We start from the raw sequence: 114,868 nt of genomic DNA on the forward strand, positions 1-114,868 counted from the left end.
GCTGCGCGAAACCCTGGAGAACAGCGGGGTCAAGGTTTACAGCGGCGCGCCGTACAAGCTGATATTGACCCGTGAACAGCAAAGCCAGCGCAGCCTGAGCTATGCCGGTGCCGGTCGTTCTGCCGAGTACGAGCTGACCAACGTGCTGAACTACGAGATCCGTGGCCAGAACAATCTGTCGCTGTTGGACGACAAGCTGCAAGTGCAGAAGGTCTACCTGCACGACGGCAACAACATCACCGGTTCCGACCAGGAGTCGAGCGAAGTGCGCAGCGAAATGCGGCGTGACCTCGTCCAGCGCATGATGCTGCGCCTGCAACAACTGAGCCCGACCCAGTTGGAACAACTGCAGCAGACCGCCAACGCCCGCGCCAAGGCTGAAGCCGACGCACTGGAAGCGGCACGCAAGGCTGAAGCGGAAACCCCGCAGCAGTCGCCGATGCAAATCCCGGCTGAATAAGCCTTGCGGGGCGCTCCGGCGCCCCGCTCGCCTTCTCTTATGAACTGTGCTTTATGAAGCTGCCCCCCGCCCAACTCGGCAAACACCTGCAAGGCGCCCTTGCGCCGGTCTACATCATCAGCGGCGATGACCCGTTGCTGTGCCAGGAAGCCGCCGACGCCATTCGTGCAGCCGCCCGCCAACAAGGCTTCGACGAACGCCAGGTATTCGCCGCCGATGCCAGTTTCGACTGGGGCACCCTGTTGCAGGCCGGGGCGAGCATGTCGCTGTTCGCCGAAAAACGCCTGCTGGAGCTGCGCCTGCCGTCTGGCAAACCTGGCGACAAGGGCGCCGCCGCGCTGATCGAGTATTGCTCGCGGCCCGCCGAAGACACGGTGCTGCTGATCAGCCTGCCGAAACTTGACGGCAGCGCGCAGAAAACCAAATGGGGCAAAGCCCTGGTCGAAGGCCAGCAAACCCAGTTCGTGCAGATCTGGCCGGTGGACGTCAGTCAGTTGCCGAGCTGGATCCGCCAGCGCCTGTCCCAGGCCGGCCTGTCGGCCAGCCAGGATGCAGTGGAGCTGATCGCCGCCCGGGTCGAAGGCAACCTGCTGGCCGCCGCCCAGGAGATCGAAAAGCTCAAGCTGATGGCCGAGGGCGGGCAGATCACCGTGGAAACGGTACAGGCCGCCGTGGCCGACAGCGCACGCTTCGATGTCTTCGGACTGACCGATGCGATCCTCAACGGCGAAGCCGCTCATGCCCTGCGCATGCTCGAAGGCCTGCGCGGCGAAGGCGTCGAGCCACCGGTGATCCTCTGGGCCCTGGCCCGGGAATTGCGCCTGCTGGCCAACCTGTCATTGCAATACAGCCAGGGCGTACCGCTGGACAAAGCCTTCAGCCAGGCCCGCCCGCCGGTGTGGGACAAGCGCAAACCACTGATGAGCAAGGCCCTGCAACGCTATTCGGCACCGCGCTGGGCGCAATTGCTGCTCGAAGCCCAACGCATCGATGCGCAGATCAAGGGCCAGGCCGCAGGCTCACCGTGGATGAGCCTGAGCCGGTTGTCGCTGTTGATGGCCGGGCAGCGGCTGACCTTGCCTGCTGAATAAGCACTCGTAAAAGCACAGCAAGGTCCTTGTGGCGAGGGGATTTATCCCCGCGGGGCCCTAAATCAATCGCCTTGGTGTACCAGGCGAATCGTATCCAGCTCTCCTGGGGCCGCTTCGCAGCCCAGCGGGGATAAATCCCCCTCGCCACCCTATGGACACCCCCTCAAATCTGCTCCATGATTTGCCCCGCAAAACCCACCCACGAGAGATTCCATCATGAGCAAAAAGCCATCCAAGCATGGCCCCAACAAGGCCAAGTCCATCATCGCCCAGCCCCTGTTCCGCAGTCGTCAGGAACGCCCCACCAAGGGCAAAGGCAGCTACCGCCGCGAAGCCTTCCAGTCTGACAACTGGGAGGCTTCTTGCTTTGTGGCAGCTTGAAACACCCGGACAAGCCCTACAGCCCTTTCGCATGATAAGGTCAGCACCTGATTTGTATTTTTGGACCCGTGCATGCCCTTTTGTCTTTCCCGTCGTTGGCCACTGCGCCAAATGATCGTTGCCGCAAGCGTCGCCCTGCTTGTAGCCTGCGCCGAAAAACCTACCGCCGCCGATGCCCAACCACTCCAGACCGCTCCTGCCGTGACCGCTCCAGCCATCGTGCCGCCTGTGGTGCCGACCGGTGAAGACCTGAGCATTGCGCCCACCCAGACCTTCGCCGAATGGCAGGCCGGGTTTCGCAAGGAAGCATTGGCCGCCGGAATCCGTGCCGACCTGTTCGATCGAGCCTTCATTGGCGTCAGCCCGGACATGAGCGTGATCAAGGCCGACCGCAGCCAGCCGGAATTCGCCCGCCCCGTGTGGGAATACCTCGATGGCGCGCTGTCGCCACTGCGGGTGCGCAAAGGCCAGAGCCTGATCGACCAGCACGCCGAAACCCTGCAACGCATCGAACAGCGCTACGGCGTCGATCGCCAGGCCTTGGTGGCGGTGTGGGGCATGGAAAGCAATTTCGGTCAGTTCCAGGGCACCAAGTCGGTGATCAACTCCCTGGCGACCCTGGCTTATGAAGGACGGCGCCCGGGCTTCGCCCATGCGCAACTGATCGCCGCCCTGCAGATCCTGCAGCAGGGTGATATCGCCCCGGAAAAAATGCTCGGCTCCTGGGCTGGCGCCATGGGCCAGACCCAATTCATCCCCACCACCTACAACACCCACGCGGTGGACTTCGACGGTGACGGACGCCGCGACATCTGGGGCAGTGCCACCGACGCCCTGGCTTCGACCGCCCATTACCTGCAGAGCTCGGGCTGGCAACGCGGCCAGCCATGGGGATTTGAAGTGCGACTCAAAGAGGGCTTCAACTACCCCCTCGCCGATGGTGCGATCCGCAAGCCCGTCTCCGAATGGCTGCAATTGGGCGTCAGCCTGCCCAACGGCGGCCAGGTTCCGGCCGGCGCCGAACACCTGTCGGCGGCCCTGCTGCTACCGGCTGGCTATCGCGGCCCGGCGTTCCTGGTCCTCGACAACTTCCGCGCGATTCTCAAGTACAACAACTCTTCGTCCTACGCATTGGCGGTAAGCCTGCTGTCCGAGCGCTTCGCCGGTGCGGGGCTGATCGACGGCCAATGGCCAAAGGATGACCTGCCCCTGAGCCGCAGCGAACGCATCGAATTGCAGACTTTGCTTGGCAAGCATAACTACGACGCCGGTACCCCCGACGGCATCATCGGCGCCAACACTCGCAAGGCCATCCGCAGCGCCCAGCAGTCGTTTGGCTGGCCGGCGGACGGGTACCCGACGCATCAGTTGCTGGAAGGGTTGCGTAACCGCTGAATCGGCTTATGGCGGCTACCGCCATCGCGAGCAAGCTCGCTCCCACAGTTGACCGCGTTCTTTCAGAGAAACGCGGGGCCAATGTGGGAGCGAGCTTGCTCGCGATGACTGACCATCAGGCAACAAAAAATCTAACCCCTGACCACCACGTCCTGCTCCAACACCAACATCTTCTCCCCCGCATCCAGCCTCACCAACGCCCCCATGGGCAACGTCAGGTTCGGATCGCAATGCCCACTGCGCCAGCCGGACAGCACCGGAATGCGCAATGGTTCGAAGGTCTGCTTGAGCAAGCGGTTCAGCGCCTCGATATCGACCCCCGCTATATCCCCCACCAACACGCCACGCAACGTGTGCAACGTGCCGGCCAGTCGCAACTGGGTCAGCAGCCGATCAATGCGATACAGCGGTTCGTTGACGTCTTCAATGAACAGGATCACCCCTTCGGCATCAATCTGATAAGGCGTGCCCATGGTCGCGGCAATCATCGACAGGTTGCCCCCCAGCAGACGCCCGTGGGCGATGCCCGGTTCGACGGTGGTCAAGGGGTAAGCGGCGGGATGGTTCAGCGTGCTGCCGGCCTTCAATTGCCCACGCAGCAGGCTGAAAAATGAGGTGACGGTTGGGGGTTCCTTGTCGCCCAGTAGGTCGGCGTTGAGCAGCGGGCCGTGGAAGGTGACGAACCCGGCGTAACGGCTGATGGCCAGGTGTAGGGCGGTGATGTCGCTGTAGCCGATGAATGGCTTGGGGTTGCGTCTTAGGAGTTCGAAGTCGATGCGGTCCAGCAGGCGTGGTGTGCCGTAGCCGCCGCGTAGGCAGATGATCGCTGCTACTTCAGGGTCGGCGAAGGCGGTGTGCAGGTCGTTGAGACGTACTTCGTCGCTGCCGGCCAGGTAGTTGTCCTTTTCGTAGACGCCTGGGAATATTCGCAGCTCATGACCCCTTGCGCGCATCCATTGGATGGCTTTGGTTGTGTCCAGGGGGGCGGGGCCGGCGGGGGCGATTACGGCGATCAAACCTTCTTGAGGGAGGGCTGGGACGGGGTGGTGTGGGGTTAGGGCCATGGGTTTCCCGGCTTTTTGATCGTGTGTATATCCGTTTTTTGTGTAACGGCCACTTATGGTTCCGCTCTTACAGCGGGTCACTTTTGGAAGAGCCCGGAAGCCGGCCCAGTCAAAAGTAACCAAAAACGCTTTGCCCCACCACTCGGCACCTCGCCTAGGCTCGGTGTGCCCTCACTCCGGCATTGCTCCGTGGGCCCGCCGCGAAGGGCCATCCATGGCCCAGCGCGGCTATCCCGGCATCCATGCCGGGTTGCCCACTGCGCAATGCCTGCGTTCGGCCAGCGTGGTTTAACGGGGCGTCCAGATCAAGATCCAAAACAAAGCAAAGCAAAGCAAGAGCGGGGGGCATGTCCAGCATCTATGTGGCTGAGCCACCGCTATCGCGAGCAAGCTCGCTCCCACATTGGATCTTCAGCGAATACAGAATGCATATGCACCTGCCCCCCCCTGTGGGAGCGAGCTTGCTCGCGATGAGGCCAGCAAGCCCAATATCAATGTGACTGACCCACAGCCATCGCGAGCAAGCCCGCTCCCACAGGAGAAATGCGGTCCCATCAAAAACCAGGTCGGCTATCAGGCCGCCTCGCGATGGACGTTAATCTCGGGCGCCCCGTTAACCACGATGGCTGAACGCAGGCATGCCGAGCCTAGGCGAGGCACCGAGTGGTGGGGCAGGAGCGTTTTGGTTACTTTTGACTGGGCCGGCTTCCGGGCTTTTCAAAAGTGACCCGCTGTAAGAGCGGAACCATAAGCCGCCGTTACGCAAAAAACGGATATACACACCACCCTAAAAACCAACGCTAAAAAATCAGGACCCGAGCAACTCAGCCTTGACCAACTTAGCCTGCTCATCCGCATGATACGAAGACCGCACCAACGGCCCAGAAGCAACGTTCTTGAACCCCATCTTGTACCCTTCCTCAGCAAACCAGGCAAAGGTATCCGGATGCACAAAACGCTGCACCGGCAGGTGACTACGCGAAGGCTGCAGGTACTGCCCCAGGGTCAGCATATCGATGTCATGCTCACGCATGCGCTTCATGACTTCGATGACTTCCTCGTCAGTCTCACCCAGGCCCAGCATCAACCCGGACTTGGTCGGAATGTGCGGCATCATCTGCTTGAAGCGCTGCAGCAAAGTCAACGACCACTGATAATCCGACCCTGGACGCGCAGCCTTGTACAGGCGCGGCACGGTTTCCAGGTTGTGGTTGAACACATCAGGCGGCTCGGCGGCGGTGATTTGCAGGGCGATGTCCATACGGCCACGGTAATCGGGCACCAGGGTTTCCAGCTGGACGTTCGGCGACAGCTTGCGGATTTCGCGGATGCAATCGGCAAAGTGCTGGGCACCGCCGTCACGCAGGTCGTCACGGTCCACCGAGGTGATGACCACGTATTTGAGCTTCAGGTCGGCGATGGCGATGGCCAGGCTTTCTGGCTCATTCACGTCCAAGGGTTTCGGACGCCCGTGGCCGACGTCGCAGAACGGGCAACGACGGGTGCAGATGTCGCCCATGATCATGAACGTGGCGGTGCCGCCGGAGAAGCACTCGCCCAGGTTCGGGCAGGAGGCTTCTTCGCAGACGCTGTGCAGCTTGTGTTTGCGCAGCAGGGCCTTGATCCGGTCGACTTCCGGGGACACCGGGATGCGCACGCGAATCCAGTCGGGCTTCTTCGGCAACTCGGTGGTCGGGATGATCTTGACCGGGATGCGTGCAACCTTTTCGGCGCCGCGCAGCTTGACGCCGGCCTCTACCTTGGCACGCGGGGCCGGACGCTCGGTAACATCCAGCGTCGGGATCATGGTTTGCACTGCATCAGTAGTCATATCAGTCGATTCCGCCCGTAAGGGTCGTCTGCTCAGCATAGTCGAGGTGTTTGACGAGCTGCGCGCGCAGCCGGGCACTTACCTCGGCAAATTCAATCGATCCTGTGTGATCGCGCAGCTGGGTCATCGCCAGCCCCGCGTAGCCACAGGGATTAATCCGTCGAAACGGCGCCAGATCCATGTCCACGTTCAACGCCAGGCCGTGAAACGAACAGCCGTGGCGGATCCGCAGGCCCAGCGAGGCGATTTTCGCCCCGTCGACGTAGACACCCGGCGCATCCGGCTTGGCCGCCGCAGTCACGCCGTAGCTGGCCAGCAGCTCGATCAGGCATGTCTCCATGCGCGTGACCAGCTCGCGTACGCCAAACCCCAGCTTACGCACGTCCAGCAACAGATAGGCAACCAGTTGGCCAGGGCCATGGTAGGTCACCTGCCCGCCGCGGTCGACCTTCACCACCGGAATATCCCCCGGCAGCAACAGGTGCTCGGCCTTGCCGGCCTGGCCCTGGGTGAACACCGGCGGGTGTTCCACCAGCCAGACTTCATCGTCGGCGGTATGACCGCGTTCGTTGGTGAAGCGTTGCATGGCATGCCAGACCGGCTCGTAAGCCATCGTGCCCAGCTCGCGAAAGCCCAGCGTGCCCGGCATCACAACACCATGTGCACGAAACCGGTCGCGCGCAACTCGCTGTTGATGTCGTACAGCTGTTCCTGGCCAGTGGCAATGATGTGCAACTGGATGGTCGTGTACTTGCCGTTGGTACTCTGGCGCTCGGCCAGGGTCTTGTGATCAACGGTGGCATGTTTTTCGAGGATCGCGATGATCCGGTCCTTGAAGCCCACACCGGTGTCGCCAATCACCTTGATCGGATAGTCCGCGCAAGGGAATTCGATTTTTGGCGCATTTACTTCAGAGTCTGTCATGGGGTAACGGCCTCGTAAGCCGTGGTAACGAACATGGCCCCGCGCCGGATCGGAACGGGGCCATGGAGGTCAACACTAGAATCAGTTGAACAAGCCGTAGAAGAATAGACGGATGCTATCCCACATGCGGCGGAAGATACCACCTTCCTCGACCGCGTCCAGAGCGATCAGGTCAGCGCTGTGCACCACTTTGTCGTCCAGTTTGACTTCGACTTTACCGATCACATCACCCTTGGCGATGGGGGCGGTCAGTTGCGGGTTCATGGTCATGCTGGCAGCGAGCTTCTTGAGCTGGCCTTTAGGCAGGGTCATGGTCAGGTCCTGGGCCAAGCCGGCCTTCACCTGATTGGTGGTGCCTTTCCAGACTTGGGCCTGGGCCAGTTCGGTGCCCTTCTGGTAGAAGGTCTGGGTTTCGAAGAAACGGAAACCGTAGGTCAACAGCTTCTGGGTCTCGGCGGCACGGGCCACTTCGCTGCTGGTGCCGAAGACGACGGCGATCAGGCGCATGCCGTCACGGACAGCCGAAGACACCATGCAGTAGCCGGCTTCGTCGGTGTGACCGGTCTTGAGGCCATCGACGGTCTTGTCGCGCCACAGCAGCAGGTTGCGGTTAGGCTGCTTGATGCCATTCCAGAAGAATTCTTTCTGGGAATAGATGGCGTAGTGCGCCGGGTCTTCATGAATGATTGCCCGCGCCAGGATCGCCATGTCGTGCGCCGAGGAGTAGTGCTCGGGGTTCGGCAGGCCGGTGGGGTTCATGAAGTGGGTATTGGTCATGCCCAGGTCGGCGACAGTCTTGTTCATCATGTCGGCGAACGCATCTTCGCTGCCGGCGATGTGCTCCGACAGCGCGACGCTGGCGTCGTTGCCAGACTGGATGATGATGCCGTGCAGCAGGTCGCTGACGGTCACTTGCGAGCCGACCTTGATGAACATCCGCGAACCGCCGGTGCGCCAGGCGTTTTCGCTGACGGTCACCGGATCGTTTTCACCGATCTGGCCGCGACGGATTTCCAGGGTCGCGATGTAGGCGGTCATCAGCTTGGTCAGGCTGGCCGGTGGCAAGCGCTGGTCACCGTTGTTCTCCACCAGCACCTCGCCGCTGCTGGCATCCATGAGCACAAAGGCTTTAGCGGCCAATTGAGGGGGAGCCGGCATCATCTCGACCGCGAACGCGGCCGGTGAGAGCAGCAGCGGGACTAGCAGGCAAAGGCGTTTGGCAAAGGTGGTGATGTTCATCCGTCTCTCGAAATCGCTAATGGGACTGCCCGAAGGCAAAACTAAACAGGCAGCTTTCTAACGAGCTGCCGCGTATTTAAGTTGCTCACTCACAACCCTTGCCGGGCTTTTGTTATTCATGGAGCCAACAACCTGACCCGCTCCTACCGCAAGCGGGCCTCAATCAACTACTCGGCGGTGACCAGGCTCGGCGAACCGAGATTGGCCAGGCGCACACTGTTCTGCACCTGCTGGACCTCACCCGGAGATCCGATCGGCCCCAGGCGCACCCGATGCAGTGTCTGCTGGTTGCGCACGATCGAGCTGATGAACACCGGGGCGCTCACCATCGAGCTGAGCTTGGACCTCAACAGTTCTGCAGCGTCCGGGTTGGCGAATGCGCCCACCTGCAGATACTGGCCAGACGCTGTTGCAGAAGCGTTTTTTTTTGCGTCGAGCTGAACGGGCACTACGGCCGCCGCGTGCTGCTGCGGCGGTGGCGTCCACTGCTCGACCGTACCGGTGGAAGCCGTCACGGTCGGCGCGGCATTTTGCGCCACTTTCGGCTCGTTGAGCATCAAAGGCGCCGGACGGCCGCGCTGGGCCCACCACTCCTGCGGGTCGATGCCTTCGACCTTGACCCGCGCGGTGCCGATTTCAGCGTAACCGAGTTTTTTCGCCGCCGCATACGACAGGTCGATGATGCGGTCGGAGTAGAACGGCCCACGGTCATTGACCCGCAGGATCACGCTCTTGTTGTTGTCCAGGTTGGTCACCCGCACGTAGCTGGGCAGCGGCAAGGTCTTGTGGGCCGCGCTCATGCCATACAGGTCATAGACCTCGCCATTGGCGGTGTTCTGGCCGTGGAACTTGGTGCCGTACCAGGACGCCGTGCCCGACGCGACATAGCGCTTGGAGTCGCTCAGCGGAAAATAGGTCTTGCCCAGCACCGTGTACGGGTTGGCCTTGTAGGGACCGGTGTGCAGGGTCGGCGTCGCGTCGGGAATGCGCGAGACGTCCACGTCCCACCACGGCGCGCCATCCTTGTGGGCCCGGTTGATGTCCAGGCCTGGCGTGGCGCGTACGGCGGTGGAGCCTTTCTGGGTCGGCGCGCGGCTGGTCGAACAACTGACGACCAGCAGCGACAACGCAGCCAACGCCACGAGCTTGAGGGGCTTGGCTTTCAGGGGTTGATAGGTAGGCAATGCCTGCATTATTTGACGCCCCGTGCTTTGACCAGCTCTTCAGACAGTTGATATACAGCCATGGCGTACATCACGCTGCGGTTATAACGCGTAATCGCGTAGAAATTCTTCAGGCCCATCCAATATTCGGGGCCCTGCTCGCCTTCGAGGCGGATCGCGGTGACCAGCATGTCATCACGCAGCGCATCATGACTCGACCAGCCCAGCGCCCGCAACTCCCCGACGGTTTTCGTCGGCTCCAGGCCCTCGGTCAAGCCCTCGTCCACCCGGTCGCCACGTACGTCGGCGCGGCTGACCACCGGCTCACCGGCAGCCCAGCCGTGGCGTTTGAAATAGCTGGCAACACTGCCGATGGCGTCGGTCGGGTTGGTCCAGATATTAATGTGGCCGTCGCCGTCAAAATCCACCGCATAGGCGCGAAAACTGCTGGGCATGAACTGCGGCAAGCCCATGGCTCCAGCGTAGGAGCCCTTGAGCGTCAACGGGTCGACCTGCTCTTCCCGGGCCAACAGGAGGAACTCACGCAGCTCCTTGCGGAAGAACTCGGCGCGCGGCGGGAAATCGAAGCCCAGGGTCGACAGCGCGTCGATCACCCGGAAATTCCCGGTGTTGCGGCCAAAGAAGGTCTCCACGCCAATGATGGACACGATGACCTGGGCCGGTACGCCGTACTCCTGCTCGGCCCGGGCCAGCGCGGCCTCGTGCTGGCGCCAGAAGTCCACGCCCCGGGCGATGCGCGCCTCGGTGATGAACATCGGCCGGTACTCGCTCCACTGCTTGACCCGCTCGGCAGGCCGGGAGATCGCGTCGAGGATCGACTGCTTGCGTTCGGCCTCGCGGAACACCCCCATCAGCTGTTCACCGGCAAACCCGTAGTCGCGGGTCATTTCGCCGACGAATTCGGCCACTTGGGGCGAGCCTTCGTAGTCGCCGGCCAAGGCGTGCGGTGCACCGCCCAGGAAGCCGACCAGGCCAATCCACGGCACATGCCGCGTCGACCAGCCACGCATTGCTTGCATTAAACTCTTCACCTTATTCAAACCTGCGCGATCCACTTGCGATGGGTATGGATCGACATCAAAACCCCAAACGCTGACAGTAGTGTCACCAGCGAAGTTCCTCCGTAGCTAATGAATGGCAACGGCACCCCCACAACCGGCAACAGGCCACTGACCATACCGATGTTGACGAAAACATAAACAAAAAACGTCATGGTCAGGCTGCCCGCGAGCAACTTGCCGAACAATGTCTGGGCCTGGGCGGTGATCACCAACCCGCGACCGATCAGCAGCAGATAGATCAACAGCAAGACGCAGATACCCACCAGGCCGAACTCCTCGCCCATCACGGCGATAATGAAGTCGGTGTGGCTTTCCGGCAAAAAGTCCAGGTGCGATTGAGTGCCCATCAGCCAGCCCTTGCCGAACACCCCGCCGGAGCCGATGGCGGCCTTGGACTGGATGATGTTCCAGCCGGTGCCCAGCGGGTCGCTCTCCGGGTCGAGGAAGGTCAGGATTCGTTGCTTCTGGTAGTCATGCATCACGAAGTACCACATGGCCACCGACACCGGTACGGCGATGGCGATGACGCTGAGGATCCAGCGCCAGCGCAACCCGCCCATGAACAGCACGAAAGCGCCACCGGCCAGGATCAGCAGCGAAGTGCCGAGGTCCGGCTGGCGCACGATCAGGATGAACGGGATACCGATCAGCAACAGGCTGATGCACACATGCTTGAGCTGCGGCGGCAAGGTGCGCTTGGACAGGTACCAGGCGATGGTCGCCGGCATGATGATCTTGAGGAATTCCGAAGGCTGGAAGCGGATCACCCCGGGGATGTTGATCCAGCGCGTGGCGCCCATGGCGTTGTGGCCCATCACGTCCACCACCACCAGCAAGCTCACGCCCACCACATAGGCCAGCGGCACCCAGCGCGCCATGAAGCGCGGCTCGAGCTGGGCGATGACGATCATCGACACCAGGCCGATGCCGAACGAAGTGGCTTGCTTGGCCAGCAAGTCCCAGCTCTTGCCGCTGGCCGAATACAGCACGAACAGGCTACCGGCGGCCAGGGTCAGCAGCAGGATCAGCAGCGGGCCGTCGATGTGCATGCGCTGCAACAGCGTGGCACGTCGGCGCATCACGTCTTCGCTGGAGAGGATCCGGTCGAAATTATTCTTCACGGGCCGTAGCCTCCGCAGTGGTGGGGCTTGCGTATTCAGGCTTGAGCTGGCCGTGCTCATCCAGCAGCCAGGCATCCATGATCTGGCGCACCACCGGCGCGGCGACGCCCGAACCGGACTCACCGTTCTCGACCATCACCGACACGACGATTTTCGGGTTGTCGGCGGGCGCGAAACCGACGAACAAGGCGTGGTCGCGGTGGCGTTCCTGGACCTTGGAGCGGTCGTACTTCTCGCCCTGTTTGATGGCGACGACCTGGGCCGTACCGCTCTTGCCGGCAATGCGGTATTGCGCACCGATGGCCGCCTTGCGCGCGGTGCCTCGGGCACCGTGCATCACCTGCTGCATGCCGTTGTTGACCTTCTGCCAGTCCGACGGATTGTGCAGGATGATGTCCGGCATCGGGTTCGGGTCTACCGGTTTCTGGCCTTCGATGGTCTTGGCCAGGTGCGGGCGGTACCACTTGCCCTTGCTCGCCACCAGGGCCGTGGCCTGGGCCAGTTGCAGCGGTGTGGCCTGCATGTAGCCCTGGCCGATCCCCAGGATCAGGGTTTCACCGGGGAACCACGCCTGGCGACGGGTCGCACGCTTCCACTCCCGGGACGGCATCAGGCCGGGGGACTCTTCGAACATGTCCAGCGAGACTTTCTGGCCGATGCCGAACTTGCCCAAGTAGGACGACAGCCGATCGATCCCCAGCTTATGGGCCAGGTCATAGAAGTAGGTGTCGTTGGACCGCATGATCGCCGTTTCCAGGTCCACATAACCGTCGCCGGTGCGGTTCCAGTTGCGGTACTTGTGGTCATAGTTGGGCAGCATGTAGTAACCCGGGTCATAGACCCGGCTCGAAGCGTTGACCACGCCGGAGTCCAGCCCGGCAATCGCCACGGCCGGCTTGATGGTCGAGCCCGGCGGATACAGGCCGCGCAGTACACGGTTGAACAACGGCCGGTCGATGGAATCGCGCAACTCGGAGTAAGCCTTGAAGCTGATCCCGGTGACGAACAGGTTCGGGTCGAAACTCGGCTGGCTGACCATCGCCAGGACCTCGCCGGTGTTCGGATCCAGCGCCACCACCGCACCACGACGACCGCCCAGCGCCGCTTCGGCGGCTTCCTGCAACTTGATGTCCAGGCTCAGGACGATGTCCTTGCCGGGGATCGGGTCGGTGCGCTTGAGCACGCGCAACACGCGGCCACGGGCGTTGGTCTCGACTTCTTCGTACCCCACCTGGCCATGCAGCTCGGGCTCGTAGAAGCGCTCGATGCCAGTCTTGCCGATATGGTGCGTACCGCTGTAATTGACCGGATCGAGGGTCTTGAGCTCTTTCTCGTTGATCCGCCCCATGTAGCCGACCGAGTGGGCAAAGTGCGCCCCCTGGGGATAATGCCGCACCAACTGCGCCACCACCTCGACGCCGGGCAGGCGGAACTGGTTCACGGCGATCAGGGCGATCTGCTCTTCGGTCAGCTCGAACAGGATCGGCACCGGCTCGAACGGCCGTCGGCCCTGGCGCATGCGCTTCTCGAAGATCGCCCGATCCTCGGGCGTCAGCTGCAGCACTTCGACGATCACGTCGAGCACATGCTGCCAATCCCCGGAGCGCTCGCGGGTCATGCTCAGGCTGAAGCTGGGGCGGTTATCCGCCACTACCACGCCATTACGGTCGAAAATCAGCCCGCGGGTCGGCGGAATCGGTTGCACATGCACCCGGTTGTTTTCCGACAGGGTCGAGTGGTACTCGTACTGGATCACCTGGAGGAAATACAGCCGCGCGATCAGCACGCCGATCAGCGTCACTACCGTGATGGCGCCGAACACGACGCGGCCTCGCACCAGGCGGGCGTCTTTTTCGTGGTCCTTGATGCGGATCGGCTGGGGCATGAGGGCAGGATTACTTGTGATAAGGGTGCCCGGACAGGACTGTCCAGGCACGATACAACTGTTCGCCGATCAGGATCCGCACCAGCGGGTGCGGCAACGTCAACGGCGACAACGACCAACGCTGATCGGCCCGGGCACAGACTTCCGGTGCCAGCCCTTCCGGGCCGCCGACCATGAAATTGACCGTGCGCGAATCCAGCCGCCAGCGATCGAGTTCCACCGCCAGTTGCTCGGTGCTCCAGGGCTTGCCGTGGACTTCGAGGGTGACGATGCGCTCGTTCGGCCCGACCTTGGCCAGCATGGCTTCGCCTTCCTGGCGAATAAAGCGCGCCACATCGGCGTTCTTGCCACGGGTATTGAGCGGAATTTCCACCAGTTCCAGGGCCAGCTCGGATGGAAGACGCTTGGCATATTCATGCCAGCCTTCTTCCACCCACTTGGGCATGCGAGAACCGACAGCGATCAGGCGCAGTCGCACAGCGGTCCCTTATTGCTGGTCTTTGTTGAGCTTGGTGAAATGCTCATGGGTGTTTTCCGGGCTGTGATGCGCGGCGCTGGCCGAACGGCTCTGCTCGGCACCAGCCCACAGGCGCTCCAGGTCATAGAACTGGCGCGCCGAGGCGGTCATCATGTGCACGATGACGTCGTCCATATCCAGCAGCACCCAGTCGCTGTCGCCCTTGCCTTCTTCACCCAGCGGCTTGACGCCCTGGGCCTTGACCGCTTCGCGGACCTTATCCAGCATCGCGCCGATCTGGCGGTTGGAGGTACCGGTGGCGATGATCATGTAGTCCGTGATGCTCTGCTTTTCACGAACGTCGATCACCTGGATGTCCTGGGCCTTGACGTCTTCCAGGGCCGCCACGGCCACCTTGACCAGCTCGTCGCCGGCCAGTGCCACGCCGGTATGGGCCTCTACAGGCAGCGGAGCGCTTTTGAACGTGCCTTTGCGCTTTACTTTGTTTACGTCTTTGTCAGTCATATAAAACTCGTTTTGCTCGTATGTTCGGGCGCTTCGCTACACGCATTCACGTGCCTTGAAGCGCGCCTTTTTCAGTTCGACGCACGGTACAGCCCGTGCGCATCGATGTAGGCCAGGACCGCGTCGGGCACCAGGAAACGTACCGACTTACCGCTGGCCAGCAGTTGACGGATCTGGGTGGCGGATACCGCGAGCGGCGTCTGCCAGACGAATGCAATCTGTCCGCTCGGCCCTTTCAGGGCCAGCGGGTCGCTCACCGAGCGGGCCGCCAGCAGGTTGCGCAAGGCATCCGGCGGCTCGCTGTCGGCATCCGGGCGTTGCAGCACCAGGATGTGGCAATGCTGGAGCAACTCTTCCCAGCGATGCCAAGTGGGCAGGCCGCAAAATGCGTCCCAGCCCAGAAGCAGAAAAACCTGGGCATCGGCGGCCAGTTCGGCGCGCATCAGCTCCAGGGTATCAATGGTGTAGGACGGCTTGTCCCGCTGCAATTCGCGGGCGTCCACCACCAACGGCGCCACACCGGCCACCGCGCACTCGACCATCGCCAGACGGTCCTGCGCCGACACCTGTGGCGTATCCCGGTGAGGCGGCCTGGCGCTGGGCGTCAGGCGTAGCTCATCGAGGGCCAGGGCATCGGCGACTTCCAGCGCACCGCGCAAATGGCCGATGTGCACCGGGTCGAACGTTCCACCCAGGATACCGATGCGCCGGGGCGGGGTTGTCGTCACTGCGGCTGACGGGTCGAGATCGCCCAAGTCAGGCCGGCTCCTGTCCGCGCAACTGGCCGTCACCGACCACGATGTACTTCTCGCAGGTCAAGCCTTCCAGACCGACCGGGCCGCGGGCGTGCAGCTTATCAGTAGAAATGCCGATCTCGGCACCCAATCCGTATTCAAAGCCGTCGGCGAAGCAGGTCGGGGTGTTGATCATCACCGACGCCGAGTCCACTTCGGCCACGAAGCGCCGGGTTTCCCCGAGGTTTTCACTGACGATGGAGTCGGTGTGGTGCGAGCCGTGGCGATTGATATGGTCGATGGCCTGGTCGAGCCCGTCGACCACGCGGATCGACAGGATCGGCGCCAGGTATTCGGTGTCCCAGTCTTCTTCAGTGGCGGCTACCGCCTCGATGATCGCCCGGGTGCGCTCGCAACCGCGCAGCTCGACGCCTTTTTCGCGGAACTGGGCCGCCATCGACGGCAGGAAGGCCTGGGCAACGGCCTGGTCCACCAGCAGGGTTTCCATCGCGCCACAGATGCCATAACGGTAGGTCTTGGCGTTGAAGGCGATGCGCTGGGCTTTCGGCAGCTCGGCGTGAGCGCTGACGTAGACGTGGCAGATGCCGTCCAGGTGCTTGATCACCGGTACGCGGGCATCGCGGCTGACCCGCTCGATCAGGCCCTTGCCACCACGCGGCACGATGACGTCGACGAACTCGGGCATGCTGATCAGCGCACCAACCGCGGCGCGGTCGGTGGTTTCCACCACTTGCACCACGGCGGCCGGCAGATCGGCTTCGGCCAGGCCGCGCTGGATGCAGGCGGCAATGGCACGGTTGGAATGGATCGCCTCGGAACCGCCACGCAGGATGGTCGCGTTACCCGACTTCAGGCACAGGCTCGCGGCGTCGATGGTCACGTTCGGCCGCGACTCGTAGATGATCCCGACCACGCCCAGGGGCACGCGCATCTTGCCGACCTGAATGCCCGACGGCCGATAGCTCATGTCACGAATCGCCCCGACCGGGTCCGGCAACGCCGCGACCTGGCGCAGGCCGACGATCATGCCGTCGATGCGGGCCGGGGTCAGCGCCAGGCGCTCGAGCATGGCCGGTTCGAGACCATTGGCCCGACCAGCGGCCAGGTCCAGCTCGTTGGCGGCGGACAACTCGGCGCGCGCAGCGTCCAGCGCATTGGCGGCGGCCTGCAGGGCGCGGTTTTTCTGCGCGGTGCTGGCACGGCCGATGATGCGCGACGCTTCACGAGCGGCGCGACCCAGGCGGGTCATGTAGTCAAGAACGGACTCAGTCATGGTCTGTGTGGTCTTGGCAAAGAGGAAAGCGGCAGATTATAGCTGTCGTAACCCGCGACTAACAGCATGGACTCGCAGTGGTGACCGGCGGAGGCGCAAAACTTGCGCAATTTGCCGGTGTTCAGCGGTGATTAAGCTTTCCATTGCTATCATCGCGCTTCCTTTGGCCTCACTTCGTTTATCGCCATGACCGATTTGCCTCAATCGCCAAACGCCTTGCCCCATGCTTTTTTTGATCGCGATGCCCAGGTGCTGGCCCGTGACCTGCTGGGCAAAGTCATCCGTCACAAGGTCGGCGAGCTGTGGCTCAGCGCGCGGATCATCGAGACCGAAGCCTATTACTTCGCCGAAAAGGGCAGCCACGCGTCGCTGGGCTACACGGAAAAACGTAAGGCTTTGTTTCTGGATGGCGGCCACATCTATATGTATTACGCCCGGGGTGGCGATTCGCTGAATTTCAGCGCCCAGGGGCCCGGCAATGCGGTACTGATCAAATCGGCGTACCCGTGGGTCGACGCCGTTTGCGGCCCGGCGAGCCTGGCGCAGATGCTGCTGAACAACCCCGACGCCCAGGGCCGGCCACGCACACCGCAGAAACTCTGCGCCGGCCAGACCTTGCTGTGCAAGGCATTGGGGCTGAAAGTGCCGGACTGGGACGCCAAACGCTTCGACCCCGAGCGCTTGTTGGTGGAAGACGTCGGCGTGCCGACGGTCAATGCGATCCAGACCACCCGCCTGGGCATCCCCCAGGGACGGGACGAACACCTGCCCTACCGCTTCGTCGACGCCGCCTACGCGCCGTGGTGCACCAGGAACCCGTTGCGGCGCGGGCAGGTCGAAGGGCGGGATTATTTTTTGCTTTCATGATCGACACATTTCACTGTGGGAGCGAGCCTGCTCGCGATCGCGTCAGATCAGCAGAATGGGTATCGACTGACACACCGTTATCGCGAGCAAGCTCGCTCCCACAGTTGATTTTCAGTGGCCACAGGTTTTGTGCTCACAACAAGCCCCCCAGTGGGAGCGAGCTTGCTCGCGATGGCGTCAGGTCAGCAGAATGGGGGTTGACTGATACACCGCAATCGCGAGCAAGCTCGCTGCCACAGTTGATTTTCAGTGGCCACAGGTTTTGTGCTCACAACAAGCCCCCCTGTGGGAGCGAGCCTGCTCGCGATGGCGTCAGGTCAGCAGAATGGGGGTTGACTGATACACCGTTATCGCGAGCAAGCTCGCTCCCACAGTTGATTTTCAGTGGCCACAGGTTTTGTGCTCACAACAAGCCCCCCCAGTGGGAGCGAGCTTGCTCGCGATGGCGTCAGGTCAGCAGAATGGGGGTTGACTGATACACCGCTATCGCGAGCAAGCTCGCTGCCACAGGAGTTTCGGTGCATGCCGCTTACTGTTCAATGGAGTTGTATTTATGGGCCCATGGCTCGATAGCATCACCGGCTGGCTGACACTCAACCCGCAATGGCTGGCGGTGGCGGTGTTCATCGTCGCCTGTGTGGAGTGCCTGGCCATCGCCGGGTTGATCGTGCCAGGGACCGTGCTGTTGTTTGCGATAGCGGTACTGGCCGGCAGCGGCGCGTTGTCCTTGGGCGAGACGTTGCTGCTGGGCCTGCTCGGTGGCTTGCTGGGGGATCTGGTGTCGTACTTCCTGGGCCGGCACTTCCACCAGAACATCCGGCGCCTGCCGGGGTTGCGGCATCATCCGGAATGGATGGCTGCGGCGGAAAACTATTTCCAGCGCTACGGCATCGCCAGCCTGCTGGTGGGCCGTTTTATCGGCCCTCTCAGGCCGATGTTGCCGATGGTGGCCGGGATGTGCGACATGCCGTTCCCGCGTTTTGCCGCCGTCAGCGTGCTGGCCGCGACCGGCTGGACCGTGGCGTACCTGCTGCCGGGCTGGGCCACCGGGGCGGCGTTCCGCCTGCCACTGCCCGAAGGTTTCTGGCCACAGGCCGGTGTCGTCATCGGCAGCATCGCAGTGATGATCGGGCTGAGCGTCAACAGCAGCTTGCGCCGCCATCGCCATGCCTCGGCGCTGATCGCCGGCCTGGGCCTGGTGATCCTGACCGGCCTGTTCATCGGCTTTCGCTACCTGACGGCCTTCGACCAGGGCCTGGTGGCGCTGGTCCAGGAGCATCGCAGCGTGACGCTGGACGAAATCGCCGTGACCTTCACGCTGATCGGCGAATTCCGCAACATGCTGATTTTCAGCGCCCTGCTCACCGGTTTGCTGCTCCTGGCACGCCAATGGCGCCAGGCAATCTTCGCCGGCGGCACGATGCTGCTCACGTCCCTGGCCAATACCGGCAGCAAACATTTCTTCGCCCGCGTACGCCCGGAAATCCTCACCGACCCACTGACCAGCTACAGCATGCCCAGCGGCCATGCCTCCGGCGCATTCGCGCTGTTCCTGAGCCTCGCCATCCTGGCCGGGCGCGGACAACCACCGCGCATGCGCCTGACCTGGCTGCTACTCGCCTGCCTGCCGGCGCTGGCCATTGCCCTCTCGCGGGTGTACCTGGGGGCTCACTGGCCGAGCGACGTCGTCGCCGGCGCCATGCTCGCCGCCTGTGTCTGCGCCGCGGTCCTGTGGTTGAGCCAGCGCCAGACGCCACTGCCGGCCATGCCGCCGAAAATCTGGTGGCTGATATTGCCGGCGCTGGTGGCGGTGTTCAGCTTCTTCGCGCTGCGGCATCTGCCCCATGCGATGTTGCGGTATGCCTATTGAAACCAGGCTCGCTTCCACAAGAGATCCGTGGCGAACACCGAGTCTGTGGGCACTGGAGCCCCCCCCTGTGGGAGCGAGCTTGCTCGCGATGACGGCGACACATCCAACATCACTGCAACTGACCCACCGCTATCGCGAGCAAGCTCGCTCCCACAGGGGATCAGCGCTGTTTGGTGAGATGAGTGGTGTCAGGCGAAGAGCTCACCTTGCAACTCATCCAACAAAGCCTGGATCGCATCCAGCCGTTGCTGGGGATCATCGAGCTGCAGCAGGTCGATCTTGTCCAGTTCATTGAACGGCAGCAGATAGGCCAGTTGATTGGCCAGGGACTGCTGTCCGGTGGCTTCGGTGCCCATGTTCAGGGCCTCGACCATCGGGTGTTCGGCCAAGGCCTTGAGCAGCGCCACCAGGTCGGCGTCTTCCTCTTGCAGCGGTTGCTCCGGCTCTTCTTCCAGCCACTCGACCTCGGCGACCGTCAACTGATCGGGCTGGACGCTGCTGCCATGCACGATAAAGCGCCGCCCGCCCTGCACCCGAATGCCCAGCAGGCCGTTGTCCTGCTGGGAAAAATCAGTGATGCGCGCCTCACACCCGACCCGCGCATAGCCATCAGGGGCGATGCCGACTTCCTCGCCATCGAGGATGCACACCACGCCGAAGCCTTCGCCCTTTTTCATGCAGCGCCCGATCATGTCGAGGTAACGCGCCTCGAAAATCTGCAAATCAAGGATGCAACCGGGGAACAGTACGGTGTTCAACGGGAAAAGCGGCAAGCTCATAACCAGTTCCTTAGACCGTCATCGACACCACCAACGGCAGCAATACCGCCGTGGCCACGCCCATCAGACTCATCGCCAGCGCCGCAAAGGCGCCGGACTCCTCGCTTTCCTGCAACGCCACGGACGTGCCCACCGCATGGGCCGTCAACCCCAGGGCCATGCCCCGGGCCTCCGGGCTATGGACACCCAACCGGGTCAGGATGCTCGGGCCCAGAATCGCCCCGAGCACGCCAGTGATCAAGACGAACACCGCGGCCATCGCCGCGACACCGCCGATCTGTTCGGCCACCAACATGGCGATTGGCGACGTCACCGACTTGGGCGCCATGGTCATCAGGATCATGTGCTCGGCGCCGAATGCCCAGCCCAACACCACCGCAGAACCGGTGGCGAACACCCCACCAATCACCAGCGTAGTAAAAATTGGCCAGAACAATTGCCGGATCCGTCGCAGGTTCAAATACAACGGCACCGCCAGGGCGACCGTGGCCGGGCCCAGCAGAATGCTGAGGATCTCGGTGCTCTTGCGGTATTCGGCGTAGCTGATGCCACAACCGACCAGTACAGCGATCAGCAGCACCATCGACATCAACACCGGTTGCAGGAACACCCAGCGGGTCTTTTCGAACGCCGCCAGCACCAGTTGATAGGCGCCCAGGGTAATGCCGATGCCGAACAATGGATGGTGGATCACCGAGCCCCAGGCGCCCTGCCAGTCGAACATCATTGAACATCCTCCGCAGCCGGTGCGTGGCGCCGGGCCAGACGCTGCATCAGCACGCCGGTAAAGGCCATGGACAGTACCAGCGACAACACCAGCGCGCCGACGATGGCCCAGAAATCGGCGGCAATGGCCCGGGCGTAGACCATCACCCCCACCGCTGGCGGCACCAGCAGCAACGGCAGGTAACGCAACAGGCTGCTGGCGGCCAGGTTCAGGGGTTCGCCGACTTCGCCGCGAACGATCAGATAACCCAGCAACAGCAGCAGGCCAATGATTGGCCCCGGCAACACCGGCAAGAACAAATGATTGATGGCGGTGCCCAGCAATTGGAACAGCACCAGCCAGGTCAGGCCCCGTAGCAACATCCGCTCTCTCCCCTGCAACACTTACTCAAAGAATGCGCCGGCATTATAAGCACGCCCGCGCTATGGTTCGGCATTCGTAAAAAGCATGGTCAGTGACCTTACCCGCGCCTCATGTTGATCTACAGTGGTTCTCCGGGGACACAGATCCCCGTGACAAAAGACAAAACAGATGAACCCAAGGAGAGTCTCAATGCCCTACGTTCCCGTTGCAGCGCTCAAAGATTATGTCGGCAAGGAACTTGGACGTTCCGAATGGCTGACCATCGATCAGGACCGCATCAACCTGTTCGCCGAAGCCACTGGCGACTTCCAGTTCATCCACGTCGATCCGGTCAAAGCCGCGCAGACCCCGTTCGGCAGCACCATTGCCCACGGTTTCCTGTCGTTGTCGCTGATGCCCAAGCTGATGGAAGACATCCTGATCCTGCCCGAGGGCGTGAAGATGGTCGTCAACTACGGGCTGGACAGCGTGCGTTTCATCCAGCCGGTCAAGGTTGATTCCAAGGTCCGGCTCAAGGTCGACCTGGTGGACGCCACCGAGAAAAAGCCCGGCCAATGGCTGCTCAAGGCCACCGCCACGCTGGAAATCGAAGGTTCGGACAAACCGGCCTACATCGCCGAGCCACTGTCGCTCTGCTTCGTGTAAACCTATGCGGTCGCGAAACCGCTCGTGCAGTTTCGCATCGCTTATCTATATCTCATGCGCATAGCTGCGGCATACTCGTGGCCTGATGACCTGGATCCCGTTATGCGCTTACTTGTTCCCCTGACTCTGACCCTGTTGCTCACTGCCTGCGGCGACGGCGATTCGCTGTTGCCTCCCGACGCGCGCCTGCCCGACGGCGGACGCTATCGCGGCGACCTGGTGGACGGCCTGCTGCAAGGCCAGGGGCGCATCGACTACCCCAACGGCAGCTGGTACGCCGGGCAGTTCGACAAAGGCCAGTGGCACGGCACCGGTGAATGGCATGGCAGCAATGGCGAGGTCTATCGCGGCCAGTTCCAGAATGGCCTGTTCCATGGCCAGGGCAGCCTGACCACGCCGAGCAGCAGCTACACCGGCAGCTTCAAGCTAGGCCGACGGGACGGTGAAGGGACCCTGAAAGAAAACGGCATGACCTACCGCGGCGAATTCAAGGCCGACCGCTATTCCGGCCTCGGGCGCCTGGAGCTCGACGATGGCAGCCAGTATCAAGGCCCGTTCACCAACGGCAAGCCCAACGGCGAGGGCCAGCGCTTCGATGCCACCGGCAACCAGTTCACCGGGAAATTCGTCGATGGACAGCTGCAGGGCAAAGGCACCTTCAACAGCGCCGACGGCGATGTCTATGTCGGCGGCTTCAAGAACAACCAGCTCAACGGGCGCGGGCGCTACGAAAATGCCGACGGCGATGTCTGGATCGGCCAGTTCAAGGACGGCGCGCTGACCGGCAAGGGCGAACTGATCGGTGCCGATGGCAGCCATTACCTCGGTCAATTCAGCGACTGGCGCTTTAGCGGTCAAGGCCGCCTGAACCTGCCCGACGGCAGTTTTTACATCGGCCAGTTCGAAGGCGACAGTTACCACGGGCGCGGCACTTTGGCGTTGAGCGACGGTACGGTCCAAAGCGGCACCTGGGCCAACGGCCAGCGGGTGCGCGACGCCGATGGCAGGCTGCTACCGGATGTGCTCGAACTCGGCCTGCTGGCCCAGGGCCGTCTGCTGGAGGATGCCTTGGCCAATATCCCGGCCTCGACGCCGGCGGTGGAGCTGTACAGCCTGACCCTGGGCGGCGACGGCAAACAAAGCGTGTTCCTGCGTGAATCCGACTATGTCGCCAACATGCTCAACAGCCGTTTCGGCGCGTTCGGGCAGATCCGCCTGGTCAATCACCGCGATCATCTGAGCGACCGGCCCATGGCCAGCCGCGAAAGCCTGCGCCGCGCCGCCGCCACCCTGGCCGAGCGCAGCGGCCCGGAAGACCTGATCTTCATCTACCTGACCAGCCACGGCACCAGCGAGCATGAACTGGTGCTCGACCAGCCGCGCATGGAACTGGCCGACCTGCCCGCCGATGAACTGGCGGTGGTGCTGGCTCCACTGAAGAACCGCGACAAGATCGTAGTGATCTCGGCGTGCTACTCCGGTGGTTTCATCCCGGCCCTCAAGGATGAGCGCACGCTGATCATGACCGCGTCCCGGGCCGACCGGGTGTCCTTCGGCTGCTCCGAGGAGGCCAACTTCACCTATTTCGGCGATGCCCTGTTCGCCCAGGCGCTGAACCAGACCGACGACTTGGAGCAGGCCTTCAAACGGGCCAAGGCCACCGTCGCCGAACGCGAGCAGGCGGACAATTTCGAAGCCTCCGAACCGCAGATCTGGGCGCCCAGGACCGTCCTTTCCCACTGGCAACTGCTGCGCAAGCAGCAGGCACGAAAAGCATTGCAAAGTGCTGCATTGAACGACGAGGCCATAAAGAGCAACTAAGCTGAATCGTATCAAGGGGGAAACACCATGTACTTGACGCCTCAGCATGTTTTGCTCGCCGGAGCCACCGGGTTGACCGGTGAACACCTGCTGGATCGGCTGCTCAACGAGCCGACCATCACCCGCGTATTGGCGCCTTCACGCCGGCCACTGGCCGAGCATCCACACCTGGAAAACCCGGTTGGGGAACCGGACCAGGTGCTGCCACAACTCAGCGGGCAGGTGGACATCGCCTTTTGCTGCCTGGGCACGACCATCAAGAAAGCCGGCTCTGAACAAGCCTTTCGCGCGGTGGACCTGGACCTGGTCGTGGCATTTGCCAAACGCGCCCGGGAACTGGGCGCGCGGCATTTGATCGTGATCAGCGCCTTGGGGGCTGACGCGAAGTCATCGATTTTCTACAACCGGGTCAAAGGCGAAATGGAAACCGCGCTCAAGGCCCAGGGCTGGCCACAACTGACCATCTGCCGCCCTTCACTGCTGCTGGGCGAACGCGCCGAACCGCGCCTGGCCGAGCAACTGGCCGGGCCGCTGTCGAAGCTGATCCCCGGCAAGTACCACGGCATCGAAGCCTGCCAACTGGCCCGCGCCATGTGGCGTTTGGCGCTGGAAGAGCAGGATGGGGTGCGGGTGGTGGAGTCGGATGAGTTGCGCAAGCTCGGCAAATGATTCTGTAGCGCCTGATCGGGCGCCATCGCGAGCAAGCTCGCTCCCACAGGGATTGCATTTCTTCTGAAGAAACTCGATCACCTGTGGGAGCGAGCTTGCTCGCGATGGCGGTAGATCAGCTTGCCTCCATGTTGAAGGCACCACACCGGCTGTTGTGGCGAGGAAACTTGCTCCCTCGCCACAGGGTTCTATGGTGTTGCTACATCCCACCCGTCGCCTGAAACCCCACACCTATCGCCGTAAACAACGACAACGGTAACAACAAGGTATCCAGCAGCGCGCTACCCGGCAGGTCAATACCTGGGTAGCTCGGCGCCTCGGCACCGAAGCGGTCCTTGGCGCAGCAGCCGCCATTGAGGGCGTAGAGGTCCAGGCGCGTTCCCGCGTACACCACCGGCGCGCCGGGCTTGGCGGCGTCGAGGGTGCGGGCGGTGGCGCAGCCGGTCAGTTGCAGCGCCAGCAGTAGCATCAGGAGCTTATTCATCGCTGCTCAAATGGTGCTCGCCCCAACGCGGCAGCATGTCCTGGGGGATATTCAGCAGATTGAGAATCCGCGCCACCACAAAATCGATCAGGTCGTCGATGGTCTGTGGCTGATGATAAAAGCCCGGCGAGGCCGGCAGGATGGTCACGCCCATGTTCGACAACTTGAGCATGTGCTCCAGGTGAATGCTCGAATACGGCGCTTCCCGCGGCACCAGGATCAACTGACGGCGCTCCTTGAGCGTGACGTCCGCGGCCCGTTCGATCAGGTTGTTGCAAGCGCCGGTGGCAATCGCCGACAGCGTCCCCGTGGAACACGGCACCACCACCATCGCCGCCGGGGCACCGGAGCCCGAGGCCACCGGCGACATCCAGTCTTCCTTGCCGTACACGCGAATCTGCCCCGCCGCCGCACCGGTGTATTCGGTGAGGAAGGCCTGCATCATCTGGGTCTTGGCCGGTAAGGTCACGTCGGTTTCGGTGGCCATCACCAGTTGCGCGGCCTTGGAGATCAGGAAATGCACCTCGCGGTCTTCGCGCACCAGGCAATCGAGCAGGCGCAAGCCGTACTGGGCGCCGGAAGCACCGGTCATCGCCAGCGTGATGCGTTCGGGGCCATTGCCCTGCAAGTGAGCGTTCATTTCAGTGCCTCGGCCAGCTTGCCGTGCAAGCCGCCGAAGCCGCCGTTGCTCATGATCACCACGTGGGTGCCGGGCTGGGCCTGGCTTTTCACACGCTCGATGATGCCTTCCAGGGAATCGCTGACAATCGATGGCACTGTGCACAACGCAGCCGTAGCCCCCAAGTCCCAGCCGAGGTTGGCCGGCGCGTACCAGATCACCTGATCGGCATCGACCACGCTTTCCGGCAGGCCGTCGCGGTGAGCACCGAGTTTCATGGAGTTGGAGCGCGGTTCGATGATCGCGATCAGCGGCGCGTCACCGATGCGCTTGCGCAGCCCGTCGAGGGTGGTGGCGATGGCCGTCGGGTGGTGAGCGAAGTCGTCGTAGATGGTGATGCCACGCACCTCGGCGACTTTTTCCATGCGCCGTTTCACGCTCTTGAACGCGCTCAACGCGGCAATGCCCATGGACGGCACCACGCCAACATGGCGGGCCGCCGCGAGGGTGGCCAGGGCATTGGCGACGTTGTGCTGGCCGGTCATGTCCCACTCGACCACGCCCTGGGACACGCCTTCAAACATCACTTCGAACTGCGAACCGTCGTCCTTGAGCAACTTGACCTGCCACTGCCCGCCCGCGCCGGTGGTTTGCACCGGGGTCCAGCAGCCCATTTCAATGACGCGCTGCAAGGCCGGTTCGGTGGTCGGGTGAATCACCAGGCCTTCGCTCGGAATAGTGCGCACTAAATGGTGGAACTGTCGCTCGATGGCCGGCAGATCGGGGAAGATGTCCGCATGATCGAACTCAAGGTTGTTGAGGATCGCCGTGCGCGGACGGTAGTGGACGAATTTCGAGCGCTTGTCGAAAAACGCGCTGTCGTATTCGTCGGCCTCGATCACGAAGAACGGCGTGCCGCCCAGGCGCGCCGACACCGAGAAATTCTGCGGCACGCCGCCGATCAAAAAGCCCGGGCTCATGCCCGCGTGCTCCAGCACCCAGGCGAGCATGCTGCTGGTGGTGGTTTTGCCGTGGGTGCCGGCCACGGCCAGGACCCAACGGCCCTGCAACACGTGATCGGCCAGCCACTGCGGGCCCGACACGTACGGCAGGCCTTTGTTGAGCACGTACTCCACCGCTGGGTTGCCACGGGACATGGCGTTGCCGATGACCACCAGGTCCGGCGCCGGGTCCAACTGCGCCGGGTCGTAGCCTTGGGTCAGCTCAATGCCCTGGGCCTCCAGCTGCGTGCTCATCGGCGGGTAGACGTTGGCGTCAGAGCCGGTCACGTGATGACCCAGCTCCTTGGCCAAAACGGCCATCGAACCCATGAAAGTGCCGCAGATACCGAGAATATGAATGTGCATAGTCGACCTCGTAAAACATGGCCGCAGGTTAGCGTAGGGAGGGGGAAATCGCACTCTTTGCTTACGGATCAGACTGATCGTTCCCACGCTCCGCGTGGGAATGCCTCAACGGACGCTCCGCGTTCGGCTTCTTGGGGACGCGGAGCGTCCCTGGCTGCATTCCCACGCAGAGCGTGGGAACGATCATCAACGGTTCAGCGGGCAATGGCGTGCTTGCGCAGCTTCCGGTAAAGGGTATTGCGGCTGATGCCCAGTTGTTCGGCGGTGTGGGTCATGTGCCAGCGCTGGCGCTCCAGCACATCGAGCAGCGCCACACGCTCGGCATCTTCCAGTGGCCGTTCTGCCACCGCCTCAACCACTGCAACCGGACGCTGGCGAATCATCGCCGGCAAGTCCTCCAAGCCAATCCGCCCGCCGTCGCACAACGCAGCAAGGGTCCGCAATACATTGCGCAGTTGCCGCACGTTGCCCGGCCAGTCGAAGCCCAGCAACGCCTGGCGTGCCGATTCGTCGATGATCACCGTCTCGCCGCCGCTCTCCTCGGCCAGCAGGAAATCCAACAGTTGCGACTTGTCACTGCGCTCGCGCAACGCCGGCAGCGGGATTTCCAGGCCATTGAGCCGGTAGTACAGATCCTCGCGGAAACTGCCGTCCTGCACCCGCTCCAACAATTGCCGGTGGGTGGCGCTGATGATGCGCACGTTGACCGCTTCGGGCTCGCCGCCGATGGGCACCACCTGGCGATCTTCCAGCACCCGCAGCAAACGGGTCTGCAAGGCCAGGGGCATGTCGCCGATTTCATCGAGGAACAACGTGCCGCCGTCGGCTTGTTGCAGCTTGCCGCGCATGCCTTCCTTGCGCGCACCGGTGAAACTGCCGCCGCGATAGCCGAACAGCTCGCTCTCGATCAGGCTTTCCGGGATGGCCGCGCAGTTGAGGGCGACGAAGTTTTTCCCGGCGCGCTGGCTGGCGTGGTGCACGGCCTTGGCGAAGGCTTCTTTGCCGGAGCCGGTTTCGCCGTGGATCAGCAGCGGCACATCGCGCTCGAACACCCGCAGCGCCTTGCGAAAATGCTCCTGCAACGCCGCATCCCCCAGGCAGATGCCCGGCAGCCGCGCAGGCTCGATGGCCTTGAGCAGCGGAGCGACCGGCACCGGCACGCTACGTGGCTGGCCACGCAGTACAGCGAACAAATGCCGACCGTCACGGGTGCGCAACGGCCAGCTCGCACTGGCATTTACGCTGGCGCGGCCAAGCAACTCGTCCAGCGAACAATCGAAAAAGTCTTCCACCCGTTGGCCCAGCAAGCTGCCGCGAATATGCCCCAAGAGGTTGAGCGCGCTCTGGTTGAGCGCACTGATCCGCCCTTCGCCGTCGAACGCCAGCAACCCTTCACTGAACAGCCCCACGGACTCGGCTTGCAGGTGAAAACGCAGCAGCCATTGGTTGTCGAAGCAACGCAGGAAATAACAGCTCTCGATCATCTTCGCCGAGAGATTGACCAGGGCCATGGTGTGGAACTGGCTCTGGCGCGACACGTCCGGCCGGGCCGAAGACACGTCGAGCACCGCCAGCAGCTCGCCCTGGGGGTCGAAGACCGGGCTGGCCGAGCAGGTCAGACCGGTGTGGCGGCCACGGAAATGTTCTTCCTGGTGGATGGTCAGGGCCTGGCGTTCCACCAGGCAGGTGCCGATGCCGTTGGTGCCTTCGCAGGCTTCGCTCCAGTCGGCGCCGAGCCAGAGCCCGGCCCGTTCGAAAATCTTGCGCTCGCTGGGGGCCGTGACGCAGTTGAGGATCACGCCCCGGGCGTCGGTCAGCAGCACCGCGTGGCCGGCACCGGAGAGTTGCTGATGAAGGCTGGTCATTTCGCTGCCGGCGATGTGCAGCACCTGTTGCAGGCGTTCGCGGCTTTCCAGCACCCGGCCATGCTCAAGCACCGTCGGCGCGAGGTTCTGGGCCGGGTCGAGGTGATAGTCCTCGAGGCAACGCAGCCAGGAACGGGCAATCGACGGATCGCTGCCGGGGCCCTGCAGGTGGGCCTTGCCCTGGGTGACCGTCAGGACTTGTTGGGCATGGCGACTCAAGTGGTTGCTGTGCATTTCTTATTGTTCTCCCCGAGGGTAGCGGCCCTCAGCATCCTCCAGCCCAACAGCCTTTGCAATGCTGGCGCGACCTGACAGTCACAGACTGTCTCGCCTATGGCACAAACTGTCACACTGGCTGTATCGCAATCGTCACGCAGCGCATCCGTTTGTCCGACGAACTCCTCCTAAAGTCTTGATTTACGGGCCCTGCAAGGCAATGGCCCAACCTTTGCTCTAGGCTTAATTACCGGCGCTCAATTTTGCGCGGCTCCCTTATAAGCACAAAAGCCAAGGAGAACTCATCATGCGTTACGCTCACCCCGGTACTGAAGGCGCTATCGTTTCGTTCAAGAGCAAATACGGTAACTACATCGGCGGCGAGTTCGTCGCGCCTGTCAAAGGTCAGTACTTCACCAATACTTCCCCGGTCAATGGCCAGCCCATTGCCGAATTCCCGCGTTCCACGGCCGAAGACATCGAAAAAGCCCTGGACGCCGCCCACGCCGCTGCGGATGCCTGGGGCGCCACTTCGGCCCAGGCCCGTTCGCTGGTCCTGTTGAAAATCGCCGACCGCATCGAAGCCAACCTCGAAGTGCTGGCGATCACCGAGTCCTGGGACAACGGCAAGGCCGTGCGCGAAACCCTCAATGCCGACATCCCCCTGGCCGCCGACCACTTCCGCTACTTCGCCGGTTGCCTGCGGGCACAGGAAGGCAGCGCCGCCGAGATCGACGGCAACACTGTGGCCTATCACATCCATGAACCGCTGGGCGTGGTCGGGCAAATCATCCCGTGGAACTTCCCGCTGCTGATGGCCGCCTGGAAACTCGCCCCGGCCCTGGCCGCCGGTAACTGCGTGGTGCTCAAGCCAGCCGAGCAAACCCCACTGGGCATCTGCGTGCTCATGGAGTTGATCGGCGACCTGTTGCCGCCCGGCGTGCTGAACGTGGTGCAAGGCTTCGGTAAAGAAGCCGGTGAAGCCCTGGCGACCAGCAAGCGCATCGCCAAGATCGCCTTTACCGGTTCTACCCCAGTCGGCTCGCACATCATGAAATGCGCCGCCGAGAACATCATCCCGTCTACCGTGGAACTGGGCGGCAAGTCGCCGAACATCTTCTTCGAAGACATCATGCAGGCCGAGCCGAGCTTCATCGAAAAAGCTGCCGAAGGCCTGGTGCTGGCGTTCTTCAACCAGGGCGAAGTCTGCACCTGCCCATCCCGCGCCCTGGTGCAAGAATCGATCTACGACGAGTTCATGAAAGTGGTAATGAACAAAGTCCTGCAGATCAAACGCGGCGACCCGCTGGACACCGACACCATGGTCGGCGCCCAGGCGTCCGAACAGCAATTCGACAAGATTCTTTCGTACCTGGAAATCGCCAAGGGCGAAGGCGCCGAGCTACTGACCGGTGGCAAGGTGGAAAAACTCGCAGGCGACCTGGCCAGCGGTTACTACATCCAGCCGACCCTGCTCAAGGGCACCAATAAAATGCGTGTGTTCCAGGAAGAAATCTTCGGCCCAGTGGTGAGCATCACCACCTTCAAGGACGAAGCCGAAGCCCTGGCGATTGCCAACGACACCGAGTTCGGCCTCGGCGCCGGCCTGTGGACCCGCGATATCAACCGCGCCTACCGCATGGGCCGGGCGATCAAGGCCGGGCGCGTGTGGACCAACTGCTACCACCTGTACCCGGCGCACGCCGCGTTCGGTGGCTACAAGAAGTCCGGCGTGGGTCGTGAGACGCACAAGATGATGCTCGATCACTACCAGCAGACCAAAAACCTGCTGGTGAGCTACGACATCAATCCGTTGGGGTTCTTCTAAGCCCTGGGGCCAGGCACAGGTATCTTGCCTGGCCCTTTAGATAGCTATCGCGAGCAAGCTCGCTCCCACAGGGATCTGTGGATAACTCTTTTCCAGGGTTGGCATAGATCCACTGTGGGAGCGAGCTTGCTCGCGATGGCGCCCTCACTGACAACATCAAAACACTGTCCCACCGCTCTGGCATGAGCCTTGCGTGCCCGCTCCACAACAAACCCGAAAGTCCAACAGATCAAACAATAAAAAAGACAGAGAGGACTTATGACTTCTACCACCCAACTCAAACCCACACTCGGCACCCTGCATTTATGGGGCATCGCCGTCGGCCTGGTGATTTCCGGCGAATACTTCGGCTGGAGTTACGGCTGGGGCACCGCAGGGACCCTGGGGTTTCTCGTCACCGCGCTCATGGTGGCGTTGATGTACACCTGCTTCATCTTCAGTTTCACCGAACTGACCACCGCGATTCCTCACGCTGGCGGGCCGTTTGCCTACAGCCGACGGGCCTTTGGTGAGAAAGGCGGGCTGATCGCCGGGATCGCCACGCTGATCGAATTCGTCTTTGCGCCCCCGGCCATCGCCATGGCCATCGGCGCCTACCTCAACGTGCAATTCCCGGAACTGGACCCCAAGCTCGCGGCGGTTGGCGCATACATCGTGTTCATGACCCTGAACATCCTCGGCGTCAGCATCGCCGCCGCGTTCGAGCTGGTGGTCACCGTGCTGGCGGTCGCCGAATTGCTGGTGTTCATGGGCGTGGTCGCGCCGGGCTTCAGCTTCAGCAACTTCGTGCTCAACGGCTGGGCCGGCTCCAATGAATTCAGCCTCGCCTCGATCCCGGGTATTTTCGCGGCGATCCCCTTCGCGATCTGGTTCTTCCTCGCCATCGAAGGCGCGGCCATGGCCGCCGAAGAAGCCAAGGACCCGAAACGCACAATCCCCCGCGCTTATGTCAGCGGCATCCTGACCCTGGTGTTCCTGGCCATTGGCGTGATGGTCATGGCCGGCGGCGTCGGTGACTGGCGTACCCTGTCGAACATCAACGACCCGCTGCCCCAGGCCATGAAGGCCGTGGTCGGCAACAACTCAACGTGGATGCACATGCTGGTGTGGATCGGCCTGTTTGGCCTGGTGGCGAGTTTCCACGGAATCATCCTCGGCTACTCGCGGCAGTTCTTCGCCCTGGCCCGGGCCGGTTACCTGCCCCGTGGCCTGGCGAAACTCTCGCGCTTCCAGACCCCGCACCGGGCGATCCTGGCTGGTGGCGTAATCGGCATCGCGGCGATCTACAGCGATGGCCTGGTCAACCTGCAAGGCATGACCCTGACCGCTGCGATGATCACCATGTCGGTGTTCGGCGCCATCGTGATGTACATCATCAGCATGCTCAGCCTGTTCAGATTGCGTAAGACCGAACCAAACCTGGAGCGCACCTTCCGTGCCCCGGGCTACCCGATCGTGCCGGGCATTGCGTTGTTCCTGGCGGTGGTGTGCCTGGTGGCGATGGCGTGGTTCAACACCGTGATCGGCCTGGTGTTCCTCGGCTTCATGATTGTCGGCTACCTGTATTTCCAACTGACCGCCAAGCAACGCTCCGATGCACCGGCGGACGCTATGCTCACAGGTATCTGAAAGTTGCACCGGCGCCGGGCTGAGGGCTCGGTGCCTGCCATTTAAAAGTGCACACCGCCACCCTGTGGGAGCGAGCTTGCTCGCGATAACGGTCTTACATCTGGCACATGTGTTGAATGACACACCGCTATCGCGAGCAAGCTCGCTCCCACAAAGGTTACGGGTTGTAGTTGAGTTATTTAGAGAACCAGGAGGACACCGCCCCATGGCCGCATTCGCCCATTCCGTCGGCGCCCAGACCTATCGCTTCGACAGTCTCAAAGAGCTGATGGCCAAGGCCAGCCCGGCGCGTTCCGGGGATTTCCTGGCCGAAGTCGCGGCGCTCAACGATGGTGAGCGGGTAGCTGCGCAAATGGCCTTGGCTGACCTGCCCCTCAGCCATTTCCTGCAAGAAATGCTGATTCCTTACGAGGTCGACGAAGTCACCCGGCTGATCGTCGACACTCATGATAAACAGGCCTTCGCCGCCGTCAGCCACCTCACCGTCGGCGGCTTTCGCGACTGGCTGCTCAGCGACGCCGCTGATGAACAAAGTCTGCGGGCGCTGGCTCCGGGCCTGACGCCGGAAATGGTCGCCGCCGTTTCCAAGATCATGCGCGTGCAGGATCTGGTGCTGGTGGCGCAGAAAATCCGCGTGGTGACCAAGTTCCGCGGCACCCTCGGCCTGCGCGGGCGCCTGTCCACACGCCTGCAGCCCAACCACCCCACCGACGAACCGGCCGGGATCGCCGCGAGCATTCTCGACGGCCTGCTCTACGGTAATGGCGACGCCATGATCGGCATCAACCCGGCCACCGACAGCACGGCGTCGATCTGCGCCATGCTGGAAATGCTCGACGCCATCATCCAGCGCTACGACATCCCCACCCAAGGCTGTGTGCTGACCCACGTCACCACCTCCATCGAAGCGGCCAACCGTGGCGTGCCCCTGGACCTGGTGTTCCAGTCCATCGCCGGCACCGAAGCGGCCAACGCCAGTTTCGGCATCAACCTCAACGTGTTGAAGGAAGGCTACGACGCCGGGCTGAGCCTGAATCGCGGCACCCTCGGCAACAACCTGATGTATTTCGAAACCGGCCAGGGCAGCGCGCTGTCGGCCAACGCCCACCACGGCGTCGATCAACAGACCTGCGAAACCCGGGCCTACGCCGTGGCACGGCATTTCAAGCCATTCTTGGTGAATACGGTTGTAGGCTTCATCGGCCCGGAATACCTGTACAACGGCAAACAGATCATCCGCGCCGGCCTCGAAGACCACTTCTGCGGCAAGCTGTTGGGCGTGCCGATGGGCTGCGACATCTGCTACACCAACCACGCCGAAGCCGACCAGGACGACATGGACACCCTGCTGACCCTGCTGGGTGTGGCCGGAATCAACTTCATCATGGGCATCCCCGGCTCCGACGACATCATGCTCAACTACCAGACCACCTCGTTCCACGACGCCCTCTACGCCCGCCAGACCCTGGGCCTGAAACCGGCGCCGGAATTCGAAACCTGGCTGGCGAACATGGGCATCTTCACCCAGGCCGATGGTCGGGTGCGGTTTGGCGACAACCTGCCTCCGGCGTTTCGTCACGCCCTGGCACATTTGGGATAAGTGAGCTGCCGATGGATAACAAACCTGTCGATCCACAAAACCCTTGGCTGGAACTGCGCCGCCTGACCCCGGCGCGCATCGCCCTGGGCCGCACCGGCACCAGCCTGCCGACCCAGGCGCAATTGGACTTCCAATACGCCCACGCCCAGGCCCGCGATGCGGTGCACCTGGCGTTCGATCACCAAGGGATTCGTGCGCAACTGGCTGAACGCGGCCGCGAAAGCCTGTTGCTCCACAGCGCCGCCGCCGACCGCCACAGCTACTTGCAGCGCCCGGACCTGGGCCGACGGCTCGACGAGAGCTCCGCACAAATCCTGGACGACTACGCAACGGCCCATCCCGGCGGCGTGGACCTGGCCATCGTCGTCGCTGATGGCCTGTCAGCGCTGGCGGTGCATCGGCATACGCTGCCGTTCCTGGCGCGGCTGGAAGAACAGATCGCCGCTGATGGCTGGTCGGTGTCGCCCGTGATCCTGGTGGAACAAGGCCGGGTGGCGGTGGCCGATGAAGTGGCGCAGCGGCTCGGTGCAAAAATGTCGGTGATCCTGATCGGCGAACGCCCCGGCCTCAGCTCCCCCGACAGCCTGGGGCTGTATTTCACCTACAACCCCAAGGTCGGCCTGACCGATGCCTATCGCAACTGCATCTCCAACGTCCGCCTCGAAGGCCTGAGCTACGGCATGGCCGCTCACCGCCTGGTCTACTTGATGCGCGAGGCCTGTCGCCGCCAGCTCTCGGGGGTCAATCTGAAGGACGAAGCCCAGCTACAAACTCTAGACTCGGAAAATACCGCCGATATGAAAGGTAACTTCCTACTGACGCCGCCCCAAAGCTGATCCGTTTATCCGATTGCGTTTTTGATCCGCTTTCAGGCAGCATCAAAAGCACGGCAGCGCGAAGTTGTTGTCTGAATATCTGTCGACCCTTGCAGACGAGACCTACCATGCGGATTATCCAAGCGACCCTGGAACACCTGGACCTGCTGACCCCATTGTTCGTCAAGTACCGGGAATTCTACGGCTCACTGCCCTACCCGGACTCGTCCCGAGCCTTCCTCGAAAAACGCCTGCGCCGCAAGGAGTCGGTGATCTACCTGGCCTTGCCGGATGACGACGACAACAAACTGCTGGGCTTCTGCCAGCTCTACCCAAGCTTCTCGTCGCTGTCGCTCAAGCGCGTGTGGATCCTCAACGACATCTACGTCGCCGAAGACGCCCGCCGCCAACTGGTGGCCGACAACCTGATCCGCACCGCAAAAAAAATGGCCAAGGAAACCAACGCCGTACGCATGCGCGTCTCCACCAGCAGCAACAACGAAGTCGCGCAGAAAACCTACGAATCGATTGGCTTCAAGGAAGACACCGAGTTCAAGAACTACGTGTTGCCGATCAGCGAAGGGATTTGACCGGATTACCGCGGACTGCCAAAAGCGGAACGCGGAGCGTCCCTGGCGGCGTTCCCACGCGGGAGCGTGGGGACGATCAATAACCCCCTCCCTGCGGCCGGGTAAACCTTGTGGCGCACCGATCATTCCCACGCTCCGCGTGGGAATGCAGCCCGGGACGCTCCGCGTCCCCCGACATCCCTAGCTACAAACTCACCCCGCGCGTCACAATCCTCACCGTATAATGCCGCTCTTCCCAGCTTGTAAGAAAAAGCTACACACTCTGTAGCCATACTCAAAGCCAGACCCACAAGCCTGCCGAGTCGGGCCACCACCACAGGTGCTATGCATGGATTTCAACCCCCTCGACCTCATTCTGCATCTCGACGTCTACCTCGACATGCTGGTGACCAACTACGGCACCTGGGTCTACGCCATCCTGTTCCTGGTGATCTTCTGCGAAACCGGCCTGGTGGTGACGCCCTTCCTGCCAGGCGATTCCTTGCTGTTCATCGCTGGCGCCGTAGCCGCCGGTGGCGCCATGGACCCACTGCTGCTGGCCGGCCTGCTGATGCTGGCGGCAATCCTCGGCGACAGCACCAACTACCTGATCGGCCGCACCGCCGGCGAAAAACTGTTCAGCAACCCCAACTCGAAAATCTTCCGCCGCGACTACCTGCAGCAAACCCACGACTTCTACGACAAACACGGCGGCAAAACCGTGACCCTGGCGCGCTTCCTGCCGATCATCCGCACCTTCGCGCCCTTCGTCGCCGGCGTGGGCAAAATGAACTACCTGCGCTTCCTCGGCTTCAGCGTCCTCGGTACCGTCCTCTGGGTCGGCGGCCTGGTCACCCTCGGCTACTTCTTCGGCAACGTGCCGTTCATCAAGCAGAACCTGTCGCTGCTGGTGGTGGGCATCATCCTGCTGTCGCTGTTGCCGATGATCATCAGCCTGGTGCGCAGCAAAATGAACCAGCGCGCCTCGAAAGCCTGATCGCCCATGTGGTCCCTGAGCAACTGGCGCCGCCAACGCACCCTCGCCAAACACCCCGTGGCCGAGGACACCTGGCAGCGCGTGCGTCATCAGTTGAGCTTCCTCGACGGCATCAGCGCCGCCGAGGACCAGTGGCTGCGCGAAGCCTGCGTGCTGTTCCTGCATGAAAAACACCTCACCGCCCTGCCCGGCGTCGAACTGCACCAGGAACAACGCCTGCTGCTCGCCGCCCAGGCGCAACTGCCGCTGATGCACCTCGGCGAGCTGAACTGGTACCAGGGCTTCCACGAAATCGTCCTCTACCCCGACGACTTCCTCAGCCCCCAGCGCTACCGCGACGCCAGCGGCATCGAGCACGAATGGGACGGCGAACACAGCGGCGAAGCCTGGCCCCAGGGCCCGATCATCCTGGCCTGGGACGGCGTGCTCGCCAGCGGCGGCTGGGACGGCTACAACCTGGTGATCCACGAACTGGCGCACAAACTCGACATGCTCAACGGCGACGCCAACGGCCTGCCGCCGCTGCACGCCGACATGCGCGTCAGCGACTGGGCCGACGCCATGCAACAGGCCTTCGACGACCTCAACCGGCAACTGGACCACAACCCCGACGCAGAAACCGTCATTGACCCCTACGCCGCGGAAAACCCGGCGGAATTCTTCGCCGTCACCAGCGAATACTTCTTCAGCGCCCCGGACCTGCTGCACCAGGCCTATCCCAAGGTCTATGCACAGCTCCAGGCGTTCTACCGCCAGGATCCTTTGGCCCGGCTGCGGCAACTTCAGGCCGAAGATCCGGTCTATCAGGCGTCATACTAAGGTCTCTAAGACCCTGCTAACGTGGCAACAGCGGCTGAATATGCCTATAATCGCCGCCACTTTTTGGTCAATCCGACCAGTCATTTGGTCAACTAACGGGGGCACCGCCCAATGAGCTACAGCAAGATTCCGGCTGGCAAAGACCTGCCAAACGACATCTACGTCGCGATCGAAATCCCGGCCAACCACGCCCCGATCAAATACGAAATCGACAAAGACAGCGACTGCCTGTTCGTTGACCGTTTCATGGCCACCCCCATGTTCTACCCGGCCAACTACGGTTTCATCCCCAACACTCTGGCCGACGACGGTGACCCCCTCGACGTGCTGGTCGTGACCCCTTACCCAGTGGCCCCAGGCTCGGTCATCCGCGCCCGTCCAGTCGGCATCCTGAACATGACCGACGACGGCGGCGGCGATGCCAAAGTCATCGCCGTACCACACGACAAACTGTCGCAACTGTACGTCGACGTGAAGGAATACACCGACCTGCCAGCGCTGCTGATCCAGCAGATCGAACACTTCTTCGAGAACTACAAAGACCTCGAAAAAGGCAAGTGGGTCAAGATCGAAGGCTGGGCCGGTGCAGACGCCGCCCGCGAAGCGATCACCAAGTCGGTTGCCGCCTACAAAGGCTGAAACTGAATGTGCAGAAGAACCCCGGTTTGCACCGGGGTTTTTTTATGCCTTAATAGTGCTTAATACGAAGTTGTATTAATACTGTTTAACTGCGTTTAGCCCGCCGCTTTCAAATCCTGCAAACGGAAAGATCGTCTTATATATTTGAACGACATGTTTATTGCCGAAAACAGCTTCGTCTCTAAACTTTCCGTTTATGAAAATACTTTCCAGTGGCGACCGCTTCAGAGCCCTTCTAAAAGAAGCGAATATCCGATCCGCCGACTTCGCGAAGTTATACGGCGTGAAATCCCAGCACATAAACAACTGGTTCAACCGTGGCATCCCGCCAGGGCGCATCCACTCCATCGCCAGCCTGCTGACGGTCAGCCCGGAGTGGCTCGCCCACGGCGAAGGCCCCCAAACCCCATTGGGCCTCGGCCCCGGCACCACCTATGAAGCCGCCGAAAACGACGGCGTCTACACTGTGCTGGAACCCACGGACATCGAACTGCCTTTCTACAAGGAAGCCCCCATCGCCCCCGGCGAAACCAAAACCCACATCATCGAAGTCCCCGACCAATCCATCCGCCTGCCCCGCAGCCACCTCGAATCCCTGGAAATCGACCCCGGCGACGCCATCTGCATCACCATGGTCGGCGACAGCATGGCCGAACGCATCGAAGACGGCTCCACCCTCGCCATCGACCGCGGCCTGACCCAAATCGTCGACGGCCATATCTATGCGCTTGAGCACGACGGGATGCTGCGTATCAAATACCTGCATCGCGTTCCCGGTAATCGGCTGCGGCTGCGTAGTCATAACTGTGCTGCCTATCCTGACGAGGTCTTCAGTGCGGAACAGATCGATGCGCAAAACATACGGGTGATTGGCTGGGTGTTCTGGTGGTCAACCCTGAACAAACAACGACCGCCGGTGTTCGATTGAGTCCCCGCCAGCATGGGTCGCTTTTGTAGCGAGGGGATTTATCCCCGCAGGGCTGCGCATCAGCCCCCCTACTCTTTTACTGCTAACCCCTAACCCAATGATTCAAAACACAACTTACCCCTGGAATTCCCCCCAAAACCCGCGTACCCTGCGCCCCACATTTGCGAGCCCACGCCTCGCACCGACAAGGCAGATCATTTTCTGACCAAGTCCCACAGCCGGCCGCAAGAGCCGGATGTACGTTTTGAAGGCTGGTGAGGTTTGTCAAAAACGAACTGAGTTAGTCAACGAGAAGCCGGCCATAAGCCGGCTTTTTAATGTCTGAAAATCCTATCCCCATTCAAAATTCCGTCTGGTAGCCAAGCTACGCTCGTGCAAGCAATGCCCCTATGTCCTCACGGCGGAGACCATTCGAACGCCGCCTGATTCCCAAACGCCACTATAAGAGAATATTCTTACGGCACATTGCGCTGTTTCCTACAGCGAAACGGGAACCCTACGGATAGCCCCCCGCCATGTCCTCTTCACCTGCCAGCAATCAATCCAATCCCCCTTGGAGCCGCGACGAACTAGTCCTCGCCCTGAACCTATACCTCCTCTATCGCAACGGTTTGCCCGGCGTGAACCATCCGGAAGTCCGATCCTTATCAGAGAGCCTTAATCTCATCGGTAGCGCCACCGGAGTGAGTAAGAACCAGAGCTTTCGTAACACCAATGGTGTTTACATGAAGCTCAACAATTTCCGTCGATGGGATCCGAGCTACACCAACACCGGTCGTACAGGTCTTGCAAAAGGTAATAAGGACGAGGAGTTGGTATGGCTGGAATTCGCTAATAACCCCGAGCACCTCGCTGCAGTTGTGGCAGCCATTAAGGCAAACGTTGGCACCACGTCTACTGCGCCAATAGATTTAAGCGCCGAGGAAGAACCGGGTTTCTTCGAAGCAGAAGAAGGAAAAGTGTTAACCCGCGTACACCGTGTACGGGAAAGGGACAAAAAACTCGTCAAACGTAAAAAGGACGAAGCCCTCAAGAAATTCGGTGTTCTCCAGTGCGAAGCCTGTGGCTTTAATTTCAGCAAAACATATGGCCCGGACGTCGAAGGCGTTATCGATGTGCACCACACGAAGCCACTGCATACGCTCCAACCCGGCGATAAAACCAAGCTCGCAGACCTGGCTTTACTATGTGCCAATTGCCATCGTGTGGTGCATTCACGCCGTAAGTGGCTGAGTGTGGCCGAGGTCAAGAACCGCTACCAAGCAGCCGAAAACAGAGCCTGAACGGGGCCAACTGGCGAAGGGCAAACCATTGAAAAGCCCACTACACCAAAAGAAAACTCTTACAATCCATCCCTAGATTTCTGACGTGGCCGTTGTCACGTTTCTGGTGGCAAACGAGAGGCAAGCCTGTGAGCAAGGCAGATGGCACACCCAAGCAATTAATCGACGTGGAAAATCTTGCAGCGTCGCTTCAACGCTTTGCAGATGACCGCGACTGGCAACAATTCCACTCGCCCAAAAACCTTCTGCTCGCGCTGACAGGCGAGGTGGGTGAGCTTTGCGAAGTTTTCCAATGGATGAGCGAAGCCGATTCAGTGGCTGCCGCGAAGCATCCCGCAACCGCCCAAGCCGTGAAGGACGAGCTAGCCGATGTACTCATGTACTTGGTCCGCCTGAGTAGCGTACTCGGTGTCGATCTCAACGAAGCGGTCACGAGCAAACTGGCTCTGAACGACCAGAAATACCCCGTCGACAAAGCTAAAAGCACCAGCAAAAAGTACGACCAACTCTGACCTTCAGTGCTCTAAGGATCTCTTGTGATCGTTTACGCTGCGACCAAACAGCAATTCTTAAAAGACAACGATAACGACGACATTGAAGAAGTGATCCTACGACACTTCAAAGAGGCCACCGGCAAGAAGGTAGGCGCGTCGGAGATTAGATCCTGGCAGGGATCCCTGACCTACATGGCCAAGGTGCTTCGAGATGACGACCTACCCAGCGATGCTGGTCTGGCCATTGAATTACATATTCCACAGTCCTCGAAACGCATCGATTTTTTGCTCACGGGACGCGATGAGAACCAAGCAAAAAAAGCTGTATTGATCGAACTGAAGCAATGGAGCAAGGCGAGCGCAACCACCAAGGACGCAATTGTCAAAACCGCCTTGGGTGGTGGTCTCGTTGAAACCATTCACCCGTCCTACCAGGTATGGTCGTACGCAGCGCTGTTGGAAGGCTTCAACGAAGCGGTCTATGACAAAAGCATCGAAATTCGCCCCTGTGCCTATCTGCATAACTATGTCAGTGACGGCGTCATCGACTCTGCTCACTACGAAGCCCATACCAGTAAAGCTCCGTTGTTCCTCAAAGGCCCAGAGGAACTGACCAAGCTACGAACCTTCCTGAAAAAACACATCACTTACGGCGATAACAAGGAGGTTCTTTACGAACTCTCCAACGGAAAAATTCGGCCATCCAAAGCGTTAGCCGAGGCGCTGACGGGGCTTATGGATGGCAAACCTGAGTTTGTGTTGATTGACGACCAGAAAGAAGTCTTCGAGTCAGCACTCGTTGCGGCGAGTGAAGCGTCCATAGCAGCGCCAAAGGTGCTGATCATTGAGGGCGGTCCGGGGACCGGAAAAACCGTTCTGGCGATCAACTTGCTAGTAAGACTCACCGCGTTAAAGCTGCTGAGCAAATACGTCTCGAAAAACGCAGCGCCTCGCAAGGTGTATGAAAGCAAGCTCGTTGGTACGATCAAACGCAGCCACTTTTCCAATTTCTTTTCTGGCTCGGGTGCGTTTATTGAAACTGAGCCCAACACGTTCGACGCTCTGATCGTTGACGAAGCTCACCGGCTCAATGAAAAAAGCGGTCTGTATGGAAACCTGGGCGAGAACCAAATTAAGGAACTGATCAACTCTTCGAAATGCTCGATTTTCTTCATCGACGAAGATCAGCGCGTGACCTTGAGCGACATTGGCAGCAAGCAGGCTATTCGTACCTTTGCGAAATCCAAAGGCGCAACCGTGGAGGAATACACACTGTCCTCTCAGTTCCGTTGCAGCGGTTCTGATGGTTATCTAGCGTGGTTGGATGACGTATTGGCTATTCGACTGACCGCCAATCCGCTACTCGATACTAGCGAGTACGAGTTCAAGGTGTTCAACACCCCGCAGGCAATGCACGCGGCCATTGAGCAGAAAAACCACGGAAACAAAGCTCGCGTAGTCGCGGGTTACTGCTGGCCTTGGCTCAGCAAAAAAGATCCCCAGGCGTCCGATATCGTGATCGGCGATGATTATGCGCGCCAATGGAACCTGGATCAGGACGGTAGTTTGTGGATCATTGCGGAAAACTCCATAGAACAGGTCGGTTGCATCCACACCTGCCAGGGGCTGGAAGTCGACTATATAGGCGTGATCATCGGGCCGGATTTGATCGTTCGTGACGGGCAAGTACTCACATCGCCGCACAAGCGTGACAAGCACGACAAATCGATTCGTGGCTGGAAGAAACTAATGAAAGAGCGGCCTGATTTCGCGCAGAAGGAAACGGATCTGATCATCAAAAACACGTACCGAACACTGATGACCCGTGGAATGAAAGGGTGCTACCTGTACTGTACTGATCAGGAAACGGCACAGTACTTTGAGAGTCGGCTTGCCGAGTATCGCCCCCGCTGATGTCCTGCTGATTGGACAATTATCCAACAGGTTGTTGGACAATTTGGGCACTCGTCGTTTCGTGGCTTTTTATATGAAAGGTCTTGCTAAGCAAGACCTTTTTTCGCAAGAAAGGCAGCCAACGCCCCGCCCTATCTCACCTCAACAATATCCAAAGCCCGATTCGCCAGCAGTTCACTCACCTCAATCACCTGCAAAATCCCCATCGCAACACGTCGTCGCGATCCCTCGAGGTCAAACACCAGATCATTGATCATGGCATTGGCCGCAGCGAGGTTTTCACTGAGACTGGCAAGCAGACATTCCGAATCAACATCAGGCGCGATACGAAAGATGCTGTTGGGATTGTCAGACGTTTCTTTCTTCGGCGTAGGCTTCAGATAGAAATCCAAAGCTCGGTTGGCAGCATCATCAAGTTTCTTGTTACGAGCCGACTGAACGCGGGACACGGTCTCGTCGGTAGCTGGCGGGTTCGGTGTGATTTTAGCCATGGTAAAGCTCCTAGAGTCTGTTGGAGCTACCACCATTCGCTGCGAAACGAAGTTGGGGTGGCAGCTGTACGCGGGTTCGCAGACCGGGACTCTAGGGACCGGCAGACCCGAAGGTCTCCCACGCACAGCCACCTCTGACGAAATCACAGACATGGGCGATCTGCTTTCGAAGGTGACGTTGTGCGCCTATAGAGTCCGGGCTGCGAAACCCGATCACTGATGAGCAGTGACGGATTCAAACTACCGAGGGGACCCAAGGCGCACAAGCCAGCGGATTCTGGCGTAGTTGTAGGCAATGGCGCAAGGCGATGTCGGTCGTGGCTAGTCTCGTGGAGTCACGATAAACAGCTGGCTGGAATGCTGCGGATACACCGCTATCGCGAGCAAGCTCGCTCCCACAGAGGAGCTTGTGTACATACGTCGCGGGAAATGCATTCGCAACCGACTGCATCCTTGCAGCCAGTCGCGAAGAAGATTACGACTCCTTGTTCAATGGGCCTTGCGAGCAACGTCGCAATGAATCAGGCGGGATATCTCGATCATATCCACGACGGTTTTGTCATCGACCGCAAACCCGCTGCCTGAACCCCGGTGCTGTTGTTACTTGAGGGTGACGTCGAGCATCGGCGGGATGTAACCGTAGTCGTACTCGGCCACCACGAAGGTCTGCTGCCCTTTTATTTTCATGCCCACCGTGGGTGCCTCGGTGCCACCCACCCGAATCTGCGTGCCGGTTTCGTCGGTCGGTACGCTGTCGATGAAGGAGGTCACCAGGCCGTTTGGCATTACATAGTGCGAGTAGGTCTGGAATGGCTGCGAGGACGGGTTGCCCAGCACCAGGCCGGAACCGTTCAGCGGCACGTAAGGGCCGAACAGCGAGTCCGCGACGAAACCGTACACGCCGTCCGGCCCGGTCACGCCGTCGGCGTAGGTGAAGGTATGGCTGATCGTGAACAGGTAGTACTTGCCATCCTGGAACACGAAGTGCGGGCGCTCGGTCTGGTCGTTTACGCCCACGGCGGTCAGCAGTGGCGGCAACATTTCCCAGTCGTCACCGTCCGCGTCGCGGGCTACGGCGATGCCGACACAGGCGGTCTGGAAGCGCGAGTTGCCGACATCTTCATAACCCGGCGGCACATCGCCGATTTCTGCCTCTCCCACTTTGTGCGAGCCGCGCTCACCGGCCACGTTGCCCTCGAACAGCATGTACAGCTTGCCATCTTTCGGGTCGCGGAAAGGCCATGGGTCGCGGAAACCCCAGAACGCGTTTTGGGCTTCGGTCTGGTACATGTTGCCGTCGGCCTCGAACAGCGGCTTGACCTTCTCGAAGCCGACCATGCTGACACCGTGTTCAGTGGTCACCACCCGACCGCGCACCTTGACGATGGTCGCGCCTGGGGTGACGGCGGTGTAATACAGGTCCACTTCACCTCGGTCGTTCAACAGGATCGGCGTACCGGCCCATTCGCGAGCGGTCGGCGAAACGCCTTCGGCCATCACGCGGCCACCGAATTCCCAGTTCTTGCCGGTACGAGAAAACCAGTAGTACATCTTTGCCCGACCGTGACGATCGTTCCAATCGCGGAGGATGTCGTAGTTACCGTCCTCGTCGAGGTACTGCGGGTCGTTTGGATGACGATCGGCCGTCAGGGTGAAGATCACCGACCAGCCATCGACGGAGGTCACGTTACCGTCCAGGTCGCGCAGGGGCATGGTGTCCCAGATAAACACGTCGTTGTTCAGTACCGGGAAATCCGCGCGGACCAGCGGCTGCGTGGTGGTGGGATCGTCTGCCCGGACTTTCAACGCATCAGCGCGGGTCCAAAGGCTGGGTTGATGGGGGGTTGCACCGAATTTTTCAGGATTGGTTTTCATAGGTTACTGCCTCGTCCATGAATGGATTCAAATAAATAGTGATCTTGAAATACTGTATGTACATACAGCGAAACCACCTTATAGAGAGTCATGCATGCGGGTCAAGCAAAAAAATGCATTTATGCATAATTTGGTTTTTTCTTTTAGCTGATACGTTTCAGCCTTGAACGTTTGCAGAAGTTCATTCCCGGTGAGATCGACGACGTTGCCTGCACGGTCGGTGCACTGAACGTTACTCGGTGCAAAGCGCGCGTATCGGGGCAACGGGCGGAAGCAGTGCATAGAGGGATCGGTCAGCTGAGCCTGCGCGTTCTGCGCAAAGGCCAATGCAAGGTGGGGAGCCACATGGGGGTTTAGATTTGTCGCCGTCGGCGGCATGAAGGGAAGCGGGTCGTCGTGAGCTGTTTGCGAGGGGGTGAGTCAGCGGTTCTGATGTTGACTGGTATAGCGCTATCGCGAGCAAGCTCGCTCCCACAGTGGGGTGTGCGAAGTGCCTGTTATGACGGTGGGTCACGAACGCTCGGTCACTCAATACCCGGGGTAAGCGCGGCTCTGGATTTCACATCCACTGCAGCTCTTTCGGCGGACGGGGTCAGGCTCGGTCTAGGCAATCGCGCAAACAAAACTCCGGGCGCGACCGGCTTCAACACCCAACAAGCCTATTTCGGTTTCATCAATGGCTTGGAGTTGAACCAGGTTCATGCCTTCGCGCCGGTAAACTGAACTGCCCTCTGAATCAGCATGAACCACATACCCCCCAGGCTTTACGCCTACACGAGTTTCATCGAGAGCAATACTGGCCGAGACCAGGATATGGAAATCCAGGACGTTGTTCTTATGCAAAACCGTCGCGCCAATGAAATGTTCTGAACATATTTCCAAAGCCAGTTGCAGCCCATAGACAGCTGGGGTTTCCCGATAACTGCCCGGCATGAATATCTTGTCGTCCCAGAACTGCGGGCCATTCAGCTCTTCCAGCCCATCGTTTCCTATATTGGGGTAACGTTTATGCTGGTAGAAAACGTCTCCACCCCAAATGATGAAGCCTGTATTTCTAACGATTCCGCCGCTGGCTTCTGAACCTTCTTCTTCGATTTTTGCGATACGCTCCTTCGTAGCCTTTGCATAATCGCCATAAACCCCTTTGTTTATGCGGTCCCACCTCGGGATTTCATTCACGACCGCATCCATTTCCACACCATATTTTGCCTTGTTGATATTTCTGGCCTGACCCCACGATTTCAACTGCTGGGTTCCCCTTTTCCGCATCCTGGAGTCTGGGCGCTGCATTGATTTGAACCAAAGCGTCGTGCCTGGGACGAATATCAGCCATGGATTTCTGCTTGAAATATCTGCCAATGTTGCCCGGATGATTTCTTTTTCTTCCTCCGAAATAAACGAGGTAGGCATTTCCTTGGAGAAAAGATACTCGGGGGCGACGACAAGGCAATAATTCAGTTTATGTTGATCGACATGTTTGGCGAACGCAGTTCTCGCCATGTACAGCAAAGCCCCGATTCTAAGCTGTATGCAGAGAAGACTGTTCTCGACGGGGACTCTTAATCTGCGGGTATCGAAGTCCCAGACCACCACCAGTACGTTCGGCATCCTTTCCTCCCGCCTGGCTGCTGAGCGGTGCCGCAAGCCGGATTGGCCGCATTCATGTGAGGAGGCACTTGGCGCATATTCCAGGAAAATTCAGCTTAGATGAGCCAGGACGATTTGGCCGACAGCTCCAGAAAAATATTTGTGAAACGCAAGAATCGAGGCTCTTTTGGATGCCGCAAAAAAATCGGGCAGGTGACCAACCTGCCCGATGCCAACGACCTGACCTATCAACCCAACGTATTCAGGCAGACCACCTTCGGCTGGGTCATTTCCTCATAGGCAAACCGCACCCCTTCCCTGCCCAAACTCCCGTACTTGGAGCCGCCAAACGGCATCGCATCAAAGCGGAAATCCGACGAGTCATTGATCATCACGCCTCCCGCTTCGATCCGTCGTGCAGCGCTCATCGCGGTGCTGAGGTCGTTGGTGAAAATCCCGGCGTGAAGCGCGTATTCCGGTTCGTTAGCCAACGCGATGGCTTCATCAAACGTCTCGAAGGGCTGCAACACCACCACCGGCGCGAAGGCTTCATTGCGCCAGAGTCGGCTGGAATGATCGACGTTCTCCAGCACCGTGGCGGCGTAGCAGTTGCCTTGTCGACGATGACCACAGAGCAAAGTGGCGCCTTGTTGCAGGGCTTCGTTCACCACCTGTTCAGCGTTCTGCGCGGCCTGTTGGGTGATCATCGGGCCGATGTCGGTGCCTGCGAGCAGTGGGTTGCCGACCACCAGGGCTTGGGCCTGGTTGACGAAGCGTTCGCGAAAGGCGGCGTAGATCGGTGCGTGGATGAGCAGGCGTTGGGTGCCGATGCAGTTTTGCCCGGCGGCCCAGAAGGCGCCGGAGACGCAGCTGTCGACGGCAGCGTCGAGGTTGCAGTCGCCCATGACGATGACGGGGGCGTTGCCGCCGAGGTCCATGGCGAGTTTTTTCAGGCCGGCGCTGCGGGCGATTTGTTCGCCGGTGACGAAGCCGCCGGTGAAGGAGATCATCCGCACGTCGCGGGCGGCTACCAGGGCTTTGCCCAGTTCGGCGCCGCCGGTGGCGACGGTGACCACGGTTTCGGGCAGGCCGGCAGCGACCAGGTACGAGACCAGTTTGAGGGCCGACAACGGCGCCAGTTCGGACGGTTTGAGGATCACCGCGTTGCCGCCGGCGATGGCCGGGCCGAGTTTGTGCGCCACCAGGTTCAGCGGGTCGTTGTAGGGGGTGATGGCGACGATCAGGCCAAGGGGTTCGCGGGTGAACCAGCCTTGGCGCGATTCGGCGCCTTCGTAGGCGTCGAACGGCACGATTTCGCCGGCGTTGCGCTTGGCTTCCTCGGCGGAGAGCTTGAGGGTGTTGACGCAGCGTTTGACTTCTTTTTCCGCCTGTTTGAGGGTCTTGCCGGCTTCGTCGACGATCAGCCGGGCGAAGGCTTTGGCGTCGCGTTCGATGTTCAATGCAGCGTGTTCGAGGATGCTGGCGCGGCGATGACGTGGCAGTGCGGCGCAGGCTTGTACGCCGCAGCGTCCGGTCTCCAGCAGTTGTGGGACTTCTGAGACGCACACGTCGGCGACGGTGCCGACGATGCTGCCATCAAATGGGTTGAGGACTTCGATATGCGGTTCGACGACCGCCAGGGCCAGGCGCGATACGTTCACAGGTTGTGCTCCTGTTTGCGGGTTGTCGATTGGTGGATGTGAATGATGTCCGACAGCAGGGCGAAGGCGGTTTCGGTGCGGCCTGCGCCCGGACCGGAGACGGTGACGGCGCCGAGCAGTTCGCTGGTGAAGGACACGGCGTTGGTGGCGCCGCTGATGCTGGCCAGTGGGTGGTCGTTGTTCAGCAGGCGCGGTTCGACGCTAGCGCTGATGGAGCCGTAGGCATTGCGGGTGGCGGCGCCGATGAGCTTCCAGCGCGCGCCGTTTTGCCGGGCTTTTTCGATGTCGTCGAGGCTGAGGGCGGAGATGCCGCTGCAGGTGACGTCGTTGACCGTGAGTTTGGCGTCGAGCAGTTCGTTGGCCAGGATCACCACTTTCAGGCGAACGTCGTGGCCTTCGACGTCTGCCGTTGGGTCGGCTTCGGCGTAACCCAGGGCTTGGGCCTGGCTGACGGCTTCGGCGAATCCGAGGCCGCCTTCCATGCAAGTGAGGACGAAGTTGGAGGTGCCGTTGAGGATGCCTTCGAAACCTGTGATCGAACTGCCGGCCAGGGACTGTTTGGCCAGGCGAATGACCGGGGTGCCGCTCATCACTGAGCCTTCGTATTCGAAGGCGACGTTGTTGCGCCGGGCCAGGGCCTTGAGCTCGGCGCCGTGCAGGGCGATGGGGCCTTTGTTGGTGGTGACCACGTGTTTGCCGCGCTCCAGCGCCCAGCGGCAAAACGAGGTGGCGGGCTCGCCGTCCACCGGGTTGGTGAAAGTGGCTTCGGCGATGATGTCGGCGCCGCAGTCTTTGATCACAGCTTCGTTGAGGGCATCGACGGTGCCGCCGGGCAGTTGTGACATGGCGCCTTTGGTGGCTGGTAGTTTGGCCAGCGAGGCGGCGTCGAGGCCGTGGCGGTCCATCACCGAACCGAGGAACAGATCGGTCACGCCGACGATTTTCAGGGTGAAGCCGAGTTCGGTTTTCCAGCTTTCGTTACGCTCGGCGATGAGCTGAGCCAACGCCCGATTCACACCGCCGAAGCCGACCAGCGCCAGTTTGTATTCAGTCATTTTTGTTATGTCCTTGATCCGGGTGATGAGGTTGTTGGGATCTAGGTTAGGGGGGTGGGCTGGGCAGTGAAATATGCCAATTTGCTCTATTTTCTGGGCGTTTTGACCAGGAGGTGGGCGAAGCGGCAGGCATGAAAAAAGCCAACAGGGTTGGCTTTTTAGTTCAGGTTGGCGCGGTCCATTTCTGGTGAGGGGATATGTCTGTGGTGCAGGGGGTATCTGTGGCTGGCCGGGGGCTTCTTTTGAACGCATGCTTACCCCTGGCCGGGCACAGAACCCTGTGGGAGCGAGCTTGCTCGCGATGGGGCCTGGTCAGGCAACATTGGTGTTGGCTGGGCTACCGCTATCGCGAGCAAGCTCGCTCCCACAGGGGGGCACTGTTGCCTAAACCACCGATGACAACACAAACGACGTCACGGTGTTCTCCACCCCCGGCAACGCGGAGATCTCTTTCCACACCTTATGCACCCGCTCCGGATTCGCCGCACCCACCCGCAGCATCAAATCAAACTCACCACTCATCACATCGCACTGCTGCACTTCCGGCATGGCTCGCAGGGCTTGCAGTACTTCCGCGCCGCGCATGCGGTCGTAGCGGTAGACGAAGATCACGGCGTTGATGTTCGAGGAAGCCTGCCCGCCCTCGCCGGTGCGCACGGTGTAGCCCTGGATCGCGCCGTCGCGTTCGAGACGTTCGATGCGTTGGCGCACGGCGTTGCGTGAGAGGTTGACCTTGGCCGCCAGCTCGGCGTGGGCGGCCCGGGCGTTGAGCCGGAGTTCGGCGATGATGCGTTCGTCGAGCGGGTCGAGAATTCGCTTCATGGGGGCCTCCTGTTATAGAACAGCGAGCAGTTGTTGGAGGGCACCGAGGTCGTCCGGCTGGATGCGCTGGATCTGCACCGGGCGATGGTCGGACATGGGACGCTGTTGCGGCGCAATGTCGATCCCCAACTCGCCGAGCAGCACCGCCGATTTGGCCGGTGAAATCTCGCCCAAGGTCACCATCGGCGCCACCAGGCTGCGGCGGTACAAGCGCGCCGCGAGCACGCCCGTGGCGGTGTGCGGGTCGATGACATAGCCGGTGTCGCGATACAGCGAGGTGATTTCCTCCAGCGTCTGTTCATCCGTAACCGCATAGGAGTCGATGATCATCCGCGCCTGTAGCCAGAACTCGTTGGCGATGGTCATCTCGCCAGTGGTTTCGAAGGTTGTCATCAGCGCGCTCACCGCCTGGTCGTCGTGGCCGTAGAGCTCCCAGAGAAACCGCTCCAGGTTGGAAAAGATCGACAGGTCCATGGCCGGCGACAAGGTCTTGTTGGCGCGCAAGCGGGAGTAGTGGTTCTTCAGGAACAACTGGTGCAGCGCGTCATTCTGGTTGGTCGCGACGATCATCTGCGTGATCGGCAAGCCCATTTTCTGCGCGATGTAGCCGGCGTAGACCTCGGCAAAACTCGCCGCCGGCACGCTGAAACCAATCGGGCGCTGACCGCCGCCCAGTTGCAGCACGGCGTGGAAGTAAAACACCAACTGCGCCATGACGCTGACCCAGTTGCTGGAGTTGAAACTGATCGCCTCGCGCCCGGTGCACGGCCACTGCCGGAACAAGCGGGTGACGAGGGTCTGGCACTCGTCGAAGCTGCCATTGACGGCGAACTGATGAACCCGCGGATGGGCCGCCGCTTGCAGGTGCTGGCGTTGTTCTTGCGGCACGCCTGCCTCCGGGTAAATCACCACCACGTCGGTTTCATCGCAGTGCTTGAAGGCTTCGATGGCGGCCAACCCGGTGTCGCCATTGGTGGCGCCGATCACCACGGCGCGGCGCTGGCGTTTGCGCAGGAAGTATTGCACCAGCCGTGCCTGCAACTGCGCGGCAAAATCTTTCGAGGAACGGGTCGGGCCATGGAACAACTCCAGGACCCATTCGTTGCGATCCACCTGATGCAAAGGTGCCAGGGAGCGATGGCTGAACTGGCTGCCAGCCTCCTTGAGCACGCGCTTGAAGTCAGCCTCGGGAATCGCCTCACCCACGAACGGACGCATCACTCGATAGGCCAGTTCGTCATAGGCCAGGGTCGACCAGTTGGCGATGTCCTGGGGTTCGAACTGCGGCAGCTCAAGCGGGACGAACAGCCCGCCGTCTTCAGCGATGCCCGACAACACGACCTTTTCGAAATCGACCTGTACCGCCGCATTCCGGGTACTCACATAGCGCATGGTTGGCTCCGGCCAATTATTTATAACGATGTGCCTGCTCGACCAGCCAGGTGGAAAACATCACCGCGTCGGGGTGCTGGTCGGCCCCGGAACTGCGTACCAGGTAGAACGATTCGCTGGCTTCGATGCGCTGGGTGAAGGGCTCGACCAGCCGCCCGTCTTCAAGCAGGTCAGCCACCATCGACGAGCGAGCCAGGGCAATACCCTGCCCCAGTTCGGCCATGCGCAAGGTGCAAACCAGCGTGTCGAACTGCATGCCCGTCGAAGAATCAACGCCGTCCGCGCCGACCATGTTCAGCCAATAACCCCAACCTTCTTCGTAACCCAACACGTGCAGCAGCGGATGTTTGGCCACGTCCGCCGGCACCTGCAGTGGCGAACGCGCCATCAGCGCTGGCGAGCACACCGGAAACAAGGTGTCCCAGGTCAGGCGTTGCGACACTAGGCCTGGCCATTGACCGTGGCCCCAGCGGATTTCCATGTCGTCTTCACCGTCCAGTTCCTTGACCCAGATGTTGCTGATGTAGCGGATATCGACCTGGGGATGGGCCTGGCGAAAACTCACCAACTTGGGCGCCAGCCAGTGCACGAAAAACGCCAGGCTGCCGCGCACCTTGATCGGTCGGCGTTTGTGCTGGCCGAAAATCTCGTTGGTGCCGACTGCCAGCCGGGTGATCGCATCCTGCACCACCGGCAGATAGGCCTGGCCTTCTTCGGTCAAGCCCAGGCCACGGGGCAAGCGCTTGAACAGCGCCACCCCCAGATGGCTTTCCAGTTGGCGGATCTGCTGGCTGACCGCGCCTTGGGTCAAGCACAATTCTTCGGCCGCGTGGGTGAAGTTCAGGCAACGGGCAGACACCTCGAATGCCCGCAGCCAGTTCAACGGGGGTAACGGCTTTTGCTTCATGATCGGACCTCGCTGACACCCCTTCCACCGAGCGCACCGGCCACGCCTCAGCGCTGGCTAGAACGCATCGGACGGCTGTGCCAAGGGGGCAACCGACAAGCGTTGCTCGCGGCTTTTGCGGGTAATGAAATACACGAAATAGCACCAGGCGATGAAGGGCAAGCCGAAGTACAGGGCCACCCGCTGTTCCGGGTCGAACGCGATCCCGACACACGCCAGGCTGCAGCATACCAGCGCCCCCAGCGGCACCCACGGATAACCACGAACGCGGAACTTGAGATGGCGCACATCGCCGCCATTGGCGACATAGTGGCGGCGGAAGGCAATCTGGCTGGCGGCAATGCTCATCCACACCACCACCACGGCCAGGCCGGAGATCGACACCAACGCCAAGTAAATGGTATCGGCGGCAAACACGCTGCTGAGCAACGAAGCGGCGCCGCCGGCCATGCTCACGATGATCGCGTTGAGCGGCGTGCCCATGCGGGTCAGGGCCGAGAACTGCTTGGGCAAGTGCCCTTGGTCACTGAGGGTCCAGAGCATCCGCGAAGCGGCGTACAAACCGGAGTTGGCCGCCGAGAGCAAGGCGCTGATGATCACGAAGTTCATGATGTCGGCTGAGTACGGAATGCCGATGTAGGTGAAGACGGTGACGAAGGGGCTTTCAACCAGACCGGCCTGATCGCGGGGCAACAAGGTCGCCAGGACAAAAATGGTCCCGACAAAGAAGATCGCCAGGCGCAGCACGGTGGTGCGAATGGCGCGCGGCACATTGCGTTGCGGATCCTTGGTTTCACCGGCGGCGATGCCGATCAGTTCCGTGCCGGAGAAGGCAAAGGAGACCGCCAGCAGCGTCATCGCAATCGGCATGAAACCGGTGGGAAACAGCCCTTCGCGAGTGAAGTTGCTCAGCCCGATGCTGTGAGCCTGGTCGATGTTCAACAGGCCGAGAATCGCGCCACCGCCAATCAGCAGGAACACCACCACGGTGACCACTTTGACCAGCGACAACCAGAACTCGGTCTCGGCGAACAACCGCACCGAGATCACGTTGGTGAGAAACACCAAACCGGCGAACAGTGCACTCCAGATCCACACGGGCGTGTCCGGAAACCAACGCGTCATCAAGATGCCGGCGGCGGTGAATTCAGAACCGATTGCCACGGTCCAGGTCAACCAGTACAGCCAGGCCACCGTGTAACCGGTACCCGGGCCGAGAAAGCGCGTGGCGTAGGTGCTGAACGAACCGGTTTCCGGCATCTGCACCGCCAGTTCACCCAGGCACATCATCACCATGTAGACCATGAGCGCGCCGATGATGTAGGCGATCACCGCGCCCATGGGCCCGGCCTGGTTAACCGTGTACCCGGACGTGAGAAACAGCCCGGTACCAATGACGCCGCCTAATGCCAGCATGACAATATGGCGCGTCTGCATTTCCTGTTTAAAACCGGCACGCGTGTCGAGGTGTTGTTCTTTTATGGACATGGTTGTTCTCATGAAAGTTGTTAGGGCGCGCGTTAACGTCCGCGACAAGTTACTGGGCAGAGTAAAAGTGCGTCACCACTAAGTTTTATTATTATTCCTATTCATGAACGCCCCACTAACAGCCTTGTTGTGGAGTAGCAACATTCAAACTTCAGTTAGTTGTCTCGATATAAACTTCATTGCGTTGCGGATTAAGTGTTTTTTTGACGAAGGCGAATGCCTGTTTCAGATCGTCCAGTAGATCGTCGGTGTCTTCGATACCCACGGAGACCCGCACCAGCCCTTCGGAGATGCCCAGGGCCAGGCGTTCCTCGAGGGTGTTTTCAACATGGCTGGTGGTGCGGGCCGGGCCGTAGATGGTTTCCACCGCGCCGAGATTGCCGGCGCAATGGGCAAAGCGCAGGCGCGGCAGGAGCACCTTGACCGTGTCCATGCCACCGACCAGGACAAAACTGACGATGGCGCCGAAGCCGGACATCTGCGCACAGGCCACGGCGTGGTTCGGATGGCTGGGCAGGCCGGGATAATTCACCGACTCCACCAACGGCTCGGTGCAGAGAAACTCCGCCAGGGCCCGGGCACTGGATTGCTGCTGACGCATGCGCAGCACCAGGGTTTTCATGCCACGGATGATCATGTAGGCCGAGAACGGGTCGAGCGACGCGCCGTTGATTTCCCGATAGTGCCGAACCTTGGCCATCAAGGCGGCGCTGCCGCAGACCAGGCCACCGAGCACATCGCCATGGCCGCTGAGGAACTTGGTCGCACTGTGGATCACCACGTCCACGCCCAAGGCCAGCGGGTTCTGGTTGAGCGGCGTGGCGAAGGTATTGTCCGCCACCACCACGGCGCCGACGCGCTTGGCCGCTGCCACCAAGCGTGGGATGTCGAGGATTTTCAGGGTCGGGTTGGTCGGCGTTTCCAGGTACACCAACTGGCAACCCTTGGCGATTTCCCGCTCGATCTCTTCGTGATCGAACGTCTCGCACAAGGTCACGCCCACGCCCATGCGCGGCAGGAATTCTTCGAAAATCTTGTTGGTGCCGCCGTAACTGTCCTTGGTCGACACCACACGATCGCCATGGGCCAGGAAGGTATAAAGCACGCTGCTGATCGCCGCCATGCCGCTGCTGAACGCCACGGCGGACTCGGCCATTTCCAACTCGCAGATCTTGGCTTCGAGGGTCTCGACGGTGGGGTTGCTCATGCGGCTGTAGATAAAGCCTGGCGCCTTGCCCAGCGCAACGTCGTACCAGACGTCGATGTCGTCGTAACCGTAAGCGGCACTGACCACGATCGGGGTTTGCGTGGCGTTGTAGGGATGCCTGACTTGCTCCCCGCCCCACACCGCCCGGGTTGCCGCACCCGCATTTTCAAGCCCTGCGCTGTCAGGTTTATTGTTCATTGGGACTACTCGCACTCAAGGGGTGAACGTTGAGCCATTCACCGGATCTGGGGGCCAATATAGGGAAAAGCCGCCGGCCCGAGAAACGATGTTATCGGTGCCAAAGGGCTGCTTTTTTTAATGGCTGAATGCGAAGTAGCGACACGGTTGCGTCAGGCAGAGAACCTGTGGGAGCGAGCTTGCTCGCGATAGCGGTATATCAGCCACCCTTAACGCTGACTGACACACCACTCAAACTATAAACACCGCGCCATAAGCCACTGCTCTTTCCCCCAAGCCTCAAACCGCTCCAGCACTTCCCAACCAAGCCTGGCGTAATAATCACGCTGGCTGTGGGTGTGCAAGAACAGAGTGATGATTCCAGCCTCCCGCGCATGGCTGCAGATGCCTTCGATCAACTGCGCCGCAAGCCCTCTGCGTCGGGCACTGGGGGCGACGAGCACGCAAGCCAGCCACGGCCCCAGCTCTGGCCGGTCCGGCAGGTCGTGACTGGCCAGTGAAGCACCACCGAGCAATTGGCCCTGCTCCATGGCGATCAGGCACTTCCAGCACCCATCACGCTGCCCTGCCGCGAACTCCTGCTGCCAGCTGGCGAGCGATTGCTGGGCAAATTCATAACTGAATTCGCGATGGAGCCACTCGGCCATCTGGTCGCATTTATCCATGTGGTTAGCGAGCCAATCCATTTGTGGCATTTGAAACACTCCTTATTTGTCCTGGGGAGGGTTGGGGGGCAGGCTGCTGGCCTGTTCTGGTGTGCCGCTATCGCGAGCAGGATTTTCGTAGTTTGATCCTGAATGGACACACCACCAACCACTTCCGTGGCATCGGCCAATGTCGATCAGTTGAGACACAAAACCTGTGGGAGCGAGCTTGCTCGCGATAGCGGAATGTCAGCCAATACCAATGGAGACTGACACACAGCTATCGCGAGCAAGCTCGCTCCCACATTAGAAGCGGATGGTTTTCCAGCGGTAAATCCCGTTTTAGATGCCTACCCGCACTCATTCTCAAGAAATACCCGCCAGCCAACCCTCAACCTATCGTAATCTCGCACCTGTATAAGCCCAGCCCCGCAACCGGCCGAGATCTCACCCCGATGCCTTCCATCTACCAACTCAAACCCGCCTTCCAGAACCTGCTGCGCCCCCTGGTTCAACGCCTTTACAACAACGGCGTCACCGCCAACCAAGTCACGGTGCTCGCAGGCATCGTTTCAGTCTTGGTCGGCGCGGTGATCGCGTGGTTCGCCAGTCATCCGTGGATCTTCGTCCTGGTGCCGATCTGGATGTTCCTGCGCATGGCGTTGAATGCAGTGGATGGCATGTTGGCGCGGGAGTTTGGCCAGCAATCGCATCTGGGCGCCTACCTCAATGAGCTATGCGATATCATCGCCGACGCTGCCTTGATCCTGCCTTTTGCCCTGATTCCCGATGCCAGTCTGTTGCTCGTGTTGTTGGTCACGCTGTTGGCGTTGTTCAGCGAATACGCAGGCGTGCTGGGGGCGATGGTCGGGGCTTCGCGGCGCTATGACGGGCCGATGGGCAAGAGTGATCGCGCCTTTGTGTTGGGCGTGTTGGCGACCGGTATTGCCCTGGGTTGGCTCGGGGCGCTGTGGGTTGATGGTGTGATGGCGGTGGTTGCCGCCCTGCTGGTTTATACCTTGGTCAATCGGGTCCGTCATGGCCTGAGCCAAGTGAAGGAAAACGCTCCCTCAGCATAAAGGAACTTGCAATGCGCGAAGCCCAGGAACTGACGTTCACCACCCACGATGGCGTGGAGTTGTTCTACCGGCACTGGCCGGCTGTCGATGTGTCTACGGGTGAACCCCGCCAGGCCGTGTTGTTGTTTCACCGTGGTCATGAACATTCCGGGCGCATTGCGCACCTGGTGGATGAATTGAATCTGCCCGGGTTCGACTTTTTTGCCTGGGACGCACGGGGCCATGGCCAGTCGCCGGGCGCGCGCGGCGACAGCCCGAGTTTTGCCACCAGTGCGCGGGATGTGCAGACCTTCTGCGACCACATCGGCGCGACGCATCAGATCGACGAGGCGAACATCGCCGTGGTCGCGCAAAGCGTCGGGGCGGTGATCGCATCGACCTGGGTCCACGATTACGCGCCGCGCATCCGTTCGCTGGTGCTGGCGTCGCCGGCGTTCAAGGTCAAGCTCTACGTGCCGTTCGCTCGGCCGGGCCTGGCGCTGATGCGCAAGTTTCGCGGCAATTTTTTCGTCAACAGTTACGTCAAGGCGAAGTTCCTCAGCCATGACCCGGAGCGGGTGGCGTCCTACGACAGCGATCCGCTGATCACCAAGGCGATTTCGGTGAACGTGCTGCTGGGCCTGTACGAAGCCGCCGACCGCGTGGTGGCCGATGCCCAGGCGATCCAGGTGCCAACGCAGTTGTTGATCTCCGGTTCGGACTTTGTCGTGCATCGCAAACCCCAGGAGCAGTTCTTCGATCGCCTGGGCAGTTTGCACAAGGAGAAGCACATCCTGCCGGGGTTCTTCCACGACACCCTCGGCGAGAAGAACCGCGCGCCGGCCATTGCCAGTGCCCGGCGCTTCATCCTGCAAAACTTCGCCCGCCCGCTGGAGCGCCCGTCCCTGCTGGACGCCGATCGCCTGGGCTTGACCTGCGCCGAAGCCGAAACCCTGGCGACGCCGCTGCCGCACAACTCGTTGCGCGACCTTTACTGGCGCATGACCCGCGCCAGCATGCGCTTTGGCAGCAAATTGTCCGCGGGTGTGAAGCTGGGCTTCGACACCGGGTTCGACTCCGGCAGCACCCTGGATTACGTCTACCGCAATCGCCCCACCGGCACTTCGGCCGTGGGTAAGATGATTGACCAGAACTACCTGAATTCCATCGGCTGGCGCGGTATTCGCCAGCGCAAAGTGCACGTCGAAGAACTGCTGCGCCTGGCCATGGGCAAGTTGCGCGAACAGGACCGCGAGGTGCGCATCGTCGACATCGCCGCCGGGCATGGCCGCTACATTCTCGAAGCGCTGCAAGGCGTCAGCCCGTTGCCGGAGTCGATCCTGCTGCGCGACTACAGCGACATCAACGTGCGCGACGGCAGTGCGCTGATCCTGGAAAAAGGCTTGGGCGATATCGCCCGGTTCGTCAAAGGCGACGCGTTTGATCGCCAGGACCTGGCGGCGCTGCAGCCAAAACCGACCCTCGCCGTGGTGTCCGGTTTGTACGAGTTGTTTGCCGATAACCAGATGGTCGGCGGCTCCCTCGCCGGTTTGGCCGAAGCGGTGGAGCCCGGTGGTTTCCTGGTCTACACCGGCCAGCCGTGGCACCCGCAACTGGAACTGATCGCCCGCGCCCTCACCAGCCACCGCGCCGGGCAAGCCTGGGTGATGCGTCGGCGCACCCAGGCGGAGATGGATCAACTGGTTGAGGCGGCGGGCTTTCGCAAAATCACCCTGCGGGTCGATGAATGGGGCATCTTCAGCGTTTCGCTGGCCCAGCGAGTGCAGTAATGAGCGCCGTCATCGCTCCGGCCCGCGAGCCCGCACTGCTGAAACCGGCAGTGCTGTGGCTGCTGTTGTTGGCGCCGCTGTTTTTCAGCACCTATGGCTTCGCCACTTGGGTGACCTCCCAGCGTGACGACGTCGGCACGCTGGTGTTCGCCTGGGAAAGCCACATGCCGTTCATGGCCTGGACCATCGTGCCGTATTGGTCGATCGATCTGCTGTACGGCCTGTCCCTGCTGTTGCCCACCAGCCGCGATGAACTCAAGCGCCACGCCTTGCGCCTGCTCACCGCCCAGGCGATTGCGGTCAGTTGCTTTTTGCTCTGGCCGCTGCGCTTTACCTTCCCCCGGCCAGAAATGGACGGGGTGTTCGGTTGGTTGTTCGAGGTGCTGGCGGGGTTCGACAAGCCATTCAATCAGGCGCCGTCGCTGCACATTGCGTTGCTGGTGGTGCTGTGGGTTTGTTATCAGCGGCATCTGCAGGGGTTCTGGCGTTGGCTGATGCACGGTTGGTTTGCGCTGATTGGTGTGTCGGTGCTGACCACTTATCAACATCACTTCATTGACCTGCCCACGGGTGCGTTGGCCGGTTGGTTGTGTGTGTGGTTGTGGCCGTTGGATCGGCCGAGTCCGCTGCTGAGCGCGCGTCTGGCGACGGACCCTGCCCGCCGGCGATTGGCGCTGCGTTATGGCTTGGCCGCGGCGGTGCTGTTCATCCCGGCGTTTGCCTTGGGCGGCGTGTGGCTCTGGTTGATCTGGCCGGCGGTGGCGGTGCTCATGGTGGCGCTGAATTACCTGGCGTTCGGTGCCGACGGTTTCCAGAAGCGTGTCGATGGCCGCTTGAGCCCGGCGGCGCGTTGGTTGCTGGCGCCTTATCTGGCGGCGGCATGGATCAATTCCCGTTGGTGGACGCGTCAGCATCCGCAGCCGGATCAGGTGGCGGATGGCGTCTGGCTCGGACGCATTCCCACGCCGATGGAATTGAAGGACAGCGAGTTTCGCGGGGTGCTCGACCTTTGCGCCGAGCTGTCCATCGACAGCACGGGGGTTGCCTATCGCTCGTTGCCAGTGCTCGACCTGACGGCGCCGACCACCGAGCAATGCCTGAAAGCGGCGGAGGCTATCGAAAGCCTACGCCAGCGTGGGCCGGTACTGGTCTGCTGCGCCTTGGGTTATTCGCGCAGCGCCACGGCCGTGGTCGCCTGGTTGTTGCACAGCGGGCGGGCAGCGAGCGTTGATGCGGCTATCGTGCAAATCCAGCGAGTTCGCCCGCAGATTGTTTTGCATGCGGCACATCGTCGGGCGTTGGAGCCGTTATCCACAAGCCGGGAGAATGTCCATGATCACTGATATGGAACTGCACACCGTGGCGAGTCTGTTGCGCCGCGGTCAATCGCTGGATCAGCTGTCCACCGGGCTGACGCTGCTGGCGGTGTTGCTCGGGTTCGGGCAGTGGTTGGTGGGCGTTATCGATCCCTGGCTGCTGCTGTTGAGCGCCGTACTGATCGTCCTCGGCGTGCTGGAAAAATACTGGGCGTTGCGCGTGGCGTTCGATGCCGATCTGTTTCAGCGCATGGCCGACAGTAGCCAATCCCTGGCCGAACGCACCTACACATTGGATCAAGCCCTCACCTCCCTGGGCCTGCAACCGGCCGCCCGTGCCGGTCGTCTCTGGACCGAACGTCGGCATGGCGCGTTGTTGCTGCTGCGCCGGCAATCACGGCTGCTGACCGCACAAGTTGTCTTGACGCTGGGCTTCATCCTGGCCAGTCCCTGGCTAGCCTTTTCAGGATAAGGAATCCTCATGTTCGAACCCGTGGTCGCCAACCTTATCACCTCCGCCGCCCGCATGGTCACCGGCGCTCGTAGCCTGTGGCTCGGCTGCGCGCCGACGCAGGTACAACGGATCTACTTCGCCAACCACAGCAGCCACGGCGACTTCGTGTTGCTCTGGGCCTCGCTGCCGCCGGCGCTGCGCAAGCTGACCCGGCCGGTCGCGGGCGCCGACTACTGGCAAACCAGCCCGGTGCGGCGCTACATCATCAACCGGGTGTTCAACGGCGTGCTGGTGGACCGCGAACGCAAGGATCCGGGCTACAGCCCACTGCAACCGATGCTCGAAGCCCTGGAAAACGGCGATTCGCTGATCATCTTCCCTGAAGGCACGCGCAACCCCGATGAAGGCTTGCTGCCGTTCAAGAGTGGGATCTACCACTTGATGAAGGCCCATCCCGAGGTCGAAGTGATCCCGGTGTGGATCGCCAACCTCAACCGTGTCATGCCCAAGGGTCGGGTATTGCCGCTGCCGCTGTTGTGCACCACCAGTTTCGGCGCGCCGCTGTGCGTCGAAGAAGGTGAAAGCAAAGAGCAATTTCTCGAACGCAGCCGCGCCGCGCTGCTGGCACTGGCCCCGGAGCACGTCTGACATGGATCGATATACCCTGATGTTGTTTGGCGGGATCGGCGCGATTCTGCTGCTGGCTTCGCTGATTGGTTTCATTCTCAAGCTGCGCACCAAAGGCGCGCCGAACTCGGTCATCGACAACCTCAATGCGCGGATCAACGCCTGGTGGATCATGGTGCTGGTGATCGGCATCGCGTTCTGGCTCGGCAATGCGGCGGTGATTCTGTTGTTCTACGCGGTGTCGTTCTACGCCCTGCGCGAGTTCCTGACCCTGACACCGACCCGGCGCAGCGACTATCCGGCGTTGGTGGCGGCGTTCTACCTGGCGCTGCCGCTGCAATACCTGCTGATTTACTACGACTGGTACGGCCTGTTTTCGATCTTCATCCCGGTGTATGTGTTCCTGCTGCTGCCGATCCTGGCGTCCCTGGGCGGCGACAGCACGCACTTCTTGGAGCGCGCTTCCAAGGTCCAGTGGGGGTTGATGATCGCGGTGTTCTGCATCTCCTTCGTCCCGGCCTTGCTGACGCTGGACATTGCCGGTTTTGAAGGGCGCAACCTGTTGCTGATCGCCTACCTGGTGATCGTGGTGCAGCTGTCGGATGTGCTGCAGTACGTCTGCGGCAAGTTGTTCGGCAAACACAAGATCGCGCCGAACCTGTCACCCTCAAAAACCGTGGAGGGTTTTGTCGGCGGCATTTTCCTGGCCTCGCTGATCGGTGGCGCGTTGTGGTGGATCACGCCGTTCAATCCGTGGCAGTCGTTCCTCATCGCCTTGCTGATCAACCTGCTCGGTTTTGCCGGCGGCATCGTCATGTCGGCGATCAAGCGCGATCGCGGTGTGAAGGACTGGGGGCACATGATCGAAGGCCACGGCGGCATGCTCGACCGGTTGGACTCGGTGTGCTTCGCTGCGCCGATCTTCTTCCACCTGGTTCGGTACTGGTGGACCTGAGAAAGCCTGTGGCAAACACCTAAACCTGTGAGAGCGAGCTTGCTCGCGATAGGGCCAGGCCAGTCAACATCGATGTTGGCTGGTCCACCGCTATCGCGAGCAAGCTCGCTCCCACAGGGGGTCAGTGCTTACCCACAGCTGTGTGCAGGCAATCAGTCAAGGATCAGATGCGGCAAGAACCGGCTCGAATCCTTGGTGATCAAGCTGTTGTCTTCCCGCACGCCAATGCCCGCCGCCTGGTCGCCGATGACCCAGGAACCGATCAGCGTGTAGCTGTCGTCGAACTTCGGCAGCGGCGCGAATTCCTGGAGAATGAACGGCGCGTCGGTGTAGGGCCCGTCTTCTTTGACGATCAGGCCATCCGCGGTTTGCAGCTCGATGTTCGCGCCTTCCCGGGAAAAGAACGGCTTGCGCACCCAGCCCTTGGGCACGGCTTTGCTCGTGTCGGTATCCAAGTGGGCCGCGAGCAGGTTCGGATGGCCTTTGTTGAATTCCCACAGCAACGGCAGGATGCCTTTGTTGGAGATGATCGACTTCCAGGCCGGCTCGAAAAACTGCGTATCACACTGGGCAATCGCGGCGCCGAAGGGTTCGTGGAAGATGAATTCCCAGGCATGCAGCTTGAACAGATGCGGAATCCAGCGTTCTTCCAGATCGACGAAACGCCCATCACTGTTGAGGCCAATGTCCTCGATATCGATGTGCCGCGATTCGATGCCGACTTTCTCCGCAATCAGACGCAGGTAGTCCGTGGTGCCCTTGTCCTCCACAGAGCCTTTCATCGAGGCGAAGTAAAACGGCTCCTTGAGCTGCAACTGGGCAAAGGCCTGGTGCAGCTTGGTATCGATGCTGTTGAACTGGTCGGCATGCTTGGGTAGCAAACCGCGCTCGATGCATTGCTCCAGCCAACCCCACTGAAACGCCGCGGCTTCATAGAGGCTGGTCGGCGTGTCGTAGTTGAGTTCCAGCAGCTTGGCCGGGCCCGTGCCGTTGTAGGAGAAATCCATGCGTCCATACAGGTGCGGATGGCCTTCGAGCCATGAAGTGCGCACCAGGTCGAAGAACGGCGCGGGAATGCTCAGGCGCTCCAGCAGCTCTTCGCTCTGTACCACGCGAGCCACGAGGTCCATGCACATGTCATGGATCTCGGTGGTCGGGTCTTCAAGATCGTTTTCGATCTGCTTGAGCGTGAACTGGTAGTACGCGCGCTCGTCCCAATAGGGTTCGTTGTCGATGGTGTGGAACAGAAAGCCGAGACTTTCGGCCGTCTGTTTCCAGTCATGACGTTCGGCGCAATGGATCTTCTTCATGGCGCTGGTTCCTCAACCGCCGGAGCTGCTCGAACCGCCCCAACCGCTGCGGGCACTGGACTTGCTGCCGAAGCCACCGCGAGACGTGGAGGAAGCGACGGACATCGCTTTGCTGCTCTTGATGGAATCGGTGTAGCTGCCGTACCGCGCCTGATTGGACTTGGTGAAAGTCGAGCCGCTCGAAACCCGCTGGCTGAGCGTCGAGGAGCCGTAGTCGCCACGATCATCGCGGTAACGGTAAACCGGCTCGGAGTAATAGCTGTTGCGGTTGCCGCTCAGCATGTTGCCGATCAGCAGTCCAGTCAGCAGGTTGCTGAAGCCTGAACCACCACCGGTATTGGCTTCCGAGGCTGGCAATTGGGCCCTGGCGGCGTCCACCTGGGATTGCGTGACCTCACCATCGGCGCTCAACTCGAAACCACCGAGCTTGGGGATGAACTTGCCGGCCGAGTCCTGCTGGCACCAATCGGCGACAAAGTCGGCGTCGCAATCGGCCTGGTTGTCGTACACAGGGGCAATGCGGCGATGCTCAGCCATGGCGGTCATGTAGGCGTCGGCGCAAATGTCCACCGGCAACTTCTCATCGACACATTGCTGCACGGACTGGAAGTTGTACTTCTTCTGCAACTTATAGGTTTTTTCCGTCGGCCCGCAGCCGGATATCGCCATGGCGACCGACGCGGCCAGCGAGAGCTGAACGTACTTGCTTCGTTTCATCGGGATCTCCGTGGCGCAATCAGTTCTGGGCTGGCGTCATGCACGCGGCGTTCAACATGCCGACGCTGATGGCCACGGCGGCGATATAGATACCGGCGGCGATTTCACCGTTCTTGATACGCGCCGAAGCGCCCTTGAGCACCAGGCTGGTCACCAGAAACGCCAACAACTGGACGACAGCGGCGATCACCGCCCAGACGACGAAATCCAGCATGTTGATCGAGTAGGCAATCACGTTGCTGGCCGGGATGGCAAAACCGATGAGAGCGCCGCTCAGGGCGATGGCCGCCGCCACGTTGCCCGAGCGGATCAGTTCGAACTCCTTGTGCGGCGTGACATGGATGTAGATGAACTGGAACAGCGCGAACAGCACGGCGGCGCCGAGGATGTACAGGACGAAGCCGAACACGGCGGCTTTGTTCAGGGAAATGGAGAGCGCTTCAAGCATGGATTTCTTCCTTAGTTAAAGAGTGTTCAGGTCAGTGGTGTACAGCGAAATACCCAGCGAAGTGCTCAAGCTGACGGTGCCTTCGGCGTCTTCTTCGACGGAGAACAGCAGGAACTCCCGGCGATCCGTCAGGCCGGTGTCGCGGGCGTACAGCATCGAATGGTGCTCGACGCTGTAGGACTCTTGCGGATTGCTCACACGCTCGCTCAACGCCACCAGTTCGGTCTGGCCCGCCTCGGTGCCCCATTCGCGGGTGTACTCGACGCCGTCGTGGGTGTAGGTCGGCAGGCCGATCAGGCTTTCGGGGCCGGCCAACCGGCGCAACTCCGCTTCACTGTTGAGGGTGACGTAGCTGAGGTAGTTGAACAGGATCACCGATTCGACCTGCCCGGCGACGTCGCCGCTGGTGTGCACTTGCAGCCAGTAGTCTTCGTCGTTCATGTAATAGCGCGACAACCAGCTCGACTGCCCGAGGTCGACGACGCCCATGCTCCAGATCTGTTGGGAACCGGGGATGACCACGGCGCTGTTGCCGTCGAGTAACAGCTTGAGCGTGGAGTCGAACATGACCCCTTTGCCGGATGCCAGGCCCAACGGCCCGGTGGTGGGCACGCTATTGCTGGCTGTCGTGTTCGGGGCCTCGAGCCCCATCAACTGTTTAAACCACCCCATGGGAAATTTCCTTCAGACGCGCGGAGGCGATGTAGAAGAGTTCTCCGCCCAGGACACGCGTGGCGCCGGGCGGGTTGATCGACGGTTGTCGGGCGCCCTTGGCGCGATAGCCAATGAGTGTAGCGTTGTGCTGCTCTTTCATCCGCGCGTAGAGATCGCCGAACGAGGCTTCAAAGGTCTCGGGCAGCTTCATCAGGTATTGAGTGGCGCCTTGACCCACGCAGAGCAGTTCATTGATGACCACTGACGAACCCGGGTCCTGGGAGGCACGCACCAACATTTCGATGGCCATGCTGGAGGTGCATTCCAGACTGGGGGCGTAGGCGCTGGCGAGGGCGGCGATTTCGCTGTCATTGAAGTGGGCGACCACATGCCCGACCGGGCCCAATTGATTGACCGCCAGCACGGTGGCCAGGGTCAGGTCGTCGGAATGGGTTCGCACCAGCACGCGTTCGGCGCCAGGCACGCCGGCACGCTGCAACAGCGCGACGGAGGACAGGCTCTCACCCTTGATGAACGTGGTCTTGCCGGGCATGGGGTTTTCTTCAAGATCGCAATCGCAGATGACGATCAGGTTGTCATTGGAGGTTTCGTCCTGCAGCAGCAATTCGATGACCCGCTCGCTGGACGCCCCCTCCCAGCCGATGAGAACCGTGTGGCCGACCTTGCCGGTGAAATCGCCTTTGCCCTTCATGCCTTTTCTCCATACATCGATGACGCTGCTGGTGGTTTTGCCGATGGCTGCCGTCAGCAGCGCAATGCCCCCGAGCATGACCCAGGTAGCCACAAAAATTCGGCCCGCTGCGGTCTGTGGCGCGAGATCGCCATAGCCGACGGTGAGCGTGGTGGTGAGATAGAAGTAGGTAAACGTGGCGGCGGCGATGAGGTGTTGCTCGCCTAGCAGTACCAGGCCGATCCAGGCCGTGGCCAGGTGCACGCCCAACGCAATGGCCAGGCCCGCCCAGCCGAACCGATGGAAGAAGGACGAAGCGTACGAGCGCAACAAAAGGAAAATCGACATTTCGTCCCTGACTCCGTGGGGCTTGGTTCCTGGCGAGGTAATCGCGCTGATGCCTGAATGATCGAGTGCGGTTACCGGGCAGCATTAAACCTGCTGCGGGGCTTGGATAGAAGTGCTTGGGTGACAATAAATCCGGGATTTTTCGGGAAAACAGGACTAAGACACAAAACTTGAAGCCGAACACAAAACCTGTGGCGAGGGGATTCATCCCCTTGCCACAAGGTCTGTGCCTGGCTTGCCTTAATTGATCAGCGCGTACCGATCACTCAGCCGATTTTTTCTTCAGGCGTTCCAGGATCGCATTGGCGCTGCCTTCGTTCGGCGTGATGCCGGCGTCGCGCAGCTTGCGTTCCAGGTCGGAGCCGGTCGAAGCCTCGGCCAGTTCGTCCTGGGCTTGCAGTTCAGCGGCGCGTTGCTGCTGCTTGGCTTGCAGGCGGTTGAGCGTACCGACAGCGGTTTCCAGCTTGCCATTGGCGCCGCCGCTGGCGATCGAAGCACTGACCTGGGCCTTCTGCACGCTTTCGCGGGCCTTGGCCATGTCCACTTGCTGACGCAGGCTCTTGATGCGGCTTTCGGCCTTGGTGATGTCTTTGCGCATGTTGTCCGCATAACCGCCGAATTCCGTCGCGTGCTTTTGCTCGGCGTCCAGTTCGTTGGTCAGGGTCGAAATGGCTTCGGCCACTTCCAGTGCCAGGTCTTCGCGATTGGCTTGGATAGCGGCCAGGGCCTTGGCTTCCAGGTCCTTGATCTTGGCGTTGTATTCGCCGACGCGATCAGTCGCCAGTTTATGCTTGGCCATGATGGTCACCAGCTCACGCTTGGCGTTGGCCAGCGCGCTGTCGGCGTCGCGAATTTCCTGGTCGAGGATGCGCAGGGCCTGCTGGTCGACGATCGATTCGCCGACTTCGTTGGCACCGCCACGCAGTGCGGTGAACAACTTGCTCCAGATGGACTGAGTCATTGGATGGTTCCTATTCGGCGAATTAGATGAAGAAGCGTTCGAAGGCTTCGCTGGCGCGCTGGACGTTGTCGACGAGGGTTTTGACCTCGGTCACGACGTTGGTCAGGCTGGAGTCGGAACTCAACGCGCCGAACATGTTGTAGACCACCTGCCCGTTGGGCATGGTCTCGATGCCGATGGACGACAGCGGGAACATTTCCCGGCTGCGCAGCACGGCATCATTGAATGCCGCGACGTCGTTGATCGACTCGACGTCCACCAGAACGGTGTCGACGATGATCTGGTCGCCCACGACCGCGATGTAAATCGGCAAGCCACCGAAGTCGTTCATCTCCAGCTTGATGCTGGACTCGGAGCCTTGGACGAGGGAAAGGGTGATGTCGTTCGCGACCACTTCATCCAGGGCCTGGAGGGCGCTGTAGAGGCGATCGATGTTCCAGTTATTACCTGCGCTCATGTAATTCTCCGACATGAATGAGCCAGCCAGAATCGGTTGGCGTAGCTGTTTCTCCATCTGCTTGAGCAGGCTTCGGTTTTCGGGAAGCACCCAAGTTTCATGTTTCACATACCCGGCGGCACTCAGGCCGGCGCGCATCTGCTTCATGTAGAAGCTCGATGGTTTTTTCGCGGCGGGTTTGGAGCGCTCTCCCTTGCTGCTCATTGAATCGTCATCAGGCCCGCCTGGCGGATCCGATGGAGAGCTGGTTTGCATGGTACTGACCCCACTGTGAAAAACTCACGCGTGAGAAACACTACAGGTACTTTCTAAACCCCACAATAGCTCACGCGTGAGATTTTTCGGGGCAACTGATGACCCCTGTGGGAGCGAGCTTGCTCGCGATAGCGGTGTATCAGGCACGTAGATGCTGAATGTGCCACCGCAATCGCGAGCAAGCTCGGAAAAAGCGAGCGTGAAGCGGTGTATCAGGATGCGCAGGAGCGCATCTCATCCGGCTGAAAACTTCTGCTACACGCATCGCTTACTGAATTGTCCAACAGCCGTTGGACAATTCGCCCTCACGGGTAGCTGAAACTCTTGACCAACGTCAGCTCCCCCACCGCCCGCATCGGCACCACGAAGGTTTCCATTTTCTCGCTCGGCGTGCCTTCTTCGGTGATCACGGTGACTTGCGCAGTGGTCAGGGCTTGTTGCGCTTGTTCACCACCGCCCTCGCCTTCCTCGCTGTCTTCTTCACTGCGATAACCGCCGCCGTAGTAGTTCACGTACACCAGGTACTGGCCTTTGATCGGCGCGGGCATGGAGAAGATTTCCGGGCCGTAGCCGGTGGTGACGTCGACGTCGAGCGCTGCGCCGTTGGCGGCGACGCGGTCGCCGTACCAGATGTGGGCGCCGTCCGGGGTGACGAGGTGCAAGTCCAGGTCGGTGCCGTCGCTGTCCCAGGTCAGCAGGACCCGTAGCTTGGCCGGGGTGGCGCCGCCGCTGGTGTTGAGAAATTGCGTGCGGTGGCGCTGCTGGCCGTCGGCGCTGCGCACTTCGACGCTGTTGCTGCCGTTGGGGAACGAAAACGGCCGGTCGAAGCGGCCCTCTTCATCGAGTTTCAGCGGCAGGCTCACACCGTTGACGATGAGTTGGCCCGGCGCGTTGCCGTCCTTGGGCGCGCTTTTGATCTGGCCGCTGATGCGGGCGGTGTCGGCCTGGCCTGGCGGCGTATTGACCGACGAGGCCGGGTAGTTGACGGTCTGGCTGTAGTTTTCGCCTTCGCCGCCCGGCGCACCGCTGCGCCAGCCGCCGACCGGGGTGTCGAGCTTGATGGGATCGGCGGCCATGGCCGGTGGCAACGCGGTCAGGGCGCAGAGCAACAGCAAGACCTGTGGATAACGGAGTGTCATGGTCTATTCCAGCAAGAGGTGACGGGCGAGCCCTTCGATATAGTTTTCGTCCTGGCCGTTGGGATGAGCTTCGAAGGCCAGGTGCAGATATTCATGAGTCAGGTCGAGGCGGTCTTGCAGCGACAGCACGCCGCGTACATAGATGCGCTGGCGTTCGCGGTCGACGTAAGGCCGGCCGAAGGCGACGCGGCAGACGGCGAAAGCGCTGATTTCGTTGTAGCCCACTTCGTTTTCCAGCCGCTCACGCCAGCCGCGCCGCTGTTTCAGCAGCCAGTCCTGGGCGGCCGGCAATGCTTCGCAGGACGCCACCGGATTGTCCCAGCGACTGAGGCTGGCGCGCGGGTAGGCATGCAACAGGATGGCGTCGTAGCGTTGGCCGGCGTTGGCCTGCTCCACGGCTTGGGCCCAGGACAGTTTGTCCGGGCCGGGCTGATCGGAGTGGTAGGTGACATCGGTGCCGGCCAGGACCAGGTCGCTGGTCCAGGCGGCAATGGCACGGGTTTGCGGCGCAGCCGGGCGCGGGGCGACGCGCTGACGATGGCTGCTGTCGTCGATGCTCAGGCAGTCGCCGTTGCGTTGGGCGTTTTGCAGCAGGTAGGTGCGGGCCGCCACGGCCAAGGCCTTGGCGGCTTCGACCGGCTCAGCCTTGGCTTCGCGCTGCAAAACCCGGGCGACGTACTCTTCCCGGTCCAACCGCGCCACCAGCTTGCCGGGCATCAGGAACAGCTCGCCGTCGCTGTGGATATCCAGCTGGTTACCGTTGCTGAACTCGACGCGATAATCGCCGCGCAGCTGGCCCGGCGTCGCCGGGCGATCGCCGGCCATTACCCGTTGCCAGGGATAACGGGCAAACAGCCCCACTTCCACGCAACGTCCGGTTTCCGCCGGCCAGCGCGATGGCAATGCTGCAGCCAAGCCGGCGCCGTAGACCTTCAATACCTGCTGGCTGGTGCCGCGCCCACCGGCCCATACCGGCGTACCGTCGGCCAGCCAACCGGCAAAACCGCCCTGGCGCGACGAGGGGCCTTGATCCCCCAGCCAACTCCAGGTCTTGACCCGCAGACGACTGCCCAACTCGCCCACCAGACGCCCATCCGCCGCGTTGAGCACCACGTCCAGCAACACCCGACGGGCCTGATCCTGGGCTGGCAGCGTGGCCAGGGCCTTGAGCAGTTCCGCGACCGGCACCTGCGTCTGCGGTTGCAACGAAGGCAAATCCAACAGCCACGCCGGCGCCTGACGGGCCTGCCAGTAATCGCGCCAGTTCGAGGCCGAAAGCCCGAGCCGCTGCGGCTCGAAATACAAACCGCAGGACTTCACCAGCGCCTGATCGCGAGCGATGCTCTGCCCGGCGTTGCAGCAATAAACCTCTTCCTTCGATTCGCCGCGACACTCGTAAACCGGCTCGCGGGCATCGGTGTCCACCAGCCAGGCGTATACGAACAGTTTCCACAGGCTGCCCAGCGGCGCCTGCAAGGCATCAGGCAGTGGCTGGCGATCCAGCACCTGGGTCTGGCTCACTCGCAATAACTGACCATCGAAAGCCAGGCGCAACGGCTCGTCCTGCGCTGTTGCCAGCGCAGGGATCAAGCACAACAGCCAGCCAACCCACGGCCTGCGCATGTCAGTTGACCGTCACCTGACCGAGCGCCGGTTTCTGTTCCCGCGCCTGATGTTGCGGCGCGTAGACCTGAGTGAAGCGCACCGGCGGCAAGCTGAACTGGCCCTTCTGGGAGAAGCGCACCAAATGCCGCAGGCGCAGCTCGCCACTGAGGGCATCCACCGGCACCGCATAGGCCATCTGGCCTGGCTCGAAGCGGGCTTTCTCCAGGGAAGTCGGTTCGCTGTCGGCTTTGCCCTGCAGCTGGATGCCCCAGGTGGTGCGTTCCACATCGGCGCCCGGTGGCAGCGGCACTTCGAGCATGCCGTAGCGCAGCGGCGTCGGCGCCTTGCTGTTGATGATCACTTCATCCAGGTAGAGGCTGTCGCTGGACAACGGCTTGTTGCCCACGGCTTCGAGCTTGAAGGTGAACGCCTCGTCGCCCGGCACCAGGCGCGACAGGCGACGGGTGATGGACACCGCCATCGGCGCCACCGGCGGTTGCTGGCTCTGGAAGCTCAGCGCCGCTTGCAATGGACGCTCCTGGGCACCGGTGAGGGTCAGTTGGGTCGGCAACTGCGCGCCCTGCCACTGCCAGTAGGTTTCACCGCTGGCGCCTTGCTTGGCTTTCCAGCCTTCGCCTGGCGCCAGGGCCACGGCCGGCGCCGCCTGTTCGATGCTGCGTTGCAGCCAGGTCAAGGCCAGGGCCCGTTCCAGGGTGGACTGTTGTGGCAGCACGCGCTCCAGCAAGGCCGTGGCGCGAGCTTGGTCGAAGTTTTGCAACGACAACACCAGAGCCTCGACGAACGGCTGCGAGCTCAGTTCGAGTTGCTGTTGTGCGGCGTCCGCTTGACGGCTGAAGGCCGCCGGCAGCGGCACCTTCGCCTGTTTGGCGAGGGACGCGGTCAGCACACGAGCGCTGGCCAAGCCAAGGGCTGAGTCCGGAGCGTTCATCACCAGGCTGTCTTCGCCGCTGTCCAGCACGCTCTCGGCGGTGTCTTCGCTGGCCTTGGCCAGGTCGTCCATCAGGCCGCTGAGCAAGGTGTTCACCGGCAGTTGCATCTGCTTGGCGAACGACAGGATCAACGCTCGTTGCAGCAGCGGTGTATTCCCGGCCTGCTTGGCGTAGACCTCCAGCACCCGCTGCCAGTGTTCCGGCGGCAGGCTCAGGTCCAGGGCCTTGCTGGCGTGCCAGTCGGCGTAATAAGCGTAGGCAGTGAGGAACGCATCCGGCTCGCCGTCCTGGCCCCACCAGGTGAAGCTCGCCGACGGCCCGGCCATCTGCACCAGGCGCAAGCGGCTGTTTTGCATGATCAGCCGCAAGCGGTCGCGGATCTGCGGGTTCGACGCCAGGGTCGGGTAGGCGATGCTCAACGGCAGCAGACGGCTGGCGGTCTGCTCGACGCCGCCGTAGGGGTAGCTCAACAGGTCGTCCAGGGCCGAACGGAACAGCGCTTGCGGGCTGTCATCCAGGCGCAGGCGGATGTCGCTGGCGTCGGCAGGCAGGCTCAGCGGCGTATCGCCGCTGACCACATCGAGGCGCTGGCTCTGGGTCACTTGCCAACCGTTACCGCTGGCGTTCAGGTGCACGGCCAGGGTGTCCTGGGTTTCGCCGTTCACTTGCAACTGGACGTTCAAGTCACCGTTGCTCAGGTCCATGGTCGGCAGCGGCACGTAGTTGATACCGTTTTTCAGCTCGGCCACGACCCGTTGTTCCGTGCCGGCGTAACGAATCAACAGCTCAGTCGTCAGCGGCTTTTCGGCCTGGCTGAAGGCGAACAGGCCCATCTGCGGTTTGTCGCCGGTACGGAAGCGGGTCGGGCCGCTCCACTTCAGGTACAGCGGTTTTTCCGAACCGATGAATTGCTTCTTCTGCCCCACCTGGCCGTCGTCGGAGATGGCCCGGGCGGTGATGCGCCAGCGAGTCAGGGAGTCCGGCATCTTGAAGGTGAAGCGCGCCTTGCCGCTGGCGTCGGTGACCAGCTCCGGTTGCCACGCGGCGGTATCGACGTCTTCGCGACGTGGCCGCTCCAGCACCTTGACCCCACGTTCGCTGCGGTTGGCCTTGCCTGGCGCGCCGGGGCTGCCCGGCAGTGCCACGTCGTAGCTGATGAACGACAGGCTAGCGCTGGTGCGCACGTTATTGCGGCGCGGGTGGTAGAAGAACTGGTCGATGGTCGGCGCCACTTCCGGTTGCAGGGCGTAGACCATTTCGTCGACGACGCTGACGGTCAGGTGCGCGGGGATCGCCTTGCCCGCGAACTGGGTGCTCAGGTCCACGGTCACCGTGTCGCCCGGCCGGTAGGTGGCTTTATCGGTAACGACGGCAACGTCGATCTGCGGCGCAACCACCTTGATGCCGGCGTTCTGGAAGCTGTACTGGCCACCCTTGGTGTACAGCACCGAGAAGGTCATGTTCGGTGCGAAGGCATCCTTCACGGCAATGCGCACGCGGTATTGGGTGTCGCTGAGTTTTTCCATCTTCAGCCAATCACCGCCCTTGGACAGCAGCGCCGTGGCCTCGACCTTGTCGCGCTCAAGCGACAGCAGCGCATCGCTGACCGGTTCCGGGAAAGTGATCAGCGCCAGGGCTTCGTCACCGGTCTTGTATTCGGTTTTATCGAGGACGATCTCGACGGTGCCCGGTACGGCCTTGATGCCTTCGCCGGTCACGGCATGGCCGGCGGCACCGATGACTCGGCCGTGGTCATCCTTGAGCGTCAGGTTGTAGGTGCCGGGGCGGTCGAAGGTCAGGCTGAAACCCTTGTCCTTGGCCGCAAGCTTGCCCTCGCCGGTGCTCTGGTCTTCCAGCCGTACCCAGCCATAACTGCCAGGGGTGACGGCCTTGGCCTGGTCGTTGCCGCCTTCGTTGGCGTAGCTGAACGAAACCTTCTGGCCGACGGCGCTGAAACGCTGAGGGGCGCTCAGGCGGAAATTCGCCGCACCACGGTCGATGAGGATTTCCTTGGTGGTCTTGACCCGATACGCCGCGCCATCGCTGGCAAACACCGTCAGCGTGTAGCGGCTCGGCTTGTCGGCGGCCGGCAGGTCGAGGGTGGCGTTGCCCTTGGCATCGGTGGTCACTTCGCTGCTGGTCAGCTCCACCGGGAATTGCCCCAGGTATTGCAGCTCGTTATCCACCATCGACAATTGCTGGGCGCGCAGGCTCAGGCTGACCTTGGCGTTGGCCACTGGCTTGCCGTCCGGGTACAGCAGCACGAGATTGCCCTTGACCGGCTCGCCGGTACGGTAATCCTGCTTGGCCAGGTTGAGCGCGATTTCGAAGTGCGGCTTGATGTATTCGGCCACGCGAAAGGCGCTGCTGTAGAGCTGGTCCTTGTAGCTGAAGCGCAGCTCATAGCCGCCGGCCACGGCGTTTTCCGGCAGTTGGAAACGGCCTTGGGTGCCGGCCTTGGAATCGAGTTTCAGGGCCAGGGTTTGCAGCGCGGTGCCAGTGGCATCCAGCACGCTGACATTGACGTCGGCGGCGCTCGGTTGCACCGAGTCACGGGCGTTCTTGAACTCGCGACCGACGATTTTCAGCGAGACCCAATCCCCCGGCCGGTACAGCGGCCGGTCGGTGAAGGCATAGAGCTTGGTGTCGTAGATTTCGCTGTCGTAGTAGAAGTTTTCCGAGACGAATACCCCGCCCTCCTCGTCTTCGCCGATGACGAACGAACGCTCCGGGCTGACGTGCTTGAGGCGCAGCAGACCGTCTTCATCTGTGGCACCGCTGCTCATCACGCCCAGGCCATCGGTCCACAGCACGTTGACCTTGGACACCGAACGCCCTTCATGCTTGCGTGCGGCCCAGACCAGCAGCTCGTCACCGGCAATCTTGCTCACCGCCACGGTGTTGGAAACGAAGACCATGGTGGTTGCGCGGTATTTGCCGATCAGCGCTTCCACCAGGTACAGGCCCGGTTTCAACTGGCCCAGCGGCACATAGACGTTGCCCGGCGCGACGCTGACGAACTCACTGGACGAGCCGGCCAGGTTGACGCCCGCAGGCGGCTGGATCGGCTTGGCTTCCCACAGCGGATAACGGAACTGGCTGACCACCGGCAAGCCCGGGATCAAGGCGAATTGTGCCGGTGCGTCGTACGGGGTCGGCGCGACCAGGGCGTCGCCGATCTTCAGCTCTGGCACTTCTTCGGTCACTTGCTGGCGGGACTCGTAGGAGAATGCCCGCTGCATGACCCGACGGGACTTGCGGTACCAGTTGTCCCACAGGTACGCCAGGGTGTTCGACAGGCCTTCGCCCTTGAACTGGCCGTCGCTGACTACGCGGTGCAGGTTCTTCTGGCGCTTGAGGAAGTCCAGCGGCTTGTCGATGCGATAGACACGGATATCGGCGCCGCCGTAGGGCTCCATGCGGAACCGACGGTAGTCGCGACCCGGTGCTTCGAGGCGGACCATGGCCTGCTCGTCGCTGGCAAAGCTGCTGTCGGCCAGCAGGAAGAAGCTTTCCCCGGACACCGGCGTGTAGCCGCTGGGCTCCACGGTGTCTTCAGCGTTCACGAGGGGTGCCAGCAACAAGGCAAACAGCAGGGGCAATTTTGAACACAAGCGCAGCATGCGGGCACCGGTCATTGGGAGAGAAAGTTGAGTCGATAGACGCCGATGAAGTTGGGGTTGGCTGCGTCGGGTATCCATCGGGTGTCCTTCCAGTTCATGAGTTGTTGCAGGCTTGCGGAGCGCATGCCGTTGTCAGTAGGGGTTGTGGTGCCGGTGTGATAGGCGATGTATCGGCCCATCCAGATCATCAGGTGCTGGTCGTCGCCCTGATCGAAGAACATCAGGTCGCCGGGACGTGCCTGGGCCACATCGCGGCCCACCAGATGACTGTTGAACTGAATCAGCTTGATGGCGTTGACGTAGGGCCCGACCTTGCCGCCGCCCTGTTGCCATTGTTGGGCGAGGCGCCGTTGCGCATCGCTGAGCGGCAATTCCGGTGGCAGGTAGCGATTGGACAGGCCATTGCTGCGCAACCATTTGTCATCGTGGACCTTGAGCGCTTCATTGGCGGCAAAGCGCACCAGCCCGGCACAGTCCTGCTGATACCAGCGCGGACTCGGGCCTCTGCTCAGTTGTTCCTGGGCGATGCGCACGAACCAGGCGCGAAAGACCTGGGATTGCTGCACATCCAACGACGGCGAGTCGACGGCAAACGCAGGCCCGCCCAGCAGCAACGCCAGGATCAACGCCAAGCCGGGGCTGCGGATCAGTCCTGTCACAGCGCTTTCCATTCCAGCGGCAGCCACTGCCAGTGACCGTCCGGCTCGCTGCCCGCTGGCAACGTCAGGGCGTACTTGCCGTAGCCGCCGAGGGTGCGCAGTTTCGGAATCAGGTAGGTCTGCGCGGCGTTATAGAACACCGGCTCCATGTCCTGGGGCAGGCTGTCGAGGGTCTCGCGCTGCATCAGTTGCGCCATGGCGTCCGGGCCGAAGTAGATCGGCATCAGCAAATCCTTGGGCACCACATCGGCCATGGGCGGGAAGCGTTTGTCGAGGGTGCCGAGGGCCTTGTCCACCAGTTTGTCGTCGAGGGAAAACAGCAGGGTCGAACCGTGCCGTGCCAGGCTGACGCGCATGAACGCCTTGCCGGTAATCGCATCGGGCTGCTCTGCGTCCTTGGCCAGGTAGGGGCCGAAATTGGAGCTGACCTGACGCTGCCACTGGTGCGTCGAGCCTTCTTGCTTCTCCACCACCGGGAAGGCATGTTCGGCGACGTTGTTTTCATAGGCACCCACCATCGAGCCGAACAGCTTGCCCATGTCGGCGTCGAGCTTGCCGTCGTCTTCGTTCAGGCTCGCCACCAGCAGCGGCGTGTACAGCCGCGAATCGGCGTACCAGCACAGGCCCGCAGAGCCAGCCATATGCTCGACCATGGCCTGGGCGGCCTTTTCCTCGGCGCCGAGTTTTACCAGCAGTGGCTTCTGTTGTTCAGCGGCCAGGGGCAAGGCCACGCAGGCGCTGGCGCCCATGGGCATGGCCTGCCAGATCGGCTTGAAGTCGAAGTCCGGCTGGTTTTCCAGTTCGTCCATGGCCAGGAAACTGTGCCAGCCCTTGTCGTCCATGTCGAAACGCAAGCCAGCGAAGTTCGGGATGAAGCGCTGGTAGCCCATGGCGAGCACGCTGGCGTTGACCGAGATGCGCTGCTTGACCTGCGGCGCCTTGGCCGGCAGGCCGAAAGCCTCGGGGAACAGTTTGTCGCCGTTGAGCAAGGCGGCCAGGGCGGTGGTCGAAACGCTGCCCGGCTCAACCGTTGCGCCGCTGGCCGGGTCATAGAGTTTGCTCGGGTTGGACAACACGACCAGCTTGTCGCCATGGGAGGCGAAGAGCAGGGACTTGCTGGCGTTGTAGCTGAGTTGGTAAAGCGCGACGTCATCGCCAGCGACTTTCAGGTCGCTGAGCTTGCTCAACTGCGTATCGTCCAAGGCGACCTTGGCCAACGGTTCCAGCACCTTGGCCAGCCCGCCGCGATCCATCACCAACAGGAAATCCTTGAGGCGGCCGTCGGCACCGCGCCACAGCGCCACATCGGCGGGCTGGTCGAAGAGTTCCTCGATCAGGCTGTCCTGCAGCTTGAGGTCATGCTCGTAGATGATCCGGCGCAGGCTACCGATCAGCCCGAGGCGGTCGGCGTGGGCCTCGTAATAGAAGACGAAATCCTCGGTGAGCGTGGCCTTGAGGAACGGCACCGCCAACAGATCCTTGGGCAACTGGCTCAGGGAATGAGTCTCGAGCAAGCCGTCGGGGCGGCTCAGGCCGAGTTTTTCCAACGCCAGCTCCATGGGCGGCGCCTTGGGCTTGGTCATGAACCAGCCCAGCCCGGCGGCGACACCGACCACCAGGCACAGCCCGATCAGCAGCGCCGGCCAACGGCGTACAGGTTTGGCGACAGGTGTCGGCGTGGTCGGGGAAGCAGTGTTGTCGCTCATATTCACAAGGGCCTGTTCATCCGTGGAGCGGATACTTAGTAGTTGAAAGTCTTGACCAGCAACAGATCGCCAATGGCGCGCAGGGGCACGACAAAGGTCTCGCGTTTTTCATTGACGGTGTTTTCGTTGAGCACCAGGTTGATCTGCGAGGTGATCACCTCGTTCTCGTTACTGGCCTCATCAAAGTTGTAGCCACCACTGCCGTAGTTGCCCCAATAGTTCACGTAGACCAGGTAGGTGCCGTGCATTGGCGCAGTCATGGTGAACATTTCCGGGCCAGGGCCATCGACGCCATCGGGGTCGAGGCCACCGCCGTTGGTCAGCGCCGGCTGGCCGAAGAACGCATGTTGGCCGTCGGGTGTGACGATATGCAGATCGAGTTCGGCCTTCGGATCGTCCCAGCCCAGCACCACGCGGATCTGCGCCGGAGTGCGCAGGTTGTTGGCTTCATAGAATTGCACGCGCTTGAGGGACTGGCCTTCGGAGCTGCGCACCTCGACACTGTTGGAGCCGGCGCCGAACGCATACGGCCGGGCGAAACGCCCCTCGTCGTCGGTATAGAGATTCAGTGGATTGCCGTTGACCGCCAGGCTGTGGGGCTGACGGGCCGTGCCCATGGCCTTGAGCCGGCCCTCGATCATCGTGCGATTGCGCTGCACGCCCCGGTCGATGGGCGGCGTGGGATAGGCGACCTGCGGGTTTTCAGTGCGATCGAGCAAGCCGCTGTAGCGCCAGCCGCCCACCGGCTCCGACATTTCAGCCGAAGGCTGTGCCCACGCCAGCGGCGCGCCCATCAGCACGATCAACAACGAAAGAAAACGCACGTATGCCTCCTGCCATGCATGACGCAACCCGGCGCCAATCCTCAGCGCTGCTTGTCATTATTCGGGTTTCGCCTGAAAGCCCCGTCATTAGGGGCCATAGATGGCGCGAAGATTAGCGATTCGGCAGATTATTCACAATCGGGGAACGCGCGATTCTGTGTGGGAAATCACGTACTGATGGTTGCGTGAGCCGAATAGAAGATTTATTCGGCTCACAAAATGAGCCGAATATGAAAAACGATCCCAATTGCCCCCGCTCCCTCGCTACAAAAGCGGGCAGGTCCAAGCCCACCGTCGCGCTTCGGTTTGCCCCACCCTGATTTGCCCCAAAACCCCATGTCTGCTAGTGTCGCGCCGGTTTAACAGTCAACCGGAATAGCCGCCATGGCCCGCAAAAAAGCTGCACTGGATTTCGAACAATCTCTGGCCGACCTGCAAACGCTGGTCGAGCGCCTGGAGAACGGCGAATTGTCGCTGGAAGACTCGCTGACCGCCTTCGAGCAAGGGATCGGCTTGACTCGCGACTGCCAGGCGGCCCTGGCCCAGGCCGAGCAGAAGGTGCAGTTGCTGCTCGAGCGCGACGGTGAGCTGACCGAAGAGCCTTTCGACGCGGACCAGCCTGAATGATCGGCGCTTATCAGGCCAGCAGCCAGGCTCGGGTCAATGCTGCACTGGATAGTTTGTTCAGCGCTCCAAGCCCGGAACTGGCGCGCCTGTACGAAGCCATGCGCTACAGCGTGATGAACGGCGGCAAGCGCGTGCGTCCATTGCTGGCCTATGCCGCGTGCGAAGCCCTGGGCGGCCAGGCCGAACAGGCCAATGGCGCGGCCTGCGCGGTGGAGCTGATTCACGCTTATTCGCTGGTTCACGACGACTTGCCGGCCATGGACGACGATGACCTGCGTCGCGGCCAGCCAACCACCCACAAGCAATTCGACGAAGCCTGCGCGATCCTGGCCGGCGACGGTTTGCAGAGCCTGGCCTTCAGCGCCCTGCTGGACCCGGCCCTGAGCGATTGCCCGGCACAGATTCGCCTGGAGATGGTCAGCGCCCTGGCACTGGCGGCCGGCCCCGCCGGAATGGTCGGTGGCCAGGCCATCGACCTCGGCTCGGTGGGTTTGAAGCTGGACCAGAGCGCTCTGGAATACATGCATCGACACAAGACCGGTGCCTTGATCGAGGCCAGCGTCAAACTCGGCGCCCTCGCCAGCGGCCGGGCGACACCGGCACAGCTACAAGCCTTGCAAACCTATGCCCTGGCCATTGGCCTGGCATTCCAGGTGCAGGACGACATCCTCGACGTCGAAAGCGATACCCAGACCCTGGGCAAACGCCAAGGCGCCGACATCGCCCGGGATAAACCGACCTACCCGGCCCTGCTCGGCCTCGCTGCTGCCAAGGCCTATGCCCTGGAGTTGCGCGACCAGGCCCTGGCCGCGCTGCGACCCTTTGACGCGGCGGCCGAACCGTTGCGCGACTTGGCGCGATATATCGTCGAACGCCGCAGTTGATATGGGGTCAATCCCTTTAGACTGCGTATCGGCCAAGTTCCGGCCAACGCGTGGGCAGCTTGCGATGCATAAGGTAAACTGCCGCCTCTTTCTATACCTATAACGATTCGCCTGATGCCCACGACGTTTCAAGAGATTCCCCGCAAGCGCCCGACCACGCCCCTGCTGGACCGCGCCAACACGCCGGACGGCCTGCGTCGCCTGGGTGAAGCCGAGCTGGAAACCCTGGCCGATGAGTTGCGCCTGGAACTGCTCTACACGGTCGGCCAGACCGGTGGGCATTTCGGTGCCGGCCTGGGCGTCATCGAGCTGACGATCGCGCTGCATTACGTGTTCGATACTCCGGACGACCGCTTGGTGTGGGACGTCGGGCACCAGGCCTACCCGCACAAGATCCTCACCGGTCGTCGTGAGCGCATGAGTACCTTGCGCCAGAAGGACGGCATCGCCGCCTTCCCACGCCGTTCCGAGAGCGAGTACGACACCTTTGGCGTCGGCCACTCCAGCACGTCCATCAGCGCCGCCCTGGGCATGGCGATTGCCGCCCGCCTGCAAAACAGCGAGCGCAAGGCCATTGCGGTGATTGGCGACGGCGCATTGACGGCGGGCATGGCCTTCGAAGCGCTGAACCACGCGCCGGAAGTCAACGCCAACATGCTGGTGATCCTCAACGACAACGACATGTCGATCTCGCGCAACGTCGGCGGCCTGTCCAACTACCTGGCGAAGATCCTCTCTAGCCGCACTTACGCCAGCATGCGCGAAGGCAGCAAGAAAGTGCTGTCGCGCCTGCCCGGCGCCTGGGAAATCGCCCGCCGCACCGAAGAATATGCCAAGGGCATGCTGGTACCCGGCACGCTGTTCGAAGAGTTGGGCTGGAACTACATCGGCCCCATCGACGGCCATGACCTGCCCACGTTGATCGCCACCCTGCGCAACATGCGCGACCTCAAGGGCCCGCAGTTCCTGCACGTGGTCACCAAGAAAGGCAAAGGCTTCGCCCCGGCGGAAGTCGACCCGATCGGCTACCACGCCATCACCAAGCTCGAACCCCTCGACGCCCCGGCGGCCGCGCCGAAAAAGGCTGGCGGGCCGAAGTATTCCGGCGTGTTCGGCCAATGGCTGTGCGATATGGCGGCCGCTGACCCACGCTTGGTGGGCATTACCCCAGCGATGAAAGAAGGTTCGGACCTGGTGGCCTTCAGCGAACGCTACCCACAGCGCTATTTCGACGTGGCGATTGCCGAGCAGCACGCCGTGACCCTCGCCGCCGGCATGGCCTGCGAAGGTGCAAAACCGGTGGTGGCGATCTATTCGACATTCCTGCAACGCGCCTATGACCAGTTGATCCATGACGTCGCGGTGCAGAACCTCGATGTGCTGTTCGCCATCGACCGCGCCGGCCTGGTGGGCGAAGACGGCCCGACCCATGCTGGCAGCTTCGACCTGTCGTTCCTGCGTTGCATCCCCGGCATGCTGGTGATGACCCCGAGCGATGAAAACGAGCTGCGCAAGATGCTCACCACCGGTCACCTGTTCAATGGCCCGGCGGCAGTGCGCTACCCTCGTGGCACCGGCCCGAACGCAACGATCGAAGCCGACCTGGAGCCGATCGAGATCGGCAAGGGCGTGATCCGCCGCCAAGGCAAGCAAACCGCGCTGCTGGTGTTTGGCGTGCAACTGGCCGAAGCCCTGAAAGTCGCACAAATCCTGGACGCCACCGTGGTGGACATGCGTTTCGTCAAACCCTTGGACGAAGCCCTGGTGCGCGAGATGGCCGGCAGCCACGAACTGCTGGTGACCCTCGAGGAAAACGCCATCATGGGTGGCGCCGGCGCGGCGGTCAGCGAATTCCTGGCCAGGGAGAACATCCTCAAGTCGGTGCTGCACCTGGGCTTGCCGGACAGCTATGTCGAACATGCCAAGCCGGCACAGATGCTGGCTGAGTGTGGGTTGGATGAGGCTGGAATCGAAGCGTCGGTGCGTCAGCGGTTGCAACTGCTGGGCCTGTAATTTTCAGACCACACATATCCCCCTGTGGGAGCGAGCCTGCTCGCGATAGCAGTAGACCAGTCGGCATCTGTATTGCCTGACACACTGCTATCGCGAGCAGGCTCGCTCCCACATTGGTTTTGTGCGGACCAAGTAGTCACGGAACACCCATGAAACTGCGCCTCGCCCTCACCCTTTCCCTGCTCCCCACCCCCGACCTGCTCGCCGACACCTTCGAACGCGACCAAGCCCTGCAACTGCCGGACGTGGTCATCAGTGCCAACCGCCAGGTCGAGGCCCGCAATGACAGCAGCGCCGCCAACACCGTATTCACCCGCGACGACATCGAGCGCCTGCAACCGGCCAGCGTCACCGACCTGCTCAGCCGCGTGCCGGGGGTGCAGGTGGCGGCGCAGGGCGGGCGCGGCAGCTTGCCGGGAATTTACATTCGCGGCACCAAATCAGCCCAGAGCCTGGTGCTGGTGGACGGCCAACGCATCGGCAACTCAACCTCCGGCGACAGCAACCTGCAACGCCTGAACATCAACCAGATCGAACGGGTGGAAGTGCTACGCGGTTCGCGTTCGGTGATCTACGGTGCCGATGCGGTAGGCGGGGTGATCCAGATTTTCACCCGTCGCGGTAACCAACCAGGCCTGCAACCGCGCCTGCACCTGGGCTTCGGCAGCCACCAGACCTGGGAGCGCAGCCTGGGCCTGTCCGGTGGCGATGAGCAGACACGCTTCAATCTAGGGGCCAGCCTGGACGACAGCGCCGGGACCAATCGGACCCATGAGTCCTACGCCAGCGATCGCGACGACGACGCCAACCGCAACCAGTCTTTGAGCCTGAGCCTGAGCCACATCATCAACGATGACCTGGAAATCGGTCTGAACCTGCTGGATAACCGCGGCAAAAGCGAATACGACAACCCGTTCGGCCGCTTCGACCCGAACACGTTCGAATCACTGCCCCAGCAGCCCTACAGCGATTTTGCCGTGAGCAGTTTCAGCAGTTATGTGGACGGTCGGCTCAACGACGCCTGGAAATCGCGCCTGGAACTGGGGCACAGCGAAAACCGCGAGAAAACCTTCGACAAGCTCAGCGAAGTCCGAGAAGTGTTCAACACCTACCGCGACTCACTGACCTGGCAGAACGATGTGAAGCTGGACGAGCTCAACAGCCTGATCGTCGGCGGCGATTGGCATGAAGATCGAATCAACAGCAGCACGCCGTTCGACGAAGACAGTCGCTGGAACCGTGCAGCGTTTATCCAGCACCGCTTCCAGGCCGAAACGTTCTCCACCGAACTGGGCCTGCGCCGCGACCAGAACCAGCAATTCGGTGGCCAGAACAGTTGGAGCGGCACCCTCACCCTGCCGGTAAACCCGGACAACAACCTGCTGCTGACCTACAGCGAGAGCTTTCGCGCGCCGACCTTCAACGACCTGTACTACCCGGACTTCAGCAACCCGGACCTTGCACCCGAGACGGCCAAAAGCTACGAACTGCAATGGCGCAGCCAACTGAGCGATGACGCTCGCCTGGAAGCCTCGCTGTACCGCACGGACCTGGAAGACGCGATCATCTTTGGCAGTAACTCACGCCCGCAGAACGTCGCTTCGGCGCGGATCAACGGGTTTGAGATGGCCCTGATGCAGGAACTGTTCGGCTGGCAGAGCAACCTGGGCCTGGCCATCATCGACCCGCGTGACCGCGACAGCGGCCACACCCTGGCCCGTCGCGCCCGGCGGACCTTGAGCCTGGACCTGGACCGGCAATTCGACCGCCTGGGCCTGGGCGCCACGTGGCAAGCGGTGAGCAGCAGCTACGACGACGAAAACAACCGTAACGCCCTGGGCGGCTACGCCCTGCTCGGGCTGCGCAGCAGTTGGGTGATGAGTCGGGAGGTGAAGCTGGAAATGAAGGTGGATAACCTGCTGGACAAGGGTTACAGCCGGGCGCTGTATAGCCATGACGGAGCGCAATACGGCTATCGCGAAGAAGGTCGGACCTGGTTGTTTGGGGTGACTTGGACGCCCTCCCTCTGATCAGGGACTGGTGCGCCTGGGCTGGCCTCATCGCGAGCAAGCTCGCTCCCACAGGGGATTTTTGGTGAATTCAGATGCTGTATCCGCCGTAGATCAACTGTGGGAGCGAGTTTGCTCGCGATGAGGGCACCGCGCTCTACCTGTCCGGCGCAATCAACCCACACAACCGGGCCGTCGCCTCGATCATCTGCCCACTGGGCCGTTCCAGCCCCTTGTCACGCACTAACAGCAACCGCCCCTGCGCCACTGCTGCCAGCTGCGGCCAGGTTTTCCAGGCGTCGAGCTGGGCTTGCTCCGTGGCCAGGATGATCTGCGGATTGCGTTGCAACACCGACTCCACGCTCACCTGCGGCGCCGGCACGCTCAGGTCGGCGAAGACGTTCCGCGCCCCGCACACCGCCAGCGCGTCACTGATGATCTGCCCGCCACCGACGGTGTACAACGGTCGGTCCCAGACCTGATAGAACACCGGCAACGGTGTATCGCGCCGGTAACGCTGGCGCAGCGCCTCAAGACGCACGCGCAACTGTGCCGCTCGCTGCACGCCCCGCTCCGGGCGAGCGAGTTGTGCGGCGATGTCTTCGATTTGGCTGATAAGTGAGTCGAGGCCACGGGGCTCGGCAACGTAGACCGGAATGCTCAAGCCCTTGAGCTGCTCACGCTGGGCCGGCCCCACGCTACCGGGCCAAAGCAGCAACAGGTCGGGCTTGAGGCTGAGCAAGCGCTCCATGTCCAGCTGCCCGTAACGGCCCACCGAGGGCAGGTCGTCGAGCCCCGCCGGACGATCGCCGGCGTCCAGCACGCCCACCAACAGGTCGGCAGAGTCCAGTTCAACGACAATTTCAGTGAGTGACGGCGCAAGGCTGACGATGCGGTTGGCCGCCACCGTCGAGGCACTGGCGGCCAGCAGCAGGACTGCCAGCCAGCGGCTCATCAGCCGAGCTGACGCGGGATGCGATACAGGTAGAACAGTACCGCGGAGGACAAGGCCAGCAACATCAGCGGCACCGCTTCCAGGCCCACGAACACCGCGAGAGCACCGATCCAGGCCGGCAGCCCCGCAACGAGGAAGGCTGCACGACGACGGGCCGCCAGGGTAATCCAGGCCTGGGGCTCTTCCGGTGTGTCGAGGGCTTTCTGGGTCGCAACCAAGGCGTGTTTATAAGGCCCGAAGAATCGCAGGCTGACAAACATCGACGCCACGCCAGCAATAAACAGCGGCATCGCCAGCACCGGCAGAATCGCTTCGCCCTCGCCAAACACCAGGTTGATCACGAACAGCGGCACCAGGGCCAGGGCCAGGTATTTCCACCAACTGACGGCCAGTCGCCGCCGAACCTGGCCACGCGTCACGCCCGGTCGACCTCGTTCTGATGCTCGTTGCCCATCATGTGGTCGAGCTTGCTGGCCTTGGTCGCCAGATAGAGTTTGTTATGCGGATTATGGCCGGTGTGCAATGGCACACGCTCGGCGACCACGATGCCCATGTCGGTCAGCGCCTTGACCTTGCGTGGGTTATTGGTCATCAGCCGCAGGGACTTGATGCCCAGGTGCTCGAGCATCGGCAAGCAAATGCTGTAGTCACGCAAATCAGCGGCAAAGCCGAGGCGTTCGTTGGCTTCCACGGTATCGGCGCCACCGTCTTGCAGTTCATAGGCGCGGATCTTGTTCAACAGGCCAATGCCGCGACCTTCCTGGCGCAGGTACAGCAGCACGCCACGGCCTTCACGGGCAATGGCCTGCAACGCGGCTTCGAGTTGCGAACCGCAATCGCAGCGCTGGCTGAACAGGGCATCGCCCGTCAGGCATTCGGAGTGCAGGCGACCGAGTACCGGGCTACCGTCGGCGAAATCACCCAGGCTCAGCACGACGTGCTCGCGGCCGGTGGCTTCATCGAGAAAACCATGCATGGTGAATTGCGCAAAGGGCGTTGGCAGCTTGGAAGCGGCAACAAAAACGACAGGCACCGGTGTGCTCCTGATCTAGTACTGGAGTTTCGCAGAGGCGGGCATTGTAACAGCACGTCCCGACAGACGCTTAGGCTGAATTGTCGGCCATAACCATCGAAAAGTTTGATTACGGCTTCGGCGGCTTGCCATTCTCGTCGAAAGGATAGGGTTGCTTCCAGCGTTCGAAAATCGGCTTGAGCTGGCCAGTTCTCACCAGCACCTCCATGCGCTGGTCAAACAGCTCACGCAAGGCCCGTCCGTTTTCGGTGTTGGCAAAGCCCAGGTACAGCGGCAAATTGATCAGCGGCGAGAGCTTGAACTGCTGAGGATTATCGGCTTTGGCGAGCACATCCTGGATTTCCATCAACGCATCGATGTAAAAATCGGCGCGATCATGGACCAGCATCGACAAAATACCCACCGAGCGGTGGATTTCATTGAAACGCCGGATGTTGGGCAGATAGTTGTTGTATTCGTACCCTCGCATCCATACCAGCCGATAGTTGCCGACCGTCGCCAGCGTCGGTGCCGGCTTGGAGGCCAGCCCAAGGGCATAGATGTGGTCGACGTCGTAGTGCCACTTAGGGTAAAGCACACCTTCGGACTCATCACGATAGGCGCCGACCTGCACATCGACTTCGCCGCGCTGCACCAACCCGGTCGAGCGGGTGTAGGGCACGCTGCGAATCTCCAGCTTGACGCCCGCAGGCTCGAACACCTCGCGCAAGATGTCCCAGCCCATGCCCCGGCCATCGGCCTGGGTGTAATCGGCCCATTCCTCGCTGGCCGCACGAACCTTGCCGGGCAGCGCCGTCGGCCCTGCCGCCCAGGCACTGAGGCAGCTCCCCAAGCACAGCAAAAGCAACAGTGTGCGGCTTACGCCCATTCCTGGTTCCCTCAGGTAAAACACCACACCAACCCCTGCATTGCCAGCCAGGCAAAGACCCCGGCCAGTACATCGTCAAGCATGATGCCAACGCCTCCATGCACATGCCGGTCTATCCAACGAATCGGCCATGGCTTGAGAATGTCGAAGAAGCGAAACACCAGAAAACCCGCCAATAGCCAGTACCAGCCTTCCGGCACCAGCCACAGGGTGATCCACATGCCGACCATTTCGTCCCAGACGATGCCTTCATGATCGTGCACCCGTAGGTCATCCGCCACCTTGCCGCACAACCAGAAGCCAAACAGCATGGTGACGCCCAGCATCAGCCAATAGCCCCAGTCCGGCAACATCTGCCACAACGGTATAAAGGGTAGCGCAACCAGCGAGCCCCAAGTGCCCGGCGCTTTAGGCAATGTACCCGAACCGAAGCCGAATGCCAGGAAATGCCAGGGATTGCGCCAGACCGAGGGCGGAACGAACTCCGCCGGGACCTGGTTGGGATGATCTGTCACGGTGTCTCCCGAAAATGTTGATAGCCCCGAATTTGCGGGGTGATGTCGCGCCCGTCTTGATCGAGCAACTTGACCCCTTGCCCGGCCATGACGCGGCCGATCACATGGATTGGCCAGCCTGCGGCCTGCAACACCGACAATCGGACCGGTGGCAAGGTGAAGAGCAGCACGTAATCGTCACCGCCACTCAGGGCGGCGTGTGCTGCTCCCGGTTGGCCGAGAAACGTGACTAAAGCTTTGGACAACGGCAATCGGTCCCGTTCAACCTGTAATGCCACACCAGACGCCAGGGCAATATGCTCGCAATCGGCCAGCAGACCATCGGAAATATCCATCGCCGCACTGGCCTTGCCGCGCAGGGCCAAGCCCAGGTCGATCTGCGGTTGTGGCGACCAATAATGCGCCAGCAGCGGCTCGGCGACGACAGGTTCGGCTTCACGTTGGCCAAGCACCAGCGGCAATGCGCCAGCGGCATTGCCCAACTCGCCGCCGACACACAGCCAATCACCAGGCTGCGCGCCACTTCGGGTCAGGGCCTGGCCGGACGGTACGCGCCCGAACACGGTCATGGTCAGGCTCAACGGCCCGCGGGTGGTGTCTCCGCCCACCAGTGCCACGCCACAGGCCTGGGCCATGAGGTTGAGCCCTCGGGCATAGGCTTGCAGCCAATCGGCAGTCACCGCCGGCAAGGTCAAGGCAAGGGTAAAGGCCAAAGGCGTGGCGCCCATGGCTGCCAGGTCACTGACCGCCACGGCCAGCGAGCGCTGGCCGAGCAGGAACGGGTCGCATGGATCTGGAAAATGTACACCGGCCACGAGCGTGTCGGTGGATACCGCCAGTTGTTCCCCGGGAGGAACAGCCAGCAAGGCGCAATCGTCGCCGATCCCCAGCGCAACGCCTTCGCCGCCTTGGGCGCAAGGCGCAGCGGCGAAGTAATGACGGATCAGCTCAAACTCACCCATGGGATTTCAAGCGCAATCAGCGCTTGAACGCCTTCACTTCAGCTTCACGCAGACGTGGGGCCAACTTGTCGAGCACGCCGTTGACGAACTTGTGGCCATCGGTGGAACCGAAGACTTTCGCCAGCTCGATCCCTTCGTTGATCACCACACGGTACGGTACGTCGACGCGTTGCATCAATTCCCAGGTGGACAGACGCAACACTGCCAGCTCAACCGGGTCCAGCTCTTCGATGGTCAGGTCCAGGCAAGGGGCCAGGGCGATATCGATCTCGGTCTTGTGGGCCGGCACGCCGTGGAGGATCTCGCGGAAATACGCGCCATCGACATCACTGAAATCGTTGTCGACCCGAAACTGCGCTTCGATCTCGTTCAGCGATTGCTTGGCCATGTGCCATTGATACAGCGCCTGGGTCGCGAGCTGACGGGCTTCGCGGCGCTTGACGCTCTTGGATGGCTTGCCGGCATCGGCGGGCTTGGGATCGCGCGGGTTGAAACGATCGCTTTCGTCGCTAATCACTTGGCCTCCAACTGCGCCAGCAGGCTGACCATTTCCAGGGCGGACAGGGCAGCTTCGGCACCTTTGTTACCGGCCTTGGTGCCGGAACGCTCGATGGCTTGCTCGATGGAATCAACGGTCAGCACGCCAAAGGCGACTGGCACGCCGAACTCCATGGACACCTGGGCCAGGCCCTTGGTGCATTCGCCGGCCACGTATTCGAAGTGCGGAGTACCGCCACGAATGACCGCGCCCAAGGCGATGATCGCCGCATATTCGCCCTTTTGAGCGACTTTCTGCGCAACCAGTGGAATTTCGAAGGCGCCAGGCGCACGGATGATGGTGATGTCGCTTTCGCTCACGCCATGGCGAACCAGGGCATCGACCGCACCGCCGACCAGGCTCTCAACCACGAAGCTGTTGAACCGGCCCACTACCAGAGCGTAGCGGCCTTTGGGGGCGATGAAGGTACCTTCGATGGTCTTCAGGGTCATTCGTCAGATCTCTTAAAGAGCCAGAGCGCGTTCGATACGCGCTCCTCAGTGATATTAGCCACGAATACAGGGCCGGAAAATCCCGGGCTATTATTCGGAGGGCACGTATTCTACAACTTCCAGATCGAAACCGGATATCGCATTAAATTTCATCGGTGCGCTCATCAGGCGCATTTTACGCACACCCAGGTCGCGAAGGATCTGCGAACCGGCACCGACGATGCTGTAGGTGGTCGGTTTTTTCACCGCCGTCTGATCGGCGGTTTCACGGATGTGCGCCAGCAGCACGTCGCCATCGAGCGGGTGCCCGAGCAGCAGCACCACGCCGCTGCCCGCCTCGGCCACTGCAGCCATGGCGGCCCGCAGGCTCCAGCGACCGGGCTGCTTGACCATCAGCAGGTCGCGCAGCGGGTCCATGTTGTGCACGCGCACCAGGGTCGGTTCTTCGGCGCACACCGTGCCCAGGGTCAGCGCCATGTGCACGTCGCCTTCCACCGAATCGCGGTAGGTCACCAGGTTGAACTGGCCCAGCTCACTGTCCAGCGGCTGCTCGGCAATCCGCTGAACGGTACGTTCGTGGATCATCCGATAGTGGATCAGGTCGGCGATGGTGCCGATCTTGATGTTGTGTTCGACGGCGAACGCTTCGAGTTCCGCACGACGGGACATGGTGCCGTCGTCGTTCATTACTTCGCAGATCACGCCGCTGGGCTCGAAACCGGCCATGCGCGCCAGGTCGCAGGCCGCTTCGGTGTGGCCAGCGCGGGCCAGGGTACCGCCGGCCTGGGCCATCAGCGGGAAGATGTGGCCAGGGCTGACGATGTCTTCGGCCTTGGCGTCTTTCGCCGCGGCGGCTTGCACGGTGCGCGCACGGTCAGCGGCGGAGATACCGGTGGTCACGCCTTCGGCGGCCTCGATGGACACGGTGAACTTGGTGCCGAAACCGGAGCCGTTGCGCGGCGCCATCAGCGGCAACTTCAGCAGCTCGCAGCGCTCGCGGGTCATCGGCATGCAAATCAGGCCACGGGCGTGCTTGGCCATGAAGTTGATGTGTTCGGCCTTGCAGCACTCGGCGGCCATGATCAGGTCGCCTTCGTTCTCGCGGTCTTCGTCATCCATGAGGATGACCATCTTGCCTTGGCGGATGTCTTCAACCAGTTCTTCGATGCTATTGAGCGCCACGCGGCACCCCCTTGGGTCAGGATTTGAGGTAGCCGTTGGCGGCCAGAAAGCTTTCAGTGATGTTACCCGGCTTTTGTGGGGAGCCAGGCTCTGCGGCCTTGTCGCCCAACAGCAGGCGTTCCAGGTAACGGGCCAGCAAGTCGACTTCCAGGTTGACCCGACGCCCCGGCCGATACGAGGCCATGATGGTTTCGCTCAGGGTATGGGGAATGATCGTCAGCAGGAACTCGGCGCCATCCACCGCATTGACCGTCAGGCTGGTGCCATCGACGGTGATCGAGCCTTTATGGGCAATGTACTTGGCCAGTTCCTTCGGCGCACGGATGCGAAATTCCACGGCCCGGGCATTATCGCTGCGCGAGACCACTTCGCCGACGCCGTCGACATGGCCGCTGACCAGATGGCCGCCCAAGCGGGTGGTCGGCGTCAGGGCTTTTTCCAGGTTGACCGGGCTGCCGCTCTTAAGGTCGTTCATGGCGGTGCAGTCGAGGGTTTCGCGGCTGACATCCGCCAGGAAACCATTGCCTGGCAATTCGACGGCGGTCAGGCATACGCCGTTTACCGCAATGCTGTCGCCCAGCTTGACGTCGCTCAGGTCGAGCTTGCCGGTTTCGACGTAGACCCGCACATCACCGCCCTTGGGGGTGAGTGCGCGGATGCTGCCGATGGATTCGATGATGCCGGTAAACATGGAGTCCTCCTCGAGAACAGGCCGCCGCTTGCGCGAAAGCCGGGAATTATACGCTCGCCTTGGGTACGGGAACGGCGATGACTCGCCAGTCATCGCCCACGGCGCGGATTTCAGTGATTTTCAGCTCTGGGGCGTCTTTCATCTGCGCCAGCGGCCAGTCCAGCAATGGCCGCGCCGAAGAGCCGAGGAACTTGCCGGCGATGAAAATCTGGAATTCGTCCACCAGCCCTTGCCGGGCAAATGCCCCCGCCAGGCGCGGACCGGCTTCCACCAGAACCTCGTTGACGTCACGGCCGGCCAGCTCCACCAGCAGCCGGCGCAGATCGACCTGGCCGTCATCACCCGCCACGATCATGCATTCGGGACCATTGGCGTACTGTTCTTCCACCGCCATGCAAGTAGCGACCAGCGCCGGGCCAGCCTTGAAGAACGGCGCGTTCAGCGGCACCCGCAGGCGCCCGTCCACCAGCACTCGCAGTGGCGGACGGCTCATGACCAGCGCGGTCTGCTCCGGGTCCAGTCCGAGCTCATCGGCGCGCACGGTCAGCCGGGCGTTGTCCGCCAGCACCGTATCGGCGCCGGTCAGCACCACGCTGGCCTGGGCACGCAGGCGTTGCACCGCCGAGCGTGCGGCCGGGCCGGTGATCCACTGGCTTTCGCCGCTTTCCATGGCTGTGCGGCCATCGAGGCTCATGGCCAGCTTGACCCGCACGAACGGCAGGCCGTGTTCCATGCGCTTGAGGAAACCTTCATTGAGCTGGCGTGCCTCGCCTTCCAGCACGCCGCTTTCAGTGGCAATACCAGCCTGGGCCAGCCGTTGCAGACCACGACCGGCCACTTCCGGGTTGGGGTCCTGCATCGCCGCCACCACCCGCGCCACGCCGGCGTTGACCAACGCGTCGGCACACGGCGGTGTACGCCCGTGATGGCTGCAAGGTTCGAGGGTCACGTAGGCCGTGGCGCCCCGGGCCAGTTCAGCGGCGGCGCGCAGGGCATGGACTTCGGCATGGGGCTCACCGGCGCGAATGTGCCAGCCTTCGCCGACAATCTGCCCGTCACGCACGATCACACAACCAACCCGGGGATTGGGGTGGGTGGTGTAGTGACCGCGCCGCGCCAACTCCAGGGCACGAGCCATGTAGTGGGCGTCGAGGACGGCCTGCTGCGCCGAAACGCTCATTCTTTCACCGGCTCGCGAGCCAGGCGGTCGATTTCTTCGCGGAACTCGTTCAAGTCCTGGAAGCGCCGGTACACCGAGGCAAAACGGATGTAGGCGACTTCGTCGAGCTTTTGCAGCTCGGCCATCACCAGCTCACCGACCACCAGGGATTTGACCTCGCGCTCGCCGGTTGCCCGCAGCTTGTGCTTGATGTGCACCAGCGCCGCTTCCAGGCGCTCGACGCTCACTGGGCGTTTTTCCAGGGCGCGCTGCATGCCGGCGCGCAGTTTTTCTTCGTCGAACGGCTGGCGACTGCCGTCGGTTTTGATCAGGCGCGGCAACACCAGCTCAGCGGTCTCGAACGTCGTGAAACGTTCGCCGCAGGCCAGGCATTCGCGACGGCGGCGGACCTGTTCGCCCTCGGCGACCAGTCGCGAGTCGATGACCTTGGTGTCGTTGGCACCGCAGAATGGACAGTGCATGGTGGCAGGCAACAAAAAAAGGGAGGGCCATGGTAGCGCATCCCACTGGCAAGACAAGCCATAGGGTTTACGGTATACAGACGGGCTTACCGTCAGATCCATGGAATTTACCTTGCTGGAGCCACACATGCCGCTACGATCGCTCGTTTTGCTCAGTTTTTTCAGCCTGCTGATGGCGTGCAGCAGCGACGCCCCCAAGCCCGCAGCGCCCGCCCCGGCCCCAGCGCCGAAACAGGCCCAGGAAAAAGCCCGCCAGGCCGCCGAGCTGGGGCCGCTGCCGGCGTACCAGCGGGAATTGAGCGGCACCCTGCAAGGCGTGCCGGCCGGGGCCGAGGTCGAACTGGCGCTGCTGGTGATCGATGACAAGGACCGTCCGCAGCAACTGCTCGCCAGTTCCAGCCTGATCGGTACCAACCAGGCCCTGCCCTTCCGCCTGCGCTTCAACCCCGATGCCTTCCCGGTTGGCGCTCGTGTGGAACTGCGCGGTCGTGCCAGCCAGTCCGGCCAGTTGATCCTGCACCTGCCGGAACAACGCATCAGCCAACCGACCACCCAGGCGCTGGGCGCCCTGCAGTTCGTCAAAGCGCCATGAATGCACCGCAAGACCTGCAACACGCGTTGGGTGAGTTGCTGGGCGACGCACGCCTGGTGGCTTGCCCACTGCCGGGCACGGACTTGAAACTGTGGCTGATCGACGGCGACAACATGGACCGCGCCTTCAGCCCGGAAGAAACCCGGCGCATCCTCCACGAGCCGCCTTACTGGAGTTTCTGCTGGGCCAGCGGCCTGGCGATGGCCCGCTATCTGGCCGAACAGCCGCAGTGGGTCGAGGGTAAGCGGGTGTTGGATTTCGGTGCCGGCTCTGGTGTCGCTGGCATCGCGGCGGTCAAGGCCGGCGCGCTGGAAGTGGTGGCCTGCGACCTGGACCCGTTGGCGATTGCCGCATGCCAGGCCAATGCCGCGCTCAATGGTGTGGGACTAGGTTATTCGACGGACTTCTTTGCCGAGGCCGATCGTTTTGATCTGGTCCTGGTCGCCGATGTGCTCTACGACCGCGCCAACCTGCCACTGCTCGATCACTTCCTCAGCCGCGGTCGCGAGGCCCTGGTGGCCGACTCCCGGGTACGGGATTTCCAGCATCCGCGGTACCGGCGCATCGAAATGCTTGAAGCCATGACTTTGCCCGACCTGGCCGAGCCTGAAGAATTTCGGCATGTGAGCCTGTACCACGCGCGCCGTGACTAAATAAAAGCTTCGCGAGCAAGCCCGCTCCCACAAGGCTGTCGGTTGTTCAGACATTTTGCGCAAGACGCCTCCCTCTGTGGGAGCGAGCTTGCTCGCGATGAGGCCCCGTCAATCAATACATCTCTCACGATCTCCCGGCTTTCAGCCACCCCCACCAAGCCGTATAGTTGCCCCATTCAAGCGCTCTACGAGATTCCCCATGACCCAGGACACCCCCTACATCTTCGACGCCACCACCGCCGATTTCGACCAGTCGGTGATCGCCAACTCTTTCCACAAACCGGTGCTGGTGGACTTCTGGGCCGAGTGGTGTGCACCGTGCAAGGCGCTGATGCCGATGCTGCAAACCATCGCCGAGAGCTACCAGGGTGAGCTGCTGCTGGCCAAGGTCAACTGCGACATCGAGCAAGACATCGTCGCCCGCTTCGGCATCCGCAGCCTGCCCACCGTGGTGCTGTTCAAGGACGGCCAGCCGGTCGACGGTTTTGCCGGAGCCCAGCCGGAATCGGCCGTGCGCACGATGCTCGAGCCCCATGTGCAGATGCCGCCTCCAGCCGCTGCCGATCCGTTCGAACAAGCCCAGGCGTTGTTCGACGACGGTCGTTTCGCCGACGCCGAAGCGGTGCTCAAGGTGCTGCTGGGTGAAGACAACACCAACGCCAAGGCCCTGATCCTGTATGCCCGCTGCCTGACCGAACGCGGCGAACTGGACGAAGCGCAGACAGTGCTCAATGCGGTGAAAAGCGACGAGCACAAGGCCGCCCTCGCCGGTGCCAAGGCGCAAATCCAGTTCCTCGGCCTGGCCAAGCACCTGCCGGACGCCGCCGACCTCAAGGCCCGCCTGGCCAAAGACCCGCAGGACGATGAAGCGGTGTATCAACTGGCGATCCAGCAACTGGCGCGCCAGCAGTACGAAGCGGCCCTCGACGCGTTGCTCAAGCTGTTCGTGCGTAACCGCAGCTACAGCGAAGGCCTGCCCCACAAGACCTTGCTGCAAGTGTTCGAATTGCTGGGCAACGATCACCCGCTGGTGACGACCTATCGCCGCAAGCTGTTCGCCGCGCTGTATTAAGCCTTTGGCCCCACCCAGCTATAGAGCGGCGTATCGCCGCCGCTCAACACCTTGACCTCAGCGCTATGGCGCAAGCGCACCAACAGGCGCTTGCCTGCCGACGCACTGCCGCTCAGGCCTTCAAGCTGTTCCAGCAGGTCCGGACCGCTCAACTGCCCGGCCTTGCGCAGCAGTTCCTTGGCGATCTGCCACAGGGCATCGTCCTGATTCTCCGGTTTGCCCACCGGTGCCGCCACGCCCTCGGCCTTGGCCACTTGTAACTGCGCGCCAAGCTGCGCCCAGTCGCCTTCATCCATTTCGATCGACAAGTCCACCGGCCAATCGCCGACGGTTCCGCGTATCCGCAACATCACTGTGCTCCTGAATATTTCATGTACGCATGCTCCCATGGGCCTTGCGCGACGCCAAGCAGACGGTCAAACTCTGCGCACTTTCGTTATAAGATTACATAACACAACTTGTACTTCCTGGAGACTCGTCATGCGTCGTCTGCTTCTTGCCCTGCCGTTCGCCCTGCTGCCATTGGCTGTCGCTCATGCGGCGGTCGAACACGATCATGACCACGAGCACGGCAGCCTCGGCGCCCACGAACATGGGGTCGGGCGGCTGAATGCGGCACTGGACGGCCAGACCCTGGAGTTGGAACTGGAAAGCCCGGCGATGAACCTGGTGGGCTTCGAACATGCCGCCACCAGTGACGCCGACAAAGCCAAGGTCGCCGCCGTACGGGCGCAGCTGGACAAACCGTTGGCACTGTTCAACCTGCCCGCCGCGGCCAAATGCACCGTGGCCCAGCAGGAACTGGAGAGCCCACTGTTCGGCGATGAACCAGACCATGAAGACCACGATGAAGACGCCGACGGCGACGAACACCACGAGCACAGTGAAATCCATGCTCACTACCAGTTCACCTGCGCCGCCCCGGGTGCATTGAAGAACCTGGACCTGGCAACACTGTTCAAAACCTTCCCGGCCACCCAGAAAATTCAGGTACAACTGATCAGCCCGAGCGGCCAGCAAGGCGTGGAAGTGACGGCCAAGGTGCCTACCCTGAAGTTCTGAGTTATTACTGCGGCTCCCGCGGTTGATCTGCTGTGAATGCAAATGCGTGAGCAGCAGAGATCCAATGTGGGAACGAGCTTGCTCGCGATGAGGTCGGCACATCCAGCACTTATGTCGCCTGACACATCGCTATCGCGAGCAAGCTCGCTCCCACGGTTGATCGACTGTGAATACAGAATATGTGGGCAACAACGATCCATTACCTTGAAGTCAGCAAACATGACCCAAGCACTCATCGAACTCTCCGACCTGGGCTTCAGCTGGCCCGGGCATCCGCCGTTGCTGGATATCCCGGCGTTTCGCCTGGAGGCTGGCGAAACCTTGTTCCTCAAGGGGCCGAGCGGCAGCGGCAAGACCACGCTGCTGGGGCTGTTGGGCGGAGTGCAGACGCCAGACCGTGGCAGCATTCGCCTGCTCGGCCAGGAACTCACCGAGCTGGGTGCTGGCAGCCGCGACCGCTTTCGCGTGGACCACACCGGCTACATCTTCCAGCAATTCAATTTGCTGCCGTTTCTCTCGGTACGTGAGAACGTCGAGCTGCCCTGCCACTTTTCCAAGCTGCGGGCGCAACGTGCGCTCCAGCGCCACGGCAGCGTCGATCAAGCCGCCGCCACGCTACTGGCGCACCTGGGGCTGACCGATCCAAGCCTGCTGGAGCGCCGCGCCGACTCGCTGTCCATCGGCCAGCAACAACGGGTCGCCGCCGCCCGGGCGCTGATCGGCCAACCGGAGTTGGTGATCGCCGACGAACCGACTTCGGCCCTGGACTACGACGCCCGAGAAAACTTCCTGCGGTTGTTGTTCGCCGAATGCCGCGAGGCCGGGTCGAGCCTGTTGTTCGTCAGCCACGACCAGAGCCTGGCGCCGCTGTTCGACCGCAACCTCTCGCTGGCCGATCTCAATCGCGCCGCCACGCCACTCGAGGTCTGAGATGTATTTGTTCCGTCTAGCCATGGCCAGCCTGGCGAACCGCCGCTTCACCGCGATCCTCACTGCGTTTGCCATCGCCCTGTCTGTCTGTCTGTTGCTGGCAGTGGAGCGGGTGCGCACCGAGGCGCGGGCCAGTTTCGCCAGCACCATCAGCGGCACCGACCTGATCGTCGGCGCCCGCTCCGGTTCGGTAAACCTGCTGCTGTATTCGGTGTTTCGCATCGGCAACGCCACCAACAACATCCGCTGGGACAGCTTCGAACACTTCGCCAGCAACCCGAAAGTGAAGTGGGCGATCCCGATGTCCCTCGGCGATTCCCATCGCGGTTATCGAGTGATGGGCACCACCGAGGCCTACTTCGAACACTACCAGTACGGTCGCCAGCAACACCTGGAACTGGCCGATGGCCGGGCCTTCGCCACCGATCCTTTCGAAGTGGTGCTCGGCGCCGAAGTGGCCGAGGCACTGCATTACAAGCTCGGCGACAAACTGGTGCTGGCCCACGGCGTTGCGGTGGTCAGCCTGGTCAAGCACGACGACAAACCCTTCACCGTGGTCGGCATTCTCAAACGCACCGGCACCCCGGTGGACCGCACGCTGCACATCAGCCTCGGTGGCATGGAAGCGATCCACATCGACTGGAAGAACGGCGTGCCGGCCCAGGGCAACGGCCGCATCAGCGCCGACCAGGCGCGCAACATGGACCTCACGCCCCAGGCGATCACCGCCTTCATGCTCGGCCTCAACAGCAAGATCTCCACCTTTGCCTTGCAACGCGAGATCAACGAGTTCCGCGGCGAGCCATTGCTGGCGATCCTGCCCGGCGTGGCCCTGCAAGAGTTGTGGAGCCTGATGGGCACGGCGGAAAAAGCCTTGTTCGTGATTTCATTGTTCGTGGTGCTGACTGGGTTGATCGGCATGCTGACGGCGATCCTCACCAGCCTCAACGAACGCCGCCGGGAAATGGCGATCCTGCGTTCGGTGGGCGCGCGGCCGTGGCACATTGCGACGCTGCTGGTGCTCGAAGCCTTCGCCCTGGCGCTAGCCGGGGTGAGCGCCGGCTTGGCCTTGTTGTACATCGGCATCGCTGCCGCCCAGGGTTACGTGCAGTCAGCCTATGGTTTGTACCTGCCGCTGAGCTGGCCGAGCGAATATGAATGGACGCTGATGGCTGGCATCCTGGTCGCCGCCCTGCTGATGGGCAGCGTGCCGGCCTGGCGCGCCTATCGCCAATCGTTGGCCGATGGCCTGTCGATCCGTTTATGAGGACCTTGAAAATGCCCCGCGCCCTGCTTGCGCTGTTGATGATGGTCGCCCTGCCGCTATGGGCAGCCGAGCCGAGGGACCTGGCCTGGTCGGAAATGATCCCGCCGGATGCGCCGCCGGAAGTGCCGAACATGACCCCGCTGCATGACTTGTCGAAGATGAGCGATGCGTTGGCCGCCGAATCCGCCCCGGCGGCCAAGCAGGATTTGCCCAACGCCCCGGTGGTCAAGGCCCTCGACGGCCAGCAGATCCGCCTGCCGGGCTACATCGTGCCGCTGGAAGTCAGCGAAGAAGGCCGCACCACGGACTTTTTGCTGGTGCCCTACTTCGGCGCCTGCATCCACGTGCCGCCACCGCCGTCGAACCAGATCGTGCATGTGAAAAGCGAAGTCGGGGTCAAGCTCGATGAGCTGTACCAGCCCTACTGGGTCGAAGGGCCGATGCAGGTCAAGCCTTCCACCAGTGAACTGGCCGATGCCGGGTATCAAATGGAGGCGCAGAAGATTTATGTGTATGAGCTGCCGGAGTGAATCTGGTGGTGATGCGCTGTTGGTGAGATAGCTATCGCGAGCAAGCTCGCTCCCACAGGGGTCTGCGTCGAGCATAAAATTTGTGTCTGCAGCAGATTTTCTGTAGGAGCGGGCTTGCTCGCGATGGTTCCCTCAAGATTTCCTCATCATCATTTTATTGAGCTGAGTCAATTAATTGCCCCAGACTCATTGAGCTGAGTCAAAAGACTGGGCCAGATGCCTTCATACCATAGGACATCAATTTAAAACGTCCTCTGGAGCCCCCATGCACAAGTCCTTGCTCAGCGCTTCCCTCGTTGCCCTCGCGCTCGCCGCCCCGCTTGCCCAGGCCCATACCGCCGGCGATATTATCGTTCGCGCCGGTGCCATCACCGTCAACCCGGATGACGATAGCTCTGGTGTCAAGGTCGACCGTGGCCCGCTGGCCGGCACTAACCTGGGCGGTAAAGCGACCGTTGGCAGCGATACCCAACTCGGCCTGAACTTCGCGTACATGATCACCGACAACCTGGGCATCGAGCTGCTGGCGGCCTCGCCGTTCGAGCACGACGTCAAAATCAAAGGCACTGCCCTGGGTGCGGCCAACAACAAGCTCGGCACGCTCAAGGAATTGCCGCCGACCCTGAGCCTGGTCTACTACCCACTCAACGCCAAGTCGGCCTTCCAGCCGTACGTCGGTGCAGGTATCAACTACACCTGGATCTACGACGAACACGTCGGCAGCGAAGCCGCCGCCAACGGTTTCAGTAACTTCCGGGCGAGCAACAGCTGGGGCTTGGCCGGAGAAATCGGCGCCGACTATATGTTGACCGACCACATCATGATCAACGGCCAGATTCGCTACATCGACATCAACACCACCGCTTACGTCGACAACAACGCGGTCGCCGGCGGTACCCGGGCCAAGGTGGATGTTGACGTGAACCCATGGGTCTACATGGTGGGGGTGGGTTACAAGTTCTAAGCCCGTACTCAAAGGTACGAAAAAACTGTGGGAGCGAGCCTGCTCGCGATAACGGTGGATCCGTCAGCAATATTGTTGACTGACACTCCGCTATCGCGAGCAAGCTCGCTCCCACAGGTTTGTGGTGGCTGGGAAACTCAGCGCCCCAACAACCGCGCCAGCCCCACGCTCATCGGTGTTTGCTGGGGAAAGCTGAAGCGCTGCAACAGCCGATGGTTGTCGGCCCGGGAATGGCGGATGTCGCCGGAACGCGCCGGGGCGTAGCTGATCGGCGGCAGATCGCCCACCACGGCGGCCAGGGCCTGGAGCATCTGCTTGAGGGTCGTGGCCTGGTTCCAGCCGACGTTCACCGCCCCGACTTCCACCCCAGGCTTCTCGATGGCCTGCACCAGCAAGTCCACCAAATCTTCGACGTAGACAAAGTCCCGGGTCTGCTCGCCGTCGCCGAACACGGTGATCGGCAGGCCTTTCTGCGCCCGTTCGCTGAAGATGCTGATGACCCCGGAATACGGCGAGGACGGATCCTGGCGCGGACCATAAATGTTGAAGAAGCGGAACACCACCGGTTCCAGGGCATGCTGGCGGCGATAGAAATCCAGGTAGAACTCGCTGGCCAGCTTGTCCGAGGCATACGGCGTGAGCGGGGCCTTGGGCGTTTCCTCGTCGATGGACTCGCCTTCGCCGTTGTTGCCATAGACCGCAGCGCTGGAGGCGAACAGCACCCGTTTCACACCGGCCTGGCGCATGGCCTCGCAGACGTTCAGGGTGCCGATGAAGTTGCTCTGGTGCGTGCGCACCGGGTCGTCCACCGACGCTTGCACCGAGGCCACTGCTGCCAGGTGCGCCACGGCGCTGCAACCGGCCATGGCCCGGGCCACCAGCGCGGCATCGGCGACATCGCCTTCGATCAGTTCGACGGCGGGGTTGTCCAGCGGCAGGTTGCTGCGCTTGCCGGTGGACAGGTCATCGAGGATACGCACCGAATGTCCCTTGGCGAGCAAGGCGTCGGTCAGGTGCGAACCAATGAAACCCGCGCCGCCAGTGATTAAAACAGGGCCTTCAGCCATGACGATAAAACCTATCCAGTAAGCCCGGGAGTGCCGCGCGCCAGGCGCGGGGCTTGATCCCGAAAGTGTGCAGAATTTTCTTGCAGGCCAGTACCGCGTGCTGTGGTTCTTCCGCGGCGTCCGGACGTGCGGCGTGGGCTTGCGCGGTGGGCGACTCGATTGCCAAAGGATGCAGGGCGCGGGCTTCGGTGAGGATCGCCTGGCCCAGCGCCAGCGGCGTGGTCGCCTCGTGCCCGGCGTAATGATAGGTGCCCCACAGCGGCGCCGCACAATCGAGTTGCTTGAGCACCGAGATAATCACCCGCGCCGCATCGTCCACGGGCGTCGGATTGCCGCGACGGTCGTCGGCCAGCAGCAACTCCTCAGGCTGTTCAGCCCGGGCCAGGAAACGTCCGAGGATACCGTCGGCACTGTCGTCCAACAGCCAGCCGAAACGCAACAACACATGTTGCGGACAGGTGGCACGCACGCTTTGCTCGATTCGCCACAACGCCTGGCCACGCAGGCCCAAGGGTACAGGCTCGTCCTTTTCGCTATAGGCCGTGGCGCGGGAACCGTCGAACACCCGGTAGCTGGACGGTTGCAGCAAGACGATATTGTGATGCTGGCACAGCTCGGCCAGGCGCTCGACGGCGCGCTCCTGGCCGGCCAGGCGCTGCTCGCTGACGGCCTCGGCCTGAAACCAGTCGAAGTAGTACGCCAGGTTGATCAAGGCGTCCGGACGGGTGTCGTCGAGCAACTGAGTCAGGCTCGCGGCATCCCAACCGTCTTCGGGTGGGCGGGGGGCAAGAAAACCGATGTCTTCTTCTGCACCGAGGCGAATCAGCGCCTGCCCAAGGGCATTTCCGCCGCCCAGTAACATAAGGCGCATTCGCATAAAGTCAGCAGGCCCAGTCTGTTGGCACAAGAATTTGGTCGACAACGCCCGCAGGCGTCACCGGGATCGTTGCATTTTGCGGGTTTAGTGCGCAACCGTCATCCGTAAAGTGCAGATCTGGCATTTGCGTGCACCTCGAGGCCGCTATCGCGAGCAAGCTCGCTCCCACATTTGATTGGTTGTGGCCACAGATTTTGCGCTCATAAAGGATCCCCTGTGGGAGCGAGCTTGCTCGCGATAGGGCCCGAACAGACGATGGAGATTCCTGACGGTACTTGCATCTTCCCCCTCCCACCCGCATAACTGCCCCATGAATCTGCCCCTTGCAGCCAACCACGCCATGGCAGGCTTTCACCCCGCCGTTCGCGCCTGGTTCAGCCAGACTTTCCCAGCGGTGACGGCCGCCCAGGCCCGGGCGTGGCCGTTGATCGGCCAGCGCCGTTCGACCCTGGTGGCGGCGCCCACCGGTTCGGGCAAGACTTTGACGGCGTTTCTCGCCGTGCTCGATGACCTGGTGCACCGCGGCCTGGAACAAGGCGGCCTGCCAGACCAGACCCTGGTGGTCTATGTTTCGCCGCTCAAGGCATTGAGCAACGACATTCAGATCAACCTGCAAAACCCACTGGCCGGCATCACCGAACAGCTGCGACAAATGGACCTGCCGCCCCTGTGTATCACCACCGCCGTACGCACCGGTGACACGCCGCAGAAGGAACGCACGGCGATGCGCAAGAGCGCGCCGCACATCCTGGTGACCACACCAGAGTCGCTCTACGTGCTGCTCGGCTCCGATTCCGGCCGGCAAATGCTCGCCAGCACGCGCACGGTGATCGTCGACGAAATCCACGCCATCGCCGCCAGCAAACGCGGCAGTCACTTGGCCTTGAGCCTGGAACGCCTGCAAGCCCTGTGCGCCGAACCGCTGATGCGCATCGGCCTGTCCGCCACGCAAAAACCCATCGAAGCCGTGTCACGTTTTCTCGTGGGCCAGGGGCGGCCCTGTGAAATCGTCGATATCGGCCACGCCCGCCCCCGGGACCTGGACATCGAGGTGCCGCCAGTGCCGCTCTCGGCGGTGATGGCCAATGACGTCTGGGAGCTGGTCTACAACCGCCTCGCCGAGCTGGCCCGGGAACACCGCACCACGCTGGTGTTCGTCAACACCCGGCGCCTGGCCGAACGCCTGAGCCGTCATCTGAGCGAGCGCCTGGGCAAGGACGCCGTGGCCGCCCACCATGGCAGCCTGGCCAAGGAGTTTCGCCTCGACGCCGAACAACGCCTCAAGCGCGGCCAATTGCAGGTGTTGATCGCCACCGCGTCCCTGGAGCTGGGCATCGATATCGGCGATGTCGACCTGGTGTGCCAGATCGCCTCGCCCCGTTCGATCTCGGCGTTTCTGCAACGAGTGGGTCGCTCCGGGCACCAGGTGGGCGGTACGCCCAAGGGACGGTTGTTCGCCACCAGCCGTGACGACTTGATCGAATGCGCCGCCCTGCTCGATTGCGTGCGCCGTGGCGAGCTGGACATATTGCACATCCCCAAGGCGCCTCTGGATGTGCTGGCCCAACAGATCGTCGCCGAGGTCAGTTGCCAGGAATGGCAGGAACAGGCGCTGCTGGAGACCTTGCGCCGCGCCTCGCCCTACGCCGAACTGGACGACGATCACTATCAGGCCCTGCTGCAGATGCTCGCCGAAGGCCTCAACGGTCGCCAGGGCGTGCGCAGCGCCTACCTGCACCGCGATGCCGTCACCCGCACCTTGCGCGGGCGCCGGGGCAGCAAGCTGACTGCCGTGACCAGCGGCGGCACCATCCCGGACAACGCCGACTACAGCGTGCTGCTCGAACCCCAAGGGCTGAACATTGGCAGCGTCAACGAAGATTTCGCAGTGGAGAGCATTGCCGACGACGTGTTCCAGTTGGGCAATACGTCCTACCGCATCATTCGCGTCGAAACCGGGCGCGTGCGGGTCGAGGACGCCCAGGGCCAGCCGCCGACCATCCCGTTCTGGCTCGGTGAAGCCCCGGGGCGCAGCGCCGAATTGTCCCTGGCCGTCGCCCGCCTGCAAGCCCAGCTGGACGTATTACTCGGCGCCACGCCGGGCAATCTGCAACCGGCCCTCGACTGGCTCACCGGCACCTTGCAACTGAACCTGGCCAGCGCTGAGCAACTGGTGGATTACCTGGCTCCGGCGCGCCTGGCCTTCGGCGCCCTGCCGTCCCAGGACACGTTGCTGATGGAGCGGTTTTTCGACGAGTCCGGCGGCACGCAACTGATCATCCACACGCCCTTTGGCAGCCGTATCAACCGCGCCTGGGGCCTGGCCTTGCGCAAACGCTTCTGCCGCACCTTCAATTTCGAATTGCAGGCTGCCGCCAGCGAAGACGCCATCGTGCTGTCGCTGTCCACCAGCCACAGCTTCGAGTTGGACGAGGTCTGGCGCTACCTCAACAGCCATAGCGCCGAGCAGATCCTGATCCAGGCGGTGCTGGATGCGCCGCTGTTCGGCGTGCGCTGGCGCTGGAATGCCGGCGTGGCCCTGGCCTTGCCGCGCTACAGCGGCGGGCGCAAAGTCGCCCCGCAGATCCAGCGGATGAAAAGCGAAGACCTGATCGCCAGCGTATTCCCGGATCAAATCGCCTGTTTGGAGAACCTGGCCGGCGAACGCGAGATCCCCGACCACCCGCTGGTGGAACAGACCCTCGACGATTGCCTGCACGAAGCCATGGACAGCGAAGGCTGGCTGACGCTGTTGCGGCGCATGGAAGCCGGCGAGGTTCGCCTGATCAGCCGCGACCTGCCGGCGCCCTCGCCCCTGGCGGCGGAAATCCTCAGCGCCCGGCCCTACACCTTCCTCGACGACGCACCGCTGGAGGAACGGCGGACCCAGGCGGTGATCAACCGGCGCTGGAGCGATCCACAGTCCACCGACGACCTTGGCGCGCTGGACGCCGAGGCCATCGAGTCCGTGAGGAATGAAGCCTGGCCAACGCCGGCCAATCTCGATGAAATGCACGAAGCGCTGATGAGCCTGGCCTGCATCGCCGACAGCGAAGCCAGCGCCCATCCGTCGTGGCTGGAGTGGTTGCAGACCCTGGCCGAACGCGGTCGCGCCAGCCATGTGCAGATCAGCGCCGAACGCGGACTGTGGGTGGCGCTGGAACGGCTGACGTGCCTGCAAGCGGTTTATCCACAGGCCCAATGGCAACCGGCATTGACGCCCTTGGCTGGTTTCGATGAAGCCTGGGACAGTGACGAAGCCGTTGTGGAAGTCCTTCGCGCCCGGCTCAGCGCTTTTGGCCCGCTGCCGTTGAAGGCCATCGCCTATCCGCTGGGGTTGTCGACCCCGCAAGTCACCCTGGCCCTGGCGCACCTGGAGCAGCAAGGCTACGTATTGCGTGGCCGGTTCACGCCGGGCATCGGCCAGGAGGAATGGTGCGAGCGGCATTTGCTGGCGCGTATCCATCGCTACACGGTCAAGCGCCTGCGCCGGGAAATCGAGCCGGTGATGTTGCAGGACTTCATGCGCTTCCTGTTCGACTGGCAGCATCTGTCGCCGTCCACCCAGGGCCGCGGGAGCGCCGTACTGCCATCGATCATCAGCCAGTTCGAGGGCTACCCGGCGGCTGCCTCGGCTTGGGACAGTGACCTGCTGCCGGCGCGGATAAAAGACTATGCGCCGAGCTGGCTCGATGAGCTGTGCCGCAGCGGCAAACTGGTGTGGACGCGCCTGAGCGCCCGCCAGAAAGTCTCTGCCAGCGCCCTGCGCAGCACGCCGATTGTGTTGCTGCCGCGCAGTCAGCTGGCGCTGTGGAGCAGCCTGGCCGAACAAACACTCCCCAGCGAATTGTCCCTCAAGACGCAAAAAGTCCATCAGGCCCTCAGCGAACACGGCGCGCTGTTTTTCGATGAACTGCTGCATGAGGCCCACCTGCTGCGCAGCGAATTGGAAATTGCCTTGCAGGAACTGGTGGGCGCTGGGTTGGTGAACGCCGACAGCTTCGCCGGACTGCGCGCGCTGATCACTCCCGCCAGTAAACGCCAGGCCCGCAGCAGCCGGCGTGGGCGCGGCGCGTTTGTCGGCGGTATGGACGACGCCGGGCGCTGGGCCCTGTTGCGCCGCAGTGCACCTGCGCCTCAAGAAGGCAACCGCCCCGCGCCCACAGCGCCAGAGACGCTGGAACACATCGCCATGACCCTGCTACGCCGTTACGGCGTGGTGTTCTGGCGTTTGCTGGAACGGGAAGCCGATTGGTTGCCGAGCTGGCGCGAGTTGCTGCGGACCTTTCATCGCCTGGAAGCACGGGGCGAAATCCGTGGAGGGCGTTTCGTCAGTGGGCTGGCGGGCGAGCAATTCGCCCTGCCCGAAGCCATCCCGTTGCTACGCGAAGTACGTCGCCGCCCCAGCGACGGCAGCTTGGTCGCGGTATGTGGCGTCGACCCGCTGAACCTGGCCGGCACCCTGCTACCGGGGGCTAAGGTGCCGGCGCTGGCGAGCAATCGGCTGGTGTATCGCGATGGGTTGCCGGTTGCGGCGCAGGTTGCTGGCAAGCAGCATCTGTGGGTGGAGTTGGATGGGCAGGGGATGGCTGAGGTGAAGAGTAAGCTCATTCAGAAAAATTGAGGGTGTTTGGCCCGGCCCCATCGCGAGCAAGCTCGCTCCCACATTTGATCGCATTCTTTCTGAAGGAACTCGGTCCACAGTGGGAGCGAGCTTGCTCGCGATGAGGCCATCAGCCCACCACAAAACCTCCTCAACTACTGAGGTTGATTGGGCACCTCCTCGCCCTCTTCTTTCGACTCCTCCACCAACCGCCGCGGCATCACCACCTGCTGTGGATAAGTCTGCGCGAAATGCACCGCCGGATCGTTATCCACAAGTTTCTTCAAGCGCTGGTTGAACGCCCGACTCACCGCGTACTGCCCGCCCGACACCGTGCGAAACTGCGCCGTGAGCACCACGCCGTTGAGGTCCATCTTGTCTACGCCGAACACATCCAGCGGCCCTTGCAGGTTGAACTTGAGGAACGGGTCTTCGGCGATCGAACGCCCGGCTTCGCGGATCAGCTCGATGGCCTGCTCCACATCGGTGTCGTAAGTGAACTGCACAGAGAAAAACGCAAAGGCAAATTGCCGGGATTGGTTAGTCACCGCCTTGATCTGGCCGAATGGCACCGAATGCACGAACCCCTTGCCGTCGCGCAGGCGCAAGGTACGGATGGTCAAGCCCTCGACCGTGCCAGCGTGACCGGAATCGAGCACCACCCAGTCGCCGATCGACAGCGTGTCCTCGATGATGATGAACAACCCGGTGATCACGTCCTGCACCAGTTGCTGCGAACCAAAACCGATCGCCAACCCCACCACCCCGGCACCGGCCAGCAACGGTGCGACGTTGATGCCCAGGTTGGCCATGGTGGTGATCGCGCAGATCACCACCAGGATGATTTTCGCCGCGTTGCGCAGCAGCGGCAGAATGGTCTTGATCCGGGTGCTGGGCTGGCGTGCGCCGCGTTTGTTCAGCGGTGGTTTCAAGGCTTCCTGGATCGCCGTGTCGAGCACCACCCACATCAGCCAGGTCACCAGGAATATCAGGCCGATGCGGCTCAAGGAATCACTGATTGCCCTTCCCACCGCATTGCGTGAAGCGAATTCGAATAGCGAAATCCCCCAGATCCGCCCGAGGATCTCAATGAATGCGACCGCCATGATGATCCGCAGCAACGCATGCAACAGGCTCAGCAAACGGCCCTTGTACGCGCTGTTGCGCTGGATAACCTCGACCTTGGGCGACTTGAAGACGTGCTGGAACACCGTGCTCAGAAACACCATCGCGATCAATAGGATGGTCGTGAATATCGCGCAACGCAGGGCCTTCTGGTTGTCCTCACCGACGCCGATCAGGCTCACCGCCGAGACCAGCACCATCAACAGGATCGGCCAGTACCAGAGCCCGGAAAAAATCCGCAGCGACTCTTGCAGGGCCGGTTGCTTCAGGCGCTGGGCCAGCGGGCGGTTGCGGATCAGGTGCGCCACTGGCCTGCGCATGCGAATCACCAGCCAGGCAAAGATCATCGAGGCGAACAAACCGGTGAACACCGCGATGCTGCTGGTGATGTTGCCGCCCAGTTGCCGGGCGATCTGCGGGCTGGTCAGGGCATCGCTGAGGGCGGCGAGAAAACCGATCATGAACAGCGGCCGAGGGCTCAAGCGCCGGATCATCGCCACCGCCCGGCGCTTGTGGCCGGCGTTGAACATCACGATCACGCAGAGCAACACCGACGTGGAAAAAATACCACTGCTGGTGGCGTAGGCAAAACACAACGCCAGGGCGCGACCGACCGAGACCTGCAGGAAGTGACTGACGTACAGGGTCAGCGGCAGGCAGACCAGGGCCGGTACGGTGTAGGGCAGCAGATAGCCCAGCAAATCCCGCAAACGCTGGCGGGTGCGCAGCCAGCGGCCTTTGCCCAGGTGCCGCACCAACAGGCGTGCACCCGCCCAGATCAGTGCAAAACTCCCCAGCCAGACGCCGGAAAGCAACAGGAAATCCCCCGCCACTCGCCAAGACGAGCGGGACGTCTGGTCCACCAGCCGGTCCACCTCATCCGCCGCCCGATCCGCCCGCAAGCGCCAGGCGTCCACCAGGCTCTGGTTGAGGTCGAGTTTGTCCTGGACGTCATCGATGCTCGAGCTGATTGCCCCCAGCAAGCCGCCCTGGACCAGCGGCGCGGGTTCGGCGGGCGGTTCGTCGGGCTTGGAGGTGCCAGGGACAGCAGCGGTCCCGTAGGCGCTGGTGCCGCTCATCGCCAGCAAGAACAGCAGCAATACAGTGCTCAATCGAGACAAAACACGAGGCTCCTTCACACGGGATCGGTAAGGAACTGATCAATAACGGGCCGGCAAGTTCATCGCCCCTCGTTCCCACGCTCCGCGTGGGAATGCCTCTACGGACGCTCTGCGTTCGGCTCTGGAAGAGACGCGGAGCGTCTCGGTCCGCATTCCCGCGCGGAGCATGGGAACGATCATGCTCTGCGCGCATGACTTCACCGCCGGGCACCCCATCGAAACTTTCCGGGCCGCGCAACAGTCATCAAAAGACACAGGCTGTACGAGGTCATTGGCACGGGAGGACACATGACGGCGATCCACATTGGCATTTCCGGTTGGCGTTATACGCCTTGGCGGGGGGATTTCTACCCCAAGGGGCTGACCCAGAAGCGGGAATTGCAATTCGCCTCGCGCGCGGTCAACAGCATCGAAATCAATGGATCGTTCTACGCCCTGCAACGTCCCGAACGGTATGCCCAGTGGTACGCCGAGACGCCGCCCGGCTTCGTGTTCAGCGTCAAGGCCCCGCGCTTTATCACCCACATCAAGCGCCTGCGAGATATCCACAAGCCGCTGGCCAATTTTTTTGCCTCCGGGGTGCTGGAACTCAAGGAGAAGCTCGGCGCAATCCTCTGGCAATTTCCCCCCAGCTTCAAATTCGACCCCGAGCTGTTCGAAGACTTCCTCAAGCAACTGCCCCACGACACCGAAGGCGCCGCCGCCCTGGCCCGCGAGCACGAACCGCGCCTGGACGGCCACGCCAGCACCCAGACCGATAAAAAACGGCCGCTGCGCCACGCCGTGGAAATCCGCCACGAGAGCTTCATCGACCCGCACTTCGTCACCTTGCTCAAGCGCTACGACGTGGCCCTGGTGATCGCCGACACCGCCGGCAAATGGCCCTATCGTGAAGACGTCACCAGCGATTTCGTCTACCTGCGCCTGCACGGCGCCGAGGAGTTGTACGCCAGCGGTTACACCGACGCGGCGTTGCAACGCTGGGGTGAGCGGATCGAGGCCTGGAGCCACGGCAAGCAGCCCAGCGACGCCCACCTGATCGACCCGCAAAAGAAGCCGCGGGCGCGCAAGAGCCGGGAAGTGTTCTGCTATTTCGACAACGACATCAAAGTCCGCGCGCCTTATGACGCACGGCACTTGCTGGAGCACTTCGACCTGGACAAAGACCTCGCTACCGCACCCGGCGTGCGCCCGGCCGAGGGAGTATTGCCATGAGCATTCCAGAATCCCCCGAAGCGACCCGCGACCCAACCCAGCCCCTGGCCCAAGACCTTGACCGGATCAGCCGCTTCACCGTCCTGACGGTCAACACCCACAAGGGCTTCACCGCCCTGAACCGCCGCTTCATCCTGCCGGAACTGCGCGAGGCGGTGCGCAGCGTGTCCGCCGACGTGGTGTTTTTGCAGGAAGTGCACGGCACCCACGAACATCACCCCCAGCGCTACAGCAACTGGCCGAGCATGCCGCAATACGAATTCCTCGCCGACAGTCTCTGGCCGCAGTTCGCCTACGGGCGCAACGCGGTCTACCCGGCGGGCGACCACGGCAATGCACTGCTGTCGAAATTCCAGATCATCCGCCACGACAATATCGACATGTCCATCAGCGGCCATGAAAGCCGCGGCATGCTCCACAGCGTGCTGCGCTTGCCGGGCGCCGACAGCCCGCACATCCACGCCATTTGCGTCCACCTGGGGCTGCGCGAAGGCCATCGGGTCGAGCAATTGCAGCTGCTTTGCCAACGCTTGAATGAACTGCCGCCCGAGGCGCCCGTGATCGTCGCCGGGGACTTCAACGACTGGCGCGGCAAGGCCAGCGAGCTGCTCAAGCCCTGCGGCCTGCGGGAAGTGTTCGCCGAGCGGTTGGGCAAGCCGGCCCGCAGCTTTCCGGCGCGCCTGCCCATCCTGCGCCTGGACCGCATCTACGTGCGCAACCTCAAGGCCCATCATCCCAAGGTGTTGAGCGTGCGCCCCTGGTCGCACCTTTCCGACCACGCACCGCTGTCGGTGGAGATCGAATTATGAGCGCGACGGTGAACAAGGCGACGGTGGAGCAAATTGACGTTCCGCCCACCGAGCGCAACCCGGCACTGGCCGATATCGAATACGGCTGGCACGGCAACAACCGCGTCACGCTCCTGGAAAACGGCGAGGAGTACTTCCCCCGGGTTTTCGAGGCCATTCGCCGGGCCGAGAGCGAAATACTGCTGGAGACCTTCATCCTGTTCGAGGACAAGGTCGGTATCGAACTGCGGGATCTGCTGGTGGACGCCGCCCATCGTGGCGTGCGCATCACCGTCAGCCTCGACGGTTTCGGTTGCGGTGAGCTGACCACCGAATTCCTCGCGTCGTTGAGTGATGTCGGAGTGCGCCTGCAAATGTTCGATCCCGCTCCCCGGCGCCTGGGGATCCGCACTAACTGGTTCCGCCGTCTGCACCGCAAGATCGTGGTGGTGGACGGGGTGATCGCGTTCATCGGTGGCATCAACTTTTCCGCTGATCACCTGGGGGATTTCGGCCCCGAGGCCAAGCAGGATTACTCGGTGGAGGTCAAAGGCCCGGCGGTGGTGGATATCCACCACTTCGCGCTGTTGCAGAGTGGTCGGCCCGCCCGGGCCAAATACTGGTGGCAACGCCGTCGCAGTCGCCGCCACGAGCTGGCCTTCAACGACCATGACGGCCAGGTGCGCCTGGTCTATCGCGATAACCACGAGCATCAGACCGACATCGAAGAGGTCTACCTGCAAGTGCTGCGCAGCGCCCAGCGCCGCGTGGTGATCGCCAATGCCTATTTCTTCCCCGGCTACCGGTTGCTGCGCGAAATTCGTAACGCAGCGCGCCGTGGCGTGGAGGTGCGGCTGATCCTGCAGGGCCAGCCGGACATGATGATCGCCAAGCTCGCGGCGCGGATGCTTTATCACTACCTGCTCAAGGCCGGTGTGGTGATCTACGAATATTGCGAACGGCCGCTGCACGGCAAAGTCGCGCTGGTGGATGAGGACTGGAGCACCGTCGGCTCGAGCAATCTCGACCCGCTGAGCTTGTCCCTGAACCTGGAAGCCAACGTGCTGATCCGCGACCGGGCGTTCAATCGCGAACTGTTCGAGCGCCTCGATTACCTGAGCCGCAACCACTGCACCGCCATGCCCGCAGACCATGCTCCCCGGGGTCTACTGTGGCGCATGACCGTCGGTTTCATGGTGTTTCACTTCCTGCGCCACTTTCCGGCCTGGGCCGGCTGGCTGCCAGCCCATAAACCGCGTCTGAAACCCTTTTCGCCGCCGACGGCGGTTCGGAGCGAACCCCATGAACCACTCTGAAGCGCAGACCGCCCCCAATGACGCCCACGTCCACGAACAGGGTAAACCCAAGTCACGCTGGAGCCGCTGGAAAAGACCGCTGACCCTGGCTTTCTTCCTCCTGCTGATCGTGCTGTTCACCACCCTGGCCCGGCGCATAGACTGGTCGGAAGTGTTCGCCACCCTGGCGGACTTCAAGGTACGCACGCTGATCATCGCGGCAGCATTGACCATCACCAGTTTCATCACTTACGCCTGCTTCGACCTGATCGGCCGCACCTACATCCGCCAGAAACTGGGTTGGCGGCAGATCCTGCCGGTGGGGGTGATCAGCTACGCCTTCAACCTCAACCTCAGTGCCTGGGTCGGCGGCATCGCCATGCGCTATCGGCTGTATTCACGGCTGGGCGTCAGCACTGGCAACATCGCCAAGATCCTCGGCCTGAGCCTGGCCACCAACTGGTTCGGCTACATGACCCTGGCCGGCGTGGTGTTCAGCAGCGGCCTGGTGACGATGCCGCCGGGCTGGAAACTGAGCAGCGATGCGCTGCAAGGCGTAGGCGTGCTGTTGCTGCTGGTGAGCGCCGGTTATCTAGTGGCCTGCCGTTTTTCCAAGCGGCGGGCCTGGACGATTCGAGGCATGGAAATCAACCTGCCGTCACTGCGCATGGCCGTGCTGCAACTGGCTCTGGGGGCGCTGAACTGGTCGCTGATGGCGGCGGTGATTTTCACTTTGCTGCCAAGCAAGCTGGATTATCCGATGGTGCTCGGGGTGTTGCTGATCAGCAGCATTGCCGGGGTCATCACCCACATCCCGGCGGGCTTGGGGGTACTGGAGGCGGTATTCATCGCACTGCTGCAGCACGAGGTTTCGCGGGGCAGCCTGCTGGCGGGGTTGATTGCTTATCGCGCGATCTACTTCATTTTGCCGTTGTTGATCACGGTGGTGATGTATTTGCTGATCGAGGCGAAGGCCAAGGCGTTGCGCGTCAAGCCAGGGCTTAAATAACGAGGAGTCAGTGGCGGCCCCATCGCGAGCAGGCTCGCTCCCACAGGGGATTTATTGCAGCCGGGATATCATGTTCCCAACAGTTCCAGTGTGGGAGCGAGCTTGCTCGCGATGAGGCCCGTACCAACACCACACAATCACCGCTCCTGAATAATGCTCAACCGCTCGCCCACCACCATCTCCGTGATCCAGTCCACCAGGATCGAGGTGTAGGCCTGTTGTGACACTGGGTCGCTCAAGGCATGGTCGGCGCCGTCGATGATCCGGTGGGTCAGCGAATGGGTCTGCTGGCACGCCGCTCGGTAGCTCATGATGGTGGCATGGGGTACATGGTCGTCGGTCTCCGACTCCACCAGCAGCACATCACCGGTGAACTGCGCGCAGGCGTGCAAGGCACGGTTGGTGTCGGCATGCACCAGGGTGCTGCGGTAATCCAGCAGGTCACTCTTGTCCAGGTCGCGCTTGGGCGTATGCCATTGCTCGTCGCGGTACAGTGCCGGCACCCGTAAAGCCAGCCAGCGCACCGGTCGTAGCGACGTCAGGATCGCGGCCAGGTAACCGCCATAGCTGGTGCCCACTACGGCAATCGCCGAAGTGTCCAGGGCCGGGTGGGCGAGCAGCCGGTCGTAGGCGGTCAGCAGATCCCGCAGGTTGTCTTCCCGGGTCACCCGCGACAGCGGAATGCCCGCCCCGCCGGTATGCCCGCGCAAATCAAAAGTCAGGCACACGCAGCCCAGGCCGGCGATGCCTTTGGCCCGCTCCAGATCGCGTTCCTGGCTGCCGCCCCAACCGTGCACGAACAACACGCCGGGCACCTTTGACTTGGGACTCAGGAAGGTCCCGTTCATGTGTTCATCGTCGATCTCGATTTGAATGGTTTCGCTTCTAGCCGTCATAGGAATGAACCGTTACGTATTTAAGAAGGAAGTCGCCATTGTGCGCCGCGCCGCGATACACCTCGGTAGCCCCGGGAGGCAGCGGCTGGTCGGTGTAGGTTTCCACCGAGGACACGCGAACCGCGCTGGTCGAAGGCTCCTCGATGAACGCCTGCAACGCCGCCAGCTCCGCGCTGCTGGCCCCGCCCATGCGCCAAGACTGCTCCAGTACACCGCCACGGGGCTGACCGGCGGCATCCAGGCCCTGGGCAATGTCGTAATTGCGCCGCGAGGCGAAGAAGCCGGGGTAGGCCTGGTTGGCGGCATCATCAAACACCTGCGCCAGACGCACCGCTTCACGCACATCGTCGGGCAGCTCGAGCCTGAGCAATTCGATATAGCCGCCCTGCACCACCAGCAGATCCGAACCGCCGTAGACCTCCAAGCCTTCGCTGTCGCGGGTCAGGTGTTGCACGCCGCAATAGCTGAGCACCTTGCCATCGATGAAGCTCTGGCCGACGCTTTGGGTCTGGACCTCATTGAGATTTTGCTCCAGCACCACCCCATCGCGAAAAAGCGTCTGGGCGTCAGGCGCGGCGGCAACTTCATCGAACTGCGCAAGACTCTTGATCACTCGTTGATCGCGCCCAGCGCAGGCATGGATCGGCTTGAGGCGGATCGGCCCGGTGTAAAGCAAATGCTCGGCGGCCGGGCGCGCGTCCTGCAGCGCAAAGACACTCACGCCATCGAGCACCGCACCACGGGTGAGCTTGGCGAACAGTGGCGACCAACCCTTGGGCGCCACGGCATGCTTATTCAACAGACCGTGGGCGATCGCCTTGGTGCAAATAAAATCATGCTCGACGTAACCGCCCCACAGGTCCTCGGGACCCTTGACGCCCAACCGCAGCGCGGCCTCGGCGCCAATCAGGGTTTGCGTGGGCACCAGATACACATCACGCCCGGCATGTTGCTGCTGGTCATAACTGCCGCCGTACTCGAACCCGAGGATCTGCGCCAGCCAGCGAGCCAGTGCGCGATTGGTCTCGACCTCATGGAGCGGCGCGTGGGGGTTGATCGAGTGAGCCACTACGATTTTGTTGCGATTGACTGACGTCATGCGTTG

General features: G+C 61.9%; 106 protein-coding genes (1 of these 106 cut by a window edge). 44 read left to right on the forward strand and 62 right to left on the reverse strand.

Annotation, left to right across the window (positions count from 1 at the left end; genetic code table 11):
• From lptE to SGN16_RS25655, 4 genes are all read left to right on the forward strand, one after another.
• Positions 1-460: the 3' portion of an LPS assembly lipoprotein LptE gene (gene lptE, locus SGN16_RS25640; protein ID WP_335945875.1), read on the forward strand. Its footprint begins 146 nt before the window's first position; only the last 460 of its 606 coding nucleotides appear in the window; its start codon lies beyond the left edge, outside the window; it ends in the stop codon at positions 458-460.
• Between the two features lie 53 nt (positions 461-513).
• Positions 514-1,551 carry a DNA polymerase III subunit delta gene (holA, locus tag SGN16_RS25645; RefSeq protein WP_210641191.1) on the forward strand — a complete coding sequence of 346 codons (1,038 nt, stop codon included), beginning with the start codon at positions 514-516 and terminating at the stop codon, positions 1,549-1,551.
• A 216-nt stretch (positions 1,552-1,767) separates the two neighbouring features.
• Positions 1,768-1,932, forward strand: a complete 165-nt coding sequence (gene arfA, locus SGN16_RS25650; RefSeq protein ID WP_123343928.1) for an alternative ribosome rescue factor ArfA — start codon at positions 1,768-1,770, stop codon at positions 1,930-1,932.
• Between the two features lie 72 nt (positions 1,933-2,004).
• Entirely contained in the window at positions 2,005-3,327 is a 1,323-nt protein-coding gene (locus SGN16_RS25655) for a lytic murein transglycosylase (RefSeq protein ID WP_210641192.1), read from the forward strand.
• Between the two features lie 131 nt (positions 3,328-3,458).
• Here SGN16_RS25655 and SGN16_RS25660 read toward each other — a convergent pair whose 3' ends face one another.
• From SGN16_RS25660 to SGN16_RS25720, 13 genes are all read right to left on the reverse strand, one after another.
• Positions 3,459-4,391 (reverse strand): LD-carboxypeptidase, encoded by a 933-nt coding sequence (locus SGN16_RS25660; protein WP_335945874.1) that lies wholly within the window; start codon positions 4,389-4,391, stop codon positions 3,459-3,461.
• Positions 4,392-5,199: 808 nt separating this feature from the next.
• Complete coding sequence (gene lipA / locus SGN16_RS25665) at positions 5,200-6,198, reverse strand: lipoyl synthase (RefSeq protein WP_160893675.1); 999 nt, start codon at positions 6,196-6,198, stop codon at positions 5,200-5,202.
• Between the two features lie 25 nt (positions 6,199-6,223).
• Positions 6,224-6,871, reverse strand: a complete 648-nt coding sequence (lipB, locus tag SGN16_RS25670; RefSeq protein ID WP_335945873.1) for a lipoyl(octanoyl) transferase LipB — start codon at positions 6,869-6,871, stop codon at positions 6,224-6,226.
• Positions 6,871-7,146: a DUF493 domain-containing protein gene (locus SGN16_RS25675; RefSeq protein ID WP_025215644.1), complete on the reverse strand. Its 276-nt coding sequence runs from the start codon at positions 7,144-7,146 to the stop codon at positions 6,871-6,873. The genes lipB and SGN16_RS25675 overlap by 1 nt, the downstream gene beginning before the upstream one ends.
• Before the next feature lie 81 nt (positions 7,147-7,227).
• A complete protein-coding gene (locus SGN16_RS25680; protein ID WP_210641196.1) occupies positions 7,228-8,385 on the reverse strand; it encodes a D-alanyl-D-alanine carboxypeptidase family protein in 1,158 nt (385 codons plus the stop codon).
• A 167-nt stretch (positions 8,386-8,552) separates the two neighbouring features.
• A complete protein-coding gene (locus SGN16_RS25685) occupies positions 8,553-9,578 on the reverse strand; it encodes a septal ring lytic transglycosylase RlpA family protein (protein WP_210641198.1) in 1,026 nt (341 codons plus the stop codon).
• Positions 9,578-10,588: a lytic murein transglycosylase B gene (gene mltB / locus SGN16_RS25690; protein ID WP_210641200.1), complete on the reverse strand. Its 1,011-nt coding sequence runs from the start codon at positions 10,586-10,588 to the stop codon at positions 9,578-9,580. Before mltB ends, SGN16_RS25685 begins: the two co-directional genes overlap by 1 nt.
• 17 nt (positions 10,589-10,605) lie before the next feature.
• A complete protein-coding gene (rodA, locus tag SGN16_RS25695; protein WP_167659400.1) occupies positions 10,606-11,709 on the reverse strand; it encodes a rod shape-determining protein RodA in 1,104 nt (367 codons plus the stop codon).
• A gap of 31 nt (positions 11,710-11,740) precedes the next feature.
• A complete protein-coding gene (gene mrdA / locus SGN16_RS25700) occupies positions 11,741-13,636 on the reverse strand; it encodes a penicillin-binding protein 2 (RefSeq protein ID WP_210641202.1) in 1,896 nt (631 codons plus the stop codon).
• Between the two features lie 10 nt (positions 13,637-13,646).
• Positions 13,647-14,114, reverse strand: coding sequence for a 23S rRNA (pseudouridine(1915)-N(3))-methyltransferase RlmH (rlmH, locus tag SGN16_RS25705; protein ID WP_003185785.1), 468 nt, complete (start codon positions 14,112-14,114; stop codon positions 13,647-13,649).
• A gap of 9 nt (positions 14,115-14,123) precedes the next feature.
• Entirely contained in the window at positions 14,124-14,618 is a 495-nt protein-coding gene (rsfS, locus tag SGN16_RS25710) for a ribosome silencing factor (protein WP_335945870.1), read from the reverse strand.
• A gap of 71 nt (positions 14,619-14,689) precedes the next feature.
• A complete protein-coding gene (gene nadD, locus SGN16_RS25715; RefSeq protein ID WP_025215651.1) occupies positions 14,690-15,373 on the reverse strand; it encodes a nicotinate-nucleotide adenylyltransferase in 684 nt (227 codons plus the stop codon).
• 1 nt (position 15,374) lies between these two features.
• On the reverse strand, positions 15,375-16,646 hold the full coding sequence (locus SGN16_RS25720) for a glutamate-5-semialdehyde dehydrogenase (protein WP_210641211.1): 1,272 nt from the start codon (positions 16,644-16,646) through the stop codon (positions 15,375-15,377).
• A 186-nt stretch (positions 16,647-16,832) separates the two neighbouring features.
• On the opposite strand from SGN16_RS25720, the gene SGN16_RS25725 reads away from it, so the two are divergent.
• On the forward strand, positions 16,833-17,513 hold the full coding sequence (locus SGN16_RS25725; RefSeq protein ID WP_210641213.1) for a DNA-3-methyladenine glycosylase: 681 nt from the start codon (positions 16,833-16,835) through the stop codon (positions 17,511-17,513).
• 553 nt (positions 17,514-18,066) lie between these two features.
• On the forward strand, positions 18,067-19,383 hold the full coding sequence (locus SGN16_RS25730; RefSeq protein ID WP_335945951.1) for a bifunctional DedA family/phosphatase PAP2 family protein: 1,317 nt from the start codon (positions 18,067-18,069) through the stop codon (positions 19,381-19,383).
• A 188-nt stretch (positions 19,384-19,571) separates the two neighbouring features.
• On the opposite strand, the gene SGN16_RS25735 is transcribed toward SGN16_RS25730, so the two are convergent.
• The 3 genes from SGN16_RS25735 to SGN16_RS25745 are packed head-to-tail and all read right to left on the reverse strand — an operon-like array spanning position 19,572 to position 21,251.
• A complete protein-coding gene (locus SGN16_RS25735; RefSeq protein WP_210641217.1) occupies positions 19,572-20,162 on the reverse strand; it encodes an LON peptidase substrate-binding domain-containing protein in 591 nt (196 codons plus the stop codon).
• A gap of 10 nt (positions 20,163-20,172) precedes the next feature.
• On the reverse strand, positions 20,173-20,889 hold the full coding sequence (locus tag SGN16_RS25740) for an LrgB family protein (protein ID WP_210641219.1): 717 nt from the start codon (positions 20,887-20,889) through the stop codon (positions 20,173-20,175).
• Positions 20,886-21,251 (reverse strand): CidA/LrgA family protein, encoded by a 366-nt coding sequence (locus tag SGN16_RS25745; RefSeq protein WP_210641221.1) that lies wholly within the window; start codon positions 21,249-21,251, stop codon positions 20,886-20,888. Before SGN16_RS25745 ends, SGN16_RS25740 begins: the two co-directional genes overlap by 4 nt.
• Before the next feature lie 190 nt (positions 21,252-21,441).
• On the opposite strand from SGN16_RS25745, the gene SGN16_RS25750 reads away from it, so the two are divergent.
• The 3 genes from SGN16_RS25750 (at position 21,442) to SGN16_RS25760 (ending at position 24,387) form a co-directional block, all read left to right on the forward strand.
• The gene (locus SGN16_RS25750) at positions 21,442-21,897 is read left to right on the forward strand and encodes a MaoC family dehydratase (RefSeq protein ID WP_335945949.1); all 456 of its coding nucleotides are present in this window, start codon (positions 21,442-21,444) and stop codon (positions 21,895-21,897) included.
• A gap of 102 nt (positions 21,898-21,999) precedes the next feature.
• The gene (locus SGN16_RS25755) at positions 22,000-23,718 is read left to right on the forward strand and encodes a C13 family peptidase (protein WP_335945948.1); all 1,719 of its coding nucleotides are present in this window, start codon (positions 22,000-22,002) and stop codon (positions 23,716-23,718) included.
• A 27-nt stretch (positions 23,719-23,745) separates the two neighbouring features.
• A complete protein-coding gene (locus SGN16_RS25760; RefSeq protein WP_335945947.1) occupies positions 23,746-24,387 on the forward strand; it encodes an oxidoreductase in 642 nt (213 codons plus the stop codon).
• Positions 24,388-24,586: 199 nt separating this feature from the next.
• Here the strand turns inward: SGN16_RS25760 and SGN16_RS25765 are convergent, their stop codons facing one another.
• The 4 genes from SGN16_RS25765 to SGN16_RS25780 form a co-directional block, all read right to left on the reverse strand.
• Positions 24,587-24,871 (reverse strand): YceK/YidQ family lipoprotein, encoded by a 285-nt coding sequence (locus SGN16_RS25765; protein WP_210641228.1) that lies wholly within the window; start codon positions 24,869-24,871, stop codon positions 24,587-24,589.
• The gene (gene ubiX, locus SGN16_RS25770; RefSeq protein WP_335945946.1) at positions 24,864-25,511 is read right to left on the reverse strand and encodes a flavin prenyltransferase UbiX; all 648 of its coding nucleotides are present in this window, start codon (positions 25,509-25,511) and stop codon (positions 24,864-24,866) included. Before ubiX ends, SGN16_RS25765 begins: the two co-directional genes overlap by 8 nt.
• Positions 25,508-26,857 (reverse strand): UDP-N-acetylmuramate:L-alanyl-gamma-D-glutamyl-meso-diaminopimelate ligase, encoded by a 1,350-nt coding sequence (gene mpl, locus SGN16_RS25775; RefSeq protein WP_003205915.1) that lies wholly within the window; start codon positions 26,855-26,857, stop codon positions 25,508-25,510. Before mpl ends, ubiX begins: the two co-directional genes overlap by 4 nt.
• Before the next feature lie 194 nt (positions 26,858-27,051).
• Complete coding sequence (locus SGN16_RS25780; protein ID WP_335945945.1) at positions 27,052-28,956, reverse strand: sigma-54-dependent Fis family transcriptional regulator; 1,905 nt, start codon at positions 28,954-28,956, stop codon at positions 27,052-27,054.
• 289 nt (positions 28,957-29,245) lie between these two features.
• Here SGN16_RS25780 and SGN16_RS25785 point away from each other — a divergent pair, with 289 nt between their 5' ends.
• The 12 genes from SGN16_RS25785 (at position 29,246) to SGN16_RS25840 (ending at position 42,453) form a co-directional block, all read left to right on the forward strand.
• A complete protein-coding gene (locus SGN16_RS25785; RefSeq protein ID WP_335945944.1) occupies positions 29,246-30,766 on the forward strand; it encodes an aldehyde dehydrogenase family protein in 1,521 nt (506 codons plus the stop codon).
• 258 nt (positions 30,767-31,024) lie between these two features.
• The gene (eat, locus tag SGN16_RS25790) at positions 31,025-32,395 is read left to right on the forward strand and encodes an ethanolamine permease (RefSeq protein ID WP_210641235.1); all 1,371 of its coding nucleotides are present in this window, start codon (positions 31,025-31,027) and stop codon (positions 32,393-32,395) included.
• Positions 32,396-32,600: 205 nt separating this feature from the next.
• Positions 32,601-33,995: an ethanolamine ammonia-lyase subunit EutB gene (locus tag SGN16_RS25795; protein WP_335945943.1), complete on the forward strand. Its 1,395-nt coding sequence runs from the start codon at positions 32,601-32,603 to the stop codon at positions 33,993-33,995.
• Between the two features lie 11 nt (positions 33,996-34,006).
• Complete coding sequence (eutC, locus tag SGN16_RS25800) at positions 34,007-34,831, forward strand: ethanolamine ammonia-lyase subunit EutC (RefSeq protein ID WP_335945942.1); 825 nt, start codon at positions 34,007-34,009, stop codon at positions 34,829-34,831.
• 107 nt (positions 34,832-34,938) lie between these two features.
• Positions 34,939-35,400 (forward strand): GNAT family N-acetyltransferase, encoded by a 462-nt coding sequence (locus tag SGN16_RS25805; RefSeq protein WP_025569618.1) that lies wholly within the window; start codon positions 34,939-34,941, stop codon positions 35,398-35,400.
• A 328-nt stretch (positions 35,401-35,728) separates the two neighbouring features.
• A complete protein-coding gene (locus SGN16_RS25810) occupies positions 35,729-36,376 on the forward strand; it encodes a DedA family protein (protein WP_335945941.1) in 648 nt (215 codons plus the stop codon).
• A gap of 6 nt (positions 36,377-36,382) precedes the next feature.
• Entirely contained in the window at positions 36,383-37,195 is an 813-nt protein-coding gene (locus SGN16_RS25815; protein WP_335945940.1) for a M90 family metallopeptidase, read from the forward strand.
• 111 nt (positions 37,196-37,306) lie between these two features.
• Positions 37,307-37,834 carry an inorganic diphosphatase gene (gene ppa / locus SGN16_RS25820; RefSeq protein WP_047229468.1) on the forward strand — a complete coding sequence of 176 codons (528 nt, stop codon included), beginning with the start codon at positions 37,307-37,309 and terminating at the stop codon, positions 37,832-37,834.
• Positions 37,835-38,030: 196 nt separating this feature from the next.
• A complete protein-coding gene (locus SGN16_RS25825; protein ID WP_335945956.1) occupies positions 38,031-38,762 on the forward strand; it encodes a helix-turn-helix transcriptional regulator in 732 nt (243 codons plus the stop codon).
• Positions 38,763-39,277: 515 nt separating this feature from the next.
• On the forward strand, positions 39,278-40,045 hold the full coding sequence (locus tag SGN16_RS25830; RefSeq protein WP_335945939.1) for an HNH endonuclease: 768 nt from the start codon (positions 39,278-39,280) through the stop codon (positions 40,043-40,045).
• A 128-nt stretch (positions 40,046-40,173) separates the two neighbouring features.
• On the forward strand, positions 40,174-40,557 hold the full coding sequence (locus tag SGN16_RS25835) for a nucleotide pyrophosphohydrolase (RefSeq protein WP_095974848.1): 384 nt from the start codon (positions 40,174-40,176) through the stop codon (positions 40,555-40,557).
• 24 nt (positions 40,558-40,581) lie between these two features.
• Positions 40,582-42,453 (forward strand): DUF2075 domain-containing protein, encoded by a 1,872-nt coding sequence (locus tag SGN16_RS25840; protein ID WP_335945938.1) that lies wholly within the window; start codon positions 40,582-40,584, stop codon positions 42,451-42,453.
• 131 nt (positions 42,454-42,584) lie between these two features.
• Here SGN16_RS25840 and SGN16_RS25845 read toward each other — a convergent pair whose 3' ends face one another.
• From SGN16_RS25845 to SGN16_RS25895, 11 genes are all read right to left on the reverse strand, one after another.
• Positions 42,585-42,944 (reverse strand): DUF6124 family protein, encoded by a 360-nt coding sequence (locus SGN16_RS25845; RefSeq protein ID WP_335945937.1) that lies wholly within the window; start codon positions 42,942-42,944, stop codon positions 42,585-42,587.
• Between the two features lie 600 nt (positions 42,945-43,544).
• Positions 43,545-44,819, reverse strand: a complete 1,275-nt coding sequence (locus SGN16_RS25850) for a glycoside hydrolase family 68 protein (RefSeq protein ID WP_335945936.1) — start codon at positions 44,817-44,819, stop codon at positions 43,545-43,547.
• A 603-nt stretch (positions 44,820-45,422) separates the two neighbouring features.
• On the reverse strand, positions 45,423-46,427 hold the full coding sequence (locus tag SGN16_RS25855; protein WP_335945935.1) for a hypothetical protein: 1,005 nt from the start codon (positions 46,425-46,427) through the stop codon (positions 45,423-45,425).
• 227 nt (positions 46,428-46,654) lie between these two features.
• Positions 46,655-48,067 (reverse strand): aldehyde dehydrogenase family protein, encoded by a 1,413-nt coding sequence (locus SGN16_RS25860; protein ID WP_335945934.1) that lies wholly within the window; start codon positions 48,065-48,067, stop codon positions 46,655-46,657.
• Positions 48,064-49,122, reverse strand: a complete 1,059-nt coding sequence (locus tag SGN16_RS25865) for a homoserine dehydrogenase (protein WP_335945932.1) — start codon at positions 49,120-49,122, stop codon at positions 48,064-48,066. The genes SGN16_RS25860 and SGN16_RS25865 overlap by 4 nt, the downstream gene beginning before the upstream one ends.
• 384 nt (positions 49,123-49,506) lie before the next feature.
• Positions 49,507-49,944: an Lrp/AsnC family transcriptional regulator gene (locus tag SGN16_RS25870; protein WP_109756321.1), complete on the reverse strand. Its 438-nt coding sequence runs from the start codon at positions 49,942-49,944 to the stop codon at positions 49,507-49,509.
• Positions 49,945-49,956: 12 nt separating this feature from the next.
• A complete protein-coding gene (gene thrC / locus SGN16_RS25875) occupies positions 49,957-51,336 on the reverse strand; it encodes a threonine synthase (protein WP_335945931.1) in 1,380 nt (459 codons plus the stop codon).
• Between the two features lie 16 nt (positions 51,337-51,352).
• Positions 51,353-52,243, reverse strand: a complete 891-nt coding sequence (locus tag SGN16_RS25880) for a LysR substrate-binding domain-containing protein (protein ID WP_335945929.1) — start codon at positions 52,241-52,243, stop codon at positions 51,353-51,355.
• A gap of 57 nt (positions 52,244-52,300) precedes the next feature.
• A complete protein-coding gene (locus tag SGN16_RS25885) occupies positions 52,301-53,731 on the reverse strand; it encodes an amino acid permease (protein ID WP_210641266.1) in 1,431 nt (476 codons plus the stop codon).
• Positions 53,732-53,882: 151 nt separating this feature from the next.
• The gene (locus SGN16_RS25890) at positions 53,883-55,136 is read right to left on the reverse strand and encodes a cystathionine gamma-synthase family protein (RefSeq protein ID WP_335945928.1); all 1,254 of its coding nucleotides are present in this window, start codon (positions 55,134-55,136) and stop codon (positions 53,883-53,885) included.
• Between the two features lie 236 nt (positions 55,137-55,372).
• Entirely contained in the window at positions 55,373-55,831 is a 459-nt protein-coding gene (locus SGN16_RS25895; RefSeq protein WP_335945927.1) for a GNAT family N-acetyltransferase, read from the reverse strand.
• A gap of 404 nt (positions 55,832-56,235) precedes the next feature.
• Here SGN16_RS25895 and SGN16_RS25900 point away from each other — a divergent pair, with 404 nt between their 5' ends.
• The 6 genes from SGN16_RS25900 to SGN16_RS25925 are packed head-to-tail and all read left to right on the forward strand — an operon-like array spanning position 56,236 to position 61,980.
• Entirely contained in the window at positions 56,236-56,859 is a 624-nt protein-coding gene (locus tag SGN16_RS25900) for a CDP-alcohol phosphatidyltransferase family protein (RefSeq protein WP_210641272.1), read from the forward strand.
• A gap of 11 nt (positions 56,860-56,870) precedes the next feature.
• The gene (locus SGN16_RS25905; protein WP_335945926.1) at positions 56,871-58,628 is read left to right on the forward strand and encodes a bifunctional alpha/beta hydrolase/class I SAM-dependent methyltransferase; all 1,758 of its coding nucleotides are present in this window, start codon (positions 56,871-56,873) and stop codon (positions 58,626-58,628) included.
• On the forward strand, positions 58,628-59,971 hold the full coding sequence (locus SGN16_RS25910; protein WP_335945925.1) for a phosphatase PAP2/dual specificity phosphatase family protein: 1,344 nt from the start codon (positions 58,628-58,630) through the stop codon (positions 59,969-59,971). The genes SGN16_RS25905 and SGN16_RS25910 overlap by 1 nt, the downstream gene beginning before the upstream one ends.
• Complete coding sequence (locus SGN16_RS25915) at positions 59,961-60,416, forward strand: hypothetical protein (protein WP_335945924.1); 456 nt, start codon at positions 59,961-59,963, stop codon at positions 60,414-60,416. The genes SGN16_RS25910 and SGN16_RS25915 overlap by 11 nt, the downstream gene beginning before the upstream one ends.
• 9 nt (positions 60,417-60,425) lie before the next feature.
• Entirely contained in the window at positions 60,426-61,046 is a 621-nt protein-coding gene (locus tag SGN16_RS25920) for a lysophospholipid acyltransferase family protein (RefSeq protein WP_210641280.1), read from the forward strand.
• A gap of 1 nt (position 61,047) precedes the next feature.
• Complete coding sequence (locus SGN16_RS25925; protein WP_210641282.1) at positions 61,048-61,980, forward strand: phosphatidate cytidylyltransferase; 933 nt, start codon at positions 61,048-61,050, stop codon at positions 61,978-61,980.
• Between the two features lie 152 nt (positions 61,981-62,132).
• Here SGN16_RS25925 and SGN16_RS25930 read toward each other — a convergent pair whose 3' ends face one another.
• The 13 genes from SGN16_RS25930 to SGN16_RS25990 all read right to left on the reverse strand — a co-directional run bounded on the left by SGN16_RS25930 (position 62,133) and on the right by SGN16_RS25990 (position 78,297).
• A complete protein-coding gene (locus tag SGN16_RS25930; protein WP_210641284.1) occupies positions 62,133-63,290 on the reverse strand; it encodes a glutathionylspermidine synthase family protein in 1,158 nt (385 codons plus the stop codon).
• 12 nt (positions 63,291-63,302) lie between these two features.
• Entirely contained in the window at positions 63,303-64,007 is a 705-nt protein-coding gene (locus SGN16_RS25935) for a DUF1190 domain-containing protein (RefSeq protein WP_210641286.1), read from the reverse strand.
• Between the two features lie 19 nt (positions 64,008-64,026).
• Positions 64,027-64,455 carry a DUF350 domain-containing protein gene (locus SGN16_RS25940; protein ID WP_210641288.1) on the reverse strand — a complete coding sequence of 143 codons (429 nt, stop codon included), beginning with the start codon at positions 64,453-64,455 and terminating at the stop codon, positions 64,027-64,029.
• A gap of 15 nt (positions 64,456-64,470) precedes the next feature.
• Positions 64,471-65,127, reverse strand: a complete 657-nt coding sequence (locus SGN16_RS25945) for a DUF2491 family protein (RefSeq protein WP_335945923.1) — start codon at positions 65,125-65,127, stop codon at positions 64,471-64,473.
• Positions 65,114-66,148, reverse strand: a complete 1,035-nt coding sequence (locus SGN16_RS25950) for an ion channel (protein ID WP_210641292.1) — start codon at positions 66,146-66,148, stop codon at positions 65,114-65,116. Before SGN16_RS25950 ends, SGN16_RS25945 begins: the two co-directional genes overlap by 14 nt.
• 262 nt (positions 66,149-66,410) lie before the next feature.
• Positions 66,411-67,109, reverse strand: a complete 699-nt coding sequence (locus tag SGN16_RS25955) for a PspA/IM30 family protein (RefSeq protein ID WP_003185899.1) — start codon at positions 67,107-67,109, stop codon at positions 66,411-66,413.
• A 22-nt stretch (positions 67,110-67,131) separates the two neighbouring features.
• The gene (locus SGN16_RS25960; RefSeq protein WP_335945955.1) at positions 67,132-67,713 is read right to left on the reverse strand and encodes a YjfI family protein; all 582 of its coding nucleotides are present in this window, start codon (positions 67,711-67,713) and stop codon (positions 67,132-67,134) included.
• 413 nt (positions 67,714-68,126) lie between these two features.
• Positions 68,127-68,960, reverse strand: coding sequence for a DUF2135 domain-containing protein (locus SGN16_RS25965; protein WP_335945922.1), 834 nt, complete (start codon positions 68,958-68,960; stop codon positions 68,127-68,129).
• A 3-nt stretch (positions 68,961-68,963) separates the two neighbouring features.
• The gene (locus tag SGN16_RS25970) at positions 68,964-70,583 is read right to left on the reverse strand and encodes a DUF2300 domain-containing protein (RefSeq protein ID WP_335945921.1); all 1,620 of its coding nucleotides are present in this window, start codon (positions 70,581-70,583) and stop codon (positions 68,964-68,966) included.
• 1 nt (position 70,584) lies between these two features.
• Entirely contained in the window at positions 70,585-75,153 is a 4,569-nt protein-coding gene (locus SGN16_RS25975) for an alpha-2-macroglobulin (protein ID WP_335945954.1), read from the reverse strand.
• On the reverse strand, positions 75,150-75,797 hold the full coding sequence (locus SGN16_RS25980) for a DUF1175 family protein (RefSeq protein ID WP_210641297.1): 648 nt from the start codon (positions 75,795-75,797) through the stop codon (positions 75,150-75,152). Before SGN16_RS25980 ends, SGN16_RS25975 begins: the two co-directional genes overlap by 4 nt.
• A complete protein-coding gene (locus tag SGN16_RS25985; RefSeq protein ID WP_335945920.1) occupies positions 75,794-77,503 on the reverse strand; it encodes a DUF2138 domain-containing protein in 1,710 nt (569 codons plus the stop codon). The genes SGN16_RS25980 and SGN16_RS25985 overlap by 4 nt, the downstream gene beginning before the upstream one ends.
• A 35-nt stretch (positions 77,504-77,538) precedes the next feature.
• Positions 77,539-78,297: a DUF2135 domain-containing protein gene (locus tag SGN16_RS25990; protein WP_335945953.1), complete on the reverse strand. Its 759-nt coding sequence runs from the start codon at positions 78,295-78,297 to the stop codon at positions 77,539-77,541.
• 414 nt (positions 78,298-78,711) lie between these two features.
• Between SGN16_RS25990 and SGN16_RS25995 the strand changes: the two genes are divergently transcribed.
• The 4 genes from SGN16_RS25995 (at position 78,712) to SGN16_RS26010 (ending at position 83,881) form a co-directional block, all read left to right on the forward strand.
• Complete coding sequence (locus SGN16_RS25995) at positions 78,712-78,954, forward strand: exodeoxyribonuclease VII small subunit (protein ID WP_047229733.1); 243 nt, start codon at positions 78,712-78,714, stop codon at positions 78,952-78,954.
• Positions 78,951-79,838, forward strand: a complete 888-nt coding sequence (locus SGN16_RS26000) for a farnesyl diphosphate synthase (protein WP_335945919.1) — start codon at positions 78,951-78,953, stop codon at positions 79,836-79,838. Before SGN16_RS25995 ends, SGN16_RS26000 begins: the two co-directional genes overlap by 4 nt.
• 114 nt (positions 79,839-79,952) lie before the next feature.
• Complete coding sequence (gene dxs, locus SGN16_RS26005) at positions 79,953-81,851, forward strand: 1-deoxy-D-xylulose-5-phosphate synthase (protein ID WP_335945918.1); 1,899 nt, start codon at positions 79,953-79,955, stop codon at positions 81,849-81,851.
• A 149-nt stretch (positions 81,852-82,000) separates the two neighbouring features.
• Positions 82,001-83,881 (forward strand): TonB-dependent receptor, encoded by a 1,881-nt coding sequence (locus tag SGN16_RS26010; RefSeq protein WP_335945917.1) that lies wholly within the window; start codon positions 82,001-82,003, stop codon positions 83,879-83,881.
• Between the two features lie 136 nt (positions 83,882-84,017).
• Here SGN16_RS26010 and SGN16_RS26015 read toward each other — a convergent pair whose 3' ends face one another.
• The 12 genes from SGN16_RS26015 to nrdR form a co-directional block, all read right to left on the reverse strand.
• Positions 84,018-84,818, reverse strand: a complete 801-nt coding sequence (locus SGN16_RS26015; RefSeq protein ID WP_335945952.1) for a cobalamin-binding protein — start codon at positions 84,816-84,818, stop codon at positions 84,018-84,020.
• Positions 84,815-85,234: an MFS transporter gene (locus SGN16_RS26020; RefSeq protein WP_210641307.1), complete on the reverse strand. Its 420-nt coding sequence runs from the start codon at positions 85,232-85,234 to the stop codon at positions 84,815-84,817. Before SGN16_RS26020 ends, SGN16_RS26015 begins: the two co-directional genes overlap by 4 nt.
• The gene (gene ribA, locus SGN16_RS26025; RefSeq protein WP_210641309.1) at positions 85,231-85,848 is read right to left on the reverse strand and encodes a GTP cyclohydrolase II; all 618 of its coding nucleotides are present in this window, start codon (positions 85,846-85,848) and stop codon (positions 85,231-85,233) included. Before ribA ends, SGN16_RS26020 begins: the two co-directional genes overlap by 4 nt.
• A gap of 109 nt (positions 85,849-85,957) precedes the next feature.
• The gene (locus SGN16_RS26030; protein ID WP_210641311.1) at positions 85,958-86,716 is read right to left on the reverse strand and encodes a transporter substrate-binding domain-containing protein; all 759 of its coding nucleotides are present in this window, start codon (positions 86,714-86,716) and stop codon (positions 85,958-85,960) included.
• Between the two features lie 11 nt (positions 86,717-86,727).
• Positions 86,728-87,231 (reverse strand): phosphatidylglycerophosphatase A, encoded by a 504-nt coding sequence (locus SGN16_RS26035; RefSeq protein ID WP_210641313.1) that lies wholly within the window; start codon positions 87,229-87,231, stop codon positions 86,728-86,730.
• Positions 87,228-88,193, reverse strand: coding sequence for a thiamine-phosphate kinase (gene thiL / locus SGN16_RS26040; protein WP_335945916.1), 966 nt, complete (start codon positions 88,191-88,193; stop codon positions 87,228-87,230). Before thiL ends, SGN16_RS26035 begins: the two co-directional genes overlap by 4 nt.
• Before the next feature lie 16 nt (positions 88,194-88,209).
• The gene (gene nusB, locus SGN16_RS26045; protein WP_047229742.1) at positions 88,210-88,710 is read right to left on the reverse strand and encodes a transcription antitermination factor NusB; all 501 of its coding nucleotides are present in this window, start codon (positions 88,708-88,710) and stop codon (positions 88,210-88,212) included.
• Entirely contained in the window at positions 88,707-89,183 is a 477-nt protein-coding gene (gene ribE / locus SGN16_RS26050) for a 6,7-dimethyl-8-ribityllumazine synthase (RefSeq protein WP_003206025.1), read from the reverse strand. Before ribE ends, nusB begins: the two co-directional genes overlap by 4 nt.
• 90 nt (positions 89,184-89,273) lie before the next feature.
• Complete coding sequence (ribBA, locus tag SGN16_RS26055) at positions 89,274-90,365, reverse strand: bifunctional 3,4-dihydroxy-2-butanone-4-phosphate synthase/GTP cyclohydrolase II (RefSeq protein ID WP_335945915.1); 1,092 nt, start codon at positions 90,363-90,365, stop codon at positions 89,274-89,276.
• A gap of 16 nt (positions 90,366-90,381) precedes the next feature.
• Entirely contained in the window at positions 90,382-91,056 is a 675-nt protein-coding gene (locus tag SGN16_RS26060; RefSeq protein WP_210641317.1) for a riboflavin synthase, read from the reverse strand.
• Between the two features lie 46 nt (positions 91,057-91,102).
• Positions 91,103-92,236: a bifunctional diaminohydroxyphosphoribosylaminopyrimidine deaminase/5-amino-6-(5-phosphoribosylamino)uracil reductase RibD gene (gene ribD / locus SGN16_RS26065; RefSeq protein WP_335945914.1), complete on the reverse strand. Its 1,134-nt coding sequence runs from the start codon at positions 92,234-92,236 to the stop codon at positions 91,103-91,105.
• Positions 92,233-92,697 (reverse strand): transcriptional regulator NrdR, encoded by a 465-nt coding sequence (gene nrdR, locus SGN16_RS26070; protein WP_013694316.1) that lies wholly within the window; start codon positions 92,695-92,697, stop codon positions 92,233-92,235. The genes ribD and nrdR overlap by 4 nt, the downstream gene beginning before the upstream one ends.
• A gap of 127 nt (positions 92,698-92,824) precedes the next feature.
• On the opposite strand from nrdR, the gene SGN16_RS26075 reads away from it, so the two are divergent.
• From SGN16_RS26075 to trxA, 3 genes are all read left to right on the forward strand, one after another.
• The gene (locus SGN16_RS26075; RefSeq protein ID WP_210641321.1) at positions 92,825-93,289 is read left to right on the forward strand and encodes a YbaY family lipoprotein; all 465 of its coding nucleotides are present in this window, start codon (positions 92,825-92,827) and stop codon (positions 93,287-93,289) included.
• Positions 93,286-93,942: a 50S ribosomal protein L11 methyltransferase gene (locus tag SGN16_RS26080; RefSeq protein WP_335945913.1), complete on the forward strand. Its 657-nt coding sequence runs from the start codon at positions 93,286-93,288 to the stop codon at positions 93,940-93,942. Before SGN16_RS26075 ends, SGN16_RS26080 begins: the two co-directional genes overlap by 4 nt.
• A gap of 199 nt (positions 93,943-94,141) precedes the next feature.
• Positions 94,142-95,014 (forward strand): thioredoxin, encoded by an 873-nt coding sequence (trxA, locus tag SGN16_RS26085; protein WP_210641325.1) that lies wholly within the window; start codon positions 94,142-94,144, stop codon positions 95,012-95,014.
• On the opposite strand, the gene SGN16_RS26090 is transcribed toward trxA, so the two are convergent.
• On the reverse strand, positions 95,011-95,364 hold the full coding sequence (locus tag SGN16_RS26090; RefSeq protein WP_335945912.1) for a hypothetical protein: 354 nt from the start codon (positions 95,362-95,364) through the stop codon (positions 95,011-95,013). The two genes, trxA and SGN16_RS26090, sit on opposite strands and share 4 nt — an antisense overlap.
• Before the next feature lie 130 nt (positions 95,365-95,494).
• On the opposite strand from SGN16_RS26090, the gene SGN16_RS26095 reads away from it, so the two are divergent.
• From SGN16_RS26095 to SGN16_RS26115, 5 genes are all read left to right on the forward strand, one after another.
• Entirely contained in the window at positions 95,495-96,076 is a 582-nt protein-coding gene (locus tag SGN16_RS26095; protein WP_335945911.1) for a DUF2796 domain-containing protein, read from the forward strand.
• Positions 96,077-96,295: 219 nt separating this feature from the next.
• Positions 96,296-97,006, forward strand: coding sequence for an ABC transporter ATP-binding protein (locus SGN16_RS26100; protein ID WP_335945910.1), 711 nt, complete (start codon positions 96,296-96,298; stop codon positions 97,004-97,006).
• A gap of 1 nt (position 97,007) precedes the next feature.
• Positions 97,008-98,273: an ABC transporter permease gene (locus SGN16_RS26105; RefSeq protein ID WP_335945909.1), complete on the forward strand. Its 1,266-nt coding sequence runs from the start codon at positions 97,008-97,010 to the stop codon at positions 98,271-98,273.
• An 11-nt stretch (positions 98,274-98,284) separates the two neighbouring features.
• Positions 98,285-98,803: a DUF3299 domain-containing protein gene (locus SGN16_RS26110; protein ID WP_025215734.1), complete on the forward strand. Its 519-nt coding sequence runs from the start codon at positions 98,285-98,287 to the stop codon at positions 98,801-98,803.
• A gap of 265 nt (positions 98,804-99,068) precedes the next feature.
• Complete coding sequence (locus SGN16_RS26115) at positions 99,069-99,767, forward strand: OmpW family outer membrane protein (RefSeq protein WP_335945908.1); 699 nt, start codon at positions 99,069-99,071, stop codon at positions 99,765-99,767.
• A 137-nt stretch (positions 99,768-99,904) separates the two neighbouring features.
• Here the strand turns inward: SGN16_RS26115 and SGN16_RS26120 are convergent, their stop codons facing one another.
• Positions 99,905-100,834, reverse strand: coding sequence for an NAD-dependent epimerase/dehydratase family protein (locus SGN16_RS26120; protein WP_335945906.1), 930 nt, complete (start codon positions 100,832-100,834; stop codon positions 99,905-99,907).
• Complete coding sequence (locus SGN16_RS26125; protein WP_210641339.1) at positions 100,827-101,711, reverse strand: sugar nucleotide-binding protein; 885 nt, start codon at positions 101,709-101,711, stop codon at positions 100,827-100,829. The genes SGN16_RS26120 and SGN16_RS26125 overlap by 8 nt, the downstream gene beginning before the upstream one ends.
• A 310-nt stretch (positions 101,712-102,021) precedes the next feature.
• Here SGN16_RS26125 and SGN16_RS26130 point away from each other — a divergent pair, with 310 nt between their 5' ends.
• Positions 102,022-106,335 carry a DEAD/DEAH box helicase gene (locus SGN16_RS26130; protein WP_339101866.1) on the forward strand — a complete coding sequence of 1,438 codons (4,314 nt, stop codon included), beginning with the start codon at positions 102,022-102,024 and terminating at the stop codon, positions 106,333-106,335.
• A gap of 134 nt (positions 106,336-106,469) precedes the next feature.
• Here the strand turns inward: SGN16_RS26130 and SGN16_RS26135 are convergent, their stop codons facing one another.
• Positions 106,470-108,560, reverse strand: coding sequence for a mechanosensitive ion channel family protein (locus tag SGN16_RS26135; RefSeq protein WP_210641348.1), 2,091 nt, complete (start codon positions 108,558-108,560; stop codon positions 106,470-106,472).
• 288 nt (positions 108,561-108,848) lie between these two features.
• Between SGN16_RS26135 and SGN16_RS26140 the strand changes: the two genes are divergently transcribed.
• The 4 genes from SGN16_RS26140 to SGN16_RS26155 are packed head-to-tail and all read left to right on the forward strand — an operon-like array spanning position 108,849 to position 112,867.
• Positions 108,849-109,775 carry a DUF72 domain-containing protein gene (locus SGN16_RS26140; protein WP_335945997.1) on the forward strand — a complete coding sequence of 309 codons (927 nt, stop codon included), beginning with the start codon at positions 108,849-108,851 and terminating at the stop codon, positions 109,773-109,775.
• The gene (locus SGN16_RS26145; RefSeq protein WP_335945998.1) at positions 109,772-110,584 is read left to right on the forward strand and encodes an endonuclease/exonuclease/phosphatase family protein; all 813 of its coding nucleotides are present in this window, start codon (positions 109,772-109,774) and stop codon (positions 110,582-110,584) included. The genes SGN16_RS26140 and SGN16_RS26145 overlap by 4 nt, the downstream gene beginning before the upstream one ends.
• Positions 110,581-111,879 (forward strand): cardiolipin synthase ClsB, encoded by a 1,299-nt coding sequence (gene clsB / locus SGN16_RS26150; RefSeq protein ID WP_210641360.1) that lies wholly within the window; start codon positions 110,581-110,583, stop codon positions 111,877-111,879. Before SGN16_RS26145 ends, clsB begins: the two co-directional genes overlap by 4 nt.
• A complete protein-coding gene (locus SGN16_RS26155; protein ID WP_210641362.1) occupies positions 111,866-112,867 on the forward strand; it encodes a lysylphosphatidylglycerol synthase domain-containing protein in 1,002 nt (333 codons plus the stop codon). Before clsB ends, SGN16_RS26155 begins: the two co-directional genes overlap by 14 nt.
• A gap of 137 nt (positions 112,868-113,004) precedes the next feature.
• Here the strand turns inward: SGN16_RS26155 and SGN16_RS26160 are convergent, their stop codons facing one another.
• Together SGN16_RS26160 and SGN16_RS26165 are read right to left on the reverse strand one after the other, a co-directional pair.
• On the reverse strand, positions 113,005-113,763 hold the full coding sequence (locus SGN16_RS26160; RefSeq protein ID WP_210641364.1) for an alpha/beta fold hydrolase: 759 nt from the start codon (positions 113,761-113,763) through the stop codon (positions 113,005-113,007).
• Positions 113,753-114,862, reverse strand: coding sequence for a DUF3182 family protein (locus SGN16_RS26165; RefSeq protein WP_210641366.1), 1,110 nt, complete (start codon positions 114,860-114,862; stop codon positions 113,753-113,755). Before SGN16_RS26165 ends, SGN16_RS26160 begins: the two co-directional genes overlap by 11 nt.
• Between the last annotated feature and the right edge of the window lie 6 nt (positions 114,863-114,868).

Source organism: Pseudomonas sp. G166, from assembly GCF_037027455.2.
In the GTDB taxonomy this organism is placed as follows: Bacteria; Pseudomonadota; Gammaproteobacteria; order Pseudomonadales; family Pseudomonadaceae; genus Aquipseudomonas.

Coding starts and splice junctions, on each gene's coding strand:
- holA (WP_210641191.1), top strand. CDS start 514: ATGAAGCTGCCCCCCGCCCAACTCGGCAAACACCTGCAAGGCGCCCTT.
- arfA (WP_123343928.1), top strand. CDS start 1,768: ATGAGCAAAAAGCCATCCAAGCATGGCCCCAACAAGGCCAAGTCCATC.
- SGN16_RS25655 (WP_210641192.1), top strand. CDS start 2,005: ATGCCCTTTTGTCTTTCCCGTCGTTGGCCACTGCGCCAAATGATCGTT.
- SGN16_RS25660 (WP_335945874.1), bottom strand. CDS start 4,391: ATGGCCCTAACCCCACACCACCCCGTCCCAGCCCTCCCTCAAGAAGGT.
- lipA (WP_160893675.1), bottom strand. CDS start 6,198: ATGATCCCGACGCTGGATGTTACCGAGCGTCCGGCCCCGCGTGCCAAG.
- lipB (WP_335945873.1), bottom strand. CDS start 6,871: ATGCCGGGCACGCTGGGCTTTCGCGAGCTGGGCACGATGGCTTACGAG.
- SGN16_RS25675 (WP_025215644.1), bottom strand. CDS start 7,146: ATGACAGACTCTGAAGTAAATGCGCCAAAAATCGAATTCCCTTGCGCG.
- SGN16_RS25680 (WP_210641196.1), bottom strand. CDS start 8,385: ATGAACATCACCACCTTTGCCAAACGCCTTTGCCTGCTAGTCCCGCTG.
- SGN16_RS25685 (WP_210641198.1), bottom strand. CDS start 9,578: ATGCAGGCATTGCCTACCTATCAACCCCTGAAAGCCAAGCCCCTCAAG.
- mltB (WP_210641200.1), bottom strand. CDS start 10,588: ATGCAAGCAATGCGTGGCTGGTCGACGCGGCATGTGCCGTGGATTGGC.
- rodA (WP_167659400.1), bottom strand. CDS start 11,709: ATGCGCCGACGTGCCACGCTGTTGCAGCGCATGCACATCGACGGCCCG.
- mrdA (WP_210641202.1), bottom strand. CDS start 13,636: ATGCCCCAGCCGATCCGCATCAAGGACCACGAAAAAGACGCCCGCCTG.
- rsfS (WP_335945870.1), bottom strand. CDS start 14,618: ATGACTGACAAAGACGTAAACAAAGTAAAGCGCAAAGGCACGTTCAAA.
- SGN16_RS25720 (WP_210641211.1), bottom strand. CDS start 16,646: ATGACTGAGTCCGTTCTTGACTACATGACCCGCCTGGGTCGCGCCGCT.
- SGN16_RS25725 (WP_210641213.1), top strand. CDS start 16,833: ATGACCGATTTGCCTCAATCGCCAAACGCCTTGCCCCATGCTTTTTTT.
- SGN16_RS25730 (WP_335945951.1), top strand. CDS start 18,067: ATGGGCCCATGGCTCGATAGCATCACCGGCTGGCTGACACTCAACCCG.
- SGN16_RS25735 (WP_210641217.1), bottom strand. CDS start 20,162: ATGAGCTTGCCGCTTTTCCCGTTGAACACCGTACTGTTCCCCGGTTGC.
- SGN16_RS25740 (WP_210641219.1), bottom strand. CDS start 20,889: ATGATGTTCGACTGGCAGGGCGCCTGGGGCTCGGTGATCCACCATCCA.
- SGN16_RS25745 (WP_210641221.1), bottom strand. CDS start 21,251: ATGTTGCTACGGGGCCTGACCTGGCTGGTGCTGTTCCAATTGCTGGGC.
- SGN16_RS25750 (WP_335945949.1), top strand. CDS start 21,442: ATGCCCTACGTTCCCGTTGCAGCGCTCAAAGATTATGTCGGCAAGGAA.
- SGN16_RS25755 (WP_335945948.1), top strand. CDS start 22,000: ATGCGCTTACTTGTTCCCCTGACTCTGACCCTGTTGCTCACTGCCTGC.
- SGN16_RS25760 (WP_335945947.1), top strand. CDS start 23,746: ATGTACTTGACGCCTCAGCATGTTTTGCTCGCCGGAGCCACCGGGTTG.
- SGN16_RS25765 (WP_210641228.1), bottom strand. CDS start 24,871: ATGAATAAGCTCCTGATGCTACTGCTGGCGCTGCAACTGACCGGCTGC.
- ubiX (WP_335945946.1), bottom strand. CDS start 25,511: ATGAACGCTCACTTGCAGGGCAATGGCCCCGAACGCATCACGCTGGCG.
- mpl (WP_003205915.1), bottom strand. CDS start 26,857: ATGCACATTCATATTCTCGGTATCTGCGGCACTTTCATGGGTTCGATG.
- SGN16_RS25780 (WP_335945945.1), bottom strand. CDS start 28,956: ATGCACAGCAACCACTTGAGTCGCCATGCCCAACAAGTCCTGACGGTC.
- SGN16_RS25785 (WP_335945944.1), top strand. CDS start 29,246: ATGCGTTACGCTCACCCCGGTACTGAAGGCGCTATCGTTTCGTTCAAG.
- eat (WP_210641235.1), top strand. CDS start 31,025: ATGACTTCTACCACCCAACTCAAACCCACACTCGGCACCCTGCATTTA.
- SGN16_RS25795 (WP_335945943.1), top strand. CDS start 32,601: ATGGCCGCATTCGCCCATTCCGTCGGCGCCCAGACCTATCGCTTCGAC.
- eutC (WP_335945942.1), top strand. CDS start 34,007: ATGGATAACAAACCTGTCGATCCACAAAACCCTTGGCTGGAACTGCGC.
- SGN16_RS25805 (WP_025569618.1), top strand. CDS start 34,939: ATGCGGATTATCCAAGCGACCCTGGAACACCTGGACCTGCTGACCCCA.
- SGN16_RS25810 (WP_335945941.1), top strand. CDS start 35,729: ATGGATTTCAACCCCCTCGACCTCATTCTGCATCTCGACGTCTACCTC.
- SGN16_RS25815 (WP_335945940.1), top strand. CDS start 36,383: ATGTGGTCCCTGAGCAACTGGCGCCGCCAACGCACCCTCGCCAAACAC.
- ppa (WP_047229468.1), top strand. CDS start 37,307: ATGAGCTACAGCAAGATTCCGGCTGGCAAAGACCTGCCAAACGACATC.
- SGN16_RS25825 (WP_335945956.1), top strand. CDS start 38,031: ATGAAAATACTTTCCAGTGGCGACCGCTTCAGAGCCCTTCTAAAAGAA.
- SGN16_RS25830 (WP_335945939.1), top strand. CDS start 39,278: ATGTCCTCTTCACCTGCCAGCAATCAATCCAATCCCCCTTGGAGCCGC.
- SGN16_RS25845 (WP_335945937.1), bottom strand. CDS start 42,944: ATGGCTAAAATCACACCGAACCCGCCAGCTACCGACGAGACCGTGTCC.
- SGN16_RS25850 (WP_335945936.1), bottom strand. CDS start 44,819: ATGAAAACCAATCCTGAAAAATTCGGTGCAACCCCCCATCAACCCAGC.
- SGN16_RS25855 (WP_335945935.1), bottom strand. CDS start 46,427: ATGCCGAACGTACTGGTGGTGGTCTGGGACTTCGATACCCGCAGATTA.
- SGN16_RS25865 (WP_335945932.1), bottom strand. CDS start 49,122: ATGACTGAATACAAACTGGCGCTGGTCGGCTTCGGCGGTGTGAATCGG.
- SGN16_RS25870 (WP_109756321.1), bottom strand. CDS start 49,944: ATGAAGCGAATTCTCGACCCGCTCGACGAACGCATCATCGCCGAACTC.
- thrC (WP_335945931.1), bottom strand. CDS start 51,336: ATGCGCTATGTGAGTACCCGGAATGCGGCGGTACAGGTCGATTTCGAA.
- SGN16_RS25880 (WP_335945929.1), bottom strand. CDS start 52,243: ATGAAGCAAAAGCCGTTACCCCCGTTGAACTGGCTGCGGGCATTCGAG.
- SGN16_RS25885 (WP_210641266.1), bottom strand. CDS start 53,731: ATGTCCATAAAAGAACAACACCTCGACACGCGTGCCGGTTTTAAACAG.
- SGN16_RS25890 (WP_335945928.1), bottom strand. CDS start 55,136: ATGAACAATAAACCTGACAGCGCAGGGCTTGAAAATGCGGGTGCGGCA.
- SGN16_RS25895 (WP_335945927.1), bottom strand. CDS start 55,831: ATGCCACAAATGGATTGGCTCGCTAACCACATGGATAAATGCGACCAG.
- SGN16_RS25900 (WP_210641272.1), top strand. CDS start 56,236: ATGCCTTCCATCTACCAACTCAAACCCGCCTTCCAGAACCTGCTGCGC.
- SGN16_RS25905 (WP_335945926.1), top strand. CDS start 56,871: ATGCGCGAAGCCCAGGAACTGACGTTCACCACCCACGATGGCGTGGAG.
- SGN16_RS25910 (WP_335945925.1), top strand. CDS start 58,628: ATGAGCGCCGTCATCGCTCCGGCCCGCGAGCCCGCACTGCTGAAACCG.
- SGN16_RS25915 (WP_335945924.1), top strand. CDS start 59,961: ATGATCACTGATATGGAACTGCACACCGTGGCGAGTCTGTTGCGCCGC.
- SGN16_RS25920 (WP_210641280.1), top strand. CDS start 60,426: ATGTTCGAACCCGTGGTCGCCAACCTTATCACCTCCGCCGCCCGCATG.
- SGN16_RS25925 (WP_210641282.1), top strand. CDS start 61,048: ATGGATCGATATACCCTGATGTTGTTTGGCGGGATCGGCGCGATTCTG.
- SGN16_RS25930 (WP_210641284.1), bottom strand. CDS start 63,290: ATGAAGAAGATCCATTGCGCCGAACGTCATGACTGGAAACAGACGGCC.
- SGN16_RS25935 (WP_210641286.1), bottom strand. CDS start 64,007: ATGAAACGAAGCAAGTACGTTCAGCTCTCGCTGGCCGCGTCGGTCGCC.
- SGN16_RS25940 (WP_210641288.1), bottom strand. CDS start 64,455: ATGCTTGAAGCGCTCTCCATTTCCCTGAACAAAGCCGCCGTGTTCGGC.
- SGN16_RS25945 (WP_335945923.1), bottom strand. CDS start 65,127: ATGGGGTGGTTTAAACAGTTGATGGGGCTCGAGGCCCCGAACACGACA.
- SGN16_RS25950 (WP_210641292.1), bottom strand. CDS start 66,148: ATGTCGATTTTCCTTTTGTTGCGCTCGTACGCTTCGTCCTTCTTCCAT.
- SGN16_RS25955 (WP_003185899.1), bottom strand. CDS start 67,109: ATGACTCAGTCCATCTGGAGCAAGTTGTTCACCGCACTGCGTGGCGGT.
- SGN16_RS25960 (WP_335945955.1), bottom strand. CDS start 67,713: ATGAAGCAGATGCGCGCCGGCCTGAGTGCCGCCGGGTATGTGAAACAT.
- SGN16_RS25965 (WP_335945922.1), bottom strand. CDS start 68,960: ATGACACTCCGTTATCCACAGGTCTTGCTGTTGCTCTGCGCCCTGACC.
- SGN16_RS25970 (WP_335945921.1), bottom strand. CDS start 70,583: ATGCGCAGGCCGTGGGTTGGCTGGCTGTTGTGCTTGATCCCTGCGCTG.
- SGN16_RS25975 (WP_335945954.1), bottom strand. CDS start 75,153: ATGACCGGTGCCCGCATGCTGCGCTTGTGTTCAAAATTGCCCCTGCTG.
- SGN16_RS25985 (WP_335945920.1), bottom strand. CDS start 77,503: ATGAGCGACAACACTGCTTCCCCGACCACGCCGACACCTGTCGCCAAA.
- SGN16_RS25990 (WP_335945953.1), bottom strand. CDS start 78,297: ATGGGCGCGCCGCTGGCGTGGGCACAGCCTTCGGCTGAAATGTCGGAG.
- SGN16_RS25995 (WP_047229733.1), top strand. CDS start 78,712: ATGGCCCGCAAAAAAGCTGCACTGGATTTCGAACAATCTCTGGCCGAC.
- SGN16_RS26000 (WP_335945919.1), top strand. CDS start 78,951: ATGATCGGCGCTTATCAGGCCAGCAGCCAGGCTCGGGTCAATGCTGCA.
- dxs (WP_335945918.1), top strand. CDS start 79,953: ATGCCCACGACGTTTCAAGAGATTCCCCGCAAGCGCCCGACCACGCCC.
- SGN16_RS26010 (WP_335945917.1), top strand. CDS start 82,001: ATGAAACTGCGCCTCGCCCTCACCCTTTCCCTGCTCCCCACCCCCGAC.
- SGN16_RS26030 (WP_210641311.1), bottom strand. CDS start 86,716: ATGGGCGTAAGCCGCACACTGTTGCTTTTGCTGTGCTTGGGGAGCTGC.
- thiL (WP_335945916.1), bottom strand. CDS start 88,193: ATGGGTGAGTTTGAGCTGATCCGTCATTACTTCGCCGCTGCGCCTTGC.
- ribE (WP_003206025.1), bottom strand. CDS start 89,183: ATGACCCTGAAGACCATCGAAGGTACCTTCATCGCCCCCAAAGGCCGC.
- SGN16_RS26060 (WP_210641317.1), bottom strand. CDS start 91,056: ATGTTTACCGGCATCATCGAATCCATCGGCAGCATCCGCGCACTCACC.
- ribD (WP_335945914.1), bottom strand. CDS start 92,236: ATGAGCGTTTCGGCGCAGCAGGCCGTCCTCGACGCCCACTACATGGCT.
- nrdR (WP_013694316.1), bottom strand. CDS start 92,697: ATGCACTGTCCATTCTGCGGTGCCAACGACACCAAGGTCATCGACTCG.
- SGN16_RS26075 (WP_210641321.1), top strand. CDS start 92,825: ATGCCGCTACGATCGCTCGTTTTGCTCAGTTTTTTCAGCCTGCTGATG.
- SGN16_RS26080 (WP_335945913.1), top strand. CDS start 93,286: ATGAATGCACCGCAAGACCTGCAACACGCGTTGGGTGAGTTGCTGGGC.
- trxA (WP_210641325.1), top strand. CDS start 94,142: ATGACCCAGGACACCCCCTACATCTTCGACGCCACCACCGCCGATTTC.
- SGN16_RS26090 (WP_335945912.1), bottom strand. CDS start 95,364: ATGTTGCGGATACGCGGAACCGTCGGCGATTGGCCGGTGGACTTGTCG.
- SGN16_RS26095 (WP_335945911.1), top strand. CDS start 95,495: ATGCGTCGTCTGCTTCTTGCCCTGCCGTTCGCCCTGCTGCCATTGGCT.
- SGN16_RS26100 (WP_335945910.1), top strand. CDS start 96,296: ATGACCCAAGCACTCATCGAACTCTCCGACCTGGGCTTCAGCTGGCCC.
- SGN16_RS26105 (WP_335945909.1), top strand. CDS start 97,008: ATGTATTTGTTCCGTCTAGCCATGGCCAGCCTGGCGAACCGCCGCTTC.
- SGN16_RS26110 (WP_025215734.1), top strand. CDS start 98,285: ATGCCCCGCGCCCTGCTTGCGCTGTTGATGATGGTCGCCCTGCCGCTA.
- SGN16_RS26115 (WP_335945908.1), top strand. CDS start 99,069: ATGCACAAGTCCTTGCTCAGCGCTTCCCTCGTTGCCCTCGCGCTCGCC.
- SGN16_RS26120 (WP_335945906.1), bottom strand. CDS start 100,834: ATGGCTGAAGGCCCTGTTTTAATCACTGGCGGCGCGGGTTTCATTGGT.
- SGN16_RS26125 (WP_210641339.1), bottom strand. CDS start 101,711: ATGCGAATGCGCCTTATGTTACTGGGCGGCGGAAATGCCCTTGGGCAG.
- SGN16_RS26130 (WP_339101866.1), top strand. CDS start 102,022: ATGAATCTGCCCCTTGCAGCCAACCACGCCATGGCAGGCTTTCACCCC.
- SGN16_RS26140 (WP_335945997.1), top strand. CDS start 108,849: ATGACGGCGATCCACATTGGCATTTCCGGTTGGCGTTATACGCCTTGG.
- SGN16_RS26145 (WP_335945998.1), top strand. CDS start 109,772: ATGAGCATTCCAGAATCCCCCGAAGCGACCCGCGACCCAACCCAGCCC.
- clsB (WP_210641360.1), top strand. CDS start 110,581: ATGAGCGCGACGGTGAACAAGGCGACGGTGGAGCAAATTGACGTTCCG.
- SGN16_RS26155 (WP_210641362.1), top strand. CDS start 111,866: ATGAACCACTCTGAAGCGCAGACCGCCCCCAATGACGCCCACGTCCAC.
- SGN16_RS26160 (WP_210641364.1), bottom strand. CDS start 113,763: ATGACGGCTAGAAGCGAAACCATTCAAATCGAGATCGACGATGAACAC.
- SGN16_RS26165 (WP_210641366.1), bottom strand. CDS start 114,862: ATGACGTCAGTCAATCGCAACAAAATCGTAGTGGCTCACTCGATCAAC.